The organism is Pseudomonas sp. ML96 (assembly GCF_000761545.1).
In the GTDB taxonomy this organism is placed as follows: domain Bacteria; phylum Pseudomonadota; class Gammaproteobacteria; order Pseudomonadales; family Pseudomonadaceae; genus Aquipseudomonas.
The window spans coordinates 88,976-201,331 of sequence record NZ_JPMY01000046.1 but is presented as its reverse complement, the minus strand read 5'-3'; the positions used below and the strand labels follow the sequence as shown (position 1 = coordinate 201,331).

Genomic DNA, 112,356 nt, shown 5'->3' with positions numbered 1-112,356 from the left:
ACCGGTTTCACCTGGCCTTCGATACCGGCCTCGCGCGCCACCGCGTTGGCCGCGTCCAGCACGTCCGGCACCTGCTCGACATAGGCGGCGACGAAGCGCTGCAGCGCGCCGCTGGTGTCATCGGACGGCAACTGGATGGTCGGGTGCAGACGGTCGAGCTGGGCATCGAGCTGGCGGGCCAGGTTGTTGCTGGTCGCTTCATGGTCGAGGGCACGCTGGATCAGTTCGCGCAGTGCGGGGGTATTCATGACGACTCCGGGTAGGGACATGAAATGGAAAACAAGCACTCACCTTAGCCGGACCGAGGCGATGGCTAAGATCGGATTGTCATAATTATTTCATGGTTATAAATCAGCGCTATATGCAGCGCAGAGCATTCGCGACCTATCTCGCGCAGCCCTAGGGCCACGCGACTCTCACAGAAATCAGGCGTTAATTTTCTGACTGCGTTGTGCTGTCGCAGTCGCTGTCTATACTCGAACTCGCAAGGCGTGAACCTGATGGAACCGGACGGGCTTCGGCACGGAGAGGTTTCGACGGATGTATGCCAGCAGTATCGGCAGTCGATCCCTTTGCCGCAGGCTTAGCCGGCGGGATAACAAGAACAACGAGGGGAACCCCGCAATGATGCGACATCCACGCGTCTGGATGGGCCTGTTGCTGTGGCTTGCGTTCGGCTCGGCACATGCCGCCTGGACGGTGAACATGGCTCCCGGCGTCACCGAGGTCAGCCGCACCGTCTTCGACCTGCACATGATCATCTTCTGGATCTGCGTCGTGATCGGCGTAGTGGTCTTTGGGGTGATGTTTTGGTCGATGCTGATCCACCGCCGCTCCACCGGCCAGCAACCAGCACACTTCCATGAGAGCACCACGGTCGAGATCCTCTGGACCGTCGTGCCCTTCGTCATCCTGGTGGCGATGGCCGTGCCGGCCACCAAGACCCTGATCGACCTGTACGACACCTCGGAGTCCGAGCTGGACATCCAGGTCACCGGCTATCAGTGGAAATGGCACTACAAATATCTGGGCCAGGACGTCGAGTATTTCAGCAACCTGGCTACGCCTTCCGACCAGATCTACAACAAGGCCGAGAAGGACGAGCACTACCTGCTCGAGGTCGACGAGCCACTCGTGGTGCCGGTAGGCACCAAGGTGCGCTTCCTGATCACCGCCGCCGATGTGATCCACTCCTGGTGGGTCCCGGCCCTGGCGGTGAAGAAGGACGCCATCCCCGGCTTCGTCAACGAATCCTGGACGCGCATCGAGGAGCCCGGCATCTACCGCGGCCAGTGCACCGAGCTGTGCGGCAAGGACCACGGCTTCATGCCGGTGGTGGTGGAAGCCAAGAGCAAGGAAGACTTCGCCAAGTGGCTGGCCGAGCGTAAAGAGCAGGCGGCCAAGCTCAAGGAGCTGACCAGTAAGGAGTGGACGCTGCAGGAGCTGGTCGAGCGTGGCGACAAGGTCTACCACACCAACTGCGCCTCCTGTCACCAGGCCGAGGGCCAGGGCCTGCCGCCGATGTTCCCGGCACTCAAGGGCTCGAAGATCGCTACCGGGCCGAAGAAAGGTCACCTCGACATCGTCTTCCACGGCAAGCAGGGCACGGCCATGGCCGCGTTCGGCAAGCAGCTGTCGGAAGTGGATATCGCCGCCGTCATCACCTACGAGCGCAACGCCTGGGGCAACAACACCGGAGACATGGTGACCCCGAAAGAAGTGCTTGAGCTCAAGCAGGCCGAGGAGAAGTGACATGAGTGCTGTGATCGACTCTCACAAAGAGCATGGTCATGCCGGGCATGACCACCACCACGGCCCGGCCAAGGGCCTGATGCGCTGGGTATTGACCACCAACCACAAGGACATCGGCACGATGTACCTGTGGTTCAGCTTCGCCATGTTCCTGCTCGGCGGGTCCATGGCCATGGTGATCCGCGCCGAACTGTTCCAGCCGGGGCTGCAGATCGTCGAGCCGGCGTTCTTCAACCAGATGACCACCATGCACGGCCTGATCATGGTGTTCGGCGCGGTGATGCCGGCTTTCGTCGGCCTGGCCAACTGGATGATCCCGCTGATGGTCGGCGCGCCGGACATGGCCCTGCCGCGGATGAACAACTTCAGCTTCTGGCTGCTGCCGGCGGCCTTCGGCCTGCTGGTCAGCACCCTGTTCACCGAGGGTGGCGGGCCGAACTTCGGCTGGACCTTCTACGCGCCGCTGTCGACCACCTACGCGCCGGAGTCGGTGACCTTCTTCATCTTCGCCGTGCACCTGATGGGCATCAGTTCGATCATGGGCGCGATCAACGTGATCGCCACCATCCTCAACCTGCGCGCTCCCGGCATGACCCTGATGAAGATGCCGCTGTTCGTCTGGACCTGGCTGATCACCGCCTTCCTGCTGATCGCGGTGATGCCGGTACTGGCCGGTTGCGTGACCATGATGCTGATGGACATCCACTTCGGCACCAGCTTCTTCAGCGCTGCCGGTGGCGGTGACCCGGTGCTGTTCCAGCACGTGTTCTGGTTCTTCGGCCACCCCGAGGTGTACATCATGATCCTGCCGGCGTTCGGCGCCGTCAGCTCGATCATCCCGGCCTTCGCGCGCAAGCCGCTGTTCGGCTACACCTCGATGGTCTACGCGACTGCCTCGATCGCCTTCCTGTCGTTCATCGTGTGGGCGCACCACATGTTCACCGTTGGCATCCCGCTGACCGGCGAGCTGTTCTTCATGTACGCCACCATGCTGATCGCCGTGCCCACCGGGGTGAAGGTGTTCAACTGGGTGAGCACCATGTGGCAGGGCTCGATGACCTTCGAAACGCCGATGCTGTTCGCCGTGGCCTTCGTCATCCTGTTCACCATTGGCGGCTTCTCCGGGCTGATGCTGGCCATCGCCCCGGCGGACTTCCAGTACCACGACACCTACTTCGTGGTGGCGCACTTCCACTATGTGCTGGTGCCCGGCGCGATCTTCGGCATCTTCGCCTCGGCCTACTACTGGCTGCCGAAGTGGACCGGGCACATGTATGACGAGACCCTCGGCAAGCTGCACTTCTGGATGAGCTTCATCGGCATGAACCTGGCGTTCTTCCCGATGCACTTCGTCGGCCTGGCCGGCATGCCGCGGCGGATTCCCGACTACAACCTGCAGTTCGCCGACTTCAACATGATCTCGTCGATCGGCGCCTTCACCTTCGGCGCCACCCAGTTCCTCTTCCTGTTCATCGTCATCAAGTGCATCCGCAGCGGCAAGCCGGCCCCGGCCAAGCCCTGGGATGGCGCCGAGGGGCTGGAGTGGACGGTGCCGTCGCCGGCGCCCTACCACACCTTCACCACCCCGCCGGAAGTGAAGTAGGAGCGCGGCCATGAGCGAAGCCCTGGACAACCGCCGCCTGGTCATTCGCCTGCTGGCGGTGGTGGTCGGCATGTTCGCCTTCGGCTTCGCCCTGGTGCCGATCTACGACGTGATGTGTCAGGCCTTCGGCATCAACGGCAAGACCGCCGGCGCCTACCAGGGCCAGCAGGCGGTGGACGAGGCGCGCCAGGTACGCGTGCAGTTCCTTGCCACCAACTCCGCCGACATGGTTTGGGAGTTCCACCCCAAGGCGGATGAGCTGACCGTGGTGGCCGGGGCGAGCAACGAGATGCTGTTCGTGGCGCACAACCCCACCGACAAGCCGATGACCGCCCAGGCCATTCCCAGCGTGGCGCCGTCCAAGGCCGCTGCCTTCTTCCACAAGACCGAGTGCTTCTGCTTCACCCAGCAGGTGCTCCAGCCGGGTGAGCGCATCGAGATGCCGGTGCGTTTCATCGTCGATCGCGATCTGCCGAAGGATGTGAAGCACCTGACCCTGGCCTACACCCTGTTCGATATCACTGCGCGTAAGCCACCCGTCGCGCAGACGACTCCATAAGGAGAACAAGAAAATGTCGAGTCACGAGAACTACTACGTTCCCGCCCAGAGCAAGTGGCCGATCATCGCCACCATCGGCATGCTCACCACCGTCTACGGCGTCGGCACCTGGTTCAACGACCTCAAGGCCGACCGCGCCGAGTCCAACGGCCCGCTGATCTTCTTCGTCGGCGGTCTGATCCTCGCCTACATGCTGTTCGGCTGGTTCGGCAACGTGATCAAGGAGAGCCGCGAAGGGCTTTACAGCCCGCAGATGGATCGCTCGTTCCGCTGGGGCATGAGCTGGTTCATCTTCTCCGAGGTGATGTTCTTCGCCGCCTTCTTCGGTGCCCTGTTCTATGTCCGTATGTGGGCCGGGCCCTGGCTCGGTGGCGAGGGCGACAAGGGTGTGGCCAACATGCTGTGGCCGAACTTCGAGTACACCTGGCCGCTGCTGAACAACCCGGACCCGAAACTCTACCCGGCGCCCAGCGGGGTGATCTCGGCCTGGGGGCTGCCGCTGCTCAACACCATCCTGCTGGTGACCTCCAGCTTCACCGTGACCTTCGCCCACCACGCGCTGAAGAAGAACCACCGCAAGCAGCTGAAGATCTGGCTGGCGCTGACCGTGGCGCTCGGCATCGCCTTCCTGTGCCTGCAGGTCGAGGAATACGTGCATGCCTACAATGAGCTGGGCCTGACCCTCGGCTCGGGCATCTACGGCGCGACTTTCTTCATGCTTACCGGTTTCCACGGCGCCCACGTGACGCTCGGTGCGCTGATCCTCTCGATCATGCTGATCCGCATCCTGCGCGGGCACTTCGACGCCGATCACCACTTCGGCTTCGAGGCGGCCAGCTGGTACTGGCACTTCGTCGACGTGGTGTGGATCGGCCTGTTCGTTTTCGTCTACGTGCTGTGATTCACCAGGTGACGTGAGAGACCAACTGGCCGCTGTAGAAACCCCAGGCCACCAGGGCCAGGGTCAAGGCGGCCAGGATCACGCGGATGGTCAGGGCATTGACCACCCGCGAGCCGCGGCCCTCGTCCTTGACCAGGAAGAACAGGCCACTGAACAGGCTGACCAGGGTGGCCAGCAGCAAGAGGATGATCGCGGCCTTGAGCATGCGTGACTCCGGAGATGGGGGAGATGGTGTGCAGTTCGAGTATAGCCAGCCGCACCCAGGCCTTCGGGGGAAGGTCATGAACGGCTTTCGCCCAGGGCTGTTGCCCAGCATCGCGGTGGCGCTGCTGCTGCCGCTGTTGCTCGGCCTGGGCTTCTGGCAACTGTCGCGGGCCGAGGAGAAGCGCGTGCTGCTCGCCGACTTCGCCGCCCGCGAGCATGCCGCACCCATCAGCGTGAGCGAGCTGGAACGGCGCGCTGACCTCGCCCATCTGCGCATCCGCCTGCGCGGCCAGTTCGACGAGCGCCACAGCCTGCTGCTGGACAACCGCCAGCGCGGCGGCCAGGTCGGCGTCGAGCTGCTGCAACCTTTCTACGACCAGGCCTCCGGGCTCTGGCTGCTGGTCAATCGTGGCTGGCTACCCTGGCCGGACCGGCGCACACCGCCGCAATTCACCACCCCCGAACAACCGCTGGAGCTGCTGGCGCGGGTGCATGTCCCGCTCGGCGACGCCTTCCAGCTGCGCGCCGATCCGGCCGGCGGCGACTGGCCGCGGCTGATCACCGCGGTGGAGCCGGAGCGCCTATGGCGCCAGCTCGGTCGCGGTGGCATGGCCTACGAGGTGCGCCTCGAACCCGGCCCCGCCGCCTACCAGGCCGAGTGGCCGCTGGTGGCCATGGGCCCGGAAAAACACAGCGGCTACGCCGTGCAGTGGTTCGCCCTGGCCGCGGCACTGGTCTGCCTTTACCTCTATCTCGGTATCCACAACTCAAGACAGTCTGCGCGGGAGAAACAGCATGAGCCCAGCCATGAATCCGGCCCTTTCCACTCCTGAGGCGCCGCCGGCCCGCGGCCGCGGGCGCTGGAAGCTGATCCTGCTGCTGCTGGTGGCGATCGGCCCGATGATCCTCGCCACCGCCATGTACCAATGGCGCTTCTGGGTGCCGGACGGGCGCAACTATCACGGCACCCTGATCGGCGACGGCAGCCAGCTGGCCGATATCGGCATCAGCGCCGCCGCGCAGGAGCGCTGGCAATTGCTGGTCACCAGCGACGGCGACTGCGCCGAGGATTGCCGCCAACTGGTCTACACCGCCCGGCAGATCCATATCGGCCTCAACCGCGACGCCTCGCGTGCCGCCCATGGCCTGGCGGTGAGCCGGCCACTGGCCGACGACTACGACGCCCAGCTCAAGCGCGAATACCCGCAACTGGGCCGCTACTCGCTGGACAGCCTGCGCTACGACAAGGCCGTGCCGGCCGGTCAGGGCGCGCAGCTGTGGATAGTCGACCCGAATGGCAACCTGGTGCTGCGCTACGACGGCAAGACCAAGGGCAAGGACATCCTCAACGACGTGCGCCTGTTGCTGAAGCTGTCGCAGATCGGCTGATGCAACGGCTCTGCCCCATATAAGAAGAACAAGAGAGGCCCTGGATGAGTGAACGCAAGACCCTGCCCGGCTACCGTCTGGCCCTGTTCGCCACCGCCCTGGCGGTGGTGGTGGTACTGCTCGGTGCCTATACCCGGCTGACCCACGCCGGCCTCGGCTGCCCGGATTGGCCGGGCTGCTACGGCTTCATCGGCGTGCCGATGAGCGAGCACAAGCAGACTCTGGCCGAGGAGCGCTTCCCCCATGCGCCGGTGGAGGTGGAGAAGGGCTGGAACGAGATGGTCCATCGCTACTTCGCCGGCACCCTGGGCCTGGTCATCCTCGGTCTGGCCGTGCAAGCCCTGCGTCGTCGCGGCAGCGATGGCCAGCCGCTGAAATTACCGCTGCTGCTGCTCGGCGTGGTCACTGCCCAGGCCGCCTTCGGCATGTGGACGGTGACCCTCCAGCTCTGGCCGCAGGTGGTCACTGCCCATCTGCTCGGCGGCTTCACCACCCTGGCGCTGTTGTTCCTGCTGACCCTGCGTTTGTCTGGAGCGTTATCGCCGCTGGCGCAGCTGTCGGCACGTCTGCGTCTGTTGGCTGGTGCGGCACTGCTTCTGGCGATCGGGCAGATCGCCCTGGGCGGCTGGGTCAGCTCCAACTACGCGGCGGTGGCCTGCGTCGATCTACCGACCTGCCACGGCGAGTGGTGGCCGGCGATGGACTTCGCCAACGGCTTCCACCTGACCCAGCATATCGGCCCCAACTACCTCGGCGGCCAGCTCGACAGCGACGCGCGCACCGCTATCCATATGACCCACAGGCTGGGCGCCGTGGTACTCAGCCTGGTTCTGCTACTGCTGGCCTGGCGCCTGCGTGCCGCCGGTCTCGGCCGCCTGGCCGGCCTGTTGCTGCTGGCCCTGGCCGTGCAGGTCAGCCTGGGCGTGAGCAATGTGCTGCTGCACCTGCCGCTAGCGGTGGCGGTGGCGCACAACGCCGGTGGCGCCACGCTGCTGCTGGTACTGGTCCTGATCAACTATCGCCTGCGCCGTGTCACGAGCTCTGCTCGCGCGGCGCGTGCGGCGACCGTCGCCAGCGTCCTGGCGCCGGTTGGCAAATAAGCAGAGGAGATACGCCATGGCTACTGCGCTGCGAGCCCACTCCGAATCCGCCAGCTGGCGCGACTACCTGGAGCTGACCAAGCCCCGGGTGGTGCTGCTGATGCTGATCACCTCGCTGGTCGGCATGTTCCTCGCCACCCGCGCCGGCGTGCCCTGGACCGTGCTGGTGTTCGGCAACCTCGGCATCGGCCTGTGCGCCGGTGCGGCGGCGGCGGTCAACCATGTGGTCGACCGGCGTATCGACTCGATCATGGCGCGTACCCACAAGCGCCCGGTCACCACCGGGCGTGTCTCGGTGCCGGCGGCGCTGGGCTTCGCCCTGCTGCTGGCGGTGGCCGGCCAGGCGCTGTTGCTGGCCTTCACCAACGAGCTGACCGCCTGGCTGACCCTGGCCTCGCTGCTCGGCTATGCAGTGCTCTACACCGGCTTCCTCAAGCGCGCCACGCCGCAGAACATCGTGATCGGCGGCCTGGCCGGCGCCGCGCCGCCACTGCTCGGCTGGGTCGCCACTACCGGGCACCTGAGCGCCGAGCCGCTGCTGCTGGTGCTGATTATCTTCGCCTGGACCCCGCCGCATTTCTGGGCCCTGGCCATCCACCGCAAGGAGGAGTACGCCAAGGCCGACATTCCGATGCTGCCGGTGACCCACGGTGAGCACTACACCAAGGTACACATCCTGCTGTACACCGCGGTGATGCTCGCGGTGACCCTGCTGCCCTATGCCATCCACATGAGTGGGCCGCTCTACCTCGCCGCCGCGCTGGTGCTTGGCGGGCGCTTCATGTTCTGGGCTGTGGTGCTGTACCGTGACAGCCGACCGCACGCGGCGATCAACACCTTCAAGTACAGTATCTGGTACCTGTTCCTGCTGTTCATCGCCTTGCTGGCAGACCATTACCTGCTGCTCAACCTGTGAGCCGCAGCCCTCGATAGCGGCGAACGACCAGCTCGTCCGCCGAGCCGAAGAGAGATTTCATGAGCCGTACCCAGAAGACCGTTATCGTCCTCGCCGCCGTCGTCGCCCTGATTCTGGGCCTTACCGTCAACAAGGTGCTGAACAGCAAGGGCGATGGCACCGACAAGGTGGCCCTGCTCGACGCCGGTATCGTCCTGCTGCCGCAGAGCCGCACCCTGCCGGGCCTGGCGCTGACCGACCAGGATGGCAAACCGGTGCAACTGGACCAGCTCAAGGACAAGTGGAGCCTGCTGTTCTTCGGCTACACCTTCTGCCCGGACATCTGCCCGGCCACCCTGGCGCAGCTGCGCCAGCTGCAGGGCATGCTGCCGGCCGAGGCCAAGGACAAGCTGAGCGTGGTGCTGGTGACGGTCGACCCGCACCGCGACACCCCCGAGCAGCTGAAGAAATACCTGGGCTTCTTCGATCCCGGCTTCCAGGGCCTGACCGGTAGCCAGGAAAACATCCAGGCGCTGGCCAGCGCCGTGAGCATTCCCTACATCCCGGCCGACACCAGCAAGGAAAACTACACCGTCGACCACAGCGGCAACCTGGTGATCATCGGCCCGGATGGCACCCAGCGTGGCTTCATCCGCGCGCCGGTGAACAACGACAAGCTGGCTGCCCAACTGCCGGGCCTGCTGCAGAGCGGCGGCTGAGGCGCCATGCCCGATACGCGCTACTGCTCGCGCCTGGGCGCCGTGGCCGCCCTGCTCGGCGCCTTGCTGTTGCTGCTCGGCACCCTGCTGCACCCGATGCAGGAGCCGCCCTGGGACGCCGCCGCGGCCTTCGCCGAATACGCCGCCGACCACCACTGGCTGAGCAGCCACCTGATCCAGCTATTGGGCGTGCTGCTCGGCGTACTCGCCCTGCTGGCCCTGGCCTGGCGCCTGCGTGATGGCAAGGCCGGAGTCTGGGCTCTGTTCGGTGCCGCCTGCGCCGTGGCCAGCCTGGCCCTGGCCTTCGCCCTGCAAGCGGTGGATGGCGTGGCGCTCAAGCTGATGGTCGACCAGTGGGCCCGGGCCGAGGAGCCGCTCAAGGCTCAGCTGTTTGCCGCCACCTTCGGCGTACGGCAGATCGAGGCGGGCCTGGCCGCACTGTTCGGCCTGAGCTTTGCCATCAGCCTGCTGTTCTATGCACCGGCGCTGTGGCTGAGCCGCCCGGCGCCGCGCAGCCTGGCGCTCGGTGTGCTGCTGGCCGGGGGCGCCAATCTGCTGGCCGCCCTGCTGCAGGGGCACGACGGCTTCTCCGAACGGGCGATGAACTGGAGCATGCCCGCCTCGCTGCTTGCCCTACTCTGGTTCCTCTGGCTGGCGCTGTGGTTGTGGCGCCATCCGGAATGAAAAAAGCCCGCTCGATGAGCGGGCTTTTTCTTGGCAGCTGACGGCGATCAGAACGCCGGCACCACGGCACCCTTGTACTTGTCGGCGATGAATTTCTTCACTTCCGGGGTGTGCAGGGCCTTGGCCAGTTTCTGCAGGTCGGCGTTGTCCTTCTTCTCGCTGGTGGTGACCAGGATGTTGACGTACGGCGAGTCGGCGCCTTCGATCACCAGGGCGTCCTTGGTCGGATTGAGGCCGGCTTCCAGGGCATAGTTGGTGTTGATCAGGGCCAGGTCGACCTGGGCCAGCACGCGCGGCAGGGTGGCCGCTTCCAGCTCACGCACCTTGATCGCCTTCGGGTTCTCGGCGATGTCCTTGACGGTGGCGGTGATGCCGGCGCCGTCCTTCAGCTTGATCACGCCAGCCTTTTGCAGCAGCAGCAGTGCACGGCCGCCGTTGGTGGCGTCGTTGGGGATCACGACCTGGGCGCCTTGCGGCAGGTCGGCGAGATTCTTGATCTTGCTGGAGTAGGCGCCGAAGGGCTCGACGTGTACGCCGGCGATGCTCACCAGGCTGGTGCCACGCGAGGCGTTGAACTCGTCCAGGTACGGCTGGTGCTGGAAGAAGTTGGCGTCCAGGCGGCCTTCGGCGACCTGCACGTTGGGCTGCACGTAGTCGGTGAAGACCTTGATCTTCAGCTCGACGCCTTCTTTGGCCAGGGCCGGTTTGACGAATTCGAGGAGCTCCGCATGCGGCACGGCGGTGGCCGCGACGCTGATCTCGCCAGCATGGGCGGCGGCGGAGGTGAGGGCCGCAGCGGCGGCCAGGGCAGTCAGCAGTTTCTTCATGTTCAGCTCCTTGTGGGATATGGCGCGGGGTCCGACGGGTGGCCGGTCGCCCGCTGTTCTAGGTGTTGCGAATTCGTTACTTGCGCGAGAAATGGATGACCAGCTTGTCGCCGACCATCTGCAGGACCTGCACCAGGATCAGCAGGAGGATGACGGTCACCGCCATCACGTCCGGCTGGTAGCGCTGGTAGCCGTAGCGCACGGCCAGGTCGCCGAGACCGCCACCGCCGATCAGGCCGCTCATCGCGGTGTAGGAGACCAGGGTAATGGCGGTCACGGTGGTGGCCGCGATCAGCCCCGGCAGCGCTTCCGGCAGCAGGGCGCGGAAGATGATCTGCAGGGTGCTGGCGCCCATCGCCTGGGTCGCTTCGATGATGCCGCGGTCGACCTCGCGCAGCGCGGTCTCCACCAGGCGGGCGAAGAACGGCGTGGCGCCCACCACCAGCGGCGGGATGGCGCCGGCAACGCCCAGCGAGGTGCCGGTGATCAGCACGGTCAGCGGGATCATCAGGATCAGCAGGATCACGAACGGCACCGAGCGCAGCACGTTGACCACCAGCGACAGCACGCCGTACAGCGCGCGCTGCTCGAACATCTGCCGCGGGCCGGTGAGGAACAGCAGCACGCCGAGCGGCAGGCCGAGCAGCACGGTGAACAGGGTGGCACCGCCGAGCATGTTGAGGGTGTCGAGGCTGGCGTAGCCGATTTCCTGCCAGTCGACGTTGGGTAGCAGTTGCTCGAACATCAGCGCAGTACCTCCAGGTGCACGTCGGCGGCCTGGAAGCGCGCCAGCGCGGCGTCGATGTCGCCGCCGGTCAGGGCCAGGGTCAGCTGGCCGTAGGGGGTGTCCTTGATGCGGTCGATGCGCCCGGCGAGGATGCTGTAGTCGACCCCGGTCTCACGGGCCACGGTGCCGAGCAGCGGCGCGTAGGTGGCCTCGCCCTGGAAGGTCAGGCGCAGGATGCGGCCGTCGACATGGGCGAAGTCGTCGCGCTGTTCGCTCTCGTCGACCTGCTCGTCTTCCAGCACGAAGCGGCGCGTGGTCTCGTGCTGCGGGTGGAGGAACACCTGGGCCACCGGGCCCTGTTCGACGATGCGCCCGCCGTCCATTACCGCCACCTGGTCGCAGACCCGGCGGATTACGTCCATTTCATGGGTGATGAGGACGATGGTCAGGCCCAGCTCGCGGTTGATCTCGGCCAGCAGCTGCAGGACCTGGCTGGTGGTCTGCGGGTCGAGGGCGCTGGTGGCCTCGTCGCAGAGCAGGATCTTCGGTCGGGTGGCCAGGGCGCGGGCGATACCGACGCGCTGCTTCTGGCCGCCGGACAGCTGCGCCGGGTATTTGTCGGCATGCTCGGTGAGGCCGACTCGGGCCAGTAGTTCGGCGACGCGCTGGTTGATCTCGGCGCGACCCAGTTCGCCCGCCAGCTCCAGCGGCATGGCCACGTTGGCGGCCACGGTCTTGGAGGAGAGCAGGTTGAAGTGCTGGAAGATCATTCCGACCTGGCGGCGGAAGCGGCGCAGGCCGTCGGCACCGAGAGCGGTGACGTCGACGCCATCGATGACGATGCGCCCGGCACTGGGTTCTTCCAGGCGGTTGATCAGGCGCAGCAGGGTACTCTTGCCGGCGCCGGAATGGCCGATCAGGCCGAACACCTGGCCCTGCTCGATGCGCAGGTCGGTGGACTGCAGGGCGGGAACGTCCCGCCCGGAGACCCGATAGGTCTTCTGGACGTGGTGGAACTCGATCACTGAGCGAACCTTGTGGGTACGTTGGGGCTGTCTGCCGGCAAGAGGGTGGGGCCGGCGATTTCAGCAAGCGTAGGCGGTTGGCCGAAAGCCGCGCATTCTAGCTGTTTTGTTTATGCGCTCTTAGTCTTTCTTGGCTTCGGCAGCTTTCAGAAAAGCATAAAAACGAAACGGCCGCCCCTCGGGCGGCCGTCGTGACCTCGCGCAGCCTCAGCCGTTGCTTTGCGGGCTGAGTACCAGGCGTGGCTCCTGGTCCGGCTTGAGCAGCGGCGACAGCTGCGGGGCGAAGCCCGGATCGAGCTTCTTGATCCGCGCCGAGAGCAGGGCGGCGACGAAGGGGTAGTCTTTGGCCTCGCGCACTTCCAGGCGTACCGCGCAGTCGAAGGCCACCACGTCGGCGGCGACCTTATCCAGCAGGTCGCGCAGGGCGTTGCGGTCATTGGCGTCGAGCATCGGCATGGGCACGCTGCTGCTGGCGGCGCTCGGGTCGATCAGCTGGGCACGCGGCTTGGCCGGGGCGGCCTGGGCCACGGGTGCCGGCTTCGGCTGTTCGGCCTTCACTTGCACCTGGGCTTGGGCCTGGCGGGCGCGCGCTTCGCGTTCGGCGGCGGCCTTCTGTTCGGCCAGTTGGCGTTGGCGAGCGGCTTCCGCGTCCTGCCGGGCTTTGGCCGCCTCGGCTTCGCGGCGGGCCACGGCCTGAGTATCGACGCGGGCGGCGTCCAGGGTGGCCTGGTACTGCTGCTTCAGCTCCGGCGAGGCGGCGGCCAGGCTGGCCTGGCCCTTGCCCAGGGTCGCCTCGGCAGCGTTGGCATCACCAACTTGCAGCTGCTGCTTGCCCCGCTGCAGGTAGGCCTTGGCCAGCTCGCGCTGGTATTGGCCGACGCGGGTGTCGTTGCCCGCAGTGTGCTGGCTGACGTTCTGCAGTGCGCGCTCGGCGGCATCAAGTTCGCCGCGGTCGATCTGCGCGGAGATCTGATTGAACTCCTTGACCAGGGCATCCACGGTCCAGAATTCGGCGTGGGCCTGGTTCATCAGCAGGCACAGGGCGGCGGCAGAGATGCTGCTCGTTATTTTGTTCATGTCGTGACCGTATGGTTTTTGTTCGTTTCGCTTTGCGCGAAAAACGGTCAATCCTAACGGGCGCGACGCGGCAGAGCAAAGCCTAGAAGAAACAATGCCGCGGCACTGACCACGATCGACGGCCCGGCCGGGGTGTCCTGGTACCAGGACAGCGCCAGCCCACCGCACACGGCGAGCATGCCCAGCAGGCTGGCGCCGATGGCCATTTGCTCCGGCGTGCGCGCGTGGCGCTGGGCGGCGGCGGCGGGAATGATCAGCAGCGAGGTGATCAGCAGCACCCCGACTATCTTCATGGCCACGGCGATGACCACGGCGATCAGCAGCATCAGCGCCAGGCGCAGGCCGGCCACAGGCAGGCCCTCGACCCGCGCCAGCTCCTCGTGCACGGTGATCGCCAGCAGGCGCCGCCACAGCGGCAGCAGCAGGGCCAGGACCAGGGCGCTACCGCCGAGGATCCAGGCCAGATCGGTGCTGCTGACTGCCAGCAGGTCGCCGAACAGGTAGCCCATCAGGTCGATGCGCACCTCGTCCATAAAGCTCAGTACTACCAGACCTAGCGACAGGGTGGTCGGCGCCAGGATGCCGAGCAGGGTGTCCGAGGCCAGGGGCTGGCGCTGTTGCAGGGTGACCAGCAGCACGGCGAGCAACAGGCAGCCGGCGGTCACCGCCAGGGTCGGGCTGAGGTCGAGCAGGAAGCCCAGGGCCACGCCGAGCAGCGCGGCATGCGACAGGGTGTCGCCGAAATAGGCCATGCGTCGCCACACGACGAAGGAGCCGAGCGGGCCGGCGACCAATGCCAGGGCCAGGCCGGCGAGCAACGCGTTGAGCAGGAAATCGGGCATCAGTGTTTGCAGCCTGGACCGTGGACATGGACCTGGCCGTGGATGCGCAGGCCGGGTTCGGCGACCACTTCGCCATGCAGGTCGTGGCTGTGGTCGTGATGGTGGTGGTAGATGGCCAGGCTCTTGGCGTCCTGGCCGAACAGCTCGACGAAGGCCGGGTCATTGCTGACCTGCTCCGGATGGCCCGAGCAGCATACGTGGCGGTTGAGGCAGACCACCTGGTCGGTGGCGCTCATCACCAGGTGCAGGTCGTGCGACACCATCAGCACGCCGCAGCCGTGGCGGTCGCGCAGCTGGGTGATCAGGCGGTACAGCTCGGCCTGGCCGGCGACGTCGACGCCCTGCACCGGCTCGTCGAGCACCAGCAGTTCCGGCTCGCGCAGCAGTGCGCGGGCCAGCAGCACGCGCTGCAGTTCGCCGCCGGAGATGCTTTGCAGCGGGCTGTCGATCACCTGGCTGGCGCCGACTTCCTCCAGCGCACTTTGCGCCGCAGCGCGGTCGACGCCGGGCACCAGGCGCAGGAAGCGCAGCACCGAGAGCGGCAGGGTCGGGTCGACATGCAGCTTCTGCGGCATGTAGCCGATGCGCAGGCGCGGTTTGCGCCGCACCGTGCCGCTGTCCGGCTTGAGCAGGCCGAGCACGGTGCGCACCAGGGTGGTCTTGCCGGCGCCGTTGGGGCCGATCAGGGTGACGATCTCGCCGGGGCGCAGCGCCAGTTGCACCTGCTGCAACACTGGCTGGCCGGAGAAGGCCACGCCGACGTTTTCCAGCTGGATCAGTGCCTCGCTCATGCGGCCTTCCGGCAGCCGGCGCACAGGCCGACCACTTCGACGGTCTGGCTCTCAACGACGAAGCCCACTTCGTCTGCGCCGCTGACGATGGCCTGGCTGATGGCCGGCTGTTCCAGCTCGATGGCGGTGTGGCAGGCCTTGCAGATGAGGAACTGGCCCTGGTGCAGTTCGCCCGGATGCACGCAGCCGATGAAGGCGTTGAGCGAAGCGATGCGGTGGACCAGACCGTTCTCCAGGAGGAAGTCCAGCGCCCGATAGACGGTCGGTGGCGCCGCGCGGCGGCCGTCTTCCTCGCTCAGTACGGCGAGGATGTCATAGGCGCCGAGCGGCTTGTGGCTGGCCCAGACCAGTTCCAGCACGCGCTTGCGCAGCGCGGTCAGGCGCGTGCCCTGGCTGGCGCAGATCTGCTCGGCCTCGGCCAGGGCGTCGGCGACGCAGCGCGAATGGTCGTGCGGCAGGCAGGCCAGCGGGGTATTGCCGGTGACGGGCTTGAACATGGCGAGACGTCCGGATGAAGAGACGTTATTCTATAACTCTTTTGTCCTGCGAGTCTTGCCGTCGTGTTCCGTTTCGCTGCTTTTATCGCCCTTTTCCTCTCCAGTTTGGCCGTACAGGCCGCCGAAGTGCGGGTGCTGACCAGCATCAAGCCGCTGCAGCTGATCGCCGCCGCCGTGCAGGACGGCCTCGGCCAGCCCGAGGTGCTGCTGCCGCCTGGCGCTTCGCCGCACCACTTCGCCCTGCGTCCGTCGGATGTGCGCCGGGTGCAGAGCGCCGACCTACTGTACTGGATCGGCCCGGACATGGAGACCTTCCTGCCGCGCGTGCTGACGGGCCGCGACAAGCCGAACGTCGCCGTGCAGGCATTGCCAGGCCTGACCCTGCGCCACTTCGGCGAGGGCGCCGGGCACGAGCATGAGCACGCCGACGAACCCGACGCCGACGAGCATGACCACGACCATCGCCCCGGCAGCCTCGACGCTCACCTCTGGCTGCTGCCGGCCAATGCCCAGGTGATCGCGGCGAAGATGGCCGCCGATCTGGCCGGCGCCGATCCGGCCAATGCCGCGCGCTACCAGGCCAACCTGGCGGCTTTCGAGCAGCGCCTGAGTGGCCTCGATGGCGAGCTGAAGGCGCGTCTGGCGCCGCTGGCGAGCAAGCCGTTCTTCGTCTTCCACCAGGCCTTCGACTATTTCGAAGCCGCCTACGGCCTGCAGCACGCCGGCGTGTTCAGCGCCGCCAGTGAGGTGCAGCCGGGGGCGCGCCAGGTCGCCGCCATGCGTGAGCGGCTCAAGGCGGCCGGTGCAGCCTGCGTGTTCAGCGAACCGCCACTGCGCCCGCGCCTGGCCGAGACGCTGTCCAGCGGCCTGCCGGTCAAGCTGGCCGAACTGGATGCGCTGGGCGCCAAGGCGCCGAGCTACGAGCAGTTGCTGGAGGATCTGGCCGGCGGCTTGGCCGGCTGCCTTGAGAGCCTGTGAGCGTTCGCCCTCAGAGGGCGAACGGCAACGGCAGATTGACCTGCTGGCGACGCGCCAGGCGGCGCTGGAACTCGGCGGGGTCCTTGACCAGCACGTCGCGCCCCTGGAAGCGGCGGGCGGCGATCAGCCGCGACAACCAGAAACGCAGGCAGGCGATGCGCAGCATGGCCGGCCACAGCTCGGCTTCGGCACGGGTGAAGGGGCGCAGCGCGGCATAGGCGCCGAGCAGCGCGCGGCCACGGGCCAGGTCGAGGTCGTCGTCGGCCTGCGAGCACCAGTCGTTGAGGGTGATCGCCAGGTCATAGAGCATCGGCCCCGAGCAGGCGTTGTAGAAGTCGATCACCCCGGCCAGCTGGTTGCCGTCGAACAGCGCGTTGTCGCGGAACAGGTCGGCATGCAGGTTGGCCCGCGGCAGGGCGAGGATGCGCGCCTTCAGCTCGCCGATCTCATGCAGGCTGTCGCGCAGCAGCGGTAGCTGTTCGTCGTGCAGCTCCAGCGCCAGCATCGGCCCCTCTTCCAGCATCCAGTCGAGACCACGGTCGCTGCGTCGCTCGAGAATGTTGTCGCGGGTCGCCAGGTGCAGACGCGCCAGCCAGGTGCCGACTTCCGCACAGTGATGGGCGTTGGGCTGGCTGACGTGCTTGCCGGCCAGGCGCGGCTGCAGGATCGCCGGCTTTTCGGCCAGCTCGCGCAGGGCCTCGCCGCTGCGCGTCGGCACCGCATAGGGCACCGGCAGGCCGGCCTGGTGCAGGCGCTCGAGCAGGGCGATGAAGAACGGCATGTCGGCGCGCGGGCCGCGCTCCACCAGGGTGAGGACGAACTCGCCGCCCTCCAGGCTGATGAAGAAGTTGCTGTTCTCGGTGCCGGCGGCGATGCCCTGGAAGTCCTTCAGGCGGCCGAGCCCGTAGGGTTCGAGAAAGGCTTCCAGCTCATGGCGTTCGAGGGGCGTGAAGACGGACATGGGCGCTTACCAGCTGAAGATTTCCCAGGCGGGAATCAGCATGTCCGGCTGGTCGGAGCGGATGAAGTTGCCCTCGCTGCCGTCGGCGCGCACCAGGAAGTACGGCTTGCCGTTCTTCGGCGTGACCTTGATGGCATAGAGGAAACCATTCTGCCGGTATTCGGTGATGGTCTTGTCGCCATCCTGGCGGATGGTCACGTCCGGGTCGCCGGTGACCTCTTCCTCTGCCATGGCGAGCATCGGGCTGGCGGCCAGCAGGGCGGCCAGAGTCAGGCGGGTGAGCATGCGCATGGTAACCTTGTCCCTTTCTTCAGGTTGGTGCGTTCATTCTAGCGCCCGCCCCCGGCAAAAGGTTGATTCTGCGCATGTCCAACGCCCCTCTGGTTCTGGTCGACGGCTCTTCTTATCTCTATCGCGCCTTCCACGCCCTGCCGCCGCTGGCCAACTCCAAGGGTTTGCAGACCGGCGCGGTGAAGGGCGTGCTGAACATGCTCAAGAGCCTGCGCAAGCAGTACCCGGACAGCCCCTTCGCCGTGGTGTTCGATGCCAAGGGCGGCACTTTCCGCGACGCCATGTTCGCCGAGTACAAAGCCAATCGCCCGCCGATGCCTGATGAGCTGCGCGGCCAGGTCGAGCCGCTGCACGCCGCCGTGCGCGCCCTCGGCTACCCGCTGCTATGCGTGGAAGGCGTGGAGGCCGACGACGTGATCGGCACCCTGGCCCGGCAGACCGCCGCGCTCGGCCGCGACGTGGTGATCTCCACCGGTGACAAGGACATGGCCCAGCTGGTCTGCCCGCACGTCACCCTGGTCAACACCATGACCGGCAGCGTCTACGACATCGAGGGCGTGCGCGAGAAATTCGGCGTCGGCCCCGAGCTGATCATCGATTACCTGGCCCTGATGGGCGACAAGGTCGACAACATTCCCGGCGTGCCGGGCGTCGGCGAGAAGACCGCGCTGGGCCTGCTGGTCGGCGTTGGCGGCGGCCTCGACGTGCTCTATGCCAGCCTGGACAAGGTTCCCGAGCTGCCGATCCGTGGCGCCAAGACCCTGCCGGCCAAGCTCGCCGAGCACAAGGACATGGCCTTCCTCTCCTACCAGCTGGCGACCATCAAGACCGATGTCGAGCTGGAGGTCGGCGTCGACGATCTCTACCCCGGCGAGGCGGACCGCGCCGCGCTGGTTACCCTCTATACCGAGCTGGAGTTCAAGGGCTGGCTCGACGAGCTGCAGCGCCAGCAGCCCAAGGCGCGCCCGGCCACGGTGCCGGCGCCCACTGGCGGTCTGTTCGATCAGCCGGAAACGACGGTGGCGGACGATGCTGCCGAAGAGCCGGCCGCCGAGTCGCGCTATGAAACCGTGCTGACCCAGGCCGCCTTCGATGCCTGGCTGCAGAAGCTGCAAGCCGCCGAGCTGATCGCCTTCGATACCGAGACCACCAGCCTCGACCCGCAGCAGGCCCAGGTGGTTGGCGTGTCCTTCGCCGTCACTGCTGGCGAGGCGGCCTATGTGCCGCTGGCCCACTCCTATATGGGCGTGCCCGAGCAGCTGGATCGCGACGCCGTGCTCACGGCACTCAAGCCGATCCTCGAAGACCCGGCCAAGGCCAAGGTCGGCCAGCACGGCAAGTACGACATGAACGTGCTGGCCACCGCCTCGACGCCGATTGCGGTGCAGGGCCTGGCCTTCGACACCATGCTCGAATCCTATGTGCTGGATTCCACGGCGACTCGCCACGACATGGACAGCCTGGCGCTCAAGTACCTGGAGCACAGCACCATCCGCTTCGAGGACATCGCCGGCAAGGGCGCCAAGCAGCTGACCTTCGACCAGATCGCCATCGAGCAGGCCGGCCCCTACGCCGCCGAAGACGCCGATGTGACCCTGCGCCTGCACCAGACCCTGTGGGCCAAGCTGTCGGCCACGCCGAGCCTGGTCTCGGTGCTCAAGGACATCGAGATGCCGCTGGTGCCGGTGCTGGCGCGTATCGAGCGCAACGGTGCGTTGGTCGACGCCAAGCTGCTCGGCCAGCAGAGCCTGGAACTGGGCGAGCGCCTGGTGGCCCTGGAGCGCCAGGCCTTCGAGCTGGCCGGCCAGGAATTCAACCTGGGCTCGCCCAAGCAACTCGGCGCCATCCTCTACGACAAGCTCGGCCTGCCGGTGCTGAGCAAGACCGCCACCGGCCAGCCGTCCACCGCCGAGAACGTGCTGGCGGAACTGGCCGAGCAGGATCACGCCCTGCCCAAGCTGCTGATGGAATACCGCTCGCTGAGCAAGCTGAAAAGCACTTACACCGACCGGCTGCCGGAGCAGATCAACCCGCGCACCGGGCGCATCCACACCAGCTACCACCAGGCGGTGGCGGCCACCGGGCGGCTGTCGTCCACCGACCCGAACCTGCAGAACATCCCGATCCGCACCGCTGAGGGCCGGCGCATCCGCCAGGCCTTCGTCGCGCCTAAGGGCTACAGGCTGATGTCGGCGGACTACTCGCAGATCGAGCTGCGCATCATGGCCCACCTGGCCAAGGACGAGGGTTTGCTGGATGCCTTCCGCCATGACCGCGACGTGCACCGCGCGACAGCCGCCGAAGTGTTCGGCGTGCCGCTGGAGCAGGTGAGCAATGATCAGCGCCGCAGCGCCAAGGCGATCAACTTCGGCCTGATCTACGGCATGAGCGCCTTCGGCCTGGCCAAGCAGATCGGCGTCGATCGCAAGCAGTCGCAGGCCTATATCGACACCTACTTCGCCCGCTATCCCGGCGTGCTGGCCTACATGGAGCGCACCCGCGAGCAGGCCACCCAGCAGGGCTATGTCGAAACTCTGTTCGGTCGACGTTTGTACCTGCCGGACATCCACGCGAAGAACCCGGCCCTGCGCAAGGGCGCCGAGCGCACCGCGATCAACGCGCCGATGCAGGGTACCGCGGCGGACATCATGAAACGCGCGATGATAGCCGTGGACCAGTGGCTGCCGCAGTCCGGCCTGGATGCCCGTGTCATCCTGCAGGTGCACGACGAACTGGTGCTGGAGATTCGCGAGGATCAGGTCGATGCGCTCAAGTCGGGTCTGCTGCCGCTGATGAGCGGCGCCGCCGAGCTGGATGTACCGCTGGTGGTTGAGGCCGGTGTGGGCGCCAACTGGGACGAAGCGCACTGAAATGCTGCGGCATAAGGTCGCATGCCTTATGCCGTATTCGCTGGAGTTAATTTTTTCTTATAGAAACGCGATTTAAGAAAAACTGAACTAACCGCCAGATTGGCCGGTCAGAGTTCACGAATGGCATGCAAGCCCTTCGATGCTCCTAGCTGTGTTTTAGTGTTGGCAGATCTCTGAACCCCGCCCTAGCGGTTCAGAATATTGAACCCCGGACTTCTCCCTCCCCATACGAAGCCCGGGGTTTTTTTTGCCTGCAATTCTGTGACTCAGAGCCTTATGGCCATCGCCAGCGGTGCCAGGGACTCGCTCCCGGCAACTGGTGGCTCAGGCTTCTTCGCCTTCCTCTGTTTCGTCTTCGAGCAGGCCCAGCCATTGGGCCAGGACCAGCTGTGCCTCTTCCACGCCCTGGCGCTTGGGCGCGGAGAACAGCTGGATGCTGGCGACGTCGTCGCCCCAGCTCTTGCGGATTTCCTGGCGCACCTTGAGCAAGGTGTTCTTGGCTGCGCCGAAGGTCAGCTTGTCGGCCTTGGTCAGCAGGATGTGCAGCGGCATGCCGCTAGCCTTGGACCAGTCCAGCATCATGTTGTCGAACTCGGTCAGCGGATGGCGGATGTCCATCATCAACACCAGCCCGCACAGGCTCTCGCGGCTGCCCAGGTAGGCTTCCAGGTGCTTCTGCCAGTGTTGCTTGAGCGGGATCGGCACCTTGGCGTAGCCGTAGCCCGGCAGGTCGACCAGGCGGCGCTCGTCGTCCAGGCGGAAGAAGTTGAGCAGCTGGGTGCGCCCCGGAGTCTTCGAGGTGCGCGCCAGGTTGGCGTGGGTCAGGGTGTTCAGGGCACTCGACTTGCCGGCGTTGGAGCGGCCGGCGAAGGCCACTTCCAGGCCCGAATCGTCCGGGCACTGGTCGACCTTGGCGGCGCTGATGAGGAAGGTTGCCTGTTGGCACAGGCCGAGAATGGGGTTCTTCGATGACATGGGGAGTCCGTATGGGCGGGGTGCCGGAAGCCTGGTGATGGGCCCGGGAAGCCCCGAGGCGCGGCATGGTGTCGCTTCCGTTTCAGCGACGCCAGTATATAATGCCGCAGATTTTGTGTGCGCTTTGTCCTTCTGCCGGGAACGAGACAGAACCCGCTGCGCGATCAGACGCAGGCCGTTCCCCATCCCTGATGAGGTTAGGCTATGAAGAAAGTGCTGGTTGCTGGTGCGGTGTTGCTGTGGTTGTCGGGTGTCGCGAATGCGGCGCAGGATCCGGAGGCGGTTTATGCCAAGGCCTGTGCGGCCTGCCACAATGGACAACTACCGATGGCGCCGAAGCGTGGCGACAAGGCGGCTTGGGAGCCGCGTGTGGCCAAGGGCATGGACGCGATGGTACAGAGCGTCACCAACGGTTTGAATGCCATGCCACCTCGTGGCCTGTGCATGGATTGCAGTGCCGAGGACTACCAGGCCGTCATCAAGTTGATGAGCGAGTAGTCCCGTAAGAAAACCTAATTACCTCTAGCCGTTATTGGATTAGCTGATGAACAAAGTACTCGTGAGTCTCCTGTTGAGCCTGGGCGTCTCCGTGGCCGCGCAAGCCGCCGACGCAGGCAAGATCGTCGGTGATGCCGAGGCCGGCAAGGCCAAGACTGCCGTCTGCGCCGCCTGCCATGGTGCCGACGGCAACAGCGCCGCGCCGAACTTCCCCAAGCTGGCCGGCCAGGGCGAACGCTACCTGCTCAAGCAGATGCATGACATCAAGGGCGGCAAGCGTACCGTGCTGGAGATGACCGGCCTGCTGACCAACCTCAGCGACCAGGACATGGCCGACATCGCCGCCTACTTCTCCAGCCAGCAGATGAGCGTTGGCGCCGCTGACCCGAAAGTGGTCAAGCGTGGCGAAGAGCTGTTCCGTGGCGGCAAGATCGAAGAAGGCATGCCGGCCTGCACCGGTTGCCACTCGCCGAACGGCGCAGGCCTGGCCGCTGCCGGCTTCCCGCACCTGGGTGGCCAGCACGCGCAGTACGTCGGCAAGCAGCTGACCGATTTCCGCGAAGGCAACCGCACCAACGACGGCGACGCGATGATCATGCGCGCCATCGCTGCCAAGCTGAGCAACAAGGATATCGAAGCCGTTTCCAACTACATCCAGGGCCTGCACTAAGCAGCACTGATAAGCGGAAACAAAAGGGTGGCCACGGCCACCCTTTTTCGTTGGTGCTGCCGCTACAATGCCGGAACCCGCGGTGGTGGCATCGGTCGAACCGGGTCGCCGCGCTCACGCGGTCCATATCGCCAAGGAGTTCTGCATGCGTAACCTGATTCTCAGTGCCGCCTTCGCCAGCCTCAGCCTGCTGGGCCTGGGCGCCCACGCCGAGAGCATCGAGGCCGGCCGCCAGTACGTCGAACTGAGCAGCCCGGTACCGGTCTCGCAACCGGGCAAGATCGAGGTGGTCGAGCTGTTCTGGTACGGCTGCCCGCACTGCTACCAGTTCGAGCCGACCCTCAATCCCTGGGTCGAGAAGCTGCCAAAAGACGTGAATTTCGTGCGTGTGCCAGCCATGTTCGGCGGCATCTGGGACGTGCATGGCCAGCTGTTCATCACCCTGGAATCCATGGGTGTGGAGAAGCAGGTGCATGAGGCCGTGTTCAACGCCATCCATGTCGAGAAGCGCAAGCTGGCCACCCCGGAAGAAATGGCCGAGTTCCTCGCCGGCCACGGCGTGGACAAGGACAAGTTCCTCAGCACCTTCAACTCCTTCGCCGTGAAAGGCCAGATGGCCAAGGCCAAGAAGCTGGCAGCTGCCTATCAGGTCACCGGCGTGCCGGTGCTGATCGTCGGCGGCAAATACCGCTTCGACATCCGCAGCTCGGGTGGTCCGAACGAAGCTCTGCAAGTTGCAGACTTCCTGATCCAGAAAGAGCGTCCCGCCAACTGAGTACCTCACTATGCTGCGCCGCTGGAGTTCCGGGCGTTCCGCGGGCCTGCGCCAAGCGCAGGTCAACGGCCTTTGCACGGAATCTGGAGGCTGCAGCGAGGGGCGCCTACGCCTGCTCAGCTTCAACATTCAGGTGGGCATCAGCACCGAGCGCTACCACCACTACCTGACCCGCGGCTGGCAGCATCTGCTGCCGCACCCGGGCAGGGCCGGCAACCTGCAGCGCATCGGCGCCCTGCTCGGCGACTACGATGTGGTTGCCCTGCAGGAGGTGGACGGCGGTAGCCTGCGCTCGGGCTACGTCAACCAGGTCGAGCGCCTGGCCGAGCTGGGCGCCTTCCCCTACTGGTACCAGCAGCTCAACCGCAACCTCGGACGCCTGGCCCAGCACAGCAACGGCATGCTCAGCCGTCTGCGCCCCGATCAACTGGAAGACCATCCCCTACCCGGCCCGCCCGGCCGCGGCGCCATCCTCATGCGTTTCGGCGAGGGCGCGGACGCCCTGGTGGTGCTGAACCTGCACCTGGCGCTGGGCGCGCGCACCCGTACCCGCCAGCTGGCCTACGTGCGTGAGCTGATCGCGGGGCAGCGCCATGTGGTGCTGATGGGCGACATGAACACCCATGCCGTCGACCTGCTGCAGAACTCGCCGCTGCGTGACCTCGGCCTGGTCGCACCGCAGGTCGAAGCGACCTTCCCCAGCTGGCGCCCGCAGCGCTGCCTCGATCATATTCTGCTCAGCCCGGAACTGGTGCTGGAGCGGGTCGAGGTGCTCAGCCAGCCGATTTCCGACCATTTGCCGGTGGCGGTGGATATCCGCCTACCGACCGGCAGCAACCTGCCTATGCTTTAGTGGCTTTGCCACTGGATCGCCACCATGACCGATGAAGCCCAGCGCTGGAAAGCCAAGTATCTGGAGAGCCTCGAGCAGCAGGAGCTGGAGGAGAAGCGCTGGAACGAGCGCCTCGACCTGCTGCGCCGCGGCCTGGTACGCAGTTCGCTAGCCGCCGAGGGCAGCGACAAGGCGGTCGACCAATGCATGCAGGAACTGCGCGAGCTGATCCGTGGCGAGAAGATGGACGCCGGCCTCTCCGCACTGATTCCGCGCCTGGAAAAGGCCGTGCTGGACTCCGAGCAGCGCCGCCAGCAGCGCATCGAACAGAACATCGCCGGCATCACCGGGCTGACCCAGCAGCTGCTGGCGCTCGACCCGCCGCGCGAGGTGCGCAAGGCGCTCAAGCAGTTCTCCAAGCGCATCGACGAACGCGCCAGCCAGTCGCGTGAACTGCCGGCCCTGCTGGCCGAACTGAGCAGCCTGCAGGGCAAGACTCTTAGCGTGCTGGGCAGCGAGCCGGTGGAGCGCCCCGGCTTGTTGCAGCGCCTGTTCGGCAGCCGTGACGAGGCAGCGCCCGAGGCGCAGCCCGGTGAAGCTCCAGTGCAGGAGGCGAAAGCTCAGGTCGCAGCGCCTGATGTGGACGAGGACGATGATGACGATCTGCCCGCGCCTGCCGCGCCCGTCGTCACCGCCCCGGCTGAGGAGCCTGCTGCGCCAATGGCCGCCGCGGCAGCCGCCGAGCCCAAGCTTTCCGCCCTCGTGCCGGAAGTGCTGGAGACCGCAGCCCAGCCGGCACCCACTGCTCGCCCTGCAGTAGTTGCTGCCCCGCTGGCCTCCAGTCTCGACAGCCTGCCGCTGGACGCGCGCATCATCACCGGCGATGGCGGCGACCCCGCCTTCGCCCTGCCCGAGCGCCCGGAGCCTGGCTACAGCGCCGTGGCGCCGCACATCGCCGGCAGCCTGCTCGGCCTGCTCGACGAGCTGGAGCTGCCGCTGCATCACCAGCCCCAGGGCGAGGCCCTGCGCGAGCGCCTGCAGGGCGGGTTGAACTGGTACGAGCTGGTGCCGCTGCTGGACGACCTGGTGGTGCTGGTGCTGGCTGTCACCGACAGCGGCCAGCGCGAATTCGCCGGCTACCTCAAACAGCTCAACGAACGCCTGGCGGCTTTCCTCGGGACTCTCACCGAGGCCCACGAGGGCTACAGCGAGTCGGTGGAAAGCGCGCGCAACTTCAACCAGGAACTGCGCGAGCAGGTCAGCGACCTGCAGGCCAGCGTGCAGGAGGCGGCCGATCTGAGCGGCCTCAAGCGCACCCTGGAGCAACGTCTGGAAGGCCTGCTGAGCACGGTCAGCAACCACCAGCGCCTGCGTGAGGGCCGCGAGGAAGAAGTGGCGCAGCGCCTGCAGGCGCTGTCGCAGAAGGTCGCCGAGATGGAGCAGGAGGCCCAGGGCTTCCGCGAGCACATCGAGGAGCAGCGGCAGAAGGCCCTCACCGATCCGCTCACCGGCCTGGCCAACCGCGCCGGCTGGGCCGAGCGCCTGGATCTGGAGCTGGCGCGCTGGCGCCGTTACGGCGGTGACCTGCTGCTGGCGGTGATGGACATCGACCACTTCAAGCGGATCAATGACGGCTACGGCCATCTGGCCGGCGACAAGGTGTTGAAGATCATCGCCGGTGAGCTGGCCAAGCGCCTGCGCAAGACCGACTTCCTCGCCCGCTTCGGCGGCGAGGAGTTCGTCCTGCTGGTGCCCAGCACGCCCCTGGACGGTGGCCAGCAGCTACTGGAGACGCTACGCACGGCGATCGAGTCGTGCCCCTTCCACTTCCGTGGCGAGCCGGTGACCATCACCCTCTCCGCCGGTCTCACCGCCTTCGTCAGCGGCGAGAGCAGCGAGACGGCCTTCACCCGCGCCGACCAGGCCCTGTATCGGGCCAAGGGCGCGGGGCGCAACCGCATCGAGCTGGGCTAGGCGGCGCTGGGCAGATAGGGCTTCCAGTCTTCCGGGATACGCTCCAGGCGCGGGTAGCCCATGGCGTCCAGCTGCAGGTGCGAGAGCAGGAAGGGCGTGTGCCGCAGGTGCGCCGGCACGCTATGCAGCTCCGGTAGCCAGAGGCTGACATAAGCGGCCGCCGGGTCGTACTGGCGGGCCTGGCGCAGGGTGTTGGCCTGCTGCTGATGGCGCGGATCGCTGGCCACGCCGGCGAGGTAGGCCCAGTTGCCCCAGTTGCTCGCCGGGTCGTAGTCGAGCAGATGCTCCTCGAACCAGGCGGCGCCATGCCGCCAGTCCTGCTGCAGGTCGGCGATCAGGTAGCCGGCGGCGATCTGCCGGCCGCGGTTGGACAGGTAGCCGGTGGCCGCCAGTTCGCGCATGCAGGCATCCACCAGCGGCATGCCGGTGCGGCCCTGGGTCCACAGCTCGAAGCGTTCGTCGCACTGGCGTGGCGCGCGCGCCGTGGCCTTGAGGCCGTCGGCGCGGAACAGCGCGCTGCCGTGGCGCACCAGGGTCCAGCGGAAGAAGTCACGCCACAGCAGCTCCTGCCACAGCGCCTGGGTCGAGTCGTTCTGCCCGTATTGCCCCTCGTGGCGGCGTAGCTCGGCCATCACCCGGCGCGGCGACAGGGCGCCATTGGCCAGCCAGGGCGAGAGTTTGGAGGAATACTCGGTGCCGATCATGCCGTTGCGGGTCTCGCGATACTGGCGCACGCTCTGGCTCAGCCACAGGTAGTCGCGCAGGCGCGCCTGGGCTGCCGGCTCGCCGCCGGAGAAGGGAAAGGCGCTGTTGGCAACGCTGAGCGGCTCGCCCAGGCCGAGCTGGGACAGGCTGGGCAGGGCGGCGAAGTAGGCGCTGGCGTTGTCCGGCAGGGCCGGCATGCGTACCGGCGCCGGGCGAGGCTGGAACATCGGCAGGCGCTGCTCGACCTGTTCGCGGAACTGACGGAACACCGAGGGCAGCGCATGCACCGCGCTGGGCAGATCGCCGGCCTGCAGCAGGTGGTTGGCCGGCAGCTCGCGCAGCTGCGCGGCGCCCAGGGCCTGGCGCAGGGCGTGCAACTGGGCGCGTTCCTCGGGGGCGATCTCGTCCAGGGTTAGCACTTCGTCGAGGTCGAGCTGCTCGACCAGGCGCGGAATCAGCTGCTCGGCACGGCCCTGCAGTACCAGCAGGCCGGAGCCGCGCTGGCGCAGCTCGCCATCGAGGGCGGCCAGGCTCTCCATCAGGAGGCGCGCGCGGTGCACGCCGAGGCGCCGGCTGCCGAACGAGCCGGCTTGAAGCTGGGCGGGGTCGAAGACGTACAGCGGCAGCAGGCGATCGGCGTCCATGGCGGCCTGCACGGCCGGGTGGTCGTCGAGGCGCAGATCCTGCTTGAACCAGAGCAGCGCGCGGCGCATGGCGGTCCTCCTCGAGGGCATGTATTAGACGATACGCTGCTATGACCAACCTGCACTGCCGTTTATCCCCGGCGTTGTGCCTGATATCCCCTGCTCAGAGCCGCCCGTGACGGGTTTCGCATTTTGCCGGCGTGGCGGCGGCAGATAGACTGTGCGGATAGTTCAGGAGCTTCGCATGGATATCTTCGGCATCGCCGTACTGGTTTTTCTGGTCACCGATCCCTTCGGCAACATCGCCATCTACCTCGCCGCGCTGAAGAACGTCGCCCCCGAGCGGCGCATGCGCGTGGCCATGCGCGAGCTGCTGCTGGCCCTGGCGCTGCTGATGATCTTCCTCACCTTCGGCGACAAGATCCTCAGCGGCCTGGGCCTGTCGCGCGAGTCCACCGCCATCGCCGGCGGCATCATCCTGTTCATCATCGCCATGCGCCTGATCTTCCCACGCCCCGAGGGCGTGCTCGGCGACCTGCCGGACGGCGAGCCGCTGCTGGTGCCGCTGGCCACGCCGGCGGTGGCCGGCCCGTCGGCGCTGGCGGTGCTGCTGACCCTGCGCAGTACCTACGAGGGCCCGATGTGGGAGCTGTACCTGGCCGTCGGCCTGGCCTGGCTGGCCACCGCCAGTATCCTGCTGCAGGCTTCCTGGCTGCAGAAGTTCCTCGGCCCGCGCGGTCTCACCGCAGTGGAGCGCCTGACCGGCATGCTGCTGATCATGCTCAGCGTCGACATGCTGCTGGATAACCTGCAGAGCATCCTGCACATCACCCCCTGATCGAGCGACCGATGAGATTCCTCAGCCTCGCCCTCTCCGTTCTGCTCCTCGCCGGCTGTGCCGGCGGCGGCCTGCAGATCGACGACAGCCTGCGCTCCCAGGGCCAGAGCAGCCGCGTGCAGTACATCGTGCTGCACTACACCTCCACGGATCTGGCGCGCTCCCTGGCCCTGCTGACCCGTGGCGAAGTCAGCGCCCATTACCTGATCGACGACGGCTCGGCCAAGGTCTATCGCCTGGTCGACGAGGATCGCCGCGCCTGGCATGCCGGTGACAGCCAGTGGCAGGGGCGGACCTGGCTCAACGCCAGCACCATCGGCATCGAGCTGGTCAACCAGGGCTACTTCCAGGGCCCGGCCGGGCGCTACTGGCAGCCCTACAGTGAGGCGCAGATCGAGACGCTGATCGTGCTGCTCAAGGACCTGGTCAAGCGCCACCAGCTTCCGATCGACAGCATCATCGGCCACAGCGACATCGCCCCGCAGCGCAAGGTCGACCCGGGCCCGCTGTTCCCCTGGAAGCGCTTGGCCGACGCCGGCCTGATCCGTTGGCCGGACGCTGGCGCGGTGAGCCGCGAACAGATGCGCTTCGCCAGCGTGTTGCCCGAGGTGGTGTGGTTCCAGGCGCAGCTGCACGAGCTTGGCTATGAAGTGCCGCGCACCGGCGTGCTCGACCAGGCCACTCGCAACGTGCTGATCGCCATGCAGATGAAGTACCGTCCGGCGCGTTACGACGGCGAGCCGGATGCCGAGACGGCGGCCATCCTGCAGGTGCTCAACCAGCGCTGAGGCCGCCCTGCCGTTTGTCGCAAGGCACGCACGCCGCGGCCTGCAGGCCGTGCTCAGCGCAGCCGCTGGGCTATACCTGAGAGGTTCTCTCAGGGAGCTTCATCATGTCGCCGAGCCTGCGCCGCCTAATCTTCCGCCCCTGGCCGGCGGCACTGCTGGTCGGTTGCCTGGGGCTGGCGCTGTTCGGTGCCGCGGGGCTGTGGCTGGCCAACCAGCAGGCCCAGCAGGCCGAGGCCGAGCGTCTGCAGACCCAGGGCCAGCGCTTCCTGGAACGTATCGAACAGATCTTCGGCCAGCTCGGCCGCGCCCTCGACGAACTGGAACAGCAACCCCTGCGCGGCTGCGACATGGCCATGGTCGAGACCCTGCGCCGCGTGGTGTTCCAGCACCGCTTCGTCTACGAGGCGGCTTTCATCGGCGGCGACCAGCGCTGTTCCTCCTCGCCACGGCGCAGCTCGTTCGGCCCCGAACGCCCGGCGGACCTGGAAGGCGAGCGGCAGCGCTACTGGCTGAACACCACCGCGCAACCCGACGATGACCTGGCCGCGCTGGTGGTCGGGCGTGGCTACTTCCGTCTCTCCACCTCGCGCGGGCACCTGGCCGACATGGTCGAGCTGCCGCCCGGCGGTAGCCTGCTGATCGTGCCGCGTCATGGTGGTACCGCCCTGACCGTGCTGGGTACGCCGCAGACCTGGCCGCCGGCCGCGGGCTGGCCGCAGGAGCAGACCCTGCTGGTGACGCCGGGCCAGCTGGTCTATCGCATGCCGACTGCCAGCGCCGACTTCGACCTGGTGCTGTTTGCCGACCGCAGCCTGCTGCAACAGCGCCTGCGGGAAGGGCTGGCCGGCTGGCTGCCGGTAGCCGTGCTGCTGGCCCTGCTGGCGGCCGGCGGCACCTATCACCTGGTCAGCTATCGCCAGTCACTCGGCGGCTCGCTGACCTCGGCCTTGCGCCGCCGCGCCCTGCGCGTGCGCTACCAGCCGATCTTCGACCTTGGCAGCCGCCGCTGCGTCGGCGCCGAAGCTCTGGTGCGCTGGCGCCGGGCCGACGGCAAGCTGCTCGGCCCGGACCATTTCATTCCGATGGCCGAGAGCAGCGGGCAGATCCGCGAGATCACCGACTACATGCTGGAACAGGTGATGGCGCAGCTCGGCGAGCTGCTGCGCGAACAGCCGGGGCTGTACATCTCGATCAACCTGGCCGCCTGCGACGTGGCCGAGCCGCGCATCAGCGCGCTGGCCTCACGCCTGCTGCTGCAGTATCAGGTGCGCGCGGCGCAGATCGCCTTCGAAGTCACCGAGTCCGGCCTGGCCGACATCCAGGCGGCCAAGGGCGTGCTGGCACAGCTGCGCGAGAGCGGTCACCGCGTGCTGATCGACGATTTCGGCACCGGCTACTCCAGCCTGGCCTATCTGCAGGAGCTGCCGGCCGATGTGCTGAAGATCGACAAGTCCTTCGTCGATGCCCTGGGCCACGACGCGGCCAGCAGCGGTGTGGCGCCGCACATCATCCAGATGGCGGCGGCGCTGCAGCTGAAGGTGGTGGCCGAGGGCATCGAGCACGAGGCCCAGGCGCTGTTCCTCGCCGCCCAGGGCGCCGAGTGCGGCCAGGGCTGGCTGTTCGCCAAGCCGCTGACCGCCAGACAGTTCCGCCGTCTGCTGGAGCGTCAGGCGGCCTAGACCGTCGGTGGCTGGCAGCCGATCAGCCGCGAGTCGGCCAGGGCCGCACTGCGGTGCTCGGTGGCGGCGCGATATTCCGGATCGGCGAGCATCGCCAGGAAGGCCTCTGGCGAGGGGTAGCTCACCAGCAGCATTTCATCCCAGTGTTCATCCTGCGGCGCGATCAGTGCGGCGCGGACGCCGGCCAGCAGCTGCACGCTACCGCCCACACCGCGCACCTTGCTCAGCGCCGTGCGGCTATAGCGGGCATAGGCTTCGCGGCCGCTGCAGGGGCTGTGCGAGCTGGCGTCAGAGTAGGCAGCCTGGTCGCGATAGCGCAGCAGGTTGAGCATGAGAATGGGCTGGCCGGCGGGCATCGCGGCGGCGAACTGGGCCAACTGTTGCGGGCTGGGGTTGATGCTGGGCATGGCGATCTCCAAAGGGCACGTGGCCAGACTCTAGGGTCTGGCCACGTGGAGCAATCGCCATCAGTTGCCCTGATGGGCCGGCATCATGGTTTGAAGGCGCGCGCGTCCTTGGCCCAGGAGTCCAGTGCCGGCTGGATGTCCTTGAGGGTCAGCTGGGTGCTGTCGTTCTCCAGCTTCAGGCCGTGGCCCTTGCGTACCACGCGGATCATCGGCTCGTTGTTGCGCGCATCCACGCCTTCCAGCTCGAGGTAGATATTGGTGTCGCGGTCGCGGGTGCCGGCGGCGGTATTGGCCGCGGCCAGTACCAGGGCGATCGGGATCACCTCGTAGACGTGCAGATCTTCGGCGGAGCTGTCCACTGCGGTGATGGCGCTGCGCAATACCAGGCTGTCGCGGGTCGGGGTATCGACGATACGCATGCGTTGCGACAGTTCTCGCTCGATGGCCTTCTGCAGGTAGTCGCTGATCTGGTCCAGGGTGGCCTGGCTGACGGTGTCGCTAGGCTTGGGCGCCGGGTAGAACACCGGCTTCTCGACGTAGACCTCCGGATAGGCATCCGGCTTGAAGGTTGGCGCAACCCAGCGCAGTACCGGCGCGCCGCTGGGCGATTTGGCCGGTTGCAGCTGCGAATAGTCGGCGAGGAAGCCGGAATACTGCGAGGGCTGGGTGGTCTTGCTGGCGCAGCCGGCAATCAGCAGGCTGGCGAACAGGCTCAGGCAGAACAGACTGGCACGAGACATGAACGGACTCTCCTTCTCCTAGTGGTGAGTCCAGACTAGATGCCGCTCCGTAACGGCGCCAGTGCGCGCCCTAGACGCCGACCAGTTCGCTCAGGCAACGCGCCAGCTGATCGAAGTCGAAGGGTTTGACGATGCTGTCGGTGGCGGCCTGCGGGTGCTTGCGGCGGATATCGTCGAGCAGGCCTGGCTCGCTGTAACCACTGGCGAACAGCACCGGCAGGGTCGGCCGCAGCTCGCGCGCCGCCTCGACCAGTTCGCGCCCGCTGAGGCCGGGCAGGCCGACGTCGCTCATCAGCAGGTCGCAGGGTTCGCCGCTGCGCAGCAGTTCCAGCGCACTGTTGGCATCGCCCAGTGCCTGCACCTGGTAGCCGAATTCCTCGAGTATCTCGACCGTGAGGAAGCGCACGACATCGTCGTCTTCGACCAGCAGGATGCTCTTGCGGATAGTGGGCTGGTAGCTGTTCATCAATTTCTCAGGCTAGATCCGGGCGGCAACGCGCGCGATTGTTTGGCAAACTTCGGCAAACCTACGGTGTCAGTTTGCCACAGCCGCCCCGCCACAGAAGCAGCGAGTCAACCCACAATGGACGTACAGATGTCGAGTCAGGCCGCAATGGACGAGGAAAGGTTCCGCCGAATTCTCAATCGCAACGTCGGCCTGCCGCTCGGTTTGGGCGTGTTGAGCGCGCTGTTCTTCGCGGCCGTGATCGGCTATCTGCTCAACGTGATCCGCTGGGTCGAGCACACCGACCAGGTGCTCAACCGCGCCAGCGAGATCTACAAGCTGACGCTGGACATGGAGACCGGCATGCGCGGCTTCCTGCTCAGCGGCAAGGAGGAATACCTCGAGCCCTATGAGTTGTCTCGCAGCAAATTCCGTCCTTTGCTGGAGCAGCTTGCCGAGCGCATCGAGGACAACCCGGCGCAGGTGCAGCGCACCCAGCGGGTGCTGGCGCTGCAGCAGCAGTGGGATCAGTACGCCCAGGAAGTGATCGGCTCGCGGCGTGACGGTGGCGACTACCTGGAAGAAGTCGGCCGCGGCCGCGGCAAGAGCCTGATCGACGGCATGCGCCGGGAAATGGACGACTTCATCACCAGCGAACGCCAGCTGCGGCAGAAGCGCAACGCCGACGTCAACGCCACCACCACCTGGGGCACCGGCGCCTACCTGCTGGTGAGCATCCTGTTCAGCGGCCTGCTGGCGCTGTTCGGCCGCCGCGAGTTGGTGAACCTGTCGGGCATCTATTCGCAGGCCATGGCCAAGCAGGACGAGTACGCCGAGGAGCAGCGCCAGCGTGCCTGGCTGCGCGGCGGGCAGACCCAGCTGACGGAGCGCCTGCTCGGCCAGCAGCAGGTGCCCGAGCTGGCCAACCGCTCGCTGGAATTCCTCGCCGGCTACGTTGGCTGCGTGGTTGCCGCGCTGTACCTGCGTGACAGCCAGACCGGTGATCTGCAGCGCATCGCCGCCCACGGTTTCAGCCAGGGCGACGAGGAGCGCGGGCGGCAGGTGATGGCCAACCAGGGCCTGGTCGGCCAGGCCGCCCAGAGCCGCAACACGGTACTGCTGGAAAACCTGCCGGAGGATTACATCAAGGTCGCCTCGGGTCTCGGCGAGGGGCGCCCGCACTGCGTGCTGCTGGTGCCGCTGCAGGCCGATGACCGGGTCAACGGCGTGCTCGAACTGGCCTTCATGCAGCCGCTCGGCGAGCGCGCGCGCGAGTTTCTCGAGGCCATTGCCAGCAGCATCGGCACCTCGCTGGAGGCGGCGCGTTATCGCCAGCGCCTGCAGGAGGTGCTGGCCGAGACCCAGCAGCTCAACGAGGAACTGCAGACCCAGCAGGAGGAGCTGCGCGCGGCAAACGAGGAGCTGGAGCAACAGGCTCGGGTGCTCAAGGAATCCCAGGCGCACCTGGAAACCCAGCAGGCCGAGCTGGAGCAGACCAACGAGAAGCTCTCCGAGCAGACTCAGGTGCTGGCCGACCAGCGCGACGAACTGGACCAGCGCAACATCTCCCTGGGCCGCATCCAGGCCCAGCTCGAGGAGCGCGCCGAGGAGCTGCAGCGCGCCAGCCGCTACAAGTCCGAGTTCCTCGCCAACATGAGCCACGAGCTGCGCACGCCGCTGAACAGCTCGCTGATCCTGGCCAAGCTGCTGGCGGAGAACCCACAGGGCAACCTGGACGCCGAGCAGGTGAAGTTCGCCGACTCGATCTACTCGGCCGGCAACGACCTGCTCGACCTGATCAACGACATCCTCGACATCGCCAAGGTCGAGGCCGGCAAGCTCGAGGTGCGCCCCGAGTCGACGCCGCTGGCGAGCACCCTGCAGGGCCTGCGCGACGTCTTCGCGCCGCTGGCTGGCGAACGCGGCCTGAGCTTCGCCGTCGAGCTGCACGCCGGCGTGCCGGAGCGCCTGTTCACCGACCGCCAGCGCCTGGAGCAGATCCTGCGCAACCTGCTGTCGAATGCCTTCAAGTTCACCGAGCGCGGTGGCGTTACCCTCAGCGTGGCGCGGCATGACGCGCAGACCCTGGCGTTCGCCGTGCGCGACAGCGGCATCGGCATCGCTGCGGACCAGCAGGAAGTGATCTTCGAGGCCTTCCGCCAGGCCGACGGCACCACCAATCGCCGCTACGGCGGCACCGGTCTCGGCCTGTCCATCTCGCGTGACCTGGCGCGCCTGCTCGGCGGTGGCATCACGGTGAGCAGCCAGCCTGGCGAAGGCAGCCTGTTCACCCTGCTGCTGCCGGAACAGTTCGCCGAGGCGCCGCTCGCGCCGCCGCCACTGCCCGAGCCAGCACCTCTGGTGGCCGCGGCGCCGGTGGCAGCCAATGCGCCGGTGCAACGTCCGCCGGCGGCCTTCGCCGATGACCGCGAGCAGCTGCATGAGCGCGGTGGCCGCTGCGTGCTGATCGTCGAGGACGAGGCGCGCTTCGCCCGTATCCTCTTCGACCTGGCCCACGAGCTGGGCTACGCCGGCCTGGTAGCGCCGGGCGCGGACGAGGGCCTGGAGCTGGCGCGGCAGTTCCGCCCCGACGCCATCCTGCTCGACATGCACCTGCCCGACGGCTCCGGCCTGGGCGTGCTGCAGCGCCTCAAGGACGATGCCGTCACTCGCCACATTCCGGTCCACGTGGTCTCGGTGGAGGACCACAGCGAGGCGGCCCTGCACCTGGGCGCGGTGGGTTATGCGCTGAAGCCGACCAGCCGCGACCAGCTCAAGGCGGTGTTCGACAAGCTCGAGGCCAAGCTCAACCAGCAGGTCAAACGCGTGCTGCTGGTCGAAGACGACCCCTTGCAGCGCGACAGCATCGCCCGCCTGATCGGCGACGACGACGTCGAGATCACCGCCGTGGAAATGGCCGGCGAGGCCCTGGAGAAACTGCGCCAGACGGTGTTCGACTGCATGATCATCGACCTCAAGTTGCCCGACATGCAGGGCAACGAGCTGCTGCGGCGCATGGCCGAGGAGGACATCTGTTCCTTCCCGCCGGTGATCGTCTACACCGGGCGCAACCTGACCCGCGACGAAGAGGCCGAGCTGCTCAAGTATTCGCGCTCGATCATCATCAAGGGCGCGCGCTCGCCGGAGCGCCTGCTCGACGAGGTCACCCTGTTCCTGCACAAGGTCGAGGCCGAGCTGTCCAGCGAGCGCCAGCGCATGCTCAAGGCCGCGCGCAGCCGCGACAAGCTGTTCGAGGGCCGGCGCCTGCTGCTGGTCGACGACGACGTGCGCAACATCTTCGCCCTGTCCAGCGCCCTGGAGCAGAAGGGCGCGGTGGTGGAGATCGCGCGTAACGGCCACGAGGCCCTGAGCAAGCTGCGCGAGTGCGCCGATATCGACCTGGTGCTGATGGACGTGATGATGCCGGAGATGGATGGCTACGAGGCCACCCGGCGCATTCGCCTGGAGCCGCAGTGGCAGAACCTGCCGATCATCGCGGTGACCGCCAAGGCGATGAAGGACGATCAGGAGCGCTGCCGCGAGGCCGGCGCCAACGACTACCTGGCCAAACCCATCGACCTGGATCGGCTGTTCTCGCTGATCCGCGTGTGGATGCCAAAACTGGAACGCCTGTGATGCCCGAGCAGATCGAACTGCGCCTGCTGATCGAGGCGATCTACCTGCGCTACAGCTACGACTTCCGCGACTACGCCGGCGCCTCGCTCAAGCGCCGCGTGCAGCAGGCACAGGCACAGCTGGGCTGCCCGACCATCTCCGCGCTGCAGGAGCGCATCCTGCACGAGCCCTCGGCGTTCATGCAGCTGCTGCAGTTCCTCACCATCCCGGTCAGCGAGATGTTCCGCGACCCCGGCTACTTCCTCGCCCTGCGCGAGCAGGTGGTGCCGCTGCTGCACACCTACCCCTCGCTGAAGATCTGGGTGGCCGGCTGCAGCACCGGCGAGGAGGTCTACTCGCTGGCCATCCTGCTGCAAGAGGAAGGCTTGCTGGAGCGCAGCATGATCTACGCCACCGACATCAACCCGCACTCGCTGGAGAAGGCCGAGCAGGGCATCTTCGCCCTCGACAACCTGCGCACCTACACCGAGAACTACCAGAAGTCCGGCGGCACGCGGGCCTTCTCCGACTACTACACGGCGGCCTACGACCGGGTGCTGTTCGACAAGTCGCTGCGCAACAACGTGACCTTCGCCGACCACAGCCTGGCCACCGACAGCGTGTTCGCCGAGACCCAGCTGGTGTCCTGCCGCAACGTGCTGATCTACTTCAACCGCGAGTTGCAGAACCGTGCGCTCGGGCTGTTCCACGAGTCGCTCTGTCACCGCGGCTTCCTCGGCCTGGGCAGCAAGGAGAGCCTGGACTTCTCCGCCTACGCCGAGCAGTTCGAGCCGGTGGTGCGCCGCGAACGGATCTTCCGCAAACGATGAACAGCCGCTGGATCGTCCTCCGTGGCCAGCGCCGCCCGGCGCCGCAGGTGCTGCTGATCGGCGCCTCGGCCGGTGGCGTGGAGGCGCTGCTGCGCCTGCTCGCGCCATTGCCGGCGGACTACCGCCTGCCGGTGGTGTGCCTGCTGCACGTGCCGGACAGCCGCGACAGCCTGCTCGCCGACCTGCTCGCGCGGCGCCTGCAGCTGCCGGTCAAGGAGGCCGAGGACAAGGAGAGCCTGCGCGCCGGCACCGTTTACGTGGCGCCGGCCGGCTATCATCTGTCGATCGAGCGCGACCGCAGCTTTTCCCTGAGCCGTGAAGAGCCGCGGCACTTCTCGCGGCCCTCGATCGACGTGCTGTTCGAATCCGCCGCCGACGCCTACGACGAGCATCTGGCCGCCGCGCTGCTCACCGGCGCCAACGAGGATGGCGCCGCCGGGCTGCTGGCGGTGCAGCGTGGTGGCGGCCTGACCCTGCTGCAGGACCCGGCCGATGCGCAGGTATCGACCATGCCCGAGGCCGCCCTGGCGCTGCTCGAACCGGATTTTCTGCTGACCCTGGATGCCATGCACATGCTGCTGACCGAACTGGATGCCCCGTCATGCTGAGGAAGATCGAAGCCAAGCTGCTGATCGTCGACGATCTGCCGGAGAACCTGCTGGCGCTGCACAAGCTGATCCAGGACGAGGAGCGCACGGTGTACCAGGCCAGCAGTGGCGAGCAGGCGCTGTCGCTGCTGCTCGAACACGACTTCGCCCTGGCCCTGCTCGACGTGCAGATGCCAGGCATGAACGGCTTCGAGCTGGCCGAGCTGATGCGCGGCCGTGAACAGACCAAGCACATCCCGATCATCTTCGTCAGCGCCGCCGGGCGCGAGCTGAACTACGCCTTCCAGGGCTACGAGAGCGGCGCGGTGGACTTCCTGCACAAGCCGCTGTCGCCCTTCGAGGTGCGCAGCAAGGTGGCGGTGTTCGTCGAGCTGTACCGCCAGCGCAAGGCGCTGAGCTGCCAGCTGGAGGCGCTGGAGGTGGCGCGCCGCGAGCAGGAGGCGCTGCTCGCCGAGCTGCGCGCGACGCAGAGCGAACTGCAGCACGCGGTGCAGATGCGCGACGTGTTCATGTCGGTGGTTTCCCACGAGCTGCGCACGCCGCTCAATGGCCTGACCCTGGAGGTGCAGCTGCGTAAGCTGCGTTTGCAGCAGAACCGCAGCGAGGCCTTCAGCCTGGACAAGCTGCGCGAGATGACCACCCGCGACGAGCGGCAGATCCGCAGCCTGACCCGGTTGATCGACGACATGCTCGACGTCTCGCGCATCCGCACCGGCAAGCTGTCGATCCGCCCGCAGCCCAGCGACCTCGGCGTGCTCGCCGGGCGCGTGGTGGAGACCCTGGCGCCGCAGTTCGCCCAGGCCGATGGCGTGCTGACGCTAAGCGTCGAGGGCCCGGCACCGGTGCTGGTCGACGAGTTCCGCATCGAGCAGGTGCTGGCCAACCTGCTGACCAACGCCCAGCGCTATGGCGGCGGCAAGCCGGTCGAGGTGCGGGTGCGGGCAGATGGCGAACACGTCCGCGTCGAGGTGCAGGATCAGGGCCTGGGCATCGGCGAGGCGGACCGGCGGCGCATCTTCGAGCAGTTCGAGCGGGTCGCCGACAACGGCATCCCGCATGGCCTCGGTCTGGGGCTGTTCATCAGCGAGCAGATCGTCCAGGCCCATGGCGGCCATTTCGAGCTGCACAGCCGTCTCGGTGAGGGCTCGTGCTTCGGCGTGGTCCTGCCACGGCTGAGCTGATCGTGCATTTTGCAATTGTGCAAAATGCACGATCTTGCAAAGCGCATGGCGGGGTCGCTTTCTAATTATTTTAAGTTACTGATTTAAAAGGATAATTTAAGTTATTCGAGCCTGGCATGGGCGCTGCAGAGTCAGGGATGTAAGCCCGATTGACCTGCTGATGGAGAAGCGCCATGCACACTGTCCACCTGAGCCTGTTCTGCGCCGCTGCGCTGTTGGTCAACGGAGCTTACGCCAAGGATTTCGCCAATACGGCGGGAGCCGGCGCCAAGACTGCCGAGATGACGCTGCAGAGCACCACCGTGCAAGGGGATCGTGGCCAGTCGGCGCTGCTCGAACACTTCGGCGAGATTCGCCGCCAGGCGGCGCGTAATGCCCGTGAGGATGGTCGCTGGCTGCGCATCGCCGACGACGAGACCGACACCGCCGTGCGCCAGCCGCAGCCCCTCGAACGCCAGCCACGCTGGGTCTTTTGAGCGAGGAGCCGACCATGTCCCGAAGCGCGATCCTCACCCTGATCATGACCGTTCTCAGCCTGTGCGCCCTGTGGCTGTATCCCGGCCTGGAAGAGACGCCGGCGCTGGCGCTGAAATGCACCGCCGGCTTCTTCGCCAGTGCCTTCGTGGTGGCCCTGGCGGCCGGGCGCCGCTATAAGTTCGACCCGATCCTGCGCTGATCTCTCTGAATAAAAAAGCCGCCTACGGGCGGCTTTTTCGTTGCGGTCAGACCGGCAGGCTGAGGTAGAAGCGCGCGCCCTGCCCAGGCTGCGAGTGCACGCCGAGCACACCGCCGTGCAACTGGATGATCTCCCGCGACAGCGCCAGGCCGAGACCGACACCGCCCTTGCGCCGGCCGACCTGGACGAAGGGTTCGAAGATCCGGCTCTGCTGGCCGAAGGGAATGCCTGGACCCTGGTCCTGCACGCTGATCACCACCCGCTCGCCCACGCGCAGGGCCTGCAGCTGCACCTCCTGGCCGGGGTCGCTGTGGCGCAGGGCGTTGCTGATCAGGTTGTCCAGCACCCGCTCGATCTGTCCGCCATCCAGGTTCAGCCGTGGCAGCGGTTCGTGCACGGCGATGGTCAGCTGTACCTCGCACTCCTCGGCTTTGAGGTCGAAGCGCTGGCGCGCCTGCTCGAGCATGCCGGCTGGCTCGCAGGGCGTGCGCTGCAGAGTCTGCAGGCCACTCTGGTAGCGCGAGAAGTTGAGCAGGTCGTCGATCAGCTGCACCAGACGGCGCATCTCCTCGTCGACGGTGCGCATCAGCTCGCGCTCGCGCCCTTCGGCCGGCAGCTGCAGGCGCTCGCGCAGCAGGCTGAAGGCCATGTGGATGCCGGTGATCGGCGTGCGCAGCTCGTGCGAGGCGCGCAGCACGAACTCGTTGCGCACCCGCTCGAAGGCGCGCTGCTTGGTCACGTCGCGCAGCACCATCACCGCGCCGACGCTGGTGCCGGCGCGTAGCTGCACAGGGGTCAGTGCCCAGGCCAGCAGGCGACGTTCGCCGTCGCCGTCGATCTCCAGGTCCTGCGGCTCTTCGCTCAGCACTTCGCCGGCCAGCACTTGGCGCAGTGCCTCGTCGACCTCGTGGCCCGGCAGCAGCGGGCCGATGTCCTGGCCGTGCGGGTCGCTGCTCCAGGACAGCTGACGCATGGCCACCGGGCTGGCGTGTTCGATGCGGCCGTTGGCGTCGAGGATCACCAGGCCGTCGTCGATGCTATCGAGCACCGCCTGCAGGCGCCCCTCGCTGCTCAGCAGCTGGTTGACGTTGCTCGAGTGGTACTGGCGCAGGGACTCGGTCATCAGGCCGAAGCGTCGGCTGAGCACCGCCAGTTCGGCCACCGGCGACACCGGCAGGACCACGTCGTAGTTGCCCTTGCCGACCTGGTCGGCGGCCCGCGCCAGGGTGTCGATCGGCGCGCCGAAGCGCCGCGCGATGCCGTTGGCGGTGAGGATGCCGACCAGCAGCACGGCCACGCCCATCAGCCCGAGCAGCACGGCGATCAGCAGCGAGCGCTGGCCGGAGCGGCTCTCGTTTTCGATCACCCGGGTCACCACCTGGTCCTGCTCGGCGCGCAGGTGGTCGCGCAGGCGTTCGAAGGCGCGGGTGAAGCCCTCGTCGCGGGCCAGGTTGTAGGGCGTTGCGCCTGGCGGCGCGGCCTGTGTCGCGGCGGCCTGCATCTCTTCGTAGAGGTGCTCGGCTTCCTGCAGGCCTTCGAGGTAGTGCGGGCCGAGCTTGGCGGCCTTGGCCTGGGCCAGGGTCTCGCGGAAGCGCTGGTTGGTGCGCTCCAGCGCGGCCGCATCGGCGCGCTCGTCGATCAGCAGCATCAACTGGTCGCCCAGGTGCTGGCGCAGCTTCTGGCTGTACTGCACGGCGCTGAAGCCGCGCTGGATCAGCTCGCTCTGGCTGCGGGCCATCTGCATCACGCTGAACAGGCCGAGCAGCAGGCCGATCAGGGCGACGGTGACCAGTGCCGAGATGCTGAGGAACAGGCGTGTGCGCAGCTTAATCGGCAGCTTCATCGGAACTCCGCGCTCAGAGGTTGTACTGCTTGCGCTTGCGGTAGAGCGTAGAGGCATCGATGCCCAGTGTCTTGGCCGCCAGGTCGAGGGTGTTGCTGCTGGCCAGCACCGCGGCGATATGCGCCTTCTCCAGTTCCTCCAGGCTCAGCGCGGCGCCGACCTGGACATTGTTGTTGCCGCCCTCGGCCGCGCCACCGAGGCCGAGGTTGGCCACGGTCACCTCTTCCTGCTGGCAGATGATGCTGGCGCGCTCGATCACGTTGCGCAGTTCACGGATGTTGCCGGGCCAGTGGTAGGCCTGCAGCGCGGCGCTGGCCTCGGCGCTGAAGGCGCGCGCCGGGCGCGCGTAGTCGCCGACGAAACGGGCGAGGAAGCGTTCGGCGAGGATCATCACGTCTTCCTGGCGCTCGCGCAGCGGCGGCAGCTTGAGGGTGATGACGTTGAGGCGATACAGCAGGTCCTCGCGGAAGCGCCCCTCACGCACCATCTCGTCGAGGTCGAGGTTGGTGGCGGCGACGATGCGCACGTCGGCGCGGCGGGTCACCGGGTCGCCGACCCGCTCGTATTCCTTGTCCTGGATGAAGCGCAGCAGCTTGGGCTGCAGGGTCAGCGGGAAGTCGCCGATCTCGTCGAGGAACAGGGTGCCGCCGTCGGCCTGGGCGACCCGGCCCTGGGTGCTCTCGCTGGCGCCGGTGAAGGAGCCGCGGGCGTGGCCGAACAGCTCGCTCTCCATCAGCTCGGCGGTCAGCGACGGGCAGTTGATGGTCACGCAGGAGCGCTTGGCGCGGCGGCTCCAGCCGTGAATGGCGCGGGCCAGCTCGCCCTTGCCGGTACCGGACTCGCCGAGGATGAGGATGTTGGCGTCGGTGCCGGCCACCTGCCGGGCAGTCTCGAGCACCGCCATCATCGCCGGGCAGTTGGAGTCGAGGCCGTCCTTGGCCTTACGTACCTCGACCTCCAGCGCTTCCAGACGCGCGGTCATGCTGCGCACTTCCATCTGCTTGGCGGCGGCCAGGCGCAGCTGGTCCGGCGAGCAGGGCTTGACCAGGTAATCGGCGGCGCCGGCCTGGATGGCGTCGACCGCGGTGTCCACCGCGGAGTGTGCGGTGACGATCACCACGCGCATCCACGGCGCCTGCACGCGCATCTGCGCCAGCAGCTCGAGGCCGTTGTCCTCGCCCAGGCGCAGGTCGAGGAAGCACAGGTCGAACACCTGGCGCAGCAGCAGGTTGTCTGCCTGCGCGGCACTGCTGGCGGTGGAGACGTTGTAGCCGTCGTCCTCCAGGCAGTAGCGGAAGGTGCGGAGGATGGCGGACTCGTCATCCACCAGGAGGATGCGGCCCTTGTCGGCGGTTTCTTGCGGCATTGATGGGTTCTCTCTTGCGGCGGCCTGGAGGGTTAGTCCGGTAACTCTCGTGCAAGTTGCACGAATAATTTCGCACGATCTCGCATGCTGCACGCCATGACTTTCTCGGTGATTTATTAATTCATTGAAATATAAGGATATTTTCAAGAATAACGACTGGCATGGGATTTGAGAGATAGCAGGCAAAGGCGGAGTTTTCGCCACCACCAGGCCGGCGCTAGCGCCCGGCAATGAGCAGAGGAGAGACGCGATGCTTACCCCGATCCTTGCTGTGCTGGCCGCCATCTGCGGCCTGGTCGGCAGCCTGTTCACCCTGACTCAGGCCATGTACCTGAGCCTGGATTCCGAATCCGAGGATGAGGCAGCGGGCGAAAGCCTGGTTCCTCCTCCAGGTCGTTGAAATAAGGAGACGTCATCATGCTTAGCTGGGCTATCACATTCCTCATCATCGCCATCATCGCCGCTGTTCTGGGCTTCGGTGGTATCGCGGGCACCGCCACCGGGATCGCCAAGATTCTCTTTGTGGTCTTCCTGGTGATGTTCATTGTGTCGCTGATCTTCGGCCGTCGAGCACCCTGACGGTAGGAACCCCTGCGGCCTGCAGAAGGTCGTAGGGCTCCAGGGACGAAAGGCGCGGGGACAGGCGCACATGCCAGGGGACCGGGACGCTCTGCTCGCGGAGTGACCTAGGGGTACAGGGAGTACTCCCGCAAGGGTCGGGTCAGGTAGCAACGAAGGCGCAAACGGCGCCGCCCCACAAGGGCGAGCCGTTTGCGCCTTTGTTCATTGTGGGGCCATGGCTCGCCCGCACCCGGTCGGCTCGCTATCATCGCCAGCGGACAAGGGGAACTGACGATGCTCAACGGCCTGTGGCTAGGATTCTTCGTGGTGGCCGCGCTGGCCGCCCTGGTGCGCTGGATAGGCGGTGACGCGACGGTATGGGCGGCCATGGTGGAAGCGCTGTTCACCATGGCCAAGACCTCCGTCGACGTGATGATCCTGCTGTTCGGCACCCTCACCCTGTGGCTGGGCTTCCTGCGTATCGCCGAGAAGGCCGGCCTGGTCGAGGCCCTGGCGCGGCTGCTGGCGCCGCTGTTCGCCCGGCTGATGCCGGAGGTGCCGCGTGGCCACCACTCGCTCGGCCTGGTCACCCTGAGCTTCACCGCCAACGGCCTGGGCCTGGACAACGCCGCCACGCCCATCGGCCTGCGGGCGATGAAGGCGCTGCAGGAGCTCAACCCCAACCCGACCTCGGCGAGCAACGCCCAGGTGCTGTTCATGGTGATGAACGCTTCCTCGTTTGTCCTGCTGCCGGTGTCGATCTTCATGTACCGCGCCCAGCAGGGGGCGGAAGACCCGGCCCTGGTGTTCCTGCCGATCCTCCTGGCCAACGCCATCTCCAGCGCCAGCGCCCTGCTCTCGGTGGCGGTGATGCAGCGCCTGCGCCTGTGGGACCCGGTGCTGCTGGCCTGGCTCGGCGGCGCAGCGCTGGCCATCGGCACCTTCATGGCGGTCTTGGCTGGTCTTTCCGCCACGGCGCTGACCGCGCTGTCCTCGCTGCTCGGCAACCTCACCCTGTTCGGTTTGATCCTGAGCTTCCTGCTGCTCGGCGCGCTGAAGAAAGTGCCGGTGTACGAGAGCTTCGTCGAGGGCGCCAAGGACGGCTTCGAGGTGGCCAAGAACCTGCTGCCTTACCTGGTCGCCATGCTCTGCGCGGTTGGCGTGCTGCGTGCCTCCGGCGCCCTCGACGTGTTGCTCGACGGCGTGCGCTGGTGTGTCGAGGGCCTGGGCTGGGACAGCCGCTTCGTCGAGGCGCTGCCCACCGGCCTGGTCAAGCCGTTCTCCGGCAGCGCGGCGCGCGCCATGCTGATCGAGACCATGCAGAGCCAGGGCGTGGACAGCTTCCCGGCGCTGGTCGCGGCAACCATGCAGGGCAGTACCGAGACCACCTTCTACGTGCTCGCCGTGTACTTCGGCGCGGTCGGCATCCAGCGCGCCCGCCACGCGGTTGGCTGCGCCCTGTTCGCCGACTTCGTCGGGGTGGTCGCCTCGATCCTGGTCTGCTACTGGTTCTTCGGCTGAGGCGCCGGCCGCTCTAGCCTGCGGGCCTGGTATGGGGCCTGCAGGAAGTTTTCCGCGACCCCTAAATAACCGGCCAATACTGACGCTAACCCTGTACTCCCCATAACTCCCTGGAGTTGGTCATGGTTCTGCGTTCTGTCACTGTCGTAATGCGCAACATCATTGGCTTCGGGGTGCTCACCCTGATCCTGCTGTTCACCGGGGGCGTCGCCCTCACCCAGCTGTCCAGCCTGCGCGGCGACCTGCTGGAGGTGAAGGACGTATGGATGCTCGGCCTCGACCTGATGGCCAAGATCAAGTCAGAACGGCAGAGCCTGCGCCTGGTCGAGTACGAGCTGATGGCCAATCCGGAGCGCCTGAGTGCGCTGAGCGCCGAGGCCCAGTCGATCCGCGGCCGGGTCAGCGGCTACGACAAGTCCTACGAGGAAACCATCATCCTCGACGAGGACCGCCGCCTGTTCCAGGACTACGAGAGCAAGAGCCACGCCTACGAGGCATCGCTGGCCAAGGTGGTCGACAGCGTGCGCGCCGGCCAGCTCGACGAGGCTGCCGCCGAGCAGTCGGCCCAGGGCTTCGACCAACTGATCGCCGCCCTCGACAAGCTGATCGACATGAACAACCGCGGCGCCGCCAGCGCCGGTGATCGCGCAGAGAAGAACGCCGATGGCGCCACCTGGCTGTTCAGCCTGATTCTCGGTGCGGCCGTGCTGTTCACCCTGATCGCCGCCTGGCTGCTCAGCCGCAGCATCACCCAGCCGCTCGCCGAACTCAGCGCCTCGGCCAAGCGCATCGCCGGCGGCGATCTGAGCCAGCCGGTACGCGCCGAGGGCGCCGACGAGGTGACCCAGGTGCAGCACTCGCTCTCGGAAATGCAGCAGACCCTGCGTGACACCCTGCAGGGCATCCAGGGCTCGGCCACCCAGCTGGCCTCGGCGGCCGAACAGCTGCACGCGGTGACGGACGAATCGGCGCGCGGCATCACCCGGCAGAACGACGAGATCCAGATGGCCGCCACGGCCGTTACCGAAATGTCGGCGGCGGTCGACGAGGTGGCGCGCAACGCCAACCACACCTCCGATTCGTCCCGCGAAGCTGAGCAGACCGCCGAGGCTGGCCGCCGTCAGGTCAGCACCACGCGCAGCACCATCGAGCAGCTCAGCCAGCGCCTGCAGATCACCTCCGGCACCATCGGCCGCCTGGCCGACGAGGCCATCGCCATCGGCCGCGTACTGGAAGTGATCCGCACCATCGCCGAACAGACCAACCTGCTGGCCCTGAACGCCGCCATCGAAGCCGCGCGGGCCGGCGACCAGGGCCGCGGTTTTGCCGTGGTGGCCGACGAAGTACGCGCGCTGGCGCAGCGCACGCAGACCTCGACCCAGGAAATCGAACGCATGATCAGCGCGATCCAGAGCGCCAGCCAGGAGTCGGTCGAGGCCATGGGCGAGAGCAGCGAGTACGCCGGGCGCAGCAGCGAACTGGCCAACGAGGCGGACAGCGCCTTGGCGCTGATCGCCGAACGGGTCAGCCAGATCAACGAGATGAACCTGGTGATCGCCAGCGCGGCGGAGCAGCAGGCCCAGGTGGCGCGCGAGGTGGACCGCAACCTGGTGGCCATCCGCGACATCGCCGAACAGAACGCCACCGGCGCCCACGAGACCTCGGTGGCCAGTGATCAGCTGGCGCGCCTGGCCAGCGATCTGAACGGCATGGTGCAGCGCTTCCGTCTCTAGGTTCTGCACGAAAAGTGCCTGCGCTCGGTGATGCGTTGTTAAAGCTCGGTTCGGAATGCTCATTTACCGCTCGTAAACTGCGCTTCCTCACCGAGCTTCGCCTAGCCTCACCTTCGCTCGACGACTTTTCCTACAGAACCTGACGGGAGTTACTTGATCCCCAGGCGCGTCGCCAGCCGATGCAGGTTGGCGCGGTCCAGGCCCAGCTCGCGGGCGGCGGCGGCCCAGTTGTCCTGGGTGCGCTGCAGGGCGGCCTGGATCAGCCGGCGCTGATACTCGTCCACCGCCTGGCGCAGGTCGCCGACCAGCGCCGGCTCCTCGACCACCGCCTGTATCGCATTGCCAGCCGGCGCCGCCACTGTGGTCGCCACCCCCAAATCCAGATCGCAGGCCTCCAGGCTGAGGATACGTGGCCGCTCGGGCTGGCGCGCCAGGGCCTTGAGCGCGGCGCGGCCGAGCAGGTGCTCCAGCTCGCGCACATTGCCCGGCCAGTCGTGGCGCAGCAGCGCGGCCTGGGCCTCGCTGCCCAGGCGCAGGCCGCGCAGGTGCAGGCGCGCGCGGCTCTGTTCGAGGAAGTGCCCGGCCAGCAGCAGCACGTCGCGGCCGCGCTCGCGCAGCGGCGGCACCTGCAGCGGATAGACGCTGAGACGGTGATAGAGGTCAGCGCGGAAGCGTCCGGCGCGCACCTCCTCGGCCAGATCGCGGTTGGTGGCGGCGAGAATGCGCACGTCCACCCGGTGTTCACGGTCCGAGCCCAGGCGCTGCAGCTGGCCGCTCTGCAGCACGCGCAGCAGCTTTGCCTGCACCGGCAGCGGCAGCTCGCCGACCTCGTCGAGCAACAGGGTGCCGCCGTCGGCCAGCTCGAACTTGCCGCTGCGCTCGCCGCTGGCGCCGGTGAAGGCGCCGCGCACATGGCCGAACAGCTCGCTCTCCACCAGCTGGTCCGGCAGCGCCGCGCAGTTGATGCTGATCAGCGGCTTGCGCGCCCGCGCCGAGCGGGCGTGGATGGCCTGGGCCACCAGCTCCTTGCCGACCCCTGTCTCGCCGGTGATCAACACGGTCAGGTCGCTGCCGGCGACGGTGTCGATCTCCGCCTGCAGGCGCTGGTGCGCGCTGCTCTGGCCGATGATCTCGGCCGCGCCGGCCTGCGCTGCGACCTCGCGGAAGCGCGCGGCCAGCTGGCGCTCGGCTTCGGCGCGCTGGGTCAGGCTGAGCAGGCGGTCGTTGGCCTTGACCGAGGCGGCGGCGAGGCGGGCGAAGGCTTCCAGGTTGTCCAGATCGCTCTGCTCGAAGCTGCCGGGTTCCAGGCTGTCGAGGGTGATCAGGCCCCAGGGGCGGTCATCGATGAACAGCGGGCAACCCAGGCAGTCGTGCACTTCCAGATGGCCGACATGCTCCTCGACCAGGCCGTCGTAGGGGTCGGGCAGGTCGCTGTCGGCGGCGAAGCGGGTCGGCGCGCGGTCGCCGAGCAGCACCTCGAAGCGCGGGTGCTCGGCCAGGGCGAAGCGCCGGCCCAGGGTGTCCGGGCTGAGGCCATCCACCGCCAGCGGGATCAGCTGCTCACCATCCAGACGCAGCAGCGCCGTGGCGTCGCAGGGAATCAGCGCGCGCAGGGCCGCCAGCAGGCGCCGGTAGCGTTCGTCCTCGGCCAGCTCGCGGCTCAGATCGTCGACCAGCGGTAGCAGCGCCTGCAGCAGTGGATGGGTTGTCATCTGGACTCCTTGGTGTCGAAATGACTTGCTGTCTAATCGACTCATTCTTTAATAAGTGATTGAAATATAAATAAAAATTATCTGGCACGAATGCTGATAACTCCTCCTGCAGAACAACCCTGCGTGCAAGAGGAACTCCATATGTTGTCCAACGAACACATCGCTCTCGTCAAGGCCACCGTGCCCCTGCTGGAGACCGGCGGCGAGGCGCTGACCACCCACTTCTACCGCATGATGCTCAGCGAGTACCCGCAGGTACGCCCGCTGTTCAACCAGGCGCACCAGGCCAGCGGTGACCAGCCGCGCGCCCTGGCCAACGGCGTGCTGATGTACGCCAAGCACATCGACCGCCTGCAGGCGCTCGGCCCGCTGGTCGGGCAGATCGTGCAGAAGCACGTGTCGCTGCAGATTCTCCCCGAGCACTACCCGATCGTCGGCAGCTGCCTGCTGCGCGCGATCCGCGAAGTGCTGGGCGCCGAGATCGCTACTGACGAAGTGATCGCGGCCTGGGCCGCCGCCTATGGGCAACTGGCCGACCTGCTGATCGGCGCCGAAGAGGAAATCTACTCGGCCACCGAGCGTGCCGAGGGCGGCTGGCGTGGCGGGCGCGCCTTCCGCGTGGCGCGCAAGGTCAGCGAGAGCGAGGAGATCACCTCCTTCTACCTGCAGCCGGTCGACGGTGGCGCCATTCTCGACTTCATCCCCGGCCAGTACATCGGCCTGCGCCTGCACCTGGACGGCGAGGAAGTGCGCCGCAACTACTCGTTGTCCGCCGTGCCGAACGGCCGCGAGTACCGCATCAGCGTCAAGCGCGAGCCGGGCGGGCGGGTCTCCAACCACCTGCATGACCGCATTGCCGAGGGTGCCGAGATCGAGCTGTTCATCCCGGCCGGCGAGTTCACCCTGAATGTGTCGACCAAGCCGCTGGTGCTGATCAGCGCCGGCGTCGGCATCACCCCGCTGATGACCATGCTGGAAACGGCGGTGCACAGCGGCCGGCCGATTCGCTTCATCCACTGCGCGCGCCACGCCGGGGTGCAGGCCTTCGCCGCCCGCGTCGACGAGCTGGCCGCCGCCCATCCGCAGCTGCAGCGCTTCTACTGCCTGGAAGAGCAGCGCCCGGACGATGGTGCTGACGCCTACGGTCGCCTGAGCCTGGAACGCCTGCAGGCCTGGCTGCCAGCCGAGCGCGATGCCGACGTGTACTTCCTCGGACCCAAGCCGTTCATGAGCGCGATCAAGCGCAATCTGCGCGAGCTCGGGGTGCCGGAAGCCCAGGCGCGCTACGAGTTCTTCGGTCCGGCTTCGGCGCTGGAGGGCTGATCGCACTAGCGCTCGCGCGCTCATGGCAAAACGCGACTATGGTTCTGGTAGGTACATTGGCCAGCAGTAAGGTGACCTACCATGAAGAACTGGACTATTCGGACAAGGTTGTTCGTCCTCATCGTCCTGATGATGGCGGGCAGCCTGGCCATAGGCAGCGCCGGTCTTATCGGCCTGCGCGGCGTGTTGGGCGGGCTCAACAGCGTCTATCTCGATCGCGTGGTGCCATTGCGCGATCTCAAGCTGATTGCCGATCTCTACGCGGTGAACATCGTCGATGCCAGCCACAAGGCGCGTAACGGCGGTACTTCACCGGCCGAGGCGGCGCGCCAGGTGGAAGAGGCACAAGGCAAGATTCGCGAGATCTGGCAGGCCTACAAGGCGACCAAGCTGATCGACGAGGAACAGCGTCTGATCGCCCAGATCGAACCCCTGATGCAACAGGCCGAGGAGCCGCTACGGCGCCTCAAGGACATCCTGCGCGCCGGTGACAACGAGGCTTTGGCCAACTTCACCGCCAAGGAGCTGTACCCGCGCATCGACCCCCTGTCGGAAAAGTTCTCCAAGCTGATCGAGCTGCAGCTGCATGAGTCCGAGCGCCAGTACCACGATGGCGTGACGCTGGAGCTGCGCAGCGAATACCTGGTCGCCGGGCTGCTGGCCTTCCTGCTGATCGGCGGCGGCTTGCAGGCCTGGAGCATGAGCCGCGGCATCAACCTGCGCCTGTCCGAGCTGCGCGAGGTGGTGGCGCGCAATGCCGCTGGTGACCTGCGCGAGCCGGTGCGCTGCAGCGGGCGTGACGAGATCACTGCGGTGCAGACCTCGCTCAAGCAAATGCAGGACAACCTGCGCGACACCCTGCAGGGCATCCAGGGTGCGGCCACCCAGCTAGCCTCGGCGGCCGAGCAGCTGCACGCAGTGACGGACGAATCGGCGCGCGGCATCACCCGGCAGAACGACGAAATCCAGATGGCCGCCACGGCGGTGACGCAGATGTCGGCGGCGGTCGACGAGGTGGCGCGCAACGCCAACCACACCTCCGACTCGTCACGCGAGGCGGAACAGACCGCCGAGGCCGGGCGGCGCCAGGTCAGCACCACGCGCAGCACCATCGAGCAGCTCAGCCAGCGCCTGCAGCACACCTCGGGCACCATCGGCCGCCTGGCCGACGAGGCCATCGCCATCGGCCGGGTGCTGGAAGTGATCCGCACCATCGCCGAGCAGACCAACCTGCTCGCACTCAACGCCGCCATCGAGGCGGCGCGCGCCGGAGACCAGGGTCGCGGCTTTGCCGTGGTGGCCGACGAAGTGCGCGCGCTGGCGCAGCGCACGCAGAGTTCGACCCAGGAAATCGAGCGGATGATCAGCGCGATCCAGAGCGCCAGTCAGGAGTCGGTCGAGGCCATGGGCGAAAGCAGCGAATACGCCGGGCGCAGTAGCGAGCTGGCCAACGAGGCGGATAGCGCGCTGGCGCTGATTTCCGAGCGGGTCAGCCAGATCAACGAGATGAACCTGGTGATCGCCAGCGCTGCAGAGGAGCAGGCGCAGGTGGCGCGCGAGGTGGACCGCAACCTGGTGGCGATCCGCGACATCGCCGAGCAGAACTCCACCGGCGCCCACGAGACCTCGGTGGCCAGCGATCAGCTGGCGCGCCTGGCCAGCGACCTCAACGGCATGGTGCAGCGCTTCCGCCTGTAGGTCTCAGCGCTTGGCCTGTTCGTCGTCGCCCTCGTCGGCGAACAGGCCCCTGCCCCAGCTCACCAGCGGGTCGTCGTACTCGTGCTGACGCAGGGCGACCAGCTGCGGTTCGATGAAGGCTTCGAACGACGCGGCGTCGGTGAAGTAGTGCTTGCCGGTGAAGACGGTGAAGAACAGCTTCTTGCCGATGCTGACGGAGAACATGTTGCCCATCGGCTTGCCCTTGTTGCGCAGCAGGATCAGCTTGGCGTGGCTGCCCAGTTCGCGGGTCAGCGGTAATTCTTCTTCGGTGACATCGTCGGCGATCATGCCGAGGGCGATGCCGGCGCCCTGCAGGGCGCTGTAGCTGGCCACCAGCGCTTCGCTGGCGCTGGGTGTGAGCGAGGCCGTGCTGTGCAGGTAGAGGCCGCTGACCGAGTCCAGGTCGTAGCTGAGGTCGGTGGTGCGGGTCCAGTAGGTGGTGGTCTTCTCGAAGCGCCCGGCGTCCTCGCCGTAGCCGAAGGCGGCGCCGGTGAGCAGCAGCTGGCGCTCGCTCTCGGTCGGTTCCGCGTTGTCCACGCAGCCGCTCAGCAGCAGGGCGGCGAGTAGGCAGGTCAGGTGTCTGAGCATGATGCGATCCTTGCGATGTGCCTGGCCGCAGCTTGCCTCAGGCGCTGCGGCCTGACCAGCGACTAGTCGACGCGGAAGCGCAGCACGCCGATCTGTTGCCCGGCCTCGGTGACTACCTGTACCTGCCAGTCGCCGGCCGGCTGCGCCGGGAAGTTGCGCTTGTGGGTCCAGGCCCGGTAGCCGGCCTTACGCCCGCCGTGGATGTCCAGGGCGATGCGGTCCATCTCCACGCCGTCGCGCTTCCACACGTGGTAGATGCGCTCGTTGAGCCCGCGCGGCGCGCTGATCGAGGTGAAGGCGTACAGCCCGGCCTGTTGCAGCTGGGCGGCCGAGACCTGCTCCAGGCTGCTGCCTGGATTGCGCTGCTGCAGCTCTTCGGTGACTGCCACCTGGGTCAGCCACAGGGTCGCCGGTGGCACCCAGGGCCGCGCCAGCCAGGCGCCGACGCCGAGCGCGGCGACCAAGCTGGCCAGCGCCGCCCAGCGCCAGCGCCGCTGAATGCGCAGGCTGCTACCAAGGCTCGGCAGGGTCACCACCAGGGCGATGCCCAGGGCCAGGCGATAGCTCTCGGCGGTGGTCAGGTGAACGATCAGCGGCAGCGCCACCAGCAGCACGGCGAACAGCGCCAGGCTGTGGAAGCACAGGTACAGCCAGCGCCGCGCGGCCAGCCACTTGTAGTACAGCGGGTCGATGATGGCGAGCAGCGCCGCCGCGCCGAGCAGGCCGGTGAACAGCGCCTGGCCACTGTTCCAGGCGGTGGTGATGAAGAAGAACGGCAGGGCGAAGAACAGGCTTTCCTGGTGGATCATCTGGGTCAGGTAGCGCAGCAGCATCGGCGGCACTTCCAGGCCCAGCCAGCGCGCGGCGCTGCGGGTCAGCAGGTTTTCCAGCAGCAACACCGCCCAGCTCAGCAGCATCAGCACCGCGATCACCTTGCCCACGCCCGCCTGACGGTCGACCAGGATGAAGCTGGCCACGCCGGAACAGAAACCGAAGGCCGCGACCAGGCCGGGGTAGCGTTGCAGCAGGGCGAGCAGACGAAGCAGGTGGGGTTTCCAGTGCGGCATGGCAGGCGGTGAGCGGTGACAGGGGGCGGCAGGATACCAGCAAGCGCAGGTGGCTTGGCGCTAGCGCTGCCAGTCGCCGACCGGGGGATGGCCGTGGTCCGCCTCGGCCCCCGATGCCTCGCCCTCGCCGCCTTCCAGCACCAGGTAGGCGCTGCCGCAGAACAGCGAGTTGAGGCGCTTCATGTCGGCGATCAGCTCCAGGTGCAGGGCGCTGGTCTCGATGCTCTGCACCACCTGCCGGCTGAGTCGGCCGACATGTGCGTGAGCCAGGCGCCGTTCCTCCTGGCGGAAGCGGCGTTTTTCCTGGAGCAGGCGCCGGGCGTTGTCGTGGTTGCCGCTGAGGAACACGTTGAGGCCCAGGCGCAGGTTGTCGCCGAGCATGCCGTGCAGGGTGCTGAGCTCCTCCAGGCCGCTGGCGGAGAAGCTGTAGTGGCGGGCGCGCTTGTGGTTGTCGAGCTTGCCGGCCATCTGCTCGATCAGGTCGCCGGCATGCTCCAGGTTGACCGCCAGCTCGATGATCTCCGCCCAGCGCCGGCTGTCGTGGGCGGGCAGGTCGTCGCGCGGCATCTGCGCCAGATACAGCTTGACCGCGTTGTACAGCGCGTCGACGTCGTCATCCAGGCGCCGTACCTCGCGCCCGGCCTCCGTCGACTCCTCGCGCAGCACCTCGCCGAGGTGGCCGAGCATGCGCTCGACCAGGTCGCCGATGCGCAGCGTCTCGCGTACCGCGTTGGCCAGCGCCAGGCTCGGCGTATCCAGTGTGGTGCGGTCGAGGTGGCGTGGCGCGGCCACTCCGGCATCGCGATTGCGCTCGGGCAGCAGCAGAGTGCACAGGCGCGCCATCAGCCCCACGCTGGGCAGCATCAGCAGGCAGCGCAGGCCGTTGTAGGCCAGGTGGAAGCCGATCACCAGGGTCGCCACCGACCAGTCCAGCTCCTTCATCCATTCCACCAGGGGATGCACGATCGGCAGCACCAGGAGCAGGCCGAGCAGTTTGTACAGCAGGCTGCCGAGGGCCACGCGGCGCCCAGCGGCGGACTGCATGCTGCTGTTGAGCAGGGCCAGCACGCCGCTGCCGATATTGGCGCCGATGACCAGGCCGATGGCCACCGGCAGGCCGATCACGCCGCTGCCGGCCAGGGTCGCGGTGAGCAGCACGGCGGCCAGGCTGGAGTAGGTGAGCATGGCGAACAGCGCGCCGACCAGGGCATCCAGTAAGAGGTCGCCGGTCAGCGAGGCGAACAGTGCCTCGATGCTGTGCGACTCGGCGATCGGCCGCGCCGCCTCGACGATCAGCTGCAGGGCCAGGATCAGCACGCCGAGGCCGATCGCCACCCGGCCGACCTGGCCCAGGCGGCTCTGCTTGCGCGACAGGAACAGCACTACGCCGGCGAAGATCAGCAGCGGCGACAGCCAGGACAGGTCGAGGGTCAGTACCCGCGCCATCAGCGCGGTGCCGACATCGGCACCGAGCATGATCGCCAGCGCCGGGGCCAGCGCCATCAGGCCCTGGGCGACGAAGGAAGTGGTCAGCAGCGCGGTGGCGTTGCTGCTCTGCACCAGGGCGGTGACGCCGATGCCGGCGAGGAAGGCCTGCGGCCGCTTGCTCACGCTGTGGCTGAGCACGCGGCGCAGCTGCGAGCCGTACACGCGCAGGATGCCGGTACGCACGATATGCGTGCCCCACACCAGCAGGGCAATGGCGGACAGCAGGTTGAGCAGGGTGAGCATGGCGCAGCCTCCTTGGTGCTATCGGGGCTCGCTCTTCTTTGACGGACGCGATTCTCCGGCGCCCTCCTGTTTAGCTTTAGTTGTAGATAGGGGAAGGCGCCAGCCGGTTCAGCCTTGTTGTTGCCGGCCGCGGAACTGCTCCACCAGCAGCTGCAGGCGCTCGGCCAGGGCTGCCACGTGCTCGGCGCTGCTGCGGCTGCGGCCGCTGGCGGCGACGCTGCTGTGGCCGGCCTCGCGGATACCGTCGAGGTTGCGCTGGATGTCCTCGCCCACCGCGCTCTGCTCTTCCACGGCGGTGGCGATCTGCAGGCTCATGCCGCTGATCGCCTCGACCTGGCGGTTGATCCCGGCCAGCGCCTCGGCTGCCTGCAGGGCGTTGTCGACGCTACCCTGGGCCTGGTCCTGGCTGCGCTGCATGGCCGTCACCGCCGCCGCCGTGCCCTGCTGCAGGCGCTCGATGATGCTCTGGATCTGCGCGGTGGACTGCTGCGTGCGGCTGGCCAGGCCGCGCACCTCGTCGGCGACCACGGCGAAGCCGCGCCCGGCCTCGCCGGCACGGGCCGCCTCGATGGCGGCGTTGAGCGCCAGCAGGTTGGTCTGCTCGGCGATGGCGTGGATCACCTCGATGACCTGGTCGATCTCCTGGCTGTGGCCCTGCAGCTGCTGGATCACCCGGTTGCCGCGCAGCACCTCGTCGGCCAGTACGGCGATCTGCCGGCGGGTCTGCTCGACCTGGCGCAGGCCGCTGTCGGTGGCATGGTTGGCCTCGGCGGCGGCACTGGCGCTGAGCTGGGCGTGGCGCGCCACCTCCTGCACGCTGCTAGCCAGCTGGTCGACGGCGCAGGCCACCTGCTCGGTCTCCTGCTGTTGCAGCAGGCTGGCGCCGCGGTTGCAGTCTAGCGCCGCGGCCAGCTCGCCGGCGTCGTCGCTGAGCTGGCGCGCCGAGTCGGCGATGCGCCCGACCATGGCTCCGGCCTCGGCCTCCAGGCTGTGCAGGGCGAAGGCGATCTGCCCGAAGCAGTCGTTGCGCCCGCTGTACACCAGCTGGCTCAGCGGATTGTCGGCGATGCGCCGGGCCTGGCGGGTCAGCGCCTGCAGCGGGCGCAGGCGCCAGTGCACCAGGCCGGCGAGGCCGGCGCCGAGCAGCGCGCCACCGGCCAGTGCCGGCAGCAGTGGTAGGGCATTGGCCAGGCCGAGCAGCGCGGCACCGGCCAGCGGCCCGGCGGCCACCAGCAGGGCCAGGCTGCCGACCGCGCTCAGGCGTGGCGGGCGCAATGCGCTTGGCGTCTGCCCGGCAGCCAGCGCGCGGTACAGCGGCTCGGCGCGCTCGACCAGCGCGGGCGCGGCATGGTTGCGCACCGACTGGTACTCCACCACTGCGCCGCCACGTACTACCGGGGTGGCGAAGGCGCTGACCCAGTAGTGATCGCCATTCTTGCAGCGGTTCTTCACCAGGCCCATCCACGAGCGCCCGGCCTTGAGCGTCTGCCACAGGTGGGCGAAGGCCGCCGCCGGCATGTCCGGGTGGCGCACCTGGTTGTGGCTGTGGCCGAGCAGCTCGGCTTCGCTGAAACCGCTGACGGCGACGAAGTCCGGGTTGACGTAGGTGATCACGCCCTTGAGGTCGGTGGTGGAGAGGATATTGGCGCGCGGGTCGACCGCCACCTCACGCTGGCTGATCGGCAGGTTGAGCTTCATGGCTGGATTTCCGGAGATTGATTGGATTCGGGGAGCAGGCACCAGAGGCCTTCGCTGCCGTGCTCGGCGACGAACAGGCGCTCCAGCTCGGCGGCTGGGCGCGGCCGGCTGAACCAGTAGCCCTGGGCCAGGCGGCAGCTCTCGCGATGCAGGAAGTCGAGCTGTTCGTCGCGCTCCACGCCCTCGGCCACCACCTCCAGGCCCAGGCTGCGGCCGAGGCCGATGATGGCGCGGCTGATCGCCCGCGACTCGGCGTCGGCGCCGTCGATGAAGCTCTTGTCGACCTTGAGGATGTGCAGCGGGAAGCGCTTGAGGTAGCCCAGCGAGGAATAGCCGGTGCCGAAGTCGTCCAGCGCCAGGCGCACGCCGAGGCTGCCCAGCTCGCGCAGGGCGATCAGGGTCGCGGTGCAGTCGCGCATCAGCTGGCTCTCGGTGATCTCCAGCACCAGGCTGGAGGGCGCCAGGTCGCTGTCCATGAGGATGTCGGTGAGGCGCGCGACGAAGTCGTCCTGCTGCAGCTGCCGGCTGGACAGGTTGACCGAGCAGCGCAGGTGCACCTGGCCCTGCAGCTGCCAGGCGCGCACCTGGCGGCAGGCCTGGCGCAGCACCCAGTCGCCGACACGGAGGATCTCGCCGGACTCCTCCAGCGAGGGAATGAATTCCTGCGGCTGGATCAGCTGCTCGCCATAGCGCCAGCGCAGCAGCGCCTCGACCCCGATCAGGCGCGGCTGGCCCTGGTCGATGCGGCAGATCGGCTGGTAGTGGAGGACGAACTCGTCGCGCTGCAGGGCCTGGCCGAGGGCGCTCTCCAGCTCCAGCTGGCGCCGCGCGGCGGCCTGCAGCTCGTGGCTGTAGCGCGCGTACTGCGCCTTGCCGGCCTGCTTAGCACGGTACAGGGCGAGGTCGGCGGCCTGCAGTGCCTCGGAGGGATCGGCGCTGGCGCGCAGCCCGGCCACGCCGATGCTGGCGCTGACCACCAGGGTCTGCTCGCCGAGGTGCAGCGGATGGTGCAGGGCTTCGAGCATGCGCTGCGCCACCTGTTCGGCGTCGGCCATGCTGGCCAGGTCGTTGAGCAGCACGACGAACTCGTCACCGCCGAAGCGGAACAGGTGGTCGCCCGGGCGCAGGCAGTGCTGCAGGCGCCGGCCGACCTCCACCAGCACCTGGTCGCCGCTGTGGTGGCCGAGGCTGTCGTTGATCAGCTTGAAGCGGTCGAGGTCGATAAACAGCAGCGCGGCCTGGCGTGCACCGGGCTTGGCCAGTTGCTGTAGGGTCTGCTGCAGCAGCTCGTCGAGGCGCAGGCGGTTGGCCAGGCCGGTCAGCGGGTCGTGGCGCGCGGCGTGCTGCAGCTGGTGCTCGACCAGCTTGCGCGCGCTGATGTCGGTCTGCGAACCGGCCATACGGCGCTGGCCGTCCGGGTCCAGCTCGACCACGCCACGTGCCAGCACCCACAGGTAGTCGCCGCGCCGGCGGCGCATGCGGTACTCGTGATGCAGCAGCGCGGTGCGCCCGCCGAGGTGCGCGTCGATGGCCTGGCGCAGGCCCGGCAGGTCGTCCGGGTGGACCCGCGAGAACCAGGCGGCGCAGCCCTCGCCGAGGGCGTCGCGGCTGAGTTCGAGCATCTGCGCCCAGCGTTCGGAGACGTACAGGCGGTCGTGCTCCAGGTGCCAGTCCCACAGCCCGTCGTTGGCCCCGCGCAGGGCACGGGCGAAGCGCGCCTCGCTGTCCTCCAGGGCGCGTCGTTGAGCGGCGCCATAGGTATCGATGGCCAGGGTCATGTCGAAGAACACCGCCTTGAGCAGGCTGGCGAACAGCTCGGCGCGCGGCTGGTCGTGGAACAGCGCGTCGTGCATGGCGTCCAGGTACAGGCGGTAGCCGGCCAGGTACCACTTGGGCTCGACGCCGGCCACCTGGTGGATCAGGCCGATGCGCAGGCGCCCGTTGAGATAGTCGTGGTCGTAGGGCCCACGCCACAGGCGCTGGTAGTAGTCGAGTTGGCTGTGCTTGAGGTTGGCCACCTGCTGCTCGTCGTTGAGCAGCGCGGCCGGGCCCATGAAGCGTCCGAGGTGCTGGTACAGGCGGTCGACGAACACCAGGTGCGCGCTGCTCACCTCGTCCGCCCCGGCGTTCAGGCGCTGCGGGTCGGCGCGCCCCCAGTCGAGCAGGCGCAGGCGTTCGCGAATCTCCCCGTCATCCAGACCGATCCGCCCGATCAGGTCCTGCAGGCTTTCCTCTGACTTCATGGCATATCCCTTCCACTGCTTTTCTGCGGGCACAAAAAAAGCGCCGCACGGCGCATCCCTGGGGGAACGCGACGTCGCGGCGCTTCGTCTTGCAGGCCCATTCGTCCTGCCCGGCAAAGCCGGTCTCCACCTTGCGGCGGAACCTTCGATAACGGCGGTTCTACCTCATTCGAGTGGCGCTGACAATTCGACCAACAATTGCTCCAGGCGCCGGCGCAGCTGGCCCAGCTCACGGGAGCGGAAGGCGTGGCGGGTACGTTCGAGGGTGGCGACGGTGTCGCTCAGGGCATCCTTCATCCGCGCCGCCGTGTCCACTCGAGCATCGCCCAGCCAGCGGCACAGCGGCGCCTGGCTGCACTGGTGCGGGCTCTCGATCACCTCGCAGTGGCCGAGCAGATGGCGCAACTCACAGGCCAGCTGTGGGTCGCTACAGGCGATGCGTAAGGGGCTGGACATGGCGGGGGACGCGGCAGTGAAGTGATGGGGGCACGATAGCCGTACTGGCGCTTGGCCAGTTGATCCCGGTCAAGCCGACGGCGCAGGCTCACGGCCATTCGTCGGGCGCGAACTGCTACCCTAGCGAGCAATCACCGGACGCCCCCATTCATGCTCAGCCTGTACCACGCCCCCGACCTGGAAACCCTCGGCCTGCTGGCCTGCAAGCTGCTCGCCCAGCCGCAGGCGGACGTGCTGGCGCCGGCGCGGGTGGTGGTGCCGAGCCAGGGTATCGGCCGCTGGCTGACCCTGCAGCTGGCGCGCGAGCAGGGCATCGCCATGCACCTCGATGTGCAGCTACCGTCGAGCTTCGTCTGGGCCCTGGCGCGCCAGGTGCTCGGCGCCCTTCCGGAGCAGTCGGCGTTCAACCCGCAGGCGATGACCTGGCGCCTGTATGACTGGCTGTGTGAGCCGGCCAACCTGGCCCGCGCCGAGCGGCTCGAGCGTTATCTGGACGGCGGCGACGAACGCCGCCGCCTGGCCCTGGCGGCGAAGATCGCCGACGTGTTCGACCAGTACCTGCTCTATCGCGACGACTGGCTGGCCGCCTGGGAGCGTGGCGAGCTGTGCGAGCTGGGCCCAGACGAGGCTTGGCAGGCGCTGCTCTGGGCCGAGCTGACCAAGGACGGCCACCCGCACCGTGCGCGTCTGCTTGGTGAGCTGCTGGCGCGGCTGCATGCCGATCAGCCTATTGCCGAGATGCCCGAGCGTCTGCTGGTGTTCGGCATCAGCTCGCTGCCGCCGCATCACCTGCGCGTGCTGGAAGGGCTGGCGCGGCACACCGACGTTATCGTGTTCGCCCTCAATCCCTGCCGCGAGGCCTGGGGCGAGATTCGCGATGTGCGCGAGCTGGCGCAGTCCGAGGTCGGCCCGGATGACTGGTACCTCGATGTCGGCCACCCGCTGCTGGCCAGCCTGGGCAAGCAGGGCCGCGACTTCTTCGACAGCCTGCTCGGGCAGATCGCCGAGGAGCACGGCATCTACCCGCAGGACAACGAGCTTTCCGACGACAGCCTGCTGCACGCCCTGCAGCAGGACATCCTGCGCCTGCGCACCCGCACGGCCGAGGAGCGCCTGAATCTGCGTGCGGACGATCGTTCGCTGGAGCTGCATATCGCCCACTCGCCGCTGCGCGAGGTGGAAATCCTGCATGACCAGCTGCTCGCCCGCTTCGCCGCCGACCCACAGCTGAGCCCGGACCAGGTGGTGGTGCTGACCCCGGATATCGAGCGCTACGCGCCCTATATCGAGGCCATTTTCTCTTCTACAGGAGCCGCTCGCCGCGAAGGCGCGCCATATATTCCCTACAGCCTGGCCGACCGCAGCCTGCGCGCCGAGACGCCGCTGATCGAGGCTTTCATCGGCCTGCTCAGCCTGCCGGAGAGCCGTTTCGCCGCCGAGGAAATCCTCGCCTGGCTGGAGCAGCCGGCCATCGCCCGTCGCGCCGGCATCGAGGCCGAGGACCTGCCACTGCTGCGCGACTGGCTGCGCCAGGCCGGTGTGCGCTGGGGTCGTGATGGCGGCCATCGCGCCGCCCTCGACTTGCCGGCGGACGAAGCCTTCACCTGGCGCCAGGGTCTGGACCGCCTGCTGCTCGGTTTCGTCGCGCCGCCGCAACTGGCCGGCGATGGCGTGCCGCTGCTCGGCGACAGCCTGCCGCTGGACGCCCTGGAAGGCGCCCGCGCGCAACTGCTCGGCCGCCTATGCGCCTTCGTCGAACAGCTCGCCGGCCTCGCCGAACGCCTGCAGCGCGCCCGCCCGCTGGCCGACTGGGCGCTGGACCTGCAGGGCCTGATCGATGCGCTGTTCGATGAGCGCGAGTCCGGCGACACCCTGCTCCTGCTCAGCCAGGCCTGTGCGGCCCTGGCGCGCCAGGCCGAGGACTCTGCCATCACCCGGCCGGTGGAACTGGCGCTGGTGCGCCAGCAGCTCGGCGCTGCGCTGGAGAGCGGCAGCGGCGCCTCGGGCTTCCTCACTGGCGCGGTGACCTTCTGCACCATGGTGCCGATGCGCAGCCTGCCGTTCCGCCAAGTTTGCCTGCTCGGCCTGGACGACGGCGCCCTGCCCCGGCGCACCCCGGCCGCCGGCTTCGACCTGATTGCCAAGCGCCCACGGCGTGGCGACCGCGCGCGACGCCTGGACGACCGCTACCTGTTCCTCGAGACCCTGCTCAGTGCCCGCGATGGTTTGTACTTGAGCTATGTCGGCCGCGACCCGCGCGACAACGCCGAGCTGCCGCCCTCGGTGCTGGTCAGCGAGCTGCTGGAGGCGGTCGATCTAACCGCGAGTAGCGATGCCAGTAAGCGCATCACCATCGAACATCCGCTGCAGCCCTTCTCGCCTGGCAACTTCGAGCAGACGGGCGCGCGGCGTGGCTTCGCCTCGCCCTGGTTCCGCGCCGCCCAGCGTCTGGCCGAGGCGCCGGCGGCCAGCGCGCCGGCCTTTATCCAGCGCCTGCCGGAACCCAATGCCGATTGGCTGACCATCGAACCCAGCCAGTTGCTCTACTGCTTCAAGCACCCGGCGCGCTTCCTGCTGGAGCAGCGCCTGGGCCTGCGCCTGGCCGATGCCGACGAGACCATCGCCGCCGATGAGCCCTTCGCCCTCGAAGGCCCGGCGCGCCGTGGCCTGCGCCAGCTGGCTCTGCAGGCGGTGGAGCGTGGCTGGTCCGAGGAGCAGGAGCGACGCATCGCCCGCGCTGCCGGCTGGTTGCCGCCCGGTGAGCTGGGCCATGCCCTGTGGGGCAAGCAGCGTGGCCCGGTGCGCGCCTTCGCTCCACGTCTGTTCGAAGCGCGCCCGGAGGAGGCGCCGCAACCGTTGCTGGTGGATATCGAACTGGCCGGCGTGCGCCTGCATGGCTGGCTGGACGGGGTGACTTCCAGCGGCCTGTTCGACTGGCGCCTGGCCGCTCCCGGCGCCTGGGACCTGCCCGGCTTCTGGCTGCGCCATCTGCTGCTCAATGTGGCCGCCACGCCGGATATCGCCCGCGAGAGCCTGCTGGTGTCACCGGCCGGTGACTGGCAACTCGGTCCGCTGAGCGATGCCCAGGCGTTGCTGGAGCCCTGGCTGGCCGCCTACCGCGAGGCGCTGTGCGAGCCGTCGCCCTTCATCACCCGTAGCAGCTACGAGTTCGCCAAGGCGCTGGTCACGCCCAGCGCCAAGAGCCGCAAGGAGCCGCTCGACGCCGCCCGCGACAAGGCCGAGGCTGCCTGGAACGGCGCCGAATTCAGTCCGATTCCGGGCGAGATTGACGACCCCTGGTACGCCCTTGCCTTCCGCCAGCGCGAGCCGCTCGATGCGCGCTTCGAGGCCCTCGCCGAACGCCTGCTCGGCCCCGCGCTCAAGGCCCTGGCCAGTGCCGAGGAGGACGCCGAATGAGTGGCCTGAACCTGCACGACTCGTCCTTCGCCGGCCGCTCGCTGATCGAGGCCAGCGCCGGTACCGGCAAGACCTGGACCCTCACCGCGCTGTATGCCCGTCTGCTGCTGGAGCAGCAACTGAACGTCGGGCAGATCCTGGTGGTGACCTACACCACCGCTGCTACCGCCGAACTGCGCGAGCGTATCCGCGCGCGCCTGGCCGAGCTGCTGGCGTTGTACGAGGGTGGCGCGAGCGGCGATGACTTCCTCAATGAGCTGCATCGTCGCCACCCCGGCGAGGCGGCGCGTCGTCGCCTGCTGCTGGCCGTGCACGGCTTCGACGAGGCGGCGATCTTCACCATCCACGGCTTCTGTCAGCGGGCCCTGCAGGACTCGGCCTTCGAGGCCGGCGGTGACTTCGATGCCGAGCTGACCCAGGACGACCGCGAGGTGCTCGACGCCCTGCTCGGCGACGCCTGGCGCCATGTACTGGCCGAGGCCGACCCGGCCTGGGCGCGCTTTCTGGCCAAACAACGAGTGACGCCAGCCACCTTGAGGCAGGCGCTGCGCAGTCATCTGGGCAAGCCCTACCTGCGCATCGAGCCGCGCGAGAGCGTGGGTGAGAGCGAGCTGAATGCCGCCAGCGCCGCCTGGCAGCGCGCCGCCGAGCTGTGGCGGGCTGAGGGTTACGCCTGGGTCGAGGTGCTGCGCGAGCACGGCGGCCTCAGCCAGAGCACGCACAAGCTGGCCAAGCTGCCGCTGTGGTCGGCCGAGCTGGATGCCTACTTCGCCGACCCGGCGGCGCTGTTCGAGGCGCCGGACGGCCTGGCCAAGCTGGGCGCCGCCGCTCTGCTCAAGGCCACCAAGAAGGGCTTCGACGCGCCGCAGAGTGGCGTGGCCGAGGCCCTGGATGCGCTGGGCGAGGCCCTGGCCGCCGCCGTGCCGGCCGGCCAGCAGAAGCTGATCGCCCTGCAGGTCGAGCTGCTCGACCGCCTCAATGTCGAGCTGCCCAAGCGCAAGTCGACGCAGCGCCTGCTGGCCTTCGACGACCTGCTCAACAATCTGAACCAAGCGTTGGAAAGCGCCGCCGGTGACGACCTGGCCACGCGCCTGTGTGAGCAGTACCCGCTGGCGCTGATCGACGAATTCCAGGACACCGACCCGATCCAGTACGCGATCTTCGACCGTATCTATCGGGATGGCGGCGACCTGTGTTTTGTGGGTGATCCCAAGCAGGCCATCTATGCGTTTCGCGGCGCGGACCTGGCCACCTACCTGCAGGCGCGCGACGCTGCCGAGCGGCAGTACGACCTGCCCTTCAACTACCGCTCCACGCCGGAGCTGATCGCTGCGTTGAACCAGCTGTTCGACCGCCCGCAGCCTTTTGCCGAAGAGGAGCTGGTCTATCCGCCGGTCAGCGCCGGCAAGAAGTCGCGGGCGACGCTGGTGCTGCCCGAGCAGGACGGCAGTGCGCCGCTGGGCCTGGTATGGCTCGGCGATGAGGGTATGAACAAGGCCTGGGCTGGCGAACTGGCGGCGCTGGACACGGCGCGGCGGATCGCCTCGCTGCTTGCCGCCAGTGCGCAAGGTGCCGCCTATTTCGAGGAGGATGGCGACAAAAAACCGCTAAAAGGCGGCGATATCGCCGTTTTGGTCAGCAACCACCGCGAGGCCGCCAGCGTCGCCGCCGAGCTGGCTGCGCGTGGCGTGCCCAGCGTGCGCCGTGGCCGTGACAGCGTCTGGCACAGCGAGGAGGCCGGCGAGCTGGCCGCGGTGCTGGCCGCCTACGCCGAGCCGGGGCGCGAGGGTGTGTTGCGCTATGCCCTGGCCACCCGCCTGCTCGGCCGTGATGCCGCGCAGATCGCCCGTTGCCAGGATGACGAACGCGCATGGGACGCCGAGCGCGCTGCCGCCGAGCAGTACCACCAGCTGTGGCAGCAACAGGGCTTCATGCGCGTGTTCAGGGCCTGGCTGGATCAGGAGCGGGTGGCCGAGCGTCTGCTGGCCGGTATCGATGGCGAACGGCGGTTGACCAACCTGCTGCACCTGGGCGAGCTGCTGCAGGCCGAGAGCCTGCAGCGTCCCGGGCTGGAACCGCTGCTGGCCTGGTTCCAGGGCCAGCGTGGCAGCGAAGGTGCCGGCGAGGATGCCCTGTTGCGCCTGGAGAGCGATGCCGAGCGCGTGCAGATCGTCACCATCCACACCTCCAAGGGCCTGGAATATCCGCTGGTGTTCTGCCCCTTCCTGTGGGACGGCCGCTTGCTCGGCCAGCACACCGACAGTGCGCGCTGCCACGACGAGCACGGCCAGCCACTGCTCGACCTGGGCAGCGAGCGCCTGGACGAGCGTCTGCAGGCGGCGCGCCGCGAGAGCTTCGCCGAGAAGCTGCGCCTGACCTATGTGGCCCTGACCCGCGCGCGCGATCGCCTGTGGCTGCACTGGGGCCCGGCCGCCCTGCCCAAGGCCAAGAAGGACGGCTCGCTGCCCGACGAGGGCCTGCACAGCAGCGCCCTGGCCTGGCTGCTGCACGGCCGCGAGCTGCCCGGAGCCGATGCCTTGGGCGAGCTGGCTCAGTATCTATCGAGTCGTGAAGGCCCGGCCCTGGTCGCCGAGCTGGATCGCCTGGCTGAGGCCAGCGCCGGGCTGATCGCCCGCCTGGCTCCGCTCGGCGAAGAGTCCCTAGCCGCCGGCGAGAGTCGCGCCGAAGCGCCACAGGCGCTGCAGCCCTTCACCCGCAGCCTCGGCAGCGCCTGGCGCATCGGCAGCTTCTCCGGCCTCTCCGCCGGCATGCATATGGAGGCACCGGACCGCGACACCCTGGCCCTGGTCGATGCCAGCGAGCCGGGTGCCGGCTTCTTCGCTTTCCCTCGCGGCGCCCGCGCCGGTACTTGCCTGCACGCCATCCTCGAAGACTGGATGCGCGACAAGGGAAGCCTGGAGCAGCTGGTGCCGGCCGCGCTACAGGCCCATGGCATCGACGCCGAGCTGTGGGGCGAGATCGCCACCAATCAGCTGCAGGCGGTGCTGGACACCGACCTGGATGGCCAGGGCCTGCGCCTGTCGGCCTTGCAACCCAGTCGCCGCCTGCCCGAGCTGGGCTTCACCTTCCCGGTCGAACGGCTGGACGTGGAGCGCCTGCGTGAGCTGCTCGCCGACCCGGCCCACGGTTTGCCACCGGCCATGCGCCAGGCCGCCGAGCGCCTGCAGTTCGACGAACTCAAGGGCTTCCTCAAGGGCTTTATCGACCTGACCTTCGAGCACGCCGGGCGCTGGTACATCCTCGACTACAAGTCCAACTGGCTCGGCCCGACCGCCGCGCACTACGGCGCCGAGCGCCTGGAGCAGGCCATCGCTGCCGAGCACTACCACTTGCAGTACCTGATCTACCTGGTGGCGCTGCGCCGCTTCCTGCGCACGCGCCTGGCCGGCTTCAGCGACGAGCAGCTGGGCGGCGCCTGGTACCTGTTCCTGCGCGGTATGCCGGCGGCCGGGGTGTATTTCGCCCGGCCCGGTGACTCGCTGCTGGATGCGCTGGACGCGCTGTTCGGAGGTGCGGCATGAGGCTGCAAGAGCTGCCCCTCGGCCCGCTGGAGCGCGCCCTGCTGGCCAGCCTGCAGCGTCTGGAGCCGCAGGCGCCGGAGGCCGTGCTGGCCTGCGCCGCCCTGTGCAGCGAGGTCCTGGCCAGCGGCGATGTGTGCCTGCCGTTGGCGCGGGTGGCAGGCCGCCGGCCCTGGGCTGAATTCGACTTCGCCCTGCCGGCGCTGGCCGAGCTGCGGACCCTGCTGGAATCTTCCACTCTGGTCGGCACGCCCGGCGTCTTCGCCCCGCTGATCCTCGAAGGCGAGCGCCTGTACCTGGCGCGCTACCAGGCGTACGAGCAGCGCCTGGCCGAGCGCTTGCTGGCCATGTCCGCCGAGCGCCCGGTGGTGGACGAAACCGTCTTGGCCGAGAGCCTGGCGCGCCTGTTCGCCTTCAACCAACAGCAACCGGACTGGCAACGCCTGGCCGCTGCCCAAGCGGTATGCCGCCGGCTGGCGGTGATCTCCGGCGGCCCCGGTACCGGCAAGACCACCACCGTGGTGCGTCTGTTGGCGGCCCTTTTGGAACAACCCGGTGGCGACCGACTGGCCATCGGCCTGGCCGCGCCGACCGGCAAGGCCGCCGCGCGTATGGCCGAGGCCATTCGCAACGCCAAGGCCGAGCTGCCGCTGGCCGACGAACTCAAGGCGCTGCTGCCGGAGGAGGCGCGCACCCTGCACCGCCTGCTCGGCAGCCGCGGCGACAGCCCGGCGGTGCGCCACGATGCAGCGCGGCCGCTGGCGCTAGACGTGCTGGTGGTGGACGAGGCGTCGATGGTCGACCTGGCGCTGATGGCCAAGCTGGTCGACGCCCTGCCGCCGCAGGCACGACTGATCCTGCTCGGCGACAAGGACCAGTTGGCCGCTGTAGAAGCCGGCGCGGTATTCGCCGAGCTGTGCGAGGGGCGTGGTTTCGACGCTGCGGCTGCCGCCGAGCTGCAGCGCATCACCGGGCAGACGGTGCCGGTGGAAGCGCCACGCTCGGCGTTGGGTGACGCCGTGGTGTTGCTTACCCACAGTCACCGCTTCGCCGGCGACAGCGGCATCGGCGAGCTGGCGCGCCGTATAAATGGCGGCGATGCCGCCGGCACACTCAATCTGCTCAGAGAGAATCGCGCGGACCTGGCCTGGCAGGCCGAGCCGAGCCAGTCCGCGCTGCTGGAGCGCCTGGAGCGCGGCTACCTGCCCTACCTGCAGGCCGCGCGCAAAGGCGAGCCGGCCGCGGCCTTCACTGCCTTCAATGCCTTCCGCGCGCTGACCGCCCAGCGCGAAGGGCCCTGGGGCGTCAGTGGGCTCAACGAGGCGCTGGAGACACGCATCCGTCGTCGCTACTCGCTGGCCGAGCGCGAGCGCTGGTACCCCGGTCGCGCGGTGATGGTGCGGCAGAACGACTACGCGCTGGGCCTGTTCAACGGCGATATCGGCATCTGCCTGGCTAGCGAGTACGGCCTGCGCGTCTTTTTTGAAGGCGAGGGCTCGGGCGAAGAAGGCTTCCGCGCCTTCGCCCCGGCACGCCTGCCCAGCCACGACAGCGCCTTCGCCATGACCGTGCACAAGAGCCAGGGCTCGGAGTTCGCCGAAGTCCTGCTGGCCCTGCCGGAAAGCCCCAGCCCGCTGCTGACCCGCGCGCTGTTCTACACCGGCATCACCCGCGCCAAACAGAAAGTGGAAATCTGGGGCCTGCCGGCACGCCTGTCCGAGGCGGTGAATACCCGCGCCGAGCGCGCGGCGGGGTTGGCGCAGCGGTTGGGGGTTACCCCAGTCGAGCCGCCAGTGATCACGCCGCCGATCAAGGCGCCTGCGGGCCAGCTCGATCTGTTCTGAGCGGCAATAAAAAACGGGGCCATTCGGCCCCGTTTTTCTATCCACGCGTTGCGGCTTATTCGCCCGGAATATCCTTGCGCAGCTTGACCGGGTCTTCCTTGCGACCCTTGAGCACGCGCATGCGGATGTTCAGCGCTTCGACGCCCAGGGAGAAGGCCATGGCGAAGTAGACGTAGCCCTTCGGCACGTGGACTTCGAAGGCTTCGGCGATCAGTACGGTACCGACCACGACCAGGAAGGCCAGGGCCAGCATCTTCAGCGACGGGTGCTTGTCGATGAAGTCGCTGATGGTGCCGGCGGCCAGCATCATCACCAGTACGGCGACGATGATCGCGGCGACCATCACCGGCACGTGGGAAACCATGCCGACGGCGGTGATCACCGAGTCCAGGCTGAACACGATGTCGATGATGGCGATCTGGATGATGGTGCCGATGAAGTTGCGCGCGGCGGTGTTGCCCGGCGTCTGCTCGGCTTCGTCTTCGCCTTCCAGGCTGTGGTACATCTCGGTGGTGCTCTTCCACAGCAGGAACAGGCCGCCGAAGAACAGGATCAGGTCACGCCCGGAGATGCCCTGGCCGAACAGTTCGAACAGGTCGTTGGTGAGCTGCATGATCCAGGTGATCGACAGCAGCAGGGCGATACGGGTGACCATCGCCAGCGCCAGGCCGAAGAAGCGGGTGCGCGCCTGCATGTGCGGTGGCATGCGCCCGACCAGGATGGCGATCATGATGATGTTGTCGATGCCGAGGACGATTTCCAGGGCAGTCAACGTCAGGAAAGCAACCCAGATCTCCGGGTTGGTGAACCATTCCATTTAGGGATTCCTTTGTACGGGGTAGGCGAAGGCCACGCGGGGCGGCGCGATTCTAGCCGCCTTTGCGTGAAAATTCCGTCAAGCCGTGAGTTTAGCCGCCGAACAGCGGGAACACGCCGAGCAGCAGCGCCGCCAGCATGATCGCCAGGCAGATCAGCACCGCCCACTTGAGGGTGAAACGCTGGTGGTCGCCGAACTCGATCTTGGCCAGGCCGACCAGCAGGTAGGTCGAGGGTACCAGCGGGCTGAGCAGGTGCACCGGCTGGCCGACGATAGACGCGCGGGCCATCTCCACCGGGCTGATGCCGTAGTGGCTGGCGGCTTCGGCCAGTACTGGCAGCACGCCGTAGTAGAAGGCGTCGTTGGACATGAAGAAGGTGAAAGGCATGCTCACCAGCGCGGTGATCACCGCCAGGTACGGGCCCATCGCCTCCGGGATCACCGCCAGCAGGCTCTTCGACATGGCCTCGACCATGCCGGTGCCGGACAGGATGCCGGTGAAGATGCCGGCGGCGAAGATCAGCCCGACCACCGCCAGCACGTTGCCGGCGTGGGCGGCGACGCGCTCCTTCTGCTGCTGCAGGCAGGGGTAGTTGATGATCATGGCGATGCTGAAGGCGATCATGAACAGCACCGGCAGCGGCAGCAGGCCGGCGATCAGGGTGACCATCAGCGCGGCGGTCAGCGCGCCATTGATCCACAGCAGCTTGGGCCGGCGCGCTTCCGGGTACTGCGAGACGCTGATCTCGCTGTGGTTGTCCTGGTCGTCCGGCAGGTGCAACACGCCGAGGCGTGCCCGCTCGCGCTTGCCGTAGAGCCAGGCGACGCCGAACAGGGTGATGCAGCCGACGATCATGGCCGGGATCATCGGCACGAAGATGTCCGACGGGTCGACGTGCAGGGCGCTGGCCGCGCGCGCGGTGGGGCCGCCCCAGGGGGTCATGTTCATGATGCCACCGGCGAGGATGATCAGCCCGGCCATGATCAGCGGGCTCATGCCCAGCCGGCTGTACAGCGGCAGCATGGCGGCGACGCAGATCATGTAGGTGGTGGCTCCGTCGCCGTCGAGGGAGACGATCAGCGCCAGCGCGGCGGTGCCCATCGACACCTTCAGCGGGTCGCCTTTGACCATGCGCAGGATGGCGCGCACGGCCGGGTCGAACAGGCCCGAGTCGATCATCAGGGCGAAGTAGAGGATGGCGAACATCAGCATCACCCCGGTCGGGGCGAGTTTGCCGATGCCTTCGAGCATCATCGGGCCGATGCCGGCGGCGAAGCCACCGATCAGGGCGAAGGTGATGGGTACGATGATCAGGGCGATCAGGGCGGACAGGCGCTTGGTCATGATCAGGTACATGAAGGTCATGACCATGGCGAAGCCGAGGAAGGTCAGCATGAGGCTATCTCCGGACGGGCGCGCTGTTCCGCTCGTTCACTTCGCGGGGCGAAGCAGGCGGTGGCGGAACATGGCTGGAGCCCATCTTGTTGTTGTCGAAACGCCGGTTCCGGGGCCGGCGGTCGACGGATGCTAGGGGCTCAAGCTTTCAGCGGGCTTTCGATGGACGACCGTTCGTGCCGTGAGGAGGGCGCGCGGCCGGCAGCCTGGATGGGCAAATGCGCGGATCGACGCTAGGGTGGAAAGCCAGCACTGAGGAGCGCGCTATGTCCGATACCCATACCGGTGGCTGTCACTGCGGCCGCCTGCGCTATGCCTTCGCGGCGCCGCTGCGCGACATCGCCCACTGCCACTGCGCGATCTGCCGGCGCACCACCGGCGGCATCGTCACCACCTGGCTGACCCTGCCGCTGGCCAGCTTTCGCTGGACCCAAGGTAGCGCGGCGGCCTACGCCTCGTCGGTCAGTTGCACGCGTTACTTCTGCAGCCACTGCGGCTGCCACCTGAGTCTGTTCACCAGCCTCAGTCCGGACACCCTCGATATCACCGTGGCCAGCCTCGATCACCCGGAGCAGGCGCCGGCCGATCGGCATATCTGGACTGGCAGCCGGCTGCCCTGGCTGCACCTGGACGAGGGCTTGCCCGAGGAGGACGAGGAGCGCTTGTAGAGTTCAGGGCAGGGTCAGGCCGCCGTTGGCCTTGTGCAGCTCACGCAGGTGCTGGCCGAGCTGTTTCAGGTTGGCTTCGCCGGCCTCGATTTCCGCCAGCAACTCAGGCTCCAGCAGGCTGCGTACTTCCTGGTCGAGGTCATCGTTGAGCTGGCGCAGGCGCGTTTGCCGTTCGCTGCTGGCGGCTTCCAGTTGCTGCCATTCGCCCGGTTGCGGCAGGCCGTAACCGGCATCTAGCAGCTCGGCCGGGCGACTGAGGAAGCCGCTGTTGTCGAGGATCTGCTGCAGCGTGGCGTCGGCCTCGGCGAAGCGCTGGTTGCGTGGGTCGTCGCGCGAACTCAGGTAGCGCTGCTTGAGCTGCTCCTGGGCCAGCAGCAACTGGCGGCGCAGGGCGGCCTGTTCCAGCAGGAGCAGGGCGGCGCTGGCGCGTAGGTCGGCGCGTGCGAACCAGTTGCGGCGCTGTTCGGCGGGCAGCGCCAGCCAGTCCTCGACGGCCTGCTGTGGCACGTCCAGACGTTGGCGGAGGATCTCGAACATCGCCTGATAACGTTCGCGGAAAGAGTCGAAGCGATAGCCCAGGCGCAGCGCCTCGCGCGGGTCGTCGAGCACGCTGCTGTCGGCCAGGCCGCGGCCCTCGAGGATCTCCAGCAGGCCGTTGGGCATGATGCTGTCGAGGTCCTGCAGCTCGCGCCGGCCGGTGCCGCCGCGCAGCAGCTTGAGGGTCTCGACGGCGCAGTTGTTGGAGAGGAACCAGTAGTCGCCATCGTAGCTCCAGTGCTGTTCGGCGGAGCGCCGCACCAGGCGCTCGATCTCCTCGCGCGACAGGCGCAGCGGTATCGACGACAGGCTGCGCAGCTCGACCTTGGTGTACTCCTCGATCACCTGGGCCAGCGGCAGGATGAACAGGCGCGAGGGGTACGCGCCGGTCAGGCCGTCCCAGCTCGACAGCTGCACGTCGCCGACGAAGGCGCGGTAGGACAGCACCAGGTGCTGGTCCAGGTCCAGGCGGCAGGCTGGGCCACGCGGGCGGCCCGGCGCGCAGACCACCAGGCGCAGCATGCTGTGGCCCCAGCGGCTGGCCCATTGCTGGTTGGCCTCGGCGAGCAGATAGTCGACTTCGTAGACCCGTTCGGGGTCGAGTTTGCCCAATGGTTGGCGAGCGAAGTCGCGGCCGGCGTTCAGGTAGGCGAAGTCGCCGGGGCACTGCGTTTGTTCGGCTGGCTGCCAGGCGAAATGTTCGCGCAGGTAGCGCTGCAGGGTGGGGCGGCGGCAGGCGTAGCTCGGGTCGAGGAGGAAATACTCCATGTTCACCGCGACGAACTCGCGCGGGTTGCTCAGCTCGTAGATGTCCGGCGAGCGCGCCACCTGGCCGTTGTCCGAGTCGCGAGCACCGCGCCGGCCGACCTGCTGCTGCCAGCCGGCGAGGTCGAGCAGCTGCGGATCGTCGCTGAGGGTGAAGCGCCGCGCATCCTGCCCACGGCATTCCGCGCGCTGGCCGACCAGGCCGTTGACCTGCGAGTCCAGGCGGCAGCGTGCCTGCAACCTGCGTTCGCTCTCCGGCCAGAGCCGGGCGCGGTCGTAAAGGTGGGTCAACTCGTGCAGCACGGTGGCCAGCAGCTCGCGGCGCAGGCTGCCGTGGGCGCGCCCGCTGGGCGCTGCGGCCTGCTGCGGGTCGATCAGCCGTGGTAGCAGACTGGCATTCAGTGCCAGCGCATCGAAACGGGTGGTGCGGCCGTATACGTCGGCGGGCAGATCGATGGACCAGCGCACCGTCACCTCACGGTCCAGGCGCTGGACGAAGCTCGGTGGCAGCGCGGCGCTGGCTTCATCGAGCAGCGCCTGGCTGGCTCGGCGTTCGGCGGCGGAAAGGCCCTCGCCGTCGAGGACCAGGCGCAGGTCGGCCTGGGCGCTCGCGCCGACCAGCAGCAGGAGCGTGCCCAGCCAGCGCGCTGCGCGGGATGTCACAGGGCGAGAATGGCTTCGGCCAGTTGCTGGTCGGAGGCGTCACGGGCCTCGGGCAGCTGCTCACGCAGGGTGGCGAACGCCGCTTCCAGGCGCGCGCCACGGATGTCGCCGGCGCTGGCGACGAAACTGGCGGCATCGTCACGGGCAGCCAGCACGACCTTCATGTCACGGATTGAGGTGGTGGTGTCCGAGGTGAAGTCCAGGCTGCGATCCACGGCGCGGATGATGATGTTGCTGGTGGCCACTAGGGTTTGCGCCTGGACTGACGCGGCGAGGCAGAGGGAGGTGGCGAGAAGGGCGGACAACAGGCGGCGCATGGCGGCTCCAGAAGATCGGTTAAAACGGGGTTGCGTATTGGACGAAAAACCGCAGCGGCAGTTCAAGCGCTTCTGCTTCAAGGCGCGAGGCCATTCACGCGTTCGTCACAAGCATAGTGGCTGACATAAAAAACCCGGCACTAGGCCGGGTTTTTGTTTGGAGCAGGCTGCCTTAATCGACCGCCTTCACCATATCTTCGATGACCTTCTTGGCGTCGCCGAAGACCATCATGGTCTTGTCCAGGTAGAACAGTTCGTTGTCCAGGCCGGCGTAGCCGCTGGCCATTGAGCGCTTGTTGACGATCACGGTCTTGGCTTTGTAGGCCTCGAGGATCGGCATGCCGGCGATCGGCGACTTCGGGTCGTTCTTCGCGGCCGGGTTGACCACGTCGTTGGCGCCCAGCACCAGCACCACGTCGGCCTGGCCGAACTCGGAGTTGATGTCTTCCATCTCGAACACCTGCTCGTAAGGCACTTCGGCCTCGGCCAGCAGGACGTTCATGTGGCCAGGCATACGACCGGCAACCGGGTGGATCGCATACTTCACGGTCACGCCGCGATGGGTCAGCTTCTCGGCCAGTTCCATCAGCGCGTGCTGGGCACGGGCTACCGCCAAGCCGTAGCCCGGGACGATGATCACGGTGTCGGCGTTGGTCAGCAGGAAGGCGGCGTCGTCGGACGAGCCGGACTTCACCGGGCGGGCCTCTTTGGCACCAGCCGGGCCGGCTTCTTCAGCCGCACCACCGAAACCACCGAGGATCACGTTGAAGAACGAGCGGTTCATCGCCTTGCACATGATGTACGAGAGGATGGCACCGGACGAACCTACCAGCGAACCGGCGATGATCAGCATCGAGTTGTTCAGCGAGAAGCCGATACCGGCCGCCGCCCAGCCCGAGTAGCTGTTGAGCATCGACACCACCACCGGCATGTCGGCACCGCCGATCGGGATGATGATCAGCACGCCGATGATGAAAGCCAGGACCACCAGTACGGCGAAGGCGCGGATGTCACCGGTGAAGGTGAAGTACAGGCCCAGGCCGGCGATAGCCAGGCCAACCACCAGGTTGACCATGTGCTGGCCCTTGAACACCACCGGGGCGCCCTGGAACAGACGGAACTTGTACTTGCCGGACAGTTTGCCGAAGGCGATCACCGAACCGGAGAAGGTGATGGCACCGATGGCTGCGCCGAGGAACAGCTCCAGGCGGTTACCGGCCGGGATGGCGTCGCCCAGGGCGTGAACGATGCCCAGGGATTGCGGTTCGACGACTGCGGCGATAGCGATGAAGACAGCGGCCAGGCCGATCATGCTGTGCATGAAGGCGACCAGTTCCGGCATCTTGGTCATCTCGACGCGCTTGGCCATGACGGAGCCGGCGGTACCGCCGACCAGCAGGCCGACCAGCACGTAGCCCAGGCCCTTGGCGGCGCCGCCTTCGGCCATTTCCGCGCCCAGTTTGAACACCAGGAACACGGTGGTGACCACGGCGATGGCCATGCCGATCATGCCGAAGGCGTTACCTTGGCGCGACGAGGTCGGGTGGGACAGGCCTTTCAGCGCCTGGATGAAGCACACCGAGGCGACGAGGTACAGCAGGGTGATCAGGTTCATGCTCATCTTATTTGCCCTCTGCCTTGGCTTTGGGCGCCTTCTTCTTGAACATTTCCAGCATGCGGCGGGTAACCAGGAAGCCACCGAACACATTGACCGCGGCCAGGGCCACGGCCAAGGTGCCCATGGCCTTGCCCAGCGGGGTGACGGTCAGGGCGGCAGCCAGCATGGCGCCGACGATGACGATGGCGGAGATCGCGTTGGTCACGGCCATCAGCGGGGTGTGCAGGGCCGGGGTGACGTTCCACACCACGTGGTAGCCCACGTAGATGGCCAGTACGAAGATGATCAGGTTGTAGATGCTGGGGGAGATCAGTTCCATCTCTCGACTCCTTAACCGTTCTTGCGCACGACTTCACCGCCTTTGCACATCAGGCAGGCAGCGACGATGTCGTCTTCGAGGTTGAGCTGGAACTGGGCTTCCTTGTCGATCACGAGCTTGAGGAAGTCCAGCAGGTTGCGGGCGTACAGGGCGGAGGCATCCGCCGGCACCAGCGCGGCCAGGTTGGTGTGGCCGACCAGGGTCACGCCGTGCTTGACCACGACCTGATCGGCCTCGGTCAGCGGGCAGTTGCCACCTTGGGCAGCCGCCAGGTCGATGACCACGGAGCCCGGCTTCATCTCGGCGACAGTCGCTTCATGCAGCAGAGTCGGCGCCTTGCGGCCCGGGATCAGCGCGGTGGTGATGACGATGTCGGCCTGCTTGGCCTTCTCGTGCACGGCCTTGGCCTGACGCTCCATCCACGAAGCGGGCATCGGGCGGGCGTAACCGCCGACACCCTGGGCGCACTCGCGCTCTTCATCGGTCTCGAACGGTACGTCGACGAACTTGGCGCCGAGCGACTCGATCTGCTCCTTCACGGCCGGACGCACGTCCGAGGCCTCGATCACCGCACCCAGACGCTTGGCGGTGGCGATGGCCTGCAGGCCAGCCACGCCGGCGCCGAGGATCAGCACGCGAGCGGCCTTCACGGTACCGGCGGCGGTCATCAGCATGGGCATGAAGCGCGGGTAATGGTTGGCGGCGAGCATCACGGCCTTGTAGCCGGCGATGTTGGCCTGCGAACTCAATACGTCCAGGCTCTGCGCGCGGGAGGTACGCGGGGCGGCCTCCAGGGCGAAGGCGGTGACGCCACGGGCGTTCATGCGCGCGATGGTGTCGTTGCAGAACGGGTTGAGCATGCCGACCAGCACGGCGCCGGACTTCATGTGAGCCAGTTCGGCTTCGGTCGGGGCGACCACTTTCAGCACCAGGTCGGCACCGAAGGCGGCGGCGTCGTTGCCGATGCTGGCGCCAACGGCTTCATAGGCGCTGTCCGGGATGCTGGCGCTGATGCCGGCACCGGCCTGGACGGTCACCTGATGGCCTTGGCCAACCAGTTTCTTGACGGTCTCGGGCGTCGCGGCAACCCGCGTCTCCCCGGCGTGGGTCTCGAGAGGAACACCGATGTGCACTGAAAAATCTCCTGCGTGATCATTCTGATGAACCAGCGCACTACGTGTGGCACGCGGGTGTGTGGGATCAGCACAAACCGCCCCACAACAGGGCGGGGCGCGGCATTGTGCAGGCGAATTCCAGCACCATCAAGAATTTCTGAAGTGGCACTGCGGGATAACTACAAGTCACTCAGTGACCAATGGTTCCTGTCGCGGCCCGTAAAGTGCCGGTGTGCCTGGGATGCTGCTTGGTTGCGGGGTCTTGCACGGCTTTCAGGTCATCAAGGAGCTGAATGACCGTCCGTCAGTCACGGGTAATAAGCGAGGCGGTGTCGCAAAGTCGACAGACGGAGTCGTTCTTGTAGTCGTCCCGGCGGCAGGACTACCCAGCCGCCGGGAGAGGGGGATCAGGCCAGGGCCTTGGGCGGGCGAATGCAAGTGGGACCGGCGCGGTGTTCGACCGCTTCCTGGACCTCGGGGCGCAGGCCGAGCAGGAAGCCCAGTTCGGCGACCACGAACAGCGGGCCGACCACCAGGCCCATCAGGTCGTCGACGAAGGCGGGTTTGCGGCCCTCGTAGTAGTGGCCGACGAACTGGATGATCCAGCCGACCACGAACAGGCCGAGGCCGCCGCTGAGCCAGACCAGGGTGCTCTGCTGGGCCAGCGCGGCGCCGGCCCACAGGCTCAGCGCCAGCAGGGCGCCCATGATGACGCCGAAGCGCAGGTCCAGGCGCAGATAGAACAGGCCGGCGGCGATGGCCGTGAGCAGGGCGGGCGAAGCCCACAGGCCGGCGAGGTCCCAGCCCGGGCGCGAAAGCAGTACGGCGACGGCGACCACGATCATCGGGATGCCGATGAAGTGGCTGAGAATGTTGCGGCGGTCGCGGTGGTATTCGGCGTATTGGCCGAGGTGACCGACGAGGGTTTTCATTGTTATGGTCCTCAGCAAGGCAGGGTTGGTGGCATCATCACGCCAGCTTCCCTTGCACGACTGTCAGCTAGCCGACAAAGCCCATGCCCGAGAATCCCGTCACCTACTTGCCGCTGCTGGAAAGCGGCCAGTGGTTCAGCCACCTGCCGCAGCCACTGCGCGCCGCGCTGCTGGCCGAGGCGCGCCTGTTGCAGCTGGAGGCGGGGCAGAGCCTGTTCCGCCGTGGCGATCCGCCGTGCGGGCTGTACGCCGTGCTGGAGGGGATGATGCGCGTCGGCGCGGTCAGCCGCGAGGGCAAGGAGGCGTTGCTGACCCTGGTCGAACCGCCCTACTGGTTCGGCGAGATCTCCCTGTTCGACGGCCAGCCGCGAACCCATGACGCCTATGCTGAGGGCCCGACCCGTCTGCTGCAGGTGCCGCAGGCCGCGCTGCTGGCGCTGCTGGCACGGGAGCCCGGCTACTGGCGCGACTTCGCCCTGCTGATGAGCCAGAAGCTGCGCCTGGCGTTTATCGCCCTGGAGGAGATGAGCCTGTTGCCGGCGGCCCAGCGCCTGGCGCGGCGCCTGCTGATGATGGCCGAGGGCTACGGCGAGACCGGGCCACGGCGGGTACTGCACCTGGCCCAGGAGCAGCTGGCGCTGATGCTCGGCCTGTCGCGGCAGACCACCAACCAGATCCTCAAGGACCTCGAGGCGCGCGGCGCGCTGCGCCTGACCTATGGCGAGATCGAGATCTCCGACCTGGCTGTCTTGCGCCAGGCCGCCGGCGCGATCTAGCCCGGCACGGCGCTCAGCAGGCTGCCGGGCACCCGGCGCAGGAAGTCCTGGCTCAGGCGCAGCATGCGCGCGGGGCGTGATTCGACCAGCTCGCCGGCGTCGCGATTGCCGGGCATGGTCAGCAGCTGGGCGCCGAGGTTGAGGACCAGCGCCTCGCGGGAGAACACCCCGCTACCCAGCGCGTAGAACGCGGCGATCAGCTCGCGCAGGCCGAATGGCAGGCGCCAGCGGATGCGCAGCGCCGAGCCGAAGCCGGCGGCGCGCTGGCGCAGGTGCTGCTCGATTTCCTCGTTGGCCAGACTACCGCCGGCCTCCTGCCAATCCTGCAGGCAGCGCAGCAGGGCCAGTTCGCCGATGTTGTGCAGCAGGCCGGCGGTGTAGCACAGCTCATGGTCCAGGCGCAGTTGCGCCGCCAGCCAGTGGGCCAGTTCGGCCGTGCGCTGGGCGCGCTCGCCGACCTGGGTGGCCAGCTCGGCCAGGCGCGGGTCGCGCAGGCGCGCGTTGCGCTGCACGGCCAGGCCCAGCACCAGGTTGAGCGTGCGTGGCACACCGAGGCGCTGCAGCGCCTGCGGTAGGGTCTGGCAGGCGCCGCCACGCTGTTCGGCGGCGCTGTTGGCGGCGGCGATCAGGCGCGCAGTGATCTGCGGGTCGCGGGCGAATTCGCGAGCCAGCTGGCCGAGGTCGGTCTCGCTGGCGCGCAGGCTGTTGCTTACCGCCTCGCGGATATCGGCCAGCAGGGGCGCGCCCTGGCCTTCCTCGCGAACGCTGTCGAGGTACTGGCCCAGGTCGTTCACCAGCAGCGGCGTCGGCGCCAGGCTGCTCTCATTGCAGGCCGCGGGCAGCAGGCTGCTCAGGCGCTGGCGCAGGTGCTCGGCATTGAAGGGCTTGGCCAGGTAGGCGGTCGGTGCCAGTGGCAACACGGCGCGCACGCTGTTGGCGTCGACCCGGTTGCTGATCAGCACGCAGGGCAGGGCTGGCGTGCGCGGATGGCGGCGCAGCTGACGCAGCAGTTCGATGCCGTCGATGCCGGGCAGCTCGCCATCGGCGATCACCAGGTCGGGCAGGTGGCGGCGACAGCGGGCCAGGGCCGACTCGCCATCGGTGACGCGCTGAATGCGGGCATCCTTGCGGATATCCAGTACCAGTTGGGTAAGCAGATCGGCGGTCCAGGGGTCGGCTTCGGCGATGAGAACTTCCGGTGTTGCAGCCGGGGCGGACATGGGGACCTCGAGTGATGGCGAAATAATGGCGTCAGGATGGCGGCGCGCATTCTACGGGGCGGGCCGACGCCGGCCAAACGATCCCGATGAAATGCTGTGCGGGACGTCAGGATAACGCTTTCGAGAGACCGGTTTGACCGCTCTGGATCAATATTCCTGGGGATTTTCGGGAAGTTGGGCCTCGATCAGCGAGCGGCTGGCCGCTAGCACTTCTTCCTGGCGTACCGGTGTCGCCAGCATACGTGCCACCACCAGGGCTCCGACGCACTGGGCCAGCAGTGCCCAGGCCAGTTGTGGATTATCGAGCTCCTCGCCCCACGCCTGCTGCAGGCGCACCAGCCAGTGCTCAGTCTGCTCGCGCACGGCGAGGCCGGCGCGGGCGATCTCCGGGCCCAGGGTTGGCAGGGCGCAGCCGCTGTCCGGCTGCTCCACGTGCTTCATGTTCAGGTAGATGTCCAGGCAGCGGCGCAGCTTGTCCTGGCCGCCCGCGCCAGTGCCGAGCAGGGTGACGCTGTGGCTCAATTCGCGCTCGACGATGGCGGCGAACAGTTCGTCCTTGGAGGCGAAGTGGCCATAGAAGGCGCCGCCGGTCAGGCCGATGGCCTTCATCAGACCGTCCACCCCGGTCGCGGCGAAGCCGCCGCGCTTGGCCAGGGCGCCGCTGCTGGCGAGCAGTTTCTCGCGGGTCTGGGCCTTGTGTTCGCTGGAATAGCGCATGCTGGAATCCTGCTTGACGAGTGCTGCGAGCATAGCATAACGTTTCTTTACTAAATGATCGTTTATCAATGAGGTGGGCGGCATGAGCGAGAACAACAAGAAGGTGGTGCTGGTGATCGGTGCCGGCGACGCAACGGGCGGTGCAATCGCTAAGCGCTTCGCCCGTGAGGGCTATGTGGCCTGCGTGACTCGGCGCAGCGCCGACAAGCTGCAGCCGCTGGTCGACGAGATCCGCGCCGCGGGCGGCGAGGCTCATGGCTTTGCCTCGGATGCGCGCAAGGAAGAGGAAGTGGCGGCGCTGGTGGAGGGCATCGAGCGCGATATCGGCCCGATCGAGGCCTTCGTTTTCAACATCGGCGCCAACGTGCCGTGCAGCATCCTCGACGAGACCGCGCGCAAGTACTTCAAGATCTGGGAAATGGCCTGCTTCTCGGCCTTCCTCAGCGGCCAGGCCGTGGCCCGACGCATGGTCACCCGCGGCCGCGGCACCATCCTCTTCACTGGCGCCACCGCCGGCCTGCGCGGCGCCTCGCACTTCGCTGCCTTCGCCGGTGCCAAGCACGGCGTGCGCGCCCTGGCGCAGAGCATGGCGCGGGAGCTGGGGCCGCGGAACATCCACGTCGCCCATGTGGTGGTGGATGGCGCCATCGATACCGCCTTTATCCGCGATACCTTCCCGGACATCTATGCGCGCAAGGACCAGGACGGCATCCTCGACCCCGAGCACATCGCCGACAACTACTGGTTCCTGCATGCCCAGCCGCGCGATGCCTGGACCTTTGAACTCGATCTCCGCCCCTGGATGGAAAAGTGGTAACGCGCACCGACCCGCTGCGCGGCGCCCAGGCGTCGTTGGCACAGCGGTGCGAAATGTTCATTGGCAGTAGCCAACTGCGCTTTCTCCCCGCTGCGCCGCCTAGCCTGAACGCCGCTCGCAGGGTCGCGAAACTTCGTTAGAACAATCAAAAAGAGAGAAGTCATTCATGAGCAAGACCGTCGAGTTCTACTTCGATTTCGGCAGCCCCACCACTTACCTGGCCTGGACCCAGTTGCCGGCGCTGTGCGCCGAGACCGGCGCGAGCCTGGTGTACAAGCCCATGTTGCTCGGTGGCGTGTTCCAGGCCATCGGCAACGCCTCGCCGGTGACCATCCCGGCCAAGGGCCGCTTCATGATCCAGGACCTGGCGCGCTACGCCCGCCGTTACCAGGTGCCGATGCAGTTCAACCCGCACTTTCCGATCAACACCCTGGGCCTGATGCGCGCCGCGGTGGCGGTGCAGGAGCGTCTGCCTGAGCGCTTCGAGGCGTTCCTGGCGCTGATCTTCGCGGCGATGTGGGTCGAGGCGCGCAACCTCGGCGACCTGGCAGTGCTGGGCGAGGTGCTGGTCAAGGGCGGCTTCGAACCGCAGCAGTTGCTGGCGCTGAGTAGTGAGCAGACGATCAAGGACCAGCTCAAGGCCAATACCGACGAGGCGATCAAGCGCGGCGTGTTCGGCGCGCCGGCGATGTTCGTCGGCAACGAGCTGTTCTTCGGTCAGGACCGCCTGGACTTCGTGCGCGAGGCGCTGCAGGCGCAGTGAGGCGGGGCTAGCTCAGCTCCAGCTCGGGGAGCGAGCCGAGCAGGCTGGGGTTCAGCGCCAGCATCTTCGCCGCGCGACTGTCGGCCAGGCTGCGCGGGTCGCTGCCTTCCGGCAGTTCGCTGGCGAGCCGTGCGAGGTGCAGGATCAGCGCCTCGCGCGAGTACACGCCGCTGCCCAGCTGGAAGCACGCGGCGATCAGCTGGCGCAGCTCCAGCGGCAGGCGCCAGCGGGTGCGCAGGGCCGAACCGAACGGCGCGGCGTGCTGGCGCAGGGCGGCCTCCACCTGTTCCACCGTGAGGTCGCTGCCGCCCTGGTCGCACCAGTCCTGAATGCTGCGCAGCACGGCCAGGTCGCCGAGCAGATGGAGCAGGCCGGCGGTGAAGCAGCGCTCGCCGTCGGCGCCCAGCAGCAGGGCCAGCCAGTGCGCCAGCTTGGCCACGCGCTGCGACTGGCGCCAGATGCGTTGCCCCGGCTCCTGCAACTGCTCCTGCTCCAGGCTGATACTGCGTTGTAGCGCCAGGCCCAGGGCCAGGTTGAGGCTCTGCTTGAGGCCCAGGCGCGGCAGGGCCTGGGCCAGCGTCTGGCAGCTGCTGCCGCAGTGCTGGGCGGCGCTGTTGGCGGCGGCGATCAGCTGCGCTGTGAGCTGCGGGTCCTGGCGGAACAGCTGCTCCAGCTCGCCGAGGTCGTGGCCCTCCGGCTCCATGCAGCGGCGCAGGGCCTCCTGTACGTTGCGCAGCAGCGGCGCGCCGGTGGCGTCCTGGCGATGCTTGGTCAGGTACTCGGCCAGCGTCTCCTGGATCGGTGCCGGGTTCGAGCCATATTCATGGTCTTGCGGCAGGGCCTGGCGCAGGCGGCGTAGCAGGTCTTCCACATCGAACGGCTTGCTGAGAAAAGCGGTGGGTGCCAGCGGCATCACCTCGCGCACGCTACGGGCGTCGATGCCGGCGGCGATCAGGAAGAACGGCAGCGGCGGTTGGCGGCGCTGGCGGCGCATCTCGCGCAGCAGTTCCAGGCCGCCGCCACCGGGCAGGCTGAGGTCGGCGATCAGCAGGTCCGGCAGCGCGTGGCTGCAGCGCGAGCGCACGCTGGGGGCGTCGCTCAGCAGTTCCAGGCGGGCATTGGGGTGCTGGCTGCGCACCAGTTGGGCGAGTAGCTCGGCACTCCAGCGGTCGGCGTCGGCGATGATCACATTGGGCATGAGGTCTCGGGCCGCAGGTCACGAAAGGGTGGCGCCAGGCGGCGCATAACCAGCAGCGTAGACAATTGGTTTCGCCGCGATGCGGCGATGGCCGAATGCCGGGCAAAAAAAGACCCGCCGAAGCGGGTCATGAGGGAGTCGCCCGGCCTGGTGAGACCGCGGGCGAATCTGGACCGCCCCCATGCACTAGGGGCGGCACGCAGGATCGTGAGCCAGGCCTCAGGCCAGCTCGTCGAAGCACTCGGCGACGATGGCGATGCCTTTTTCCAGCTGGGCATCGGGGATGGTCACCGGCATCAGGAAGCGCAGCACGTTGTAGTAGGTGCCGCAGGACAGCAGGATCAGGCCCTTCTCGCGAGCGCGGGCAACGATCTTGCCGGTCAGCTCGGCAGCCGGCTTGCTGTGGTCGCCGCCTTCGAACAGCTCGATGGCGACCATCGAACCCAGGCCGCGCACGTCACCGATGACCTTGTGCTTGGCGGCGATGGTGTTCAGGCCGGCCTTGAGCTTCTCGCCCACGGCTTGCGAACGTTCCAGCAGTTTCTCTTCCTCGAACACTTCCATCACGGCCAGGGCCGCGGCGCAGGCGATCGGGCTACCGGCGTAGGTGCCGCCCAGGCCGCCCGGGGCGATGCTGTCCATGATCTCGGCCTTGCCGCACACGCCGGAGATCGGGAAGCCGCCGCCGACCGATTTGGCGAAGGTGGTCAGGTCAGGCACGACGCCCAGTTGCTCGGTGGCGAAGAAGGTGCCGGTACGGCCAGCGCCGGTCTGCACTTCGTCGGCGATCAGCAGGATGCCGTGCTGGTCGCACAGGGCGCGCAGGCGCTGCATGAACGGCTTGGAGTTGACGTAGAAGCCACCCTCGCCCTGTACCGGCTCGATGATGATCGCGGCGATGTCTTGTGGCTGGGCGTCGTTCTTGAAGATGCGCTCGATGCTGGCGATCGACTCGTCTTCGCTGATGCCGTGCAGCGGGCACGGTGCCAGGGCGCGGAACACGCCGCCTGGCATCAGGCCCATACCGGCGGAATACGGAACCACTTTGCCGGTCAGGCTCAGGGTCATCATGGTGCGGCCGTGGTAGGCGCCGGTGAAGGCGATCACGCCGGCGCGGCCGGTGGCGGCACGGGCGATCTTCACGGCGTTCTCGACGGCTTCGGAGCCGGAGGTGACCAGCAGGGTCTTCTTGGCGAAGTCGCCCGGTACGCGCTTGGCGATCTCTTCGCACAGGGCGATGTAGGGCTCATAGGCCAGCACCTGGAAGCAGGTGTGGGTCAGCTTGGTCAGCTGCTCCTGCACGGCGGCGATCACCTTCGGGTGCAGGTGGCCGGTGTTCAGCACGGCGATGCCGCCGGCGAAGTCGATGTACTCGCGGCCGTCGACGTCCCACACGGTGGCGTTCTCGGCGCGCTCGGCGACGATCGGGTGGATCTGGCTGACACCACGGGCCACGGCGGCCTGGCGACGTTGCAGGAGGGATTCGTTCTTGCTCATGTTGTCCTCATAAGCCGCTTATGGCGGCCCGGTCCAAGGATGATGACGGGGCGGGCGACGCTGCAGCTAACGATGATCGAACTGCTGTCTACTCGCTGGCCGTCGGCTGGGTTAGCCGGTGCCACCACCGGAAACGCCGACGCCGGGTGAGCACGGCTCCTGCCTGCTCACCCGACACCCACGGAAATGCTTGAATCAGATGCCGCCGAGGCAGAGGTACTTGATTTCCAGGTAGTCCTCGATGCCGTACTTGGAGCCTTCACGGCCCAGGCCGGAGGCCTTCATGCCGCCGAACGGCGCCACTTCGTTGGAGATCAGGCCGGTGTTGATGCCGACCATGCCGTACTCCAGGGCCTCGGCCACGCGGAACACGCGGCCCAGGTCACGGGCGTAGAAGTAGGAGGCCAGGCCGAATTCGGTGTCGTTGGACATGGCGATCACGTCGGCCTCGTCCTTGAAGCGGAACACCGGGGCCAGCGGGCCGAAGGTCTCTTCCTTGGCCACGGCAGCGTTGTTCGGCACGTTGATCAGGATGGTCGGCTCGAAGAAGCTGCCGCCCAGGGCATGCGGCTTGCCGCCGAGGGCCAGGGTGGCGCCTTTGCCGACGGCGTCCTCGATGTGTTCCTGGACCTTGGCCACGGCCTTGTTGTCGATCAGCGGGCCGGTGGTGGTGCCGCTTTCCAGGCCGTTACCAATGTTCAGCTTGGCTACGGCGACCTTGAGCTTTTCGACGAAGGCGTCGTACACGCCGTCCTGCACGTATAGGCGGTTGGCGCACACGCAGGTCTGGCCGTTGTTACGGAACTTGGAGATCAGCGCGCCATCGACGGCAGCGTCCAGGTCGGCGTCGTCGAAGACGATGAACGGCGCGTTGCCGCCCAGCTCCAGGGACACCTTCTTGATGTCCTTGGCGCATTCGGCCATCAGCTGACGGCCGATTTCGGTGGAGCCGGTGAAGCTCAGCTTGCGCACGATCGGGTTGCTGGTCAGCTCGGAGCCGATGTCGCCGGCGCTACCGGTGACCACGCTGAACACGCCAGCCGGGATGCCGGCGCGGTGCGCCAGCTCGGCCAGGGCCAGGGCGGAGTAAGGGGTCTGCGAAGCCGGCTTGAGCACCATGGTGCAGCCAGCGGCCAGGGCCGGGCCGGCTTTACGGGTGATCATCGCCGCCGGGAAGTTCCACGGGGTGATGGCCGCGGTCACGCCGATCGGCTGCTTGATCACGATCAGGCGCTTGTCCGGCTGGTGGCCCGGGATCACGTCGCCATAGACGCGCTTGGCTTCTTCGGCGAACCACTCGAGGAAGGAGGCGGCGTAGGCGATTTCGCCCTTGGCTTCGGCCAGCGGCTTGCCTTGTTCGAGGGTCATCAGGCGGCCGAGGTCGTCCTGGTGCTCGATCATCAGCTCGAACCAGCGGCGCAGTTTGCCGGCACGTTCCTTGGCGGTCAGCGCGCGCCAGGCCGGCAGGGCCTTGTCGGCGGCTTCGATGGCGCGGCGGGTTTCGGCGGCGCCCATCTTCGGCACGCTGCCGAGGATTTCGCCAGTGGCCGGGTTGTTGACCTTGATGGTCTGGCCGCTGTCGGCGTCCAGCCAGGTGCCGTTGACATAGGCTTGCTGGCGGAACAGCTGGGCGTCTTTCAGTTGCATGTTGTTCTCCTGGTGCACGGCGCCGATGGGGCAGGCAATCAAGCAAAAAAGCGGGCAGCCGAATAGCGCTGCCCAGCGTTTGAAATGTCAAACGAATCCTAGGGCCATGGTGGGGAAAGGGCAAGAGCTATGTTCGATAAAACCAACAAAATAACCAAAAAGAATGAACGACCATCCTTTCCCCGGCCTTTCCTCGGTAAAAGGGGCGCAGGCGAGGCCGTGCGTGGATTGCAGCGTGGCGAGTGGCAAGGCGAACGGTGGTTTTGTCTGTTCGATATCTAGAACGCTAGTGTCAAGTTGAGCTGTAGCGCTGTTCGCCACGCACTACAGCTTAGCCGCGTAGCGAATCGCGATATTGGCTGGGACTCTGCCCGGTCCAGCGCTTGAAGGCGCGGCTGAAACTGCTGCTGTCGGAGAAGCCGAGCAGGTAGGCCACTTCGCTGATCGAGCAGTCGTCCTGGCGCAGGTGGTTCTGCGCCAGGTCGCGGCGGGTGTCGGCCAGCACTTGCTCGTAGCTGCTGCCCTCGTCGCTGAGGTGGCGCTGCAGGCTGCGCAGGCTCAGGTGCAGGCCGTGGGCCAGGGCCTCGGCCGAGGGTTCGCCATTCGGCAGGTACTGCTCCAGGGCGCGGCGCAGGCGGCGTGCCACGGTGTCCGGTTGCAGCGCTTCCAGGCGTTTCTGCAACACCGCCTCGTTGTGCGCGGCCAGTTCCGGGTTGCCGTCGGTCAACGGTCGATCGAGGTCGGCGCTGGCGAAGCACAGCATGTCCTCGGCGGCGCAGAAGTGCACCGGGGCGCGGAACACTTCCAGCCACGGCTGCGGATCGCTGGGCGCGGCGCGGCGCAGATGCACCGACAGCGGTGCGTAGTCGCGGCCCAGGCGATTGCGGCAGGTGCGTACATAGATGGCGGCGAAGGCGTCGATGGCCTCGGGGGCGGGTGCCGGGCCGTCGGGCGGCAGACGCAGGTGCAGCTCGCAAACCTCACCGACCTCGCGCAGCTCCAGCTCCAGCGCATCGCTGACCACCTGGTGGTAGCGCACGATGCGTTCGAACACCTCGCGCAGGCTGCCGCTGGCCATTACCGCCAGGCCCATGGCGTGGAAGGTGGTCGGCGCCACGTGCCGCGAGGTGTGCAGGCCGAGGGTCGGGTCGCCACTGGCGGCCACGGCCAGTTGCCACAGGCGCGTGGTGGCCGGCAGCGGGTAGCGCGCGTTGGGGTCGTCCATCAGCGCCGGGTCGAGGCCGGCCTCGCGGCACAGGGCGGCGCTGTCCAGGCCGAGGCTGTCGAGCTGGCGGCGCAGCGCTCGGGTCCAGCTGGCCAGGGTGGAGGCTTCAGTCATGCAGGTTGGCATTCTCGGTCAACAGGTTGGCGTGGTCGGTCGGGCGCGCTGCCGTACCGGCGCGCACTCTAGTCTGGCCTGATCACAACAACGATCCCCGGCGCCCCGCATGGCGCCGCTACAAGAGGATGCGTGCATGACCCCGACTCCTGCAACCCACCAAGAACGCTCGGCGCATATTCGCGCCGTGGTGATGGCGCATGGCGACAGCCTGCGCCAGCGCTTTCCGATCCTGCGCCACCAGGACGCCATCGGCGCCGGCATCCTCGCCTTCGCCCTGGCCGGAATGCTCGGCAGCGCCTGGCTCTACGCCGAGGGCGCCATCGCCTGGTGGGCGTGCCTGCTGGCCAACGCCTTCTTCGCCTCGCTGACCCACGAGCTGGAACACGACCTGATCCACTCCATGTACTTCCGCAAGCAGCGCGTGCCGCACAACCTGATGATGGCGCTGGTGTGGATGGCGCGGCCGAGCACCATCAATCCGTGGATCCGCCGCCACCTGCACCTCAATCACCACAAGGTCTCCGGCACCGAGACCGACCTGGAAGAGCGCGCCATCACCAACGGCGAGCCCTGGGGCTTCGCCCGCCTGCTGATGGTCGGCGACAACGTGATGTCCTCGTTCATCCGCTTCCTGCGCGCACCGACCTGGGAGCGCCGCAAGATGATCGTCAGCCGCACGCTCAAGGGCTATGCGCCGCTGGGCCTGCTCAACTGGGGCGCCTGGTACGTGTTCCTCGGCTTCCATCTGATCGACTTCGTCGCTTCCGCTGCCGGCGCGCCGGTGGCCTGGTCGGCCACCACCCTGGCGGTGATGGATGGCATCACCTTCGCCGTGGTCGTGCTGGTCGGCCCCAATGTGCTGCGCACTTTCTGCCTGCACTTCGTCAGCTCCAACATGCACTACTACGGCGACGTCGAGCTGGGCAACGTGGTGCAGCAGACCCAGGTGCTCAACCCCTGGTGGCTGCTGCCGCTGCAGGCGTTCTGCTTCAACTTCGGCAGCACCCATGCGATCCACCACTTCGTGGTCAAGGAGCCCTTCTACATCCGCCAGATGACCGCGAACGTGGCGCACAAGGTGATGCGTGAGATGGGTGTGCGTTTCAACGACTTCGGCACCTTCGCCCGCGCCAACCGCTGGGATGCGCCGAGCAAAGAGGCCGCCGCGCCCGTCCAGCAACCGGCCTGATCGTCCTCGTCAGCCCCGCCGTGGCGGGCGTCTCCGGGGCCTGCGGGCCCCGTGCTTTTTCGGAACACTGCATGAATATCCTGATTGTCCACGCGCACCCTGAACCACAGTCCTTCTGCACTGCCATGAAGGACCTCGCCGTCGCCACCCTGGAGGGCGCCGGTCACCAGGTACAGGTCTCCGACCTCTACGCGATGAACTGGAACCCGGTGGCCTCGGCCGCTGACTTCCAGGTGCGCGGCAACCCCGACTACCTGACCTACGCCCTGGAGCAGCGCGAAGCGGCGAAGAACGGCCACCTGGCGCCGGACATCGCTGCCGAGCTGGACAAGCTGCTGTGGGCCGATCTGCTGATCCTCAATTTCCCGCTGTTCTGGTGCTCGGTGCCGGCCATTCTCAAGGGCTGGATCGACCGCGTGCTGGTCTCCGGCACCTGCTACGGCGGCTTGCGCTTCTATGATCGCGGCGGCCTGGCCGGCAAGCGCGCGCTGCTCAGCTTCAGCCTGGGCGGGCAGAGCCATATGTTCGCCGACGAAGCCGCCGTGCACGGCGACTGGGAGCCCATGCTGCGCCCGCTGCAGCGTGGCACACTGGCCTATGTCGGCATGCGCGTGCTGCCGCCGTTCGCTGCCTACCACGTGCCCTATATCAGCGCCGAGGCACGCGGCGTGATCCTCGACCAGTACCGCGACTATTTGCTCGGCCTGGAGAGCCTGCCGCCACTGCCTTCCCCCTCGCTGGCCGATTTCGATCGCGGCCTCAACCCGCTGCGCCAGGAGGTGCCGGCATGAAGAGCTGGATCTGCGTGATCTGTGGCCTGATCTACGACGAAACCAAGGGTTGGCCGGACGACGGCATCCCCGCCGGCACGCCCTGGGCTGAGGTGCCGGACGACTGGCTGTGCCCCGATTGCGGAGTGAGCAAGGCCGACTTCGACATGCAGGAGCTCTGAGCGACAGGCCGCATGGACGCCCGCGAGGTGGATGCGTATGATTGCGCCCCGCAACGCATCCGTAGCTCAGCTGGATAGAGTACTGCCCTCCGAAGGCAGGGGTCGTGGGTTCGAATCCCGCCGGATGCGCCAGACATGCAAAGGCCCCAGGTGAAAACCTGGGGCCTTTTCTTTTGTCCGGTGATTACCGGCGGTCATGGCCATGAGATATGGGAAGCCTGCGCGCCTGACGCTTGCCCCTAGAATCGGCCGATCGCCGCGCCTTGCGGCGGTGTCGATCCTCCCTCAGTGAAGAGACCCGGCATGCGTGTAGTTCGCCTGTTGTTGATCGGCTGCGCCCTGGCCCTGAGCCTGTCTGCGCGCGCCCAGGAAAGTCTGGCGCTGGAGCTGCTCCAGCTCGATGCCTGCCGCAGTGTCGGCAGTTTTCTCCGCCTGCGTGGCGAGGGCCTGCAGGCCGAGCACCTTGAGATAGTGCGGCGCGATAGCGCGCAGCTGCAGGCGGATTTCGAGAGCCTGCCCGAGGCCCAGCGCGGGCAGCTGCAGGAGCCCTACACGCGGCTGCTGGCCAGCCTGCAGGAAGGCCTGGGCTTCGGCCCCGCCGAAGAAGATGTGCCGTGGCGCTATCCGGAGCAGCTCAGCCGCGCGCTGGTCGATCTGCTCAAGGGTGCCGAGGCGCTGGATGGTGGGGTCGAGGACTCGCCCCTGATGGTCGCAACCAAGCTCGAACTGCTCAGCGCACAGTATGCGGCGCAGGCTTACCTCGGCTACTTCGAGGCCACGCCGGGGGCGGATGCTTCCTACCTCAGCCGCAGCGAGCAGCAACTGCTCGGCGAGCTGGATGCGGCGATGGCCACCTTGCTGCCGCAACTGGCCGCCAGGGCCGATGACCAGGGTCGCCGCGCCGGTGCCGACTGGCGCTACCTGCGCATGGCCCTCGGCGACTTCGACCGTACCGGCCGCGCCCGCCTGGGCCGTTCCGGGCGGCCGCTGGCACCGCTGATGGTCGGCCGCCACGCCCGCGGCATGAGCGAGCGCCTGCAGACGCTGGTGCTGGCCGCACGCTGAGCGCCGTCAGCCCAGCCAGCCCTCGGCCTTGGCCCGGGCTACTGCCTGGGTGCGCCGCTGTACGCCGAGTTTGACGTTGATCCGCCGCGCATGGGTCTTCACCGTGTGCAGCGAGATATACAGCTGCTCGGCGATCTGCTGGTTGGAGTGGCCCTGGGCGATCAGCCCGAGCACGGCCAGTTCGCGTTTGCTCAGCAGCGACTCGCTGGGCTCGCCATTGCCCGCGCAACTGGCCAGCTGGCGTGGCCACAGATCATCTTCCGCCAGCCAGTCGGGCACGCGCTCCTGCAGCTCCAGCAGCGGGCGCAGCTGTTGCTGGCGGCGCACTTCGCTGGCGCCGATGCGCAGCAGCGCGTCGGCCTCGTCCTCGCGGCCGGCCTGGTGCAGCGCCTCAGCCTGGATCAGGCGTACCTGGGTGGCCAGGCTGTGGTGGCCGCTGCGCCGACAGCCGTCGTGCAGCTGCTGTAGGGCGGCCAGCGCGGCTTCCTGTTCGCCGAGAACCAGGTCGGCCCTGGCCAGGGCCAGCTGGGCGCGGGGCAGCAGATCGTAGAAGCCGGAGGGCGCCAGATGGTCGCTGCCCTCGAGGCGCCGGCAGATGCTGAGGAAGGCGTGGCGTGCGCGCTGCACCTCGCCCTGGCGCAGCCACAGGTTGCCCTGGGCCAGCAGCAGGACGTCGCGATAGCGCACCTCGGGCACGTGCAGCCACTGCATCTGCCGTTCGGCGCGACGCAGCAGCTGCAGGGCATGCTCGCTGTCGTCGCGATGGGTGGCCAGTTCGGCCAGGCCGAGGTAGCCGAACAGCAGGTAGGCGTCTTCGCAGGACTCGGCCTCGCGCAGGCCGGTCTGCAGCGTCTCGCGGGCCGCCTCGATCTCGCCGCGGGCAGCCAGGATATTGCCGCGCAACAGCAGCAGGCGCGCCAGCACCGGGCCGCGCAGTGCCGCGCCCTGCAGCGATTGCAGGCATTGCTCGGTGTGTTCCAGGGCGCGCTCGTGCTCGCCCTGCAGGTTCAGCAGGTGGATGTAGTCGACGCTGAGCAGTGCCTCGAACAGCACGTTGCCGCGCAGGCGCGCCAGGCGCAGGCCCTCGTGGCTGTGCTGCTGCGCGCGCGGCAGGTCGCCCTCGGCCAGTGCCTGCTGGGCCAGCGCCTGCTGGCAGAGGATGTGCAGCGACCAGGCCGATTCGGGTAGTTCGCGCAGTGCTTCCAGGCAATGCTCGCGGGCGCTGCTCAGGCCGCGCTGGCGCTGCAGCACGCCGAGCACCGCCTGGTAGTGGGCGATCAGCTGCGCCTGGCGCTGGGCGGTGGGTTGCGGGAGGAAGCGGCCGACCTCGGCCAGGCAGGCGTCGACCTCGTCCAGGCGGGTGCAGATGATCAGCGCCCAGGCCTGCAGCATGAGCAGGCGCGGCGTGCTGTTGAACAGACTGGCGGGCAGCTCGTCGCGCCAGTGCAGGAACTGCGCGACGCTCTGGCCGATCAGCAACTGGTCCTGGCCGAAGCGTTGCAGGTAGCTGGCCGCCACGTCCGGTTGCTCGGCCCACAGCGCATGTTCCACCGCCTCGCGCACCGCGCCCTGGCCGGCGAACCACTGGCAGGCGCGGATATGCGCATGCACGGGTACCTGGCCGCCGGGCAGGCGCTTGAGCATGGCCGCCAGCGGCTGCCACAGGCGGAACCACTCGCCACAGCTGTCCAGGCTGTGCAGGAACAGCTGGCGCTGGCGCAGTTGCTCCAGCACGCCGGCGCCGCCCTGTTCTTCCAGCAGGTGCTCGCACAGTTCGGCGGAGAAGCGCGGCATGTGCGCGAGGACAAACAGCGCGTGGCGCAGCGAGGACGGTAGCGCCGCGAGGACTTCGCGTTCGAGGTAGTCGAGCAGCAACGGCGTGCCGGCGCTGAGGCGCTGGGCCAGGTTGTCGGCGTTGCCGCCGATCAGCAGCAGGCAGACGCCGGCCAGCCAGCCTTCGCTGTGTTGCATCAGCTGGGCGGCGAGCTCGTCCGGCAGGCGTTGCTGGCGCTGTTGCAGCAGGCGTTCGAGTTCGCCGGCGTCGAGCGCCAGGTCGTGGGCGTCGATCTCCTGCAGGTCGCCCTGCAGCAGCAGGCGTGGCAGGTTCCAGGCTGGCCGGCGGCGGCCGCCGATCCACCAGCGCAGGGTATGTGGGGCGCGTTCGAGCAGGCGGTCGAGGCATTCGTCGAGCTCGGCGCAGGGTTGCCGTGGATAGTCGTCGAGGATGATCCACAGCGGTTGTTCGACACGGCCGAGCAGCAGACCGAGTTCGGCGCAGGGTTCGCCGTCGCTGTGCGGCAGCTGCAGGGCGGCGGAGAGGCGCGCGAGCAGTTCCGCCGGGCTGTGCGGATGGCCGAGCAGGTCGAGCCACACCACGCGGGTGCCATGGGGCGCCTGGCGGGCGCATTCACCCAGCAGCACGCTCTTGCCGAAGCCGGCGGGTGCGCAGACCAGGGTCAGACGGCTGTCGCCGGACAGCAGCGCCTGGGTCAGGCGCGGACGGGCGATATGCGCCGCCGGCAGGCGGGGCAGCGAAGGATCGGGCTGGCGCGCAGCGGCAGCCGGATGCAGGGCGCGAACCTTGTCGTGCATGGTCGTGGCCTCGGCTCTTGTAGTTGTTGTAGCGAGAGGTCGATCTTATCCAATTCGTTGCCCGCATGACTGCCGCGGACAAAAAAGGCGACCGCTGGGGTCGCCTCAAGTTGGAGCAGCGTTGCGATGAAACTCAGCGGACGCCGGCGTTGCGCAGTGCAGCCGGAGTGAAGTCCACGGCCGAGGCCTGGGTACCGTAGCGCACGGCACTCTTCTCCTCGTTGGCCATGCCGATGGCCAGGTAGCGGCCGGCGATGATGTCGTACAGGGCCTCGAAGGCGTACACCGGCACCTGCTGGTCGAACTGCTGGATCAGCATGGCCTGGCCTACGCGCCACAGCTGGCCGCGACCGTCATAGTGCTCGGACACGGCGATCTGCCAGCTGTCCTCGTCGATGAAGAAGCGACGCTTGGCGTAGATGTTGCGCTCGCCGGACTTCAGTGTGGCTTCGACTTCCCAGACGCGGTGCAGCTCGTAGCGCGCCAGGTCCTGATTGGTGTGGCCGGCCTGGATGATGTCGTCGTATTTCACCTGCGGCGAGGCGATGCGGTAGTTGTTGTACGGGATGTACAGCTCACGCTTGCCGACCAGCTTCCAGTCGTAACGGTTGGGTGCACCGTTGTACATGTCGAAGTTGTCCGAGGTACGCAGACCATCGGCGGCGGTACCCGGACCGTCGTAGGCGACCTGCGGGGCGCGGCGCACGCGACGCTGGCCGGCGTTGTACAGCCAGGCCATGCGCGGCTCCTTGATCTGGTCCAGGGAGTCGTGCACCAGCAGTACGTTGCCCGCCAGGCGCGCCGGCGCGGTGACGCGCTGCTTGAAGAACAGCAGGGCGTTCTCGGCTTTCTTCGGATCCAGCCCCTTGGTGTCGTTGGGGAAGGCTACTTCGTCCTCGAAATGCACCAGGGTGAAGTTGCCGTTGGCTTGCGGAGCCGCCTGCACGATGGTGCGCTGCAGGTTGCCGCCGCGGTAACGGGTGATGTGATTCCACACCGCTTCCAGACCGTTCTGCGGGACCGGGAAGGCGTAGTAGCGGCTGTCGGCGAATCCGTTCAGACCGTTGCCGCCCTCGATCAGGCTGGTGTTGGTGGCGCTCTTCTTGGCAGCTTCGTAGATCTTGTCCGGCAGGGCGACGCTACGATGGCTGGGATATACCGCCATCTTGTAGGTCTCCGGGTAGCGCTTGAACATGGCCAGTTGGCCGGCGGCCAGCTTGTCCTTGTACTGCTCGACGTTCTGCGCGGTGATGGTGAACAGCGGCTGCTCGTTGGCGAACGGGTCGGCCAGGAAGCCACCCGGCAGTACGGTTGCGGCATTGGTCGGCAGGCCGCCGGTCCAGGCCGGAATGCTGCCGTCGGCGTTGCCGGCCTTCTCGGCGCCCAGCGGAGTCAGGCTGCTGCCGAGCTTGGCGGCTTCATCCGCCGACACCGCGGCGAGCACACTGCCGGCCAGCAGCGATAGGGTGAGGGCAGTGATCAGTTTTGTTGTTTTCATCTCGATCGATTCCCTTAGAAGTTCACACCGACGCTGAACGCAATGAAGTCGCGGTCGGTCTGGGTGTTGTAGTCGCCGTCAAAGAAGTTGGTGTACGACAGGCTGGCGGTGTAGGTGTTCAGGTATTCGGCGTCGACGCCCAGGCTGACCGCTTTGGAGCCTTCGTTGAAGTTCGGGCCATAGCCATCGACATCATGTGACCAGGCTATGTTCGGTTTCAGGTTCACGCCGGCGAACACGTTGTTGTAGTCGAGGATGCCTCGGGCGCGATAACCCCAGGAGCCGGCGGTATAGAAGCCGTGGTAGCCGTAGTCGCGAGCGGCGGCGATGTTCGATGCAGCAGTACCGTGCGGTGAGCCGTAGATCGAGTCGCGGCCGTAGGCCACTTCGCTGGTGCTCTCCAGGCCACCGATTCGGGTGTAGGCCACTTCGCCCACCAAGGTCAGACGCTCGGCACCGAGGACCTGATCGAAGAAGTGAGTGAGGGTGGTCTGCAGTTGGGTGACTTCCTTGCGGTTGTAGCCGCGGATATCCCGATCGCCCGTCGCCGAGCCGGCCGCAAGGCCTGCCAAGCCGCCACCTGCCGCAGTAGCAGCAGCTACAGGAACGGTGGCCAGTTTGGCGGTCATATCAGTACCGTTGATCTGCAGCGGCATGTTCGGCCGGTAGCTGATCTCGCCGGACCAGGCGGTGCCGGTGGGCAGCGTGGTAGAGAAGCTCAAGCCATACAGCTGAATATCTTCCGGATACTCAAGGAAGTAATTGCCGTTACCTAGCAACATGGCTTGCGCGAACGCGGGGTTCTGCAGCGCAGTACTGATAACCGCTGGATTAGCCGTGTGCATGCTGACGTTCGGCGTGCGGCTGTGGTAGTTCATGAAGTAGGCGGCGTACTCGGCCTCGTCACCGAGCCAGCGCAGCGCAGCGCCCCACTGACCGTCGTCGCGGGCATCGCGATCCCCTCCGCGCGGCACGACCAAACCTTCCGGCACCACGGTCACACCACTCAACAGTGCTTGCGCGCCAGGACCTGCAACACCTGCCTTGACGCCGCGTAAGCTTGCAACGGAGGCCGAGTCGAGAATCGTGTAGTTGCTGTTACAACCGTCCGCCAGCACATCGGCGCCAGCGAAGAAGGTGCCGCAGTTGTCGATGACGGTCTGGTCCCATTCCAGCTGGTAGAAAGCCTCGGCGGACAGCTGGTCGGTAATGGTCTGGGACATGTAGAACATGTTTACCGGAATCAGGCCTTCCTTGATCTCCGCGCCGGGGCGGCGGAAGGCGGCGGCGTCGATCGGGTTGATCGAGTTGATGCTGTTACCGATGAAGGTGCTCTCGCCCCAGCTCACCACCTGCTTGCCCAGGCGCACCGAGCCCGGCATGTCGGCGATGGCATAGTTGTGGTAGACGAAGGCGTCGAGGATCTCGGCGCCGGAGGACTGCGCGGCCTGCTTGCGGTTGGAGTCGTCGATATCCTTGAACAGGCGGCTCTCGTCCTTCAATTCGAAGTCGTACCAGTACTTGCCGCGCACGAAAACGCCGGTATCGCCGTACTTCAGTTCGAGATCGTGGATGCCCTTGAAGATCTTCGAAAAGGTCTCGCCACGTTTGAAGTTCAGGCGGCCGTCGTCACCGGTCTGGGTGTAACCGGTGCCGCCGTTGGCGTTACCAATCAGGTCTTTGTCCGGTTTGGCGGTGGACCAGCTGGCGCCGACGGACATGGACGAGTCGAGTTGGCCCTCGATCTCCCCGATATTGAAGTTGACGGCATGCGCCGGTGCGACAGAACCGAGGGCGATGGCCAGGGCGAGGGTGTGCGGCTGGAAGATTCCGGGCCTTGTTGTTTTTGTCATGAGGCTCTCCGTGAATGGGGGTGCAACTGAGCGCACCCTACCCAGCGGATGACAGGCACATAAGCGCACCAAGGATGTATTTAGCGTGTCGCTCGAAAGTACTAATGGCGTTAACTGGCGGGCCTTGGAGGCGGCAGCAATCGGGTGAATGGGCGGTCATAAATCAAACCCCTGGCCAATGAAAAAGCCCCGCCATGGGCGGGGCTTGCTGGGGCGTCGAAAGGAGCTCGTCAGGCCGGGTTGAGCGACCACTGTTGCAGGCGTTGCAGGCTCTCGCGGTAAGGGTGCAGGCCGCGCCAGAGCAGGATAACCGAGGAGCACACGGCGAGGCTGGTGACGATCAGCAGCGAGTAGCGCAGGGCGTTGTCGTCGGCGAACACGAAGTCGGTGACCAGGGCCACCGCGGTCGGGCCCAGGCCCAGGCCGATCAGGGTGATGACGAACAGGTACAGGGCCGAGGCCTGGCCGCGCATCGAGTTGGGCATGATCTCCTGGATTGCCGCCGGCGCGACGCCGAAGGGCATGCTGAGGAAGAAGATGGTCGGCGCCATCAGCACGCAGGACCAGAAGGCATCGGCCATCAGCGGGAAGGCGAGGACGAAGGGCAGGGCGCCGACCGCAGCGTACAGGCCGACGCGCATGTTGGCGTCGCTGTTGCCGCGTTTGGCCAGCCAGTCGGCCAGGCGCCCGCCGAAGACGATGCCGAGGCAGCCGAACACCGCGACCAGCGAGCCATAGACGATGCCGACCTGGCCGGCGTCCCAACCGTAGGTGCGGATGTAGAAGGTCGGAATCCAGGCGGCGCTGCCGTAGCCGGCCAGCGACAGGCCGGCGAAGCCGAGGTTGTGGCACAGCACGGTGCGACGGTTGCTGCGGATGTAGCGGCCGACATCGGCCAGCGGAATTGCCACGCCGGCACCGACACCGCGCCGCGCCGGTTCGCGTACGGCCAACATCAGCAGGGTGAACAGCACCCCGGCGGCGCCGAGGATAAGGAAGATCAGCTGCCACGGGCGTACCTCGCCGAACACCGGCAAATGCACGTCGCCCTGGGCGGAAGCGAACTGGATCACCAGGCCGCCGAGCAGGAAGGCGATGCCCGAGCCGAGGTACACGCCCATGCCGTACACCGCCATTGCGGTGGCGCGGCGGTTGGGCGGGAAACTGTCGGCGATCAGCGAGTAGGCGGCCGGCGACAGCGCGGCCTCGCCGACGCCGACGCCGATGCGGCAGATGAGGAATTGCCAGTACAGCTTGGCCATGCCGCAGGCGGCGGTGGCCGCGCTCCAGAACAGCACGCCGACGGCGATCAGGCCGCGCCGGCTCTTGGTGTCGGCCAGGCGGCCGAGGGGGATGCCGCACACGGTGTAGAACAGGGCGAAGGACAAGCCCATCAGCAGGCTCATCTGCGTATCGGTGATATCGAGGTCGCGGCGGATCGGGCCCACCAGCAGGTTGAGGATCTGCCGGTCGATGAACGACAGCACATAGGCGACCATCAGGATGGTGACTGTGACCCAGGCAGAAAGGCTGGAGGGATAACCGTTGTTGTTATTGGACATGGTCAGGGGCTCCGCGGCGCCGTATTGGCACGCTTTGGGGTGACTGGTGTGACCCCAGCTTAGGACCGGATAACCAAGGCTTAGTATCGCTCGAAGGTACTATCAGCAAATTGAATCAGGTTGATGTCCGCTCGCTGATGACTGTTACCAAGTGCGTGAGGCAGCTGTCGACGCCAGCGAGAGGCTCGCTGGCGGGCGCTTCAGACAGGCACCGGCGGCTCGTTCGATCGAGCCGCTAGAAGAGCTGGCGCAGCTCAGATCACCGCATTGCGCCGCAGATCGTCGATCTGCCCGGCATCCAGGCCGAGCAGGCGCTGCAGCAGCGTTTCGGTGTGCTCGCCGAGCAGCGGTGGGGCCAGGCGGTAGTCCACCGGGGTGGCGGACAGGCGCAGCGGGCTGGCCACCTGCGGGGTGACGCTGCCCATGCCATTGCGCATATCGACGTGCAGGCCGCGGGCCTGTACCTGCGGGTCGGCGAAGACCTGGGCCAGATCGTTGATCGGCCCGCATGGCACACCGGCCGCCTCCAGCAGCGCGACCCATTCGGCGGTGGTCTTGAACACCGTGGCCTGGCGCAGCAGCGGGATCAGTTCGGCACGATTGGCCACGCGCGCCTTGTTGGTGGAAAAGCGCGAGTCGTCGGGCAAAGCCGGAAGCCCGGCGACCTCGCAAAACTTGCGGAACTGCCCGTCGTTGCCCACGGCGAGGATGAAGTCGCCATCGGCGGTGGGGAAGTCCTGGTACGGAACGATGTTCGGGTGGGCGTTGCCCAGACGCTTGGGCGCGCTGCCGGTGGCCAGGTAGTTCATCGCCTGGTTGGCCAGGCAGGCCACCTGCACGTCGAGTAGGGCCACGTCGATGTACTGGCCCTGGCCGCTCAGTTCGCGGGCGCTCAGAGCGGCCAGCACGCCGACCGTGGCATACAGCCCGGTGAGGATGTCGGTGAGCGCCACGCCGACCTTCATCGGCCCGGCGCCGTCTTCACCATCGGGCTTGCCGGTCAGACTCATCAGCCCGCCCAGGCCCTGGATCATGAAGTCGTAACCGGCACGCTTGGCGTACGGGCCGTCCTGGCCGAAACCGGTGATCGAGCAGTAGATCAGCCGCGGATTGACCGCCTTCAGCGATTCGTAGTCGAGGCCGTAGGCGGCCAGGCCGCCGACCTTGAAGTTCTCCAGTACCACGTCGCACTGCGCCGCCAGCTCGCGCACCAGGCGCTGCCCCTCGGCCTGGGTGAAGTCCAGGGTCAGCGACTGCTTGTTGCGGTTGGCGCACTGGAAGTAGGCCGCCTCGCGGCTGTCGTTGCCGTCGGCGTCCTTGATATAGGGCGGGCCCCAGTGACGGGTGTCGTCGCCACTGCCGGGACGCTCGACCTTGATCACTTCGGCGCCGAGGTCGGCGAGGATCTGCCCGGCCCAGGGGCCGGCCAGCACGCGGGACAGGTCGAGGACACGGATATGGGATAGGGCGCCGGGCATGGGATCACCTGGATGTGCAGCAGAGTGGGGAGCGGCAGGCCGTGCGGGCCTGCCGTGACGGGCTGGCGAGGCTTAGAAGAACGCCTGCAGGCCGGTCTGCGCGCGGCCGAGGATCAGCGCGTGCACGTCGTGGGTGCCCTCGTAGGTGTTGACCACCTCCAGGTTGACCAGGTGACGGGCCACGCCGAACTCGTCGCTGATGCCGTTGCCACCCATCATGTCGCGAGCCATGCGCGCGATATCCAGCGCCTTGCCGCAGCTGTTGCGCTTCATGATCGAGGTGATCTCCACCGCGGCGGTACCTTCGTCCTTCATCCGGCCCAGGCGCAGGCAGCCCTGTAGGGCCAGGGTGATCTCGGTCTGCATGTCGGCCAGCTTCTTCTGGATCAGCTGGGTCTGCGCCAGTGGGCGGCCGAACTGGGTGCGATCCAGGGTGTACTGGCGCGCGGTGTGCCAGCAGAACTCGGCGGCGCCCAGGGCGCCCCAGCTGATGCCGTAGCGCGCGGAGTTGAGGCAGGTGAACGGGCCTTTCAGGCCACGCACGTCGGGGAAGGCGTTTTCCTCCGGGCAGAACACGTTGTCCATGACGATCTCGCCGGTGATCGAGGCGCGCAGGCCGACCTTGCCGTGGATCGCCGGGGCGCTCAGGCCTTCCCAGCCCTTCTCCAGAACGAAGCCACGGATCTCGCCAGCGTCGTCCTTGGCCCAGACCACGAACACGTCGGCGATCGGGCTGTTGGTGATCCACATCTTGCTGCCGCTGATGCGGTAGCCGCCGTCGACCTTCTTGGCGCGGGTGATCATCGAGCCCGGGTCGGAGCCGTGGTTCGGCTCGGTCAGGCCGAAGCAGCCGATGTATTCGCCGCTGGCCAGCTTGGGCAGGTACTTCTGGCGGGTCGCCTCGTTGCCGAACTCATGGATCGGCACCATCACCAGCGACGACTGCACGCTCATCATCGAGCGGTAGCCGGAGTCGATGCGCTCCACTTCGCGGGCGATCAGGCCATAGCACACGTAGTTCAGGCCGCTGCCGCCGTAGGTTTCGGGAATGGTCGCGCCGAGCAGGCCGGTCTCGCCCATCTCGCGGAAGATCGCCGGGTCGGTCTTCTCGTGGCGGAAGGCTTCCAGTACGCGCGGGGCCAGCTTGGCGGCGGCGAACTGCTGGGCGCTGTCGCGCACCATGCGCTCTTCCTCGGTCAGCTGCTGGTCCAGCAGCAGCGGGTCGATCCAGTTGAAGCTTGCCTTGGCGGCCATGGGCGAATCCTCGAAACGGGGGCAGTGGAAACCGGCGCTGGCCGGACGATGGAGAGAGACTAGGCGGCGTGGCGGCCATGGGCAAACGAGGATTTCGCATGCTGTTGTGCGAATAACTCACTCCGAGATAGCCTGAATGGGCAAATTTTGCGCTACAGCTTGAGGTCTACGCATAGATGCGCCGCAGAATCCCCAGCACCGCCGCCCTGGTGGCCTTCGAGTCGGCCGCTCGCCACCAGAGCTTCACCCGCGCCGCCGACGAACTGGCGCTGACCCAGAGCGCGATCTGCCGGCAGATCGCCGGGCTGGAGGAGTTCCTCGGCATCGAGCTGTTCCGCCGCTCGCGGCGCGGCGTGCGCCTGACCGAGGCGGGCCTTGCCTACAGTCGCAAGGTGGCCGCGCAGCTCGACGCGGTGGAGCGCGACACCCTGGCCGCGATGGGCCAGCAGGGTGCCCAAAGCCTTGAGCTGGCAGTGGTACCGACCTTCGCCACGCAGTGGCTGGTGCCGCGGCTGAAAGACTTCCAGCGCCTGCACCCGGAAGTGACGGTGCACCTGACCAACCGCACGCGGCCCTTCCTGTTCGCCGATACCGGTTTCGATGCCGCCATCTACTTCGGCGACGGCGAGTGGTCCGGTACCGAGGCCCATGTGCTGATGCCCGAGGAGCCGCAGCCGGTGTGCAGCCCCGAGCTGCTGGCCGGGCGCGAGCAGTTCAGCGCCGCCGAGCTGGCGACCCTGCCGCTGCTGCAGCAGAGCACCCGGCCCTACGCCTGGCGCCAGTGGTTCTCTGGTCAGGGGCTGAACGTGTCGCGCGATCTGAGTGGGCCGCGCTACGAGCTGTTCTCCATGCTGGCCCAGGCGGCCAGCCACGGCATGGGCGTGGCGCTGATCCCCCCCTTCCTGATCGAGCGCGAGCTGGCCGAGGGGCGGCTGGTGCTGGCGCACCCGGCGGCGCTGCTGAGCAGCGACAAGGCCTACCGCCTGATGATTCCCGAGCGCAAGGTCGAGTCGGCCGCCCTGCGCGCCTTCCGCGACTGGCTGCTGCTGGCGGCGCGCGAGTATCGCGGCGAGCGGGCATGAAAAAACCGGGCAGTGGCCCGGCTTTTTCAGGGGATGTCGAGTGTGGCGGTTTACTGGCCGGCGACCTGGCCCAGGGAAATCCACTGCGCGGTCATGGAGCGCGCATGGCGGTCCACGGTGGTCGGCGCGAAGGCGCGGCCGGAGGTGCTGGCCAGGGTGTTGCTGCCGCTGTTCATGTCCATCAACGCGGCGCGCAGGAACTTCCAGCGGGTTTGCAGCTTGGCCAGGGCAGGGTTGCTCTTGCCGTCCATGCCGCCCAGCTCCTTGTCGATCTTCGGCACCAGGGTGCGCTCGTCCTGGCCGACGTAGTTGTCGGTCTGCTCGCGGGCGATTTCAAAGCTGCCGACGTAGGAGCGGCTGAGGTATTGCACGGCCAGGTATTCGACTTGCGCCGGCAGCTCGCCGAGCGGATCGGCGTTGGGCACGGCACGGGCCACGGTCAGCAGTTCACGCAGCGACTGGGCCAGATCCTGGGGGTAGTCCCAGGGCATGTCGTCTTCTTTGGGGCCAAAGGAAACACCCAGGCGTAACTGGGTAACAAGTTTGTTGGTCAATCCGGGTATTTCCGAACTGGCGCTCATGGCCGCCTGGGAGGCGGTCTCCAGGTCGGCGATATCCTTCTCCAGACGCTGCAGATGCTCTTCCTGGAAGCCCTCGCCGCGGACCAGTAGCAGGCTGCTGGTGGCTCGGCTGGCATACACCTGGACCTGCTCGGCAGCGGTCATGGCAGCCGCCTGGGCCATGGTCGAGAGGGCGGCCATAATCCCTAGCGTTATGGAAAACAACAGTCGAATCAAAGGACTACGATTCATCCCCGGTCGCTCCTTATTATTCTTGTCGACGCGTATGGTTCGGTTGGCCTGCGGGCCGTTGGCAAGCGTGGCAAAAGCCTACTGCCCTTGCCATAGCAAAGGATGAGCCAAAAGAGTGATTTGCATCATGATTTTGGCGCCGCCAGACCGGCGGAGCCGCCGTACTCCCTGGGGAGGGGAGTACGGCGCAGAGCACGGGCTCAGAACGAGCTGTGCTGTTGCCAGACCTTGGGCTTGAAGTACAGGGTCTCGCCGCGGGCCAGGCCGCTCAGGCTGTCGTGATCCTTGACCACTTCGGCCTCGATCAGCTCTTCCTGGCCGTCGACCTTGAGGGTCACCCGGGTGATGGCGCCGAGCGGGCGAATGTCGCGCACTTCTGCCGCGCGATGTTCCTCGACCGCCTGACGTGACAGCGACACTTCGTGCGGGCGGAACAGCAGGTGCTCGTCGCCGCCGATGTGCAGGCGGTTGGAGTCGCCGAGGAAGTGGTAGACGAAGTCGCTGGCAGGGTTCTCGTAGACCTCGCCCGGCGAGCCGATCTGCTCGATCACGCCCTTGTTCATCACCACGATGCGGTCGGCCACTTCCATGGCTTCTTCCTGGTCGTGGGTGACGAACACCGAGGTCAGGTTGATCTCCTCGTGCAGGCGCGCCAGCCAGCGGCGCAGCTCCTTGCGCACCTTGGCATCGAGGGCGCCGAAGGGTTCGTCGAGCAGCAGGATCTTCGGCTTCACCGCCAGGGCGCGGGCCAGGGCGATACGCTGGCGCTGGCCGCCGGAGAGCTGTTCCGGGTAGCGGTCGGAGAGCCAGTCGAGCTGCACCATGTTGAGCAGTTCGTGGACCTTCTCGGCAATCTCCGGCTCGCTCGGGCGCTCGCCCTTGGGCTTCATGCGCAGGCCGAAGGCGACGTTGTCGAACACCGTCATATGGCGGAACAGGGCGTAGTGCTGGAACACGAAGCCGACGTTGCGATCGCGCACGTCGTGCTGCGAGACGTCTTCGCCGTGGAACACGATGCTGCCGTTATCCGGGGTTTCCAGGCCGGCGATGATGCGCAGCAGGCTGGTCTTGCCGCAGCCGGACGGGCCGAGCAGGGCGACCAGTTCGCCGCTGCGGATGTCCAGGTTGATGTCGTTGAGGGCGCGGAAGGCGCCGAAGTGCTTGCTGACGTTACGGATTTCAATGGACATGAGTTATTCCTCGTCGGCATTCGACTTGAGACGGGACAGACGTGCTTCGCTCCACTGCTTGAGCAGCAGGATGATCAACGCGAGCAGCAGCAACAGGCTGGCGACGCTGAAGGCGGCGACGTGGTTGTATTCGTTGTAGAGGATCTCGACGTGCAGCGGCAGGGTGTTGGTGACGCCGCGGATGTGCCCGGACACCACCGACACCGCGCCGAACTCGCCCATGGCCCGCGCGGTGCACAGCACCACGCCGTAGATCAGGCCCCATTTGATGTTCGGCAGGGTCACGTGCCAGAACATCTGCCAGCCGTTGGCGCCGAGCAGGCGCGCGGCCTCTTCCTCCTGGGTGCCCTGCTCCTGCATCAGCGGGATCAGTTCGCGGGCGACGAAGGGGAAGGTGACGAACAGGGTGGCCAGGACGATGCCGGGCACGGCGAAGACGATCTGGATGTCGTGGTCGGACAGCCACGGGCCGAACCAGCCCTGGGCGCCGAACATCAGCACGTAGATCAGGCCGGCGATCACCGGCGACACCGAGAACGGCAGGTCGATCAGGGTCACCAGCACGCTCTTGCCGCGGAACTCGAACTTGGTCACGCACCAGGCGGCAGCGACGCCGAACACCACGTTGAGCGGTACCGAGATGGCCACGGCGATCAGCGTCAGCTTCAGCGCGGCGAGCGCGTCCGGCTCGATGATGGCCTCGAAGAAGGTGCCGAGGCCGAGCTTCAGCGCCTCGCTGAGCACCACGTAGAGTGGCAGCAGGAGGAACAGGGCGAAGGCCAGCCAGGCCAGACCGATGAGGACGCGACGGCCGAGCACGTTGCCACGGCGGGACGCATTGGCGGCAGCTGCCGCAGTCAGGGATGCACTAGACATGGCGGGCTCCTCAAGGCGTCTCGATACGGCGCTGCAGCAGGTTGATCAGCAGCAGCAGGACGAAGGACACCACCAGCATCAGCACGCCAATGGCAGTGGCACCGGTGTAGTCGTACTGGTCGAGCTTGACCATGATCAGCAGCGGCAGGATCTCGGTCTTCATCGGCATGTTGCCGGCGATGAAGATCACCGAGCCGTATTCGCCGACGCCACGGGCGAAGGCCAGGGCGAAGCCGGTCAACCAGGCCGGCAGCAGCGCCGGCAGGAGGATGTGGCGGAACACCTGCAGCGGCTTGGCGCCCAGGCAGGCGGCGGCCTCTTCCACTTCACGCGGGATGTCGGCCAGCACCGGCTGCACGGTCCGCACCACGAACGGCAGGGTGACGAAGGTCAGTGCCAGGGTGATGCCGAGCGGGGTGTAGGCGATCTTGAAACCGAGGTCGGTGGCGAACTGGCCGACCAGGCCGGCCGGCGCGTACAGCGCGGTCAGGGCGATGCCCGCTACGGCAGTGGGCAGGGCGAACGGCAGGTCGATCATCGCTTCGATGATCTTGCGCCCGGGGAAGCGGTAGCGCACCAGGACCCAGGCCAGCAGGGTGCCGATCACGCCATTGACCAGAGCGGCGGCGAAGGCGGTACCGAAGGAGAGCTTGAGCGCGGCGAGCACGCGGGGAGCGCTGATGATGTTCCAGAACTGCGTCCAGGTGAGGTCGAAGGTCTTGATGAACATGGCAGCCAGGGGAATCAGCACCAACAGGCTGAGGTACACCAGGGTGTAGCCCAGCGTCAGCCCGAAGCCGGGTATGACGGGGGAGATACGGCGTGACATTGTCTGTCCTTTATCTGCCTGGTTGTTGAGCAATCAGGAATGCTCGGAAAAGGTGGCGGTGGCCACCGCTTCCTTGGCGCAACGAAGGGAAGCCGAGGCTTCCCTTGCGTTATCTGCTACCGGGCCGGGGATTCTAACCCCTGTCGGCCCGTGGCATGGACTTACTGAGCTTGGTAGATCTGGTCGAATACACCGCCGTCGTTGAAGAACTTCGGCTGCGCGCTCTTCCAGCCACCGAAATCGCTGTCGATGGTGACCAGTTTCAGGTTCGGGAACTGCTTGGTGAACTCGGCGGCGACCTTCTCGTCACGCGGACGGTAGAAGTTCTTCGCGGCGATGCGCTGGCCTTCCTCGCTGTACAGGTACTGCAGGTAGGCGGTAGCGACTTCGCGGGTGCCTTTCTTGTCGACGTTCTTGTCGACCACGGCCACCGGCGGCTCGGCCAGGATGGACAGGCTCGGTGCGACGATCTCGAACTGGTCGCCACCTTGTTCTTTCAGAGCCAGGAAGGCTTCGTTTTCCCAGGCCAGCAGCACGTCGCCGATCTTGTTGTTGACGAAGGTGATGGTCGAGCCGCGGGCGCCGGTATCCAGCACCGGTACGTGCTTGTACAGCTCCTGCACGTATTCCTGCGCCTTGGCTTCGCTACCGTACTGCTGCTTGGCCCAGGCCCAGGCGGCCAGGAAGTTCCAGCGCGCACCGCCGCTGGTTTTCGGGTTCGGGGTGATGACTTCCACGCCGCTCTTGGTCAGGTCGCCCCAGTCCTTGATGCCTTTCGGGTTGCCCTTGCGTACCAGGAACACGATGGTCGAGGTGTAAGGAGTGCTGGATTGCGGCAGGCGGGCTTGCCAGTCCTCGGGGATCAGCTTGCCGAGCTTGTTCAGTTCGTCGATGTCGCCGGCCAGGGCCAGGGTCACCACGTCAGCCTTGAGGCCGTCGATCACGGCGCGGGCCTGCTTGCCGGAGCCGCCATGCGACTGCTGTACGGTCACGGCCTCGTGGCCCTTGGCTTGCCAGTACTTGTTAAAGGCAGCGTTGTATTCCTGATACAGCTCGCGGGTCGGGTCGTAGGACACGTTGAGCAGTTCGGTGGCCGCGGCGGCCTGGCCGGCGAACAGGGCGGAGGCCAGGGCGGCCAGAGCGAAACGACGGATGGACATGGTGCTACTCCTGAATACTCGGTGTTGTTCTTGGGTGTTGGCGTTCTGAGGTTTGCCCCGGCCTGCGTCTACGGCGCACGACCGGAGCGGGGAGATGCTCGGTGTGAATCAGGCTTGCTTGCCGTTCTGGGCCTGCAGGCGGAATTTTTCCTTGCGTTCGATCTGCACCACCTGGCCGTTGTGCACGGTGATCTCGACGGCGCCGAAGCGCAGGTTGTGCAGGGCGGACTGGATTTCGCGCAGGATGCTGGCTTCTTCCTGGCCTTCGACGCTTCTGAGAGTGGCGCTCATGATCTGCTCCTATGAATTGGGGCCCGAGGTGGGCGTGGAGCGGATATTAGGGGGAGATGATTTAGGCTTAAAAAGAATATTTAACGATTTATTTATTCTTTCTGAGTATATATCGGCGTTGATACCGCAGAATTTCACGCGGGTTCCCGCCGCTTAAAGACGGAACTCAAATTCCTGCCGCTCGTCACAAGCAGGCTTCCCAGGCATCGCCAGCGGTGCGCTGGCGCGCATAGTCTGTAGCCATGAACCCAGTAGCGATGAATCTCACGAGGCGGCGTCCGATGGACGACAACGAGCAGGCTCCCAGCGAGCTGGAGACTCTTACCCTGGCGCTGTTGCACAGCCGGGGCGAGGTCGAGCGCCTGCGCGAACGTGAACTGCTGGTCAGCAGCCTGCTGGGCAGCGTCAATGCCGTGCTGTGGGCCTTCGACTGGGAACAGCAGAAGATGGTCTACGTCAGCCCGGCCTACGAGCGCGTGTTCGGCCGCAGTGCCGCGCTGCTGCTGTCCGACTTCGACGAGTGGCGCAACAGCATCTACCCGGACGACATGGAGTACGCCGAGCAGAGCCTGCAGTCGGTGCTCGAGGTCGGCTCGGTGGAGCAGCGCGAGTACCGCATCATTCGCGCCGATGGCGAGGTGCGCTGGCTCAGCGACAAGTGCTTCATCAGCCCGCCCAACCTGTTCGGCGGGCAATCGCTGATTGTCGGCATCGCCGAGGACATCACCGAGAAGAAGGCCCTGCAGAGCGAACTGCACCGCCTGGCCACCAGCGACGTGCTGACCGGCGCGAGTAATCGCCGGCACTTCTTCGAGCATGCCGAGCAGCTGTTCGCCGAGGCCCAGGCCAATAGCCGGCCGCTGGCCTTCCTGCTGCTGGATATCGACGACTTCAAGAAGATCAACGACGGCCATGGCCACCAGATGGGCGATCGTGTGCTGCAGCGCGTGGCCCACTGCGGCGCCTACGTGGTGCGCCGCGACGATCTGTTCGGGCGCATCGGCGGCGAGGAGTTCGCGGTGATCTTCCCCAACTGCGATGCGACGCAGGCGCGCCAGGTGGCCGAGCGTCTGCAGCGCGAGGTGCAGCGTCTGCAGTTCCCCGCCGACGAGGGCAGTTTCGGCGTGACCATCAGCCAGGGCATCACCGTGCTCGGCGAGGGCGACGAGCTGGACGACCTTTACGCGCGGGCGGATGCGGCCATGTACCAGGCCAAGCGGCAGGGCAAGGACTGCATCGTACTGGGCTGAATTTGTGCACAAAGGAATAAGCAAATGAATTCTTATTCCTTAACACTCGATCTCTCCCTGCCTAGACTGGCCTCCGGAACGTTATGAAGGAGGCCCACCATGGCCAGCCAGACCACCAGTTACCTGATCCTGCCGGGATGGCAGGGTTCGCCGGACGACCATTGGCAGAGCCACTGGCAGCGCAGCCTGCCGCACGCTAGCCGGGTCGAGCAGGCGGACTGGAACAATCCCGATCCGCACAACTGGGTTGCCGCGCTCGAACAGCGCGTGGTCGCCGCCCGCGGCCCGCTGATCCTGGTGGCGCACAGCCTGGGTTGCATCACCGTCGCCCGCTGGGCCGCCCAGGCGCCGCTGAGTTCGCTGCGCAAGGTGCGTGGCGCCCTGCTGGTGGCGCCGGCTGATGTCGAGCGCGCCAACTGCCCCGAGGCCCTGCAGGGTTTCGCCCCGATCTCCCGCGAATTGCTGCCGTTCCCCAGCCTGCTGGTGGGCTCGGACAACGACCACGCCGCCAGTGCCGCGCGTGCCCTGCAGATGGCTCGCGACTGGGGCGCCCAGGCGGCGATCCTGCCGGGCGCCGGGCACATCAACGTGAAGTCCGGCCACCAGCGCTGGGAACAGGGTTTCGCCTACCTGTACCGCCTGCAACGGCAGATCGAACAGCTGGAGCGCCTGCGCGCATGAGCCCTTGTCCCCGCGTGTCGCGCCTGCGCGCGCGGCGACACCATCCCATTCCTATCTGAGCCGCCGCCCGGCGCCGGCTCACCTCGACAAGAGATTGCCCCATGAGCCGCCCCGCCTCCCCTCAGCAGGCCCTGCTGACCTTTGCCGATACCGAGAAGAGCCCACTGAGCATCCGCGCCAAGGCGCTGGTGTTCGTCGACCCGCGCTCGCGCCAGCTGCGCGAACGGGCCAATGCCCTGGCTGCGGCCGAACTGCCGGTGCTGATCAGCGGCGAGACCGGTACCGGCAAGGAGCTGCTGGCCCGGCATATCCACCGCGAGAGCGAGCGCGGCGGCCTGTTCGTCGCCGTCAGTTGCGGCGCCATTAGCCCGCAGTGGGGTGAGGCCGAGCTGTTTGGCCACGCCGCCGGCGCCTATTCCGGCGCCGCCAGCAGCCGCGCCGGCTGGTTCGGCTCGGCCAACGGCGGCACCCTCTACCTGGACGAGATCGGCGATTTGCCGCTGGCCCTGCAGGACAAGCTGCTGGCCGCCTTGGAGACCCGCGAGGTGCTGCGTGTCGGCAGTGCGCATGCCACGCCCGTGGATGTGCGCCTGGTCGCGGCGACCAGCATCGACCTGGCCCAGGCAGTGGCCGCCGGCAAGTTCAACGAACGCCTGCTGCATTACCTCGACGACGGCCGCCTGCCGTTGCCGGCTCTGCGCGAGCGGCCCGGCGACATCCTGCCGCTGGCCGAATACTTCCTCGGCATCTATGCCCAGCGCCTGGGTCTTCCGATTCCGCAGATAGGCGCGGCCGCGCAGACGGCTCTGGAGAGCCATCCCTGGCACGGCAATACCCGCGAGCTGGAGAACGTCATCCACTTCGCCCTGCTGGTCAGTGGCGACGAGGAGATCCTGCCGGAGCACCTCAACCTGCCACTGGAGGAGCCGCTGCACAGCATCGAACGCCAGCTGCCTCGTCTGAGCGGTGAGGAGCGCGCGCGGCTGCAGGCACTGCTGGCTGCCGGCTGAATGCAAAAGCGGGAGCCGCCCAGATGGACGGCTCCCGCTTCAGTTGCCTGTCAGGAATACAGCGAGGGCGTCGGCGCTACGCCGCTGGTCAGCCATTGGCCGATGTCGCGCACCTTGTAGTCCAGCGGGTCATGCAGGCTGTGCACCCGCACATTGCGCCAGAAGCGGTCGAAGCCATAGCGCGAGGCGGTCGAACGGGCGCCCATGGTCTCGAACACCTGGCTGGTGATCTCCAGCGCCGCGCGCGCCGAGGCGACCCTTGCTTCGGCGATCAGCAGAGCCACCTCGCCGCGTTCCGCAGTGCCCAGCGCAGGCTTGTCCCAGGCTTGCTGCAGGCGCTCGGCGGCCAGTTCGGCCTGCAGCAGGGCGCCGCGATAGAGCAGCCACAACTCGCCATAGCGTTTCTGGATAAAGGGGTCTTCCACCGCGGCTTCGACGCCGGCACCGGCCCATGGTCGCGCCTGCTCGCGCACGTAGCGCAGCGCGCCGTCCAATGCGCCCTGGGCGTTGCCCAGGTAGAGCTGGGTGAGGATCAGCTGCGACACGCAGACCCGCAGGCTGCTGCGCGGGCTCTGGCCGCCGGAGAGCAGCAGCTCGTCGCGGTCGACGAAGACGTTCTCGAACTGCACCGTGCCGCTGTCGGTCTGGCGCTGGCCGAAGGCGTCCCAGTCGTCGTTGATCGCCAGGCCTTCACGCTGCGCCGGCAGTACGACGAATACCCGCTCGCTGGCGCCGCGTGGCGCGCTGACCACCAGCGCGTCGGCGCCGAGGGCGCCGGAGCAGAACGACTTGCGCCCGTTCAGCTCGAAGTGTTCCTCACGCGCCTCCAGGCTCAGGCCCAGGTCGCGGCCGTTGGTGGCGTTGCCCCAGAACCAGCGCTCGCGCACCGCGCGGGTCAGCCAGTGGCGCTGCTGCTCGGCGCTGCCGTGCAGGAGGATGGTCGCCACCTGCAGGTGGTTGAAGGCGAACAGGTGGGCCAGCGAGCTGTCGGCGGCGGCCAGGTGGCGGACGATGCGGTAGATCTCCGGCCAGGACTTTTCCTGGCCGTCGAAGCGTTGCGGGATGGCCAGGCTGAGCAGGCCGCTGTCGCGGATCAGCTCGCGTTCGGCGCGCGCATGGCCGCCCTGGCGATCTCGCGCGACCGCGTTCTCGCCGAGCTTGCGCGCCAGGCGCTCGACCTTGGCGGTGAGATTGCCGAAGTCGACCGGGAACAGCCGCGCATCGAGCAGCGTCTCGGCGTTGGGGTGCAGTTGCCGGGCTTCACTGGGCATCGCGCGGCTCCGGCTGCCAGACGGCGACGTCGCTGGCATTCACGCGCTTGGGCAGCAGGCCCTCGGCGAAGAAGGCGTCGGCGATCTTCTGCTGTTCGCCCAGGCCGTTCTTCTCTACCGGACGGACTTCATAGCTGCGACGGCTGTTGGCCTGCTCGACGATGGCGGGATCGAGGTTGCCCCACAGCGGGCCGAGGATCTTCGCTGCCTCGGCCGGGTTCGCGCGTAGCCACTTGCCGGCCTTGGCCAGCTCTCCGTAGACGGTCTGCAGCACCTGCGGGTGCTCCTTGGCGAAGCGGGTGCTGGTCAGGTAGTAGCGCTGGTAGCTGGCCAGGCCCTGGCTGCTCGCCAGGGTGCGGGTTGGCAGCTGGCGCTGGGCGGCGCTGAGGAAGGGTTCCCAGATCACCCAGGCGTCGACCTTGCCGTTCTCGAAGGCGGCGCGGCCGTCGGCGGGCGTCAGGTAGGCCGGCTGGATATCGCTGAATTTCAGGTTGGCTTTGGCCAGCGCGGCGATCAGCAGGTAGTGGGCGCCGGCAGCCTTGGTCACTGCCACCTTCTTGCCCTTGAGCTCGGCCAGGTTCTGCAGTGGCGAGCCTTCGCGCACGAGAATCGCCTGGGCGGACGGCGAGGGCGTCTCGCGGGCGAAGTAGGCGAGCTGCGCGCCGGCGGCCTGGGCGAATACCGGCACGGTGTCGGCGACGTCCGCGGAAATATCCACGTTGCCGACGTTGAGCGCCTCAAGCAGCGGCTGGCCGCTGGCGAACTCATGCCAGCTGACCTTGATGTCATGGGCGGCCAGGGCTTTTTCCAGGTTGCCCTGGCTCTTCAGCAGGCTGATCAAGGTGGAGGATTTCTGGTAGCCGATGCGCAGCGCGGTTTCCGCCTGGGCGGGTACGGCGGCGAGCAGGCCGAGACTCAGGCCGAGGCCGAGCAGGGTGCGGCGGGATAGGGGATGACGGGACATGGTGGGGCTCTCGATAGGGCGTCCCGGCCATGACGAGGCGGCGGAACACGGAAACTTCGGGTGGAGAAGCGAGAAGTCCGGTGGTCCGGTCGATGAAATCTAGTCGATCTAAAAAACAGCCAGCAAATAATTTTCAGGAATTAGCTTATAGACCAGTTGGTCACGATATATTCCTTTTTGTTTCATAAAACTGAAAAATAATTCTTTTTTGGGCTTACCAAAATCTCATACATTTGCCGCCAAGCCGGTGCCGGAGCATTGCACCGAGCCGAATAACTACAAGGGGCAGTGACCCCAAGCCCACAAGCAGACCAAGAAAATACCTGGAGCACCTCATGAACAAGTCGACCCTGGCCCTCGCCGTCGCCCTTGCTGCAGTCGCGCAGCAGGCTTCCGCCGGTGGCTTCATCGAAGACAGCAAGGCCACCCTCGGCCTGCGC

The 112,356-nt window shown here is 67.2% G+C and carries 99 protein-coding genes, 1 tRNA gene and 3 pseudogenes (1 of these 103 running past the window's edge); 49 read left to right on the top strand and 54 right to left on the bottom strand.

The features are described from left to right. Window positions 1-248 carry the beginning of a hypothetical protein gene (locus IP89_RS22355; RefSeq protein ID WP_043312154.1) on the bottom strand. The gene continues 400 nt to the left of window position 1, outside the view, so the window shows 248 of its 648 coding nt (coding positions 1-248); it begins with the start codon at window positions 246-248; the stop codon falls past the left edge of the window. Window positions 249-624: 376 nt separating this feature from the next. On the opposite strand from IP89_RS22355, the gene coxB reads away from it, so the two are divergent. From coxB to IP89_RS22335, 4 genes are read left to right on the top strand one after another with little or no spacing between them, the layout of a single operon-like run. After that, window positions 625-1,752, top strand: coding sequence for a cytochrome c oxidase subunit II (gene coxB / locus IP89_RS22350; protein WP_081963346.1), 1,128 nt, complete (start codon window positions 625-627; stop codon window positions 1,750-1,752). A 1-nt stretch (window position 1,753) separates the two neighbouring features. Continuing rightward, the gene (ctaD, locus tag IP89_RS22345) at window positions 1,754-3,355 is read left to right on the top strand and encodes a cytochrome c oxidase subunit I (RefSeq protein ID WP_043312151.1); all 1,602 of its coding nucleotides are present in this window, start codon (window positions 1,754-1,756) and stop codon (window positions 3,353-3,355) included. A gap of 10 nt (window positions 3,356-3,365) precedes the next feature. After that, window positions 3,366-3,914: a cytochrome c oxidase assembly protein gene (locus tag IP89_RS22340; RefSeq protein ID WP_043312150.1), complete on the top strand. Its 549-nt coding sequence runs from the start codon at window positions 3,366-3,368 to the stop codon at window positions 3,912-3,914. Between the two features lie 13 nt (window positions 3,915-3,927). Beyond that, window positions 3,928-4,815, top strand: coding sequence for a cytochrome c oxidase subunit 3 (locus IP89_RS22335; protein WP_043312148.1), 888 nt, complete (start codon window positions 3,928-3,930; stop codon window positions 4,813-4,815). 1 nt (window position 4,816) lies between these two features. Here IP89_RS22335 and IP89_RS22330 read toward each other — a convergent pair whose 3' ends face one another. Further along, the gene (locus IP89_RS22330) at window positions 4,817-5,020 is read right to left on the bottom strand and encodes a twin transmembrane helix small protein (RefSeq protein WP_043312147.1); all 204 of its coding nucleotides are present in this window, start codon (window positions 5,018-5,020) and stop codon (window positions 4,817-4,819) included. Window positions 5,021-5,096: 76 nt separating this feature from the next. Here IP89_RS22330 and IP89_RS22325 point away from each other — a divergent pair, with 76 nt between their 5' ends. Genes IP89_RS22325 through IP89_RS22300 form a run of 6 tightly spaced genes read left to right on the top strand, consistent with a single transcriptional unit; the run spans window position 5,097 to window position 9,806 of the window. After that, on the top strand, window positions 5,097-5,852 hold the full coding sequence (locus tag IP89_RS22325) for an SURF1 family protein (RefSeq protein WP_043312146.1): 756 nt from the start codon (window positions 5,097-5,099) through the stop codon (window positions 5,850-5,852). Then, the gene (locus tag IP89_RS22320) at window positions 5,827-6,408 is read left to right on the top strand and encodes a hypothetical protein (protein WP_043312144.1); all 582 of its coding nucleotides are present in this window, start codon (window positions 5,827-5,829) and stop codon (window positions 6,406-6,408) included. The genes IP89_RS22325 and IP89_RS22320 overlap by 26 nt, the downstream gene beginning before the upstream one ends. A gap of 44 nt (window positions 6,409-6,452) precedes the next feature. Continuing rightward, a complete protein-coding gene (locus IP89_RS22315; protein WP_043312143.1) occupies window positions 6,453-7,508 on the top strand; it encodes a heme A synthase in 1,056 nt (351 codons plus the stop codon). Window positions 7,509-7,524: 16 nt separating this feature from the next. Beyond that, complete coding sequence (gene cyoE / locus IP89_RS22310) at window positions 7,525-8,424, top strand: heme o synthase (protein WP_043312142.1); 900 nt, start codon at window positions 7,525-7,527, stop codon at window positions 8,422-8,424. Window positions 8,425-8,483: 59 nt separating this feature from the next. Next, window positions 8,484-9,122: an SCO family protein gene (locus IP89_RS22305; protein WP_043312141.1), complete on the top strand. Its 639-nt coding sequence runs from the start codon at window positions 8,484-8,486 to the stop codon at window positions 9,120-9,122. Window positions 9,123-9,128: 6 nt separating this feature from the next. After that, window positions 9,129-9,806, top strand: a complete 678-nt coding sequence (locus IP89_RS22300; RefSeq protein WP_043312140.1) for a hypothetical protein — start codon at window positions 9,129-9,131, stop codon at window positions 9,804-9,806. A gap of 47 nt (window positions 9,807-9,853) precedes the next feature. Here the strand turns inward: IP89_RS22300 and IP89_RS22295 are convergent, their stop codons facing one another. The 7 genes from IP89_RS22295 to IP89_RS22265 all read right to left on the bottom strand — a co-directional run bounded on the left by IP89_RS22295 (window position 9,854) and on the right by IP89_RS22265 (window position 15,592). Continuing rightward, entirely contained in the window at window positions 9,854-10,633 is a 780-nt protein-coding gene (locus IP89_RS22295; protein ID WP_043312138.1) for a MetQ/NlpA family ABC transporter substrate-binding protein, read from the bottom strand. A 76-nt stretch (window positions 10,634-10,709) separates the two neighbouring features. After that, window positions 10,710-11,378, bottom strand: a complete 669-nt coding sequence (locus IP89_RS22290) for a methionine ABC transporter permease (RefSeq protein ID WP_043312137.1) — start codon at window positions 11,376-11,378, stop codon at window positions 10,710-10,712. Then, window positions 11,378-12,385, bottom strand: coding sequence for a methionine ABC transporter ATP-binding protein (locus tag IP89_RS22285; protein ID WP_043312136.1), 1,008 nt, complete (start codon window positions 12,383-12,385; stop codon window positions 11,378-11,380). The genes IP89_RS22290 and IP89_RS22285 overlap by 1 nt, the downstream gene beginning before the upstream one ends. 207 nt (window positions 12,386-12,592) lie before the next feature. After that, window positions 12,593-13,462 carry a hypothetical protein gene (locus IP89_RS22280; protein WP_052081182.1) on the bottom strand — a complete coding sequence of 290 codons (870 nt, stop codon included), beginning with the start codon at window positions 13,460-13,462 and terminating at the stop codon, window positions 12,593-12,595. A 53-nt stretch (window positions 13,463-13,515) separates the two neighbouring features. After that, complete coding sequence (gene znuB, locus IP89_RS22275) at window positions 13,516-14,304, bottom strand: zinc ABC transporter permease subunit ZnuB (protein ID WP_043312135.1); 789 nt, start codon at window positions 14,302-14,304, stop codon at window positions 13,516-13,518. Further along, complete coding sequence (gene znuC / locus IP89_RS22270) at window positions 14,304-15,095, bottom strand: zinc ABC transporter ATP-binding protein ZnuC (protein WP_043312134.1); 792 nt, start codon at window positions 15,093-15,095, stop codon at window positions 14,304-14,306. The genes znuB and znuC overlap by 1 nt, the downstream gene beginning before the upstream one ends. After that, the gene (locus IP89_RS22265; RefSeq protein ID WP_043312133.1) at window positions 15,092-15,592 is read right to left on the bottom strand and encodes a Fur family transcriptional regulator; all 501 of its coding nucleotides are present in this window, start codon (window positions 15,590-15,592) and stop codon (window positions 15,092-15,094) included. The genes znuC and IP89_RS22265 overlap by 4 nt, the downstream gene beginning before the upstream one ends. 63 nt (window positions 15,593-15,655) lie before the next feature. On the opposite strand from IP89_RS22265, the gene IP89_RS22260 reads away from it, so the two are divergent. Next, window positions 15,656-16,570 carry a zinc ABC transporter substrate-binding protein gene (locus IP89_RS22260; RefSeq protein WP_043312131.1) on the top strand — a complete coding sequence of 305 codons (915 nt, stop codon included), beginning with the start codon at window positions 15,656-15,658 and terminating at the stop codon, window positions 16,568-16,570. Between the two features lie 10 nt (window positions 16,571-16,580). Here the strand turns inward: IP89_RS22260 and IP89_RS22255 are convergent, their stop codons facing one another. After that, window positions 16,581-17,531, bottom strand: a complete 951-nt coding sequence (locus IP89_RS22255) for a homoserine kinase (RefSeq protein WP_043312129.1) — start codon at window positions 17,529-17,531, stop codon at window positions 16,581-16,583. Between the two features lie 6 nt (window positions 17,532-17,537). Next, complete coding sequence (locus IP89_RS22250) at window positions 17,538-17,822, bottom strand: DUF2782 domain-containing protein (protein WP_043312128.1); 285 nt, start codon at window positions 17,820-17,822, stop codon at window positions 17,538-17,540. A gap of 74 nt (window positions 17,823-17,896) precedes the next feature. Between IP89_RS22250 and polA the strand changes: the two genes are divergently transcribed. Further along, window positions 17,897-20,692, top strand: coding sequence for a DNA polymerase I (gene polA / locus IP89_RS22245; protein ID WP_043312127.1), 2,796 nt, complete (start codon window positions 17,897-17,899; stop codon window positions 20,690-20,692). A 324-nt stretch (window positions 20,693-21,016) separates the two neighbouring features. On the opposite strand, the gene yihA is transcribed toward polA, so the two are convergent. Then, window positions 21,017-21,667 (bottom strand): ribosome biogenesis GTP-binding protein YihA/YsxC, encoded by a 651-nt coding sequence (gene yihA, locus IP89_RS22240; RefSeq protein ID WP_043312126.1) that lies wholly within the window; start codon window positions 21,665-21,667, stop codon window positions 21,017-21,019. Between the two features lie 204 nt (window positions 21,668-21,871). Here yihA and IP89_RS22235 point away from each other — a divergent pair, with 204 nt between their 5' ends. The 5 genes from IP89_RS22235 (at window position 21,872) to IP89_RS22215 (ending at window position 26,416) form a co-directional block, all read left to right on the top strand. Continuing rightward, window positions 21,872-22,165 carry a cytochrome c5 family protein gene (locus IP89_RS22235; RefSeq protein WP_043312125.1) on the top strand — a complete coding sequence of 98 codons (294 nt, stop codon included), beginning with the start codon at window positions 21,872-21,874 and terminating at the stop codon, window positions 22,163-22,165. A 46-nt stretch (window positions 22,166-22,211) separates the two neighbouring features. Further along, complete coding sequence (locus IP89_RS22230) at window positions 22,212-22,835, top strand: cytochrome c (RefSeq protein ID WP_043312124.1); 624 nt, start codon at window positions 22,212-22,214, stop codon at window positions 22,833-22,835. A gap of 145 nt (window positions 22,836-22,980) precedes the next feature. Further along, on the top strand, window positions 22,981-23,610 hold the full coding sequence (locus IP89_RS22225; protein ID WP_043312122.1) for a thiol:disulfide interchange protein DsbA/DsbL: 630 nt from the start codon (window positions 22,981-22,983) through the stop codon (window positions 23,608-23,610). Window positions 23,611-23,620: 10 nt separating this feature from the next. After that, complete coding sequence (locus IP89_RS22220) at window positions 23,621-24,463, top strand: endonuclease/exonuclease/phosphatase family protein (RefSeq protein ID WP_043312121.1); 843 nt, start codon at window positions 23,621-23,623, stop codon at window positions 24,461-24,463. 24 nt (window positions 24,464-24,487) lie between these two features. Beyond that, on the top strand, window positions 24,488-26,416 hold the full coding sequence (locus IP89_RS22215) for a GGDEF domain-containing protein (RefSeq protein ID WP_043312119.1): 1,929 nt from the start codon (window positions 24,488-24,490) through the stop codon (window positions 26,414-26,416). Here IP89_RS22215 and IP89_RS22210 read toward each other — a convergent pair. Continuing rightward, the gene (locus IP89_RS22210) at window positions 26,413-27,834 is read right to left on the bottom strand and encodes a DASH family cryptochrome (RefSeq protein ID WP_043312117.1); all 1,422 of its coding nucleotides are present in this window, start codon (window positions 27,832-27,834) and stop codon (window positions 26,413-26,415) included. The two genes, IP89_RS22215 and IP89_RS22210, sit on opposite strands and share 4 nt — an antisense overlap. Window positions 27,835-28,009: 175 nt before the next feature. Between IP89_RS22210 and IP89_RS22205 the strand changes: the two genes are divergently transcribed. The 3 genes from IP89_RS22205 (at window position 28,010) to IP89_RS22195 (ending at window position 31,070) form a co-directional block, all read left to right on the top strand. Next, on the top strand, window positions 28,010-28,603 hold the full coding sequence (locus tag IP89_RS22205) for a MarC family protein (RefSeq protein WP_043312115.1): 594 nt from the start codon (window positions 28,010-28,012) through the stop codon (window positions 28,601-28,603). An 11-nt stretch (window positions 28,604-28,614) separates the two neighbouring features. Continuing rightward, window positions 28,615-29,391, top strand: a complete 777-nt coding sequence (locus IP89_RS22200; RefSeq protein WP_043312114.1) for an N-acetylmuramoyl-L-alanine amidase — start codon at window positions 28,615-28,617, stop codon at window positions 29,389-29,391. A 104-nt stretch (window positions 29,392-29,495) separates the two neighbouring features. Beyond that, on the top strand, window positions 29,496-31,070 hold the full coding sequence (locus IP89_RS22195; RefSeq protein ID WP_043312112.1) for an EAL domain-containing protein: 1,575 nt from the start codon (window positions 29,496-29,498) through the stop codon (window positions 31,068-31,070). On the opposite strand, the gene IP89_RS22190 is transcribed toward IP89_RS22195, so the two are convergent. The 3 genes from IP89_RS22190 to IP89_RS22180 form a co-directional block, all read right to left on the bottom strand. Further along, window positions 31,067-31,477 (bottom strand): DUF1330 domain-containing protein, encoded by a 411-nt coding sequence (locus tag IP89_RS22190; RefSeq protein WP_043312110.1) that lies wholly within the window; start codon window positions 31,475-31,477, stop codon window positions 31,067-31,069. The genes IP89_RS22195 and IP89_RS22190 overlap by 4 nt on opposite strands. A gap of 83 nt (window positions 31,478-31,560) precedes the next feature. Beyond that, window positions 31,561-32,217, bottom strand: a complete 657-nt coding sequence (locus tag IP89_RS22185; RefSeq protein WP_043312109.1) for a DUF3313 domain-containing protein — start codon at window positions 32,215-32,217, stop codon at window positions 31,561-31,563. Between the two features lie 70 nt (window positions 32,218-32,287). After that, a complete protein-coding gene (locus IP89_RS22180) occupies window positions 32,288-32,683 on the bottom strand; it encodes a response regulator (RefSeq protein WP_043312107.1) in 396 nt (131 codons plus the stop codon). Between the two features lie 129 nt (window positions 32,684-32,812). Between IP89_RS22180 and IP89_RS22175 the strand changes: the two genes are divergently transcribed. From IP89_RS22175 to IP89_RS22150, 6 genes are all read left to right on the top strand, one after another. Then, entirely contained in the window at window positions 32,813-36,298 is a 3,486-nt protein-coding gene (locus IP89_RS22175; RefSeq protein ID WP_043312230.1) for a response regulator, read from the top strand. Next, on the top strand, window positions 36,298-37,107 hold the full coding sequence (locus IP89_RS22170; protein ID WP_043312106.1) for a protein-glutamate O-methyltransferase CheR: 810 nt from the start codon (window positions 36,298-36,300) through the stop codon (window positions 37,105-37,107). The genes IP89_RS22175 and IP89_RS22170 overlap by 1 nt, the downstream gene beginning before the upstream one ends. Further along, the gene (locus tag IP89_RS22165) at window positions 37,104-37,715 is read left to right on the top strand and encodes a chemotaxis protein CheB (protein ID WP_043312104.1); all 612 of its coding nucleotides are present in this window, start codon (window positions 37,104-37,106) and stop codon (window positions 37,713-37,715) included. The genes IP89_RS22170 and IP89_RS22165 overlap by 4 nt, the downstream gene beginning before the upstream one ends. Then, the gene (locus IP89_RS22160; RefSeq protein ID WP_043312102.1) at window positions 37,709-38,896 is read left to right on the top strand and encodes a hybrid sensor histidine kinase/response regulator; all 1,188 of its coding nucleotides are present in this window, start codon (window positions 37,709-37,711) and stop codon (window positions 38,894-38,896) included. Before IP89_RS22165 ends, IP89_RS22160 begins: the two co-directional genes overlap by 7 nt. Before the next feature lie 173 nt (window positions 38,897-39,069). Beyond that, window positions 39,070-39,372: a hypothetical protein gene (locus tag IP89_RS22155; protein ID WP_043312101.1), complete on the top strand. Its 303-nt coding sequence runs from the start codon at window positions 39,070-39,072 to the stop codon at window positions 39,370-39,372. Window positions 39,373-39,386: 14 nt separating this feature from the next. Next, a complete protein-coding gene (locus IP89_RS22150; protein ID WP_043312099.1) occupies window positions 39,387-39,572 on the top strand; it encodes a PA3371 family protein in 186 nt (61 codons plus the stop codon). 46 nt (window positions 39,573-39,618) lie between these two features. Here the strand turns inward: IP89_RS22150 and IP89_RS22145 are convergent, their stop codons facing one another. Next, window positions 39,619-41,415 (bottom strand): ATP-binding protein, encoded by a 1,797-nt coding sequence (locus tag IP89_RS22145; RefSeq protein WP_043312097.1) that lies wholly within the window; start codon window positions 41,413-41,415, stop codon window positions 39,619-39,621. A 13-nt stretch (window positions 41,416-41,428) separates the two neighbouring features. Continuing rightward, window positions 41,429-42,781, bottom strand: a complete 1,353-nt coding sequence (algB, locus tag IP89_RS22140) for a sigma-54-dependent response regulator transcription factor AlgB (protein ID WP_043312095.1) — start codon at window positions 42,779-42,781, stop codon at window positions 41,429-41,431. A 250-nt stretch (window positions 42,782-43,031) separates the two neighbouring features. On the opposite strand from algB, the gene IP89_RS23480 reads away from it, so the two are divergent. The 5 genes and pseudogenes from IP89_RS23480 to IP89_RS24020 form a co-directional block, all read left to right on the top strand. Continuing rightward, a complete protein-coding gene (locus tag IP89_RS23480) occupies window positions 43,032-43,181 on the top strand; it encodes a hypothetical protein (protein ID WP_156115112.1) in 150 nt (49 codons plus the stop codon). A 17-nt stretch (window positions 43,182-43,198) separates the two neighbouring features. Next, complete coding sequence (locus IP89_RS23225; RefSeq protein WP_043312093.1) at window positions 43,199-43,360, top strand: DUF1328 domain-containing protein; 162 nt, start codon at window positions 43,199-43,201, stop codon at window positions 43,358-43,360. A 276-nt stretch (window positions 43,361-43,636) separates the two neighbouring features. Then, window positions 43,637-44,863, top strand: a complete 1,227-nt coding sequence (locus IP89_RS22130; protein ID WP_043312092.1) for a nucleoside recognition domain-containing protein — start codon at window positions 43,637-43,639, stop codon at window positions 44,861-44,863. Between the two features lie 122 nt (window positions 44,864-44,985). Continuing rightward, window positions 44,986-45,510, top strand: a pseudogene (locus IP89_RS24025) (MCP four helix bundle domain-containing protein); the annotation flags it as partial. 87 nt (window positions 45,511-45,597) lie between these two features. After that, window positions 45,598-46,596: pseudogene (locus IP89_RS24020) on the top strand (methyl-accepting chemotaxis protein); the annotation flags it as partial. Between the two features lie 149 nt (window positions 46,597-46,745). Here IP89_RS24020 and norR read toward each other — a convergent pair. Continuing rightward, window positions 46,746-48,308 (bottom strand): nitric oxide reductase transcriptional regulator NorR, encoded by a 1,563-nt coding sequence (gene norR, locus IP89_RS22120; RefSeq protein WP_043312091.1) that lies wholly within the window; start codon window positions 48,306-48,308, stop codon window positions 46,746-46,748. Between the two features lie 141 nt (window positions 48,309-48,449). Between norR and hmpA the strand changes: the two genes are divergently transcribed. Together hmpA and IP89_RS22110 are read left to right on the top strand one after the other, a co-directional pair. Continuing rightward, entirely contained in the window at window positions 48,450-49,631 is a 1,182-nt protein-coding gene (gene hmpA, locus IP89_RS22115) for an NO-inducible flavohemoprotein (RefSeq protein WP_043312089.1), read from the top strand. An 81-nt stretch (window positions 49,632-49,712) separates the two neighbouring features. Further along, window positions 49,713-51,329 carry a methyl-accepting chemotaxis protein gene (locus tag IP89_RS22110; protein WP_043312088.1) on the top strand — a complete coding sequence of 539 codons (1,617 nt, stop codon included), beginning with the start codon at window positions 49,713-49,715 and terminating at the stop codon, window positions 51,327-51,329. Window positions 51,330-51,332: 3 nt separating this feature from the next. On the opposite strand, the gene IP89_RS22105 is transcribed toward IP89_RS22110, so the two are convergent. The 7 genes and pseudogenes from IP89_RS22105 to IP89_RS22080 all read right to left on the bottom strand — a co-directional run bounded on the left by IP89_RS22105 (window position 51,333) and on the right by IP89_RS22080 (window position 59,133). Beyond that, window positions 51,333-51,938 (bottom strand): hypothetical protein, encoded by a 606-nt coding sequence (locus IP89_RS22105; protein ID WP_043312087.1) that lies wholly within the window; start codon window positions 51,936-51,938, stop codon window positions 51,333-51,335. A gap of 62 nt (window positions 51,939-52,000) precedes the next feature. Beyond that, the gene (locus IP89_RS22100) at window positions 52,001-53,005 is read right to left on the bottom strand and encodes a DUF5924 family protein (RefSeq protein ID WP_043312086.1); all 1,005 of its coding nucleotides are present in this window, start codon (window positions 53,003-53,005) and stop codon (window positions 52,001-52,003) included. 60 nt (window positions 53,006-53,065) lie between these two features. Further along, the gene (locus tag IP89_RS22095; RefSeq protein WP_043312085.1) at window positions 53,066-54,736 is read right to left on the bottom strand and encodes a Na/Pi cotransporter family protein; all 1,671 of its coding nucleotides are present in this window, start codon (window positions 54,734-54,736) and stop codon (window positions 53,066-53,068) included. Between the two features lie 108 nt (window positions 54,737-54,844). Further along, complete coding sequence (locus tag IP89_RS22090; RefSeq protein ID WP_371261972.1) at window positions 54,845-55,966, bottom strand: methyl-accepting chemotaxis protein; 1,122 nt, start codon at window positions 55,964-55,966, stop codon at window positions 54,845-54,847. A gap of 138 nt (window positions 55,967-56,104) precedes the next feature. Next, a pseudogene (locus IP89_RS24015) lies at window positions 56,105-56,434 on the bottom strand (PAS domain-containing protein); the annotation flags it as partial. Beyond that, window positions 56,431-58,677, bottom strand: coding sequence for a bifunctional diguanylate cyclase/phosphodiesterase (locus IP89_RS22085; RefSeq protein ID WP_043312082.1), 2,247 nt, complete (start codon window positions 58,675-58,677; stop codon window positions 56,431-56,433). The gene IP89_RS22085 and the pseudogene IP89_RS24015, both read right to left, overlap by 4 nt. 165 nt (window positions 58,678-58,842) lie before the next feature. Continuing rightward, on the bottom strand, window positions 58,843-59,133 hold the full coding sequence (locus IP89_RS22080) for a hypothetical protein (protein ID WP_052081181.1): 291 nt from the start codon (window positions 59,131-59,133) through the stop codon (window positions 58,843-58,845). A 150-nt stretch (window positions 59,134-59,283) separates the two neighbouring features. On the opposite strand from IP89_RS22080, the gene recC reads away from it, so the two are divergent. From recC to recD, 3 genes are read left to right on the top strand one after another with little or no spacing between them, the layout of a single operon-like run. Further along, window positions 59,284-62,550, top strand: a complete 3,267-nt coding sequence (gene recC / locus IP89_RS22075; protein ID WP_043312080.1) for an exodeoxyribonuclease V subunit gamma — start codon at window positions 59,284-59,286, stop codon at window positions 62,548-62,550. Beyond that, on the top strand, window positions 62,547-66,092 hold the full coding sequence (gene recB, locus IP89_RS22070; RefSeq protein WP_043312078.1) for an exodeoxyribonuclease V subunit beta: 3,546 nt from the start codon (window positions 62,547-62,549) through the stop codon (window positions 66,090-66,092). Before recC ends, recB begins: the two co-directional genes overlap by 4 nt. After that, the gene (gene recD, locus IP89_RS22065) at window positions 66,089-67,933 is read left to right on the top strand and encodes an exodeoxyribonuclease V subunit alpha (protein WP_043312077.1); all 1,845 of its coding nucleotides are present in this window, start codon (window positions 66,089-66,091) and stop codon (window positions 67,931-67,933) included. Before recB ends, recD begins: the two co-directional genes overlap by 4 nt. Before the next feature lie 55 nt (window positions 67,934-67,988). On the opposite strand, the gene IP89_RS22060 is transcribed toward recD, so the two are convergent. Continuing rightward, complete coding sequence (locus IP89_RS22060) at window positions 67,989-68,750, bottom strand: TerC family protein (protein WP_043312076.1); 762 nt, start codon at window positions 68,748-68,750, stop codon at window positions 67,989-67,991. Between the two features lie 91 nt (window positions 68,751-68,841). Then, window positions 68,842-70,146 (bottom strand): CitMHS family transporter, encoded by a 1,305-nt coding sequence (locus IP89_RS22055; RefSeq protein ID WP_043312074.1) that lies wholly within the window; start codon window positions 70,144-70,146, stop codon window positions 68,842-68,844. 266 nt (window positions 70,147-70,412) lie between these two features. Here IP89_RS22055 and IP89_RS22050 point away from each other — a divergent pair, with 266 nt between their 5' ends. Then, complete coding sequence (locus IP89_RS22050) at window positions 70,413-70,814, top strand: GFA family protein (protein ID WP_043312073.1); 402 nt, start codon at window positions 70,413-70,415, stop codon at window positions 70,812-70,814. A gap of 3 nt (window positions 70,815-70,817) precedes the next feature. Here the strand turns inward: IP89_RS22050 and IP89_RS22045 are convergent, their stop codons facing one another. From IP89_RS22045 to IP89_RS22020, 6 genes are all read right to left on the bottom strand, one after another. Continuing rightward, window positions 70,818-72,779, bottom strand: a complete 1,962-nt coding sequence (locus IP89_RS22045) for a DUF4105 domain-containing protein (RefSeq protein ID WP_043312072.1) — start codon at window positions 72,777-72,779, stop codon at window positions 70,818-70,820. Further along, window positions 72,776-73,096, bottom strand: a complete 321-nt coding sequence (locus IP89_RS22040) for a DUF2388 domain-containing protein (protein ID WP_043312071.1) — start codon at window positions 73,094-73,096, stop codon at window positions 72,776-72,778. The genes IP89_RS22045 and IP89_RS22040 overlap by 4 nt, the downstream gene beginning before the upstream one ends. A gap of 172 nt (window positions 73,097-73,268) precedes the next feature. After that, complete coding sequence (locus tag IP89_RS22035) at window positions 73,269-74,717, bottom strand: NAD(P)(+) transhydrogenase (Re/Si-specific) subunit beta (RefSeq protein WP_043312070.1); 1,449 nt, start codon at window positions 74,715-74,717, stop codon at window positions 73,269-73,271. A gap of 1 nt (window position 74,718) precedes the next feature. After that, window positions 74,719-75,033, bottom strand: a complete 315-nt coding sequence (locus IP89_RS22030; protein WP_021700956.1) for an NAD(P) transhydrogenase subunit alpha — start codon at window positions 75,031-75,033, stop codon at window positions 74,719-74,721. An 11-nt stretch (window positions 75,034-75,044) separates the two neighbouring features. Continuing rightward, the gene (locus IP89_RS22025) at window positions 75,045-76,166 is read right to left on the bottom strand and encodes a Re/Si-specific NAD(P)(+) transhydrogenase subunit alpha (protein WP_043312068.1); all 1,122 of its coding nucleotides are present in this window, start codon (window positions 76,164-76,166) and stop codon (window positions 75,045-75,047) included. A gap of 389 nt (window positions 76,167-76,555) precedes the next feature. Continuing rightward, window positions 76,556-77,080: a DUF962 domain-containing protein gene (locus IP89_RS22020; RefSeq protein WP_043312066.1), complete on the bottom strand. Its 525-nt coding sequence runs from the start codon at window positions 77,078-77,080 to the stop codon at window positions 76,556-76,558. A gap of 83 nt (window positions 77,081-77,163) precedes the next feature. Here IP89_RS22020 and IP89_RS22015 point away from each other — a divergent pair, with 83 nt between their 5' ends. Beyond that, window positions 77,164-77,856, top strand: a complete 693-nt coding sequence (locus IP89_RS22015) for a Crp/Fnr family transcriptional regulator (RefSeq protein ID WP_043312065.1) — start codon at window positions 77,164-77,166, stop codon at window positions 77,854-77,856. On the opposite strand, the gene IP89_RS22010 is transcribed toward IP89_RS22015, so the two are convergent. Both IP89_RS22010 and IP89_RS22005 read right to left on the bottom strand, forming a co-directional pair. Then, complete coding sequence (locus IP89_RS22010) at window positions 77,853-79,076, bottom strand: HDOD domain-containing protein (RefSeq protein ID WP_043312064.1); 1,224 nt, start codon at window positions 79,074-79,076, stop codon at window positions 77,853-77,855. The two genes, IP89_RS22015 and IP89_RS22010, sit on opposite strands and share 4 nt — an antisense overlap. Before the next feature lie 147 nt (window positions 79,077-79,223). Then, entirely contained in the window at window positions 79,224-79,793 is a 570-nt protein-coding gene (locus IP89_RS22005) for a TetR/AcrR family transcriptional regulator (RefSeq protein WP_043312227.1), read from the bottom strand. An 82-nt stretch (window positions 79,794-79,875) separates the two neighbouring features. Here IP89_RS22005 and IP89_RS22000 point away from each other — a divergent pair, with 82 nt between their 5' ends. Together IP89_RS22000 and IP89_RS21995 are read left to right on the top strand one after the other, a co-directional pair. After that, entirely contained in the window at window positions 79,876-80,610 is a 735-nt protein-coding gene (locus IP89_RS22000; RefSeq protein WP_043312063.1) for an SDR family oxidoreductase, read from the top strand. 166 nt (window positions 80,611-80,776) lie between these two features. After that, window positions 80,777-81,373: a 2-hydroxychromene-2-carboxylate isomerase gene (locus IP89_RS21995; protein WP_043312062.1), complete on the top strand. Its 597-nt coding sequence runs from the start codon at window positions 80,777-80,779 to the stop codon at window positions 81,371-81,373. A gap of 7 nt (window positions 81,374-81,380) precedes the next feature. Here IP89_RS21995 and IP89_RS21990 read toward each other — a convergent pair whose 3' ends face one another. The 4 genes from IP89_RS21990 to IP89_RS21975 all read right to left on the bottom strand — a co-directional run bounded on the left by IP89_RS21990 (window position 81,381) and on the right by IP89_RS21975 (window position 87,054). After that, entirely contained in the window at window positions 81,381-82,571 is a 1,191-nt protein-coding gene (locus tag IP89_RS21990) for an HDOD domain-containing protein (protein ID WP_043312060.1), read from the bottom strand. Window positions 82,572-82,790: 219 nt separating this feature from the next. Further along, a complete protein-coding gene (gene gabT / locus IP89_RS21985) occupies window positions 82,791-84,068 on the bottom strand; it encodes a 4-aminobutyrate--2-oxoglutarate transaminase (protein ID WP_043312059.1) in 1,278 nt (425 codons plus the stop codon). A gap of 195 nt (window positions 84,069-84,263) precedes the next feature. Continuing rightward, window positions 84,264-85,715, bottom strand: coding sequence for an NADP-dependent succinate-semialdehyde dehydrogenase (gabD, locus tag IP89_RS21980; RefSeq protein ID WP_043312057.1), 1,452 nt, complete (start codon window positions 85,713-85,715; stop codon window positions 84,264-84,266). A gap of 331 nt (window positions 85,716-86,046) precedes the next feature. Beyond that, on the bottom strand, window positions 86,047-87,054 hold the full coding sequence (locus IP89_RS21975; RefSeq protein ID WP_043312055.1) for an AraC family transcriptional regulator: 1,008 nt from the start codon (window positions 87,052-87,054) through the stop codon (window positions 86,047-86,049). A gap of 136 nt (window positions 87,055-87,190) precedes the next feature. Here IP89_RS21975 and IP89_RS21970 point away from each other — a divergent pair, with 136 nt between their 5' ends. The 5 genes from IP89_RS21970 (at window position 87,191) to IP89_RS21950 (ending at window position 90,263) form a co-directional block, all read left to right on the top strand. After that, window positions 87,191-88,246, top strand: coding sequence for a fatty acid desaturase (locus tag IP89_RS21970; protein ID WP_043312054.1), 1,056 nt, complete (start codon window positions 87,191-87,193; stop codon window positions 88,244-88,246). A 71-nt stretch (window positions 88,247-88,317) separates the two neighbouring features. After that, a complete protein-coding gene (locus IP89_RS21965) occupies window positions 88,318-89,037 on the top strand; it encodes an NAD(P)H-dependent oxidoreductase (RefSeq protein ID WP_043312052.1) in 720 nt (239 codons plus the stop codon). After that, window positions 89,034-89,198 (top strand): rubredoxin, encoded by a 165-nt coding sequence (locus IP89_RS21960; RefSeq protein ID WP_043312051.1) that lies wholly within the window; start codon window positions 89,034-89,036, stop codon window positions 89,196-89,198. The genes IP89_RS21965 and IP89_RS21960 overlap by 4 nt, the downstream gene beginning before the upstream one ends. Window positions 89,199-89,253: 55 nt before the next feature. Next, window positions 89,254-89,330, top strand: a tRNA-Arg gene (locus IP89_RS21955). 171 nt (window positions 89,331-89,501) lie between these two features. Further along, entirely contained in the window at window positions 89,502-90,263 is a 762-nt protein-coding gene (locus IP89_RS21950; protein ID WP_043312050.1) for a hypothetical protein, read from the top strand. Window positions 90,264-90,269: 6 nt separating this feature from the next. Here the strand turns inward: IP89_RS21950 and IP89_RS21945 are convergent, their stop codons facing one another. The 6 genes from IP89_RS21945 to IP89_RS21920 form a co-directional block, all read right to left on the bottom strand. Beyond that, window positions 90,270-92,855 carry a LuxR C-terminal-related transcriptional regulator gene (locus IP89_RS21945; RefSeq protein ID WP_052081180.1) on the bottom strand — a complete coding sequence of 862 codons (2,586 nt, stop codon included), beginning with the start codon at window positions 92,853-92,855 and terminating at the stop codon, window positions 90,270-90,272. A 133-nt stretch (window positions 92,856-92,988) separates the two neighbouring features. Continuing rightward, window positions 92,989-94,353: a DUF1329 domain-containing protein gene (locus tag IP89_RS21940; protein WP_043312049.1), complete on the bottom strand. Its 1,365-nt coding sequence runs from the start codon at window positions 94,351-94,353 to the stop codon at window positions 92,989-92,991. 14 nt (window positions 94,354-94,367) lie between these two features. Beyond that, window positions 94,368-96,206: a DUF1302 domain-containing protein gene (locus IP89_RS21935; protein ID WP_043312048.1), complete on the bottom strand. Its 1,839-nt coding sequence runs from the start codon at window positions 96,204-96,206 to the stop codon at window positions 94,368-94,370. 230 nt (window positions 96,207-96,436) lie between these two features. Then, window positions 96,437-97,768: an MFS transporter gene (locus IP89_RS21930; RefSeq protein ID WP_043312047.1), complete on the bottom strand. Its 1,332-nt coding sequence runs from the start codon at window positions 97,766-97,768 to the stop codon at window positions 96,437-96,439. A 254-nt stretch (window positions 97,769-98,022) separates the two neighbouring features. Continuing rightward, window positions 98,023-99,246 (bottom strand): CaiB/BaiF CoA-transferase family protein, encoded by a 1,224-nt coding sequence (locus IP89_RS21925; RefSeq protein WP_043312046.1) that lies wholly within the window; start codon window positions 99,244-99,246, stop codon window positions 98,023-98,025. A gap of 72 nt (window positions 99,247-99,318) precedes the next feature. Then, window positions 99,319-100,500, bottom strand: a complete 1,182-nt coding sequence (locus tag IP89_RS21920; RefSeq protein WP_043312045.1) for an acyl-CoA dehydrogenase — start codon at window positions 100,498-100,500, stop codon at window positions 99,319-99,321. Window positions 100,501-100,676: 176 nt separating this feature from the next. Between IP89_RS21920 and IP89_RS21915 the strand changes: the two genes are divergently transcribed. Continuing rightward, window positions 100,677-101,582: a LysR family transcriptional regulator gene (locus IP89_RS21915; protein WP_043312043.1), complete on the top strand. Its 906-nt coding sequence runs from the start codon at window positions 100,677-100,679 to the stop codon at window positions 101,580-101,582. 50 nt (window positions 101,583-101,632) lie between these two features. Here IP89_RS21915 and IP89_RS21910 read toward each other — a convergent pair whose 3' ends face one another. From IP89_RS21910 to oscA, 6 genes are all read right to left on the bottom strand, one after another. After that, window positions 101,633-102,394, bottom strand: a complete 762-nt coding sequence (locus IP89_RS21910; protein ID WP_043312041.1) for a hypothetical protein — start codon at window positions 102,392-102,394, stop codon at window positions 101,633-101,635. Between the two features lie 200 nt (window positions 102,395-102,594). After that, window positions 102,595-103,584: a sulfate/molybdate ABC transporter ATP-binding protein gene (locus IP89_RS21905; RefSeq protein ID WP_043312040.1), complete on the bottom strand. Its 990-nt coding sequence runs from the start codon at window positions 103,582-103,584 to the stop codon at window positions 102,595-102,597. Window positions 103,585-103,587: 3 nt separating this feature from the next. Further along, complete coding sequence (gene cysW / locus IP89_RS21900; RefSeq protein ID WP_043312039.1) at window positions 103,588-104,460, bottom strand: sulfate ABC transporter permease subunit CysW; 873 nt, start codon at window positions 104,458-104,460, stop codon at window positions 103,588-103,590. 10 nt (window positions 104,461-104,470) lie between these two features. Further along, on the bottom strand, window positions 104,471-105,289 hold the full coding sequence (gene cysT, locus IP89_RS21895) for a sulfate ABC transporter permease subunit CysT (protein WP_043312037.1): 819 nt from the start codon (window positions 105,287-105,289) through the stop codon (window positions 104,471-104,473). Window positions 105,290-105,450: 161 nt separating this feature from the next. Continuing rightward, entirely contained in the window at window positions 105,451-106,449 is a 999-nt protein-coding gene (locus IP89_RS21890; RefSeq protein ID WP_043312036.1) for a sulfate ABC transporter substrate-binding protein, read from the bottom strand. Between the two features lie 108 nt (window positions 106,450-106,557). Next, a complete protein-coding gene (gene oscA, locus IP89_RS21885; RefSeq protein ID WP_043312034.1) occupies window positions 106,558-106,740 on the bottom strand; it encodes a sulfur starvation response protein OscA in 183 nt (60 codons plus the stop codon). 281 nt (window positions 106,741-107,021) lie between these two features. Here oscA and IP89_RS21880 point away from each other — a divergent pair, with 281 nt between their 5' ends. The 3 genes from IP89_RS21880 to IP89_RS21870 all read left to right on the top strand — a co-directional run bounded on the left by IP89_RS21880 (window position 107,022) and on the right by IP89_RS21870 (window position 109,681). Beyond that, the gene (locus IP89_RS21880; RefSeq protein ID WP_043312032.1) at window positions 107,022-107,990 is read left to right on the top strand and encodes a sensor domain-containing diguanylate cyclase; all 969 of its coding nucleotides are present in this window, start codon (window positions 107,022-107,024) and stop codon (window positions 107,988-107,990) included. 99 nt (window positions 107,991-108,089) lie between these two features. Further along, window positions 108,090-108,671, top strand: coding sequence for an alpha/beta hydrolase (locus tag IP89_RS21875; protein ID WP_043312030.1), 582 nt, complete (start codon window positions 108,090-108,092; stop codon window positions 108,669-108,671). Between the two features lie 101 nt (window positions 108,672-108,772). Further along, window positions 108,773-109,681, top strand: a complete 909-nt coding sequence (locus IP89_RS21870) for a sigma 54-interacting transcriptional regulator (protein WP_043312029.1) — start codon at window positions 108,773-108,775, stop codon at window positions 109,679-109,681. Between the two features lie 50 nt (window positions 109,682-109,731). Here the strand turns inward: IP89_RS21870 and IP89_RS21865 are convergent, their stop codons facing one another. Together IP89_RS21865 and IP89_RS21860 are read right to left on the bottom strand one after the other, a co-directional pair. Continuing rightward, the gene (locus IP89_RS21865; protein WP_043312027.1) at window positions 109,732-110,952 is read right to left on the bottom strand and encodes an acyl-CoA dehydrogenase family protein; all 1,221 of its coding nucleotides are present in this window, start codon (window positions 110,950-110,952) and stop codon (window positions 109,732-109,734) included. After that, complete coding sequence (locus tag IP89_RS21860; RefSeq protein WP_043312026.1) at window positions 110,942-111,916, bottom strand: aliphatic sulfonate ABC transporter substrate-binding protein; 975 nt, start codon at window positions 111,914-111,916, stop codon at window positions 110,942-110,944. The genes IP89_RS21865 and IP89_RS21860 overlap by 11 nt, the downstream gene beginning before the upstream one ends. Window positions 111,917-112,356 lie beyond the last annotated feature (440 nt).

Bases quoted from the DNA above. Each gene is read 5' to 3' on its own strand.
- coxB (WP_081963346.1), top strand. From the start codon at position 625: ATGATGCGACATCCACGCGTCTGGATGGGCCTGTTGCTGTGGCTTGCG.
- ctaD (WP_043312151.1), top strand. From the start codon at position 1,754: ATGAGTGCTGTGATCGACTCTCACAAAGAGCATGGTCATGCCGGGCAT.
- IP89_RS22340 (WP_043312150.1), top strand. From the start codon at position 3,366: ATGAGCGAAGCCCTGGACAACCGCCGCCTGGTCATTCGCCTGCTGGCG.
- IP89_RS22335 (WP_043312148.1), top strand. From the start codon at position 3,928: ATGTCGAGTCACGAGAACTACTACGTTCCCGCCCAGAGCAAGTGGCCG.
- IP89_RS22330 (WP_043312147.1), bottom strand. From the start codon at position 5,020: ATGCTCAAGGCCGCGATCATCCTCTTGCTGCTGGCCACCCTGGTCAGC.
- IP89_RS22325 (WP_043312146.1), top strand. From the start codon at position 5,097: ATGAACGGCTTTCGCCCAGGGCTGTTGCCCAGCATCGCGGTGGCGCTG.
- IP89_RS22320 (WP_043312144.1), top strand. From the start codon at position 5,827: ATGAATCCGGCCCTTTCCACTCCTGAGGCGCCGCCGGCCCGCGGCCGC.
- IP89_RS22315 (WP_043312143.1), top strand. From the start codon at position 6,453: ATGAGTGAACGCAAGACCCTGCCCGGCTACCGTCTGGCCCTGTTCGCC.
- cyoE (WP_043312142.1), top strand. From the start codon at position 7,525: ATGGCTACTGCGCTGCGAGCCCACTCCGAATCCGCCAGCTGGCGCGAC.
- IP89_RS22305 (WP_043312141.1), top strand. From the start codon at position 8,484: ATGAGCCGTACCCAGAAGACCGTTATCGTCCTCGCCGCCGTCGTCGCC.
- IP89_RS22300 (WP_043312140.1), top strand. From the start codon at position 9,129: ATGCCCGATACGCGCTACTGCTCGCGCCTGGGCGCCGTGGCCGCCCTG.
- IP89_RS22295 (WP_043312138.1), bottom strand. From the start codon at position 10,633: ATGAAGAAACTGCTGACTGCCCTGGCCGCCGCTGCGGCCCTCACCTCC.
- IP89_RS22290 (WP_043312137.1), bottom strand. From the start codon at position 11,378: ATGTTCGAGCAACTGCTACCCAACGTCGACTGGCAGGAAATCGGCTAC.
- IP89_RS22280 (WP_052081182.1), bottom strand. From the start codon at position 13,462: ATGAACAAAATAACGAGCAGCATCTCTGCCGCCGCCCTGTGCCTGCTG.
- znuB (WP_043312135.1), bottom strand. From the start codon at position 14,304: ATGCCCGATTTCCTGCTCAACGCGTTGCTCGCCGGCCTGGCCCTGGCA.
- znuC (WP_043312134.1), bottom strand. From the start codon at position 15,095: ATGAGCGAGGCACTGATCCAGCTGGAAAACGTCGGCGTGGCCTTCTCC.
- IP89_RS22265 (WP_043312133.1), bottom strand. From the start codon at position 15,592: ATGTTCAAGCCCGTCACCGGCAATACCCCGCTGGCCTGCCTGCCGCAC.
- IP89_RS22255 (WP_043312129.1), bottom strand. From the start codon at position 17,531: ATGTCCGTCTTCACGCCCCTCGAACGCCATGAGCTGGAAGCCTTTCTC.
- IP89_RS22250 (WP_043312128.1), bottom strand. From the start codon at position 17,822: ATGCGCATGCTCACCCGCCTGACTCTGGCCGCCCTGCTGGCCGCCAGC.
- polA (WP_043312127.1), top strand. From the start codon at position 17,897: ATGTCCAACGCCCCTCTGGTTCTGGTCGACGGCTCTTCTTATCTCTAT.
- yihA (WP_043312126.1), bottom strand. From the start codon at position 21,667: ATGTCATCGAAGAACCCCATTCTCGGCCTGTGCCAACAGGCAACCTTC.
- IP89_RS22235 (WP_043312125.1), top strand. From the start codon at position 21,872: ATGAAGAAAGTGCTGGTTGCTGGTGCGGTGTTGCTGTGGTTGTCGGGT.
- IP89_RS22230 (WP_043312124.1), top strand. From the start codon at position 22,212: ATGAACAAAGTACTCGTGAGTCTCCTGTTGAGCCTGGGCGTCTCCGTG.
- IP89_RS22225 (WP_043312122.1), top strand. From the start codon at position 22,981: ATGCGTAACCTGATTCTCAGTGCCGCCTTCGCCAGCCTCAGCCTGCTG.
- IP89_RS22220 (WP_043312121.1), top strand. From the start codon at position 23,621: ATGCTGCGCCGCTGGAGTTCCGGGCGTTCCGCGGGCCTGCGCCAAGCG.
- IP89_RS22215 (WP_043312119.1), top strand. From the start codon at position 24,488: ATGACCGATGAAGCCCAGCGCTGGAAAGCCAAGTATCTGGAGAGCCTC.
- IP89_RS22210 (WP_043312117.1), bottom strand. From the start codon at position 27,834: ATGCGCCGCGCGCTGCTCTGGTTCAAGCAGGATCTGCGCCTCGACGAC.
- IP89_RS22205 (WP_043312115.1), top strand. From the start codon at position 28,010: ATGGATATCTTCGGCATCGCCGTACTGGTTTTTCTGGTCACCGATCCC.
- IP89_RS22200 (WP_043312114.1), top strand. From the start codon at position 28,615: ATGAGATTCCTCAGCCTCGCCCTCTCCGTTCTGCTCCTCGCCGGCTGT.
- IP89_RS22195 (WP_043312112.1), top strand. From the start codon at position 29,496: ATGTCGCCGAGCCTGCGCCGCCTAATCTTCCGCCCCTGGCCGGCGGCA.
- IP89_RS22190 (WP_043312110.1), bottom strand. From the start codon at position 31,477: ATGCCCAGCATCAACCCCAGCCCGCAACAGTTGGCCCAGTTCGCCGCC.
- IP89_RS22185 (WP_043312109.1), bottom strand. From the start codon at position 32,217: ATGTCTCGTGCCAGTCTGTTCTGCCTGAGCCTGTTCGCCAGCCTGCTG.
- IP89_RS22180 (WP_043312107.1), bottom strand. From the start codon at position 32,683: ATGAACAGCTACCAGCCCACTATCCGCAAGAGCATCCTGCTGGTCGAA.
- IP89_RS22175 (WP_043312230.1), top strand. From the start codon at position 32,813: ATGTCGAGTCAGGCCGCAATGGACGAGGAAAGGTTCCGCCGAATTCTC.
- IP89_RS22170 (WP_043312106.1), top strand. From the start codon at position 36,298: ATGCCCGAGCAGATCGAACTGCGCCTGCTGATCGAGGCGATCTACCTG.
- IP89_RS22165 (WP_043312104.1), top strand. From the start codon at position 37,104: ATGAACAGCCGCTGGATCGTCCTCCGTGGCCAGCGCCGCCCGGCGCCG.
- IP89_RS22160 (WP_043312102.1), top strand. From the start codon at position 37,709: ATGCTGAGGAAGATCGAAGCCAAGCTGCTGATCGTCGACGATCTGCCG.
- IP89_RS22155 (WP_043312101.1), top strand. From the start codon at position 39,070: ATGCACACTGTCCACCTGAGCCTGTTCTGCGCCGCTGCGCTGTTGGTC.
- IP89_RS22150 (WP_043312099.1), top strand. From the start codon at position 39,387: ATGTCCCGAAGCGCGATCCTCACCCTGATCATGACCGTTCTCAGCCTG.
- IP89_RS22145 (WP_043312097.1), bottom strand. From the start codon at position 41,415: ATGAAGCTGCCGATTAAGCTGCGCACACGCCTGTTCCTCAGCATCTCG.
- algB (WP_043312095.1), bottom strand. From the start codon at position 42,781: ATGCCGCAAGAAACCGCCGACAAGGGCCGCATCCTCCTGGTGGATGAC.
- IP89_RS23480 (WP_156115112.1), top strand. From the start codon at position 43,032: ATGCTTACCCCGATCCTTGCTGTGCTGGCCGCCATCTGCGGCCTGGTC.
- IP89_RS23225 (WP_043312093.1), top strand. From the start codon at position 43,199: ATGCTTAGCTGGGCTATCACATTCCTCATCATCGCCATCATCGCCGCT.
- IP89_RS22130 (WP_043312092.1), top strand. From the start codon at position 43,637: ATGCTCAACGGCCTGTGGCTAGGATTCTTCGTGGTGGCCGCGCTGGCC.
- norR (WP_043312091.1), bottom strand. From the start codon at position 48,308: ATGACAACCCATCCACTGCTGCAGGCGCTGCTACCGCTGGTCGACGAT.
- hmpA (WP_043312089.1), top strand. From the start codon at position 48,450: ATGTTGTCCAACGAACACATCGCTCTCGTCAAGGCCACCGTGCCCCTG.
- IP89_RS22110 (WP_043312088.1), top strand. From the start codon at position 49,713: ATGAAGAACTGGACTATTCGGACAAGGTTGTTCGTCCTCATCGTCCTG.
- IP89_RS22105 (WP_043312087.1), bottom strand. From the start codon at position 51,938: ATGCTCAGACACCTGACCTGCCTACTCGCCGCCCTGCTGCTGAGCGGC.
- IP89_RS22100 (WP_043312086.1), bottom strand. From the start codon at position 53,005: ATGCCGCACTGGAAACCCCACCTGCTTCGTCTGCTCGCCCTGCTGCAA.
- IP89_RS22095 (WP_043312085.1), bottom strand. From the start codon at position 54,736: ATGCTCACCCTGCTCAACCTGCTGTCCGCCATTGCCCTGCTGGTGTGG.
- IP89_RS22085 (WP_043312082.1), bottom strand. From the start codon at position 58,677: ATGAAGTCAGAGGAAAGCCTGCAGGACCTGATCGGGCGGATCGGTCTG.
- IP89_RS22080 (WP_052081181.1), bottom strand. From the start codon at position 59,133: ATGTCCAGCCCCTTACGCATCGCCTGTAGCGACCCACAGCTGGCCTGT.
- recC (WP_043312080.1), top strand. From the start codon at position 59,284: ATGCTCAGCCTGTACCACGCCCCCGACCTGGAAACCCTCGGCCTGCTG.
- recB (WP_043312078.1), top strand. From the start codon at position 62,547: ATGAGTGGCCTGAACCTGCACGACTCGTCCTTCGCCGGCCGCTCGCTG.
- recD (WP_043312077.1), top strand. From the start codon at position 66,089: ATGAGGCTGCAAGAGCTGCCCCTCGGCCCGCTGGAGCGCGCCCTGCTG.
- IP89_RS22060 (WP_043312076.1), bottom strand. From the start codon at position 68,750: ATGGAATGGTTCACCAACCCGGAGATCTGGGTTGCTTTCCTGACGTTG.
- IP89_RS22055 (WP_043312074.1), bottom strand. From the start codon at position 70,146: ATGCTGACCTTCCTCGGCTTCGCCATGGTCATGACCTTCATGTACCTG.
- IP89_RS22050 (WP_043312073.1), top strand. From the start codon at position 70,413: ATGTCCGATACCCATACCGGTGGCTGTCACTGCGGCCGCCTGCGCTAT.
- IP89_RS22040 (WP_043312071.1), bottom strand. From the start codon at position 73,096: ATGCGCCGCCTGTTGTCCGCCCTTCTCGCCACCTCCCTCTGCCTCGCC.
- IP89_RS22035 (WP_043312070.1), bottom strand. From the start codon at position 74,717: ATGAGCATGAACCTGATCACCCTGCTGTACCTCGTCGCCTCGGTGTGC.
- IP89_RS22030 (WP_021700956.1), bottom strand. From the start codon at position 75,033: ATGGAACTGATCTCCCCCAGCATCTACAACCTGATCATCTTCGTACTG.
- IP89_RS22020 (WP_043312066.1), bottom strand. From the start codon at position 77,080: ATGAAAACCCTCGTCGGTCACCTCGGCCAATACGCCGAATACCACCGC.
- IP89_RS22015 (WP_043312065.1), top strand. From the start codon at position 77,164: ATGCCCGAGAATCCCGTCACCTACTTGCCGCTGCTGGAAAGCGGCCAG.
- IP89_RS22010 (WP_043312064.1), bottom strand. From the start codon at position 79,076: ATGTCCGCCCCGGCTGCAACACCGGAAGTTCTCATCGCCGAAGCCGAC.
- IP89_RS22005 (WP_043312227.1), bottom strand. From the start codon at position 79,793: ATGCGCTATTCCAGCGAACACAAGGCCCAGACCCGCGAGAAACTGCTC.
- IP89_RS22000 (WP_043312063.1), top strand. From the start codon at position 79,876: ATGAGCGAGAACAACAAGAAGGTGGTGCTGGTGATCGGTGCCGGCGAC.
- IP89_RS21995 (WP_043312062.1), top strand. From the start codon at position 80,777: ATGAGCAAGACCGTCGAGTTCTACTTCGATTTCGGCAGCCCCACCACT.
- IP89_RS21990 (WP_043312060.1), bottom strand. From the start codon at position 82,571: ATGCCCAATGTGATCATCGCCGACGCCGACCGCTGGAGTGCCGAGCTA.
- gabT (WP_043312059.1), bottom strand. From the start codon at position 84,068: ATGAGCAAGAACGAATCCCTCCTGCAACGTCGCCAGGCCGCCGTGGCC.
- gabD (WP_043312057.1), bottom strand. From the start codon at position 85,715: ATGCAACTGAAAGACGCCCAGCTGTTCCGCCAGCAAGCCTATGTCAAC.
- IP89_RS21975 (WP_043312055.1), bottom strand. From the start codon at position 87,054: ATGACTGAAGCCTCCACCCTGGCCAGCTGGACCCGAGCGCTGCGCCGC.
- IP89_RS21970 (WP_043312054.1), top strand. From the start codon at position 87,191: ATGACCCCGACTCCTGCAACCCACCAAGAACGCTCGGCGCATATTCGC.
- IP89_RS21965 (WP_043312052.1), top strand. From the start codon at position 88,318: ATGAATATCCTGATTGTCCACGCGCACCCTGAACCACAGTCCTTCTGC.
- IP89_RS21960 (WP_043312051.1), top strand. From the start codon at position 89,034: ATGAAGAGCTGGATCTGCGTGATCTGTGGCCTGATCTACGACGAAACC.
- IP89_RS21950 (WP_043312050.1), top strand. From the start codon at position 89,502: ATGCGTGTAGTTCGCCTGTTGTTGATCGGCTGCGCCCTGGCCCTGAGC.
- IP89_RS21945 (WP_052081180.1), bottom strand. From the start codon at position 92,855: ATGCACGACAAGGTTCGCGCCCTGCATCCGGCTGCCGCTGCGCGCCAG.
- IP89_RS21940 (WP_043312049.1), bottom strand. From the start codon at position 94,353: ATGAAAACAACAAAACTGATCACTGCCCTCACCCTATCGCTGCTGGCC.
- IP89_RS21935 (WP_043312048.1), bottom strand. From the start codon at position 96,206: ATGACAAAAACAACAAGGCCCGGAATCTTCCAGCCGCACACCCTCGCC.
- IP89_RS21930 (WP_043312047.1), bottom strand. From the start codon at position 97,768: ATGTCCAATAACAACAACGGTTATCCCTCCAGCCTTTCTGCCTGGGTC.
- IP89_RS21925 (WP_043312046.1), bottom strand. From the start codon at position 99,246: ATGCCCGGCGCCCTATCCCATATCCGTGTCCTCGACCTGTCCCGCGTG.
- IP89_RS21920 (WP_043312045.1), bottom strand. From the start codon at position 100,500: ATGGCCGCCAAGGCAAGCTTCAACTGGATCGACCCGCTGCTGCTGGAC.
- IP89_RS21915 (WP_043312043.1), top strand. From the start codon at position 100,677: ATGCGCCGCAGAATCCCCAGCACCGCCGCCCTGGTGGCCTTCGAGTCG.
- IP89_RS21910 (WP_043312041.1), bottom strand. From the start codon at position 102,394: ATGAATCGTAGTCCTTTGATTCGACTGTTGTTTTCCATAACGCTAGGG.
- IP89_RS21905 (WP_043312040.1), bottom strand. From the start codon at position 103,584: ATGTCCATTGAAATCCGTAACGTCAGCAAGCACTTCGGCGCCTTCCGC.
- cysW (WP_043312039.1), bottom strand. From the start codon at position 104,460: ATGTCTAGTGCATCCCTGACTGCGGCAGCTGCCGCCAATGCGTCCCGC.
- cysT (WP_043312037.1), bottom strand. From the start codon at position 105,289: ATGTCACGCCGTATCTCCCCCGTCATACCCGGCTTCGGGCTGACGCTG.
- IP89_RS21890 (WP_043312036.1), bottom strand. From the start codon at position 106,449: ATGTCCATCCGTCGTTTCGCTCTGGCCGCCCTGGCCTCCGCCCTGTTC.
- oscA (WP_043312034.1), bottom strand. From the start codon at position 106,740: ATGAGCGCCACTCTCAGAAGCGTCGAAGGCCAGGAAGAAGCCAGCATC.
- IP89_RS21880 (WP_043312032.1), top strand. From the start codon at position 107,022: ATGGACGACAACGAGCAGGCTCCCAGCGAGCTGGAGACTCTTACCCTG.
- IP89_RS21875 (WP_043312030.1), top strand. From the start codon at position 108,090: ATGGCCAGCCAGACCACCAGTTACCTGATCCTGCCGGGATGGCAGGGT.
- IP89_RS21870 (WP_043312029.1), top strand. From the start codon at position 108,773: ATGAGCCGCCCCGCCTCCCCTCAGCAGGCCCTGCTGACCTTTGCCGAT.
- IP89_RS21865 (WP_043312027.1), bottom strand. From the start codon at position 110,952: ATGCCCAGTGAAGCCCGGCAACTGCACCCCAACGCCGAGACGCTGCTC.
- IP89_RS21860 (WP_043312026.1), bottom strand. From the start codon at position 111,916: ATGTCCCGTCATCCCCTATCCCGCCGCACCCTGCTCGGCCTCGGCCTG.